The sequence below is a fragment of the Pigmentiphaga sp. NML030171 genome (assembly GCF_002188635.1).
Classification (GTDB): domain Bacteria; phylum Pseudomonadota; class Gammaproteobacteria; order Burkholderiales; family Burkholderiaceae_B; genus Pigmentiphaga; species Pigmentiphaga daeguensis.
The window spans coordinates 1-113,734 of the sequence record NZ_NINX01000039.1 but is presented as its reverse complement, the minus strand read 5'-3'; the positions used below and the strand labels follow the sequence as shown (position 1 = coordinate 113,734).

Genomic DNA, 113,734 nt, shown 5'->3' with positions numbered 1-113,734 from the left:
CCGCTGCACGCCCCCGGCGACGCCTACGAACTGCTGCTGTGGGGCATCGCAGCCAGCTTCCTGATCTCGGTCAGCGTCATCCTGATCTTCTCGACCCGGCTGGCCGCCGACCTGCGCAACCGTGAACGGGAACTGGCCGACCTGCGCGAACGCTTCGCCCGCAACGAAGGCATCGTGGCACTGGCCACCCACGCCGCCTCGATGGCGCACGAGCTGAACACGCCGCTGGCCACCATGACGCTGCTGGCCGACGAGATCGCCGCCCAGGCCGACACCGACGACCTGCGCGCCGACACCGAGATGCTGACCGAGCTGCTGGCCCTGTGCCGGGAACGCGTGCGCAATCTCGCTGTCCCAACCGAGGTGGAACTGGAACGCGTGGTGGAGCAGTGGAAACTGGTCCGCCCCACGGTCGAACTGCACCGCACCGGCGTCCTGCCGCGCGGCCTGCGCGTCGAACCCTCGGTCGCCCACCTGCTCCAGGCCCTGCTGAACAATGCCGCCGATGCCGGCGTCCAGGCCGGCGCCCCCTACGTGGACCTGCACCTGGAATGCAAGGGGGGCATGGTGCGCGGCGTGGTGCGCGACTATGGACGCGGCCTCAATCCCGACCAGCCGCTCCTGCCCGCCACGCTGTTCCGCAGCGGCAAGCCCGGCGGCCTGGGCGTGGGCCTGGCGCTGTCGCATGCCACGGTCGAACGCCTGGGCGGCGAGATGACCATGACCGCCGCCGAGGGCGGCGGCGTGCGCATCCAGTTCCAATTGCCCGTGGAAACCACTGTGACCTCATGATGACTGACCTGGATATCGGCCTGCTGGTCGACGACGACGAACTCTACCTGCGCACGCTGCAGCGCAGCCTGGCACGGCGCGGGCTCGAAACCCGCACCGCCACCACCATCGCCGAGGCCCTGCGCATCGCCGACGAGATCCGCCCCGGCTTCGCGCTGGTCGACCTCAAGCTCAGCAGCGACGACTCCGGGCTCACGCTGATCAAGCCGCTGCGCGCCCTGCGCGCTGACATGCGCATCCTGCTCGTGACCGGCTACGCCAGCGTGGCGACCGCCGTCGACGCCATCAAGCGCGGCGCCGACGACTACCTGCCCAAGCCGGCCACGGCCGACATGATCCTGCGCGCGCTGGGCCTGGAGAAGGCCGAGGCCGTCACGGTGGAATCGACCATGATCCCCCTGCACCGCCTGGAGTGGGAGCACATCCAGCAGGCGCTGCACGAAACCGGCGGCAACGTCTCGGCGGCCGCCCGCCTGCTCAACATGCACCGGCGCTCGCTGCAGCGCAAACTGGCCAAGCGGCCCGGGCCGGAGCGGGGTCCGGAACCCGAATAAGCGCCCGCCAGGCGAACACCGGTGCGACATATTGTCGCAGGGCTATTCCCTAGGCCCCACGGTCACAATTCGCCACAAATGGTGCGATGCAAGGCGCGCCCGGCCGCGCCGTTCCGGGGGACCGCTGCCAACCCCCGCCGCGCGCGACTATTTGTCGCAGGCCCCCTCTAGGCACGTTCAGTAGGATGCGGAACTGGCGGATTTCGCCAACGTTTCTACACACCAAGGCTGGACGTGAGTAAATCCTTCTTCGCGAACGCGGGACGCACATTGTGTGTCGGCGCCATGATGTTGCTGCTGGCTGGCTGCAACATGGACATCCTGAATCCCAAGGGCGACATCGGCGCCCAGGAAAAAACCCTGCTCCTGACCGCGACCGGGTTGATGCTGCTGGTGGTCGTGCCGGTCATCATCCTGACCCTGTGGTTCGCCTGGAAGTACCGCGCCTCGAACACCCAGGCCAAGTACGACCCCAAGTGGTCGCACTCCACCGCCATCGAAGTGGTGGTCTGGACCATTCCCTGCATCATCGTCGGCATCCTGGCGGTGCTGACCTGGAAGAGCTCGCACGAGCTGGATCCCTACCGTCCCCTGCAGTCCGAGGTCAAGCCGATCGAGATCGACGTCGTATCGCTGGACTGGAAGTGGCTGTTCATCTACCCCGAGTACAAGATCGCCACCGTCAACGAGATCCAGTTCCCGGTGGACACGCCGGTCAACTTCCGCATCACGTCCGCCTCGGTCATGAACTCCTTCTTCATCCCGCAGCTGGGCAGCCAGATCTATTCCATGGCGGGCATGGAAACGAAGCTTCACCTGATCGCGCGCGAAGCCGGCACCTACGCGGGCATCTCGGCCAACTACAGCGGCTCGGGCTTCTCGGGCATGCGCTTCAAGGCCATCGCCAGCAGCCAGGCGGACTTCGAGCAGTGGGTCCGCAACGCGCAGGCGTCGCCCAGCAAGATGACGCCCGAGGCCTACCAGGCGCTGGTCTCGCCCAGCGAGCACGAGCCCGTGGCCTACTACTCGGGCGCCGAGCCCAACATGTTCGACGGCATCATTTACCAGTACATGGCCTCCGCAGGCATGGATACCGGAATGTGCACGCCTGCCAACACCCCCAAGATTGCCTTGTCGGAGTAAATCGATGTTCGGGAAACTGACCCTGGATGCCATTCCGTACCATGAACCCATCGTCATGGTCACGCTGGCCGCGGTCGTCATTCTGGGCGCCGCCATGCTTGGCGCCGTCACCTATTACGGCAAGTGGACCTACCTGTGGAAGGAATGGCTGACCACGGTGGACCACAAGCGCATCGGCATCATGTACATCATCGTGGCGCTGATCATGCTGCTGCGCGGATTCGCCGATGCCATCATGATGCGCACGCAGCTGGCCATCGCCTCGAGCGACGCGGCCGGCTACCTGCCTCCCCACCACTACGACCAGATCTTCACCGCCCACGGCGTGATCATGATCTTCTTCATGGCCATGCCGTTCATCACGGGCCTGATGAACATCGTCGTGCCGCTGCAGATCGGCGCCCGCGACGTGGCCTACCCGTTCCTGAACTCGCTCAGCTTCTGGCTGTTCGGCGGCGGTGTCGTGCTGATCATGATGTCGCTGTTCGTGGGCGAGTTCGCCGCCACCGGCTGGCTGGCCTATCCGCCGCTGTCCGGCCTGGACTACAGCCCGGGCGTGGGGGTCGACTACTACATCTGGGCCTTGCAGCTGTCAGGGCTGGGGACCACGCTCAGCGGCATCAACTTCATCGTCACCATCCTGCGCATGCGCGCACCCGGCATGACGATGATGAAGATGCCGGTGTTCACCTGGACCGCGCTGGTCACCAACATCCTGATCGTCGCCGCCTTCCCGGTGCTGACGGCCACGCTGGCGTTGCTGACCGTCGACCGCTACCTGGGCATGCACTTCTTCACGAATGACCTGGGCGGCAACGTGATGATGTACGTGAACCTGATCTGGATCTGGGGCCACCCCGAGGTCTACATCCTGATCCTGCCCTGCTTCGGCGCGTTCTCGGAAATCATCGCCACCTTCTCGCGCAAGTCGCTGTTCGGCTACAAGTCCATGGTCTACGCCACGGCCGCGATCGGCGTGCTGTCGTTCCTGGTCTGGCTGCACCATTTCTTCACCATGGGCTCGGGGGCCAACGTCAATGCCTTCTTCGGCATCGCGACGATGATCATCTCGGTGCCCACGGGCGTGAAGATCTTCAACTGGCTGTTTACGATGTATCGCGGCCGGGTCGAGATCACCACGCCCGTGCTGTGGACGCTGGGCTTCATGATCACCTTCGTGATCGGCGGCATGACCGGCGTGCTGATGGCGATCCCCGCGGTGTCGTTCGTGCTGCACAACAGCCTGTTCCTGATCGCCCACTTCCACAACACCATCATCGGCGGTGTCGTGTTCGGGTGTATCGCCGCCATGGTGTACTGGTTCCCCAAGGCCTTCGGCTTCAAGCTGAACGAACGCCTGGGCAAGTACTCGTTTTGGTGCTGGTTCATCGGCTTCTTCATGGCCTTCATGCCGCTGTACATCCTCGGCTTCATGGGCATGACGCGCCGCCTGAACCACTACGACAATCCGGCCTGGCAGCCGTACCTGATCGTCGCCTGGGTGGGCGCGGTCATCATCGCGCTGGGCATCTTCTTCCTGCTGCTGCAGATCTTCGTCAGCATCCGCGACCGCAAGAAGAACGTCGACTTCGACGGCGACCCGTGGGGTGGCCGTACGTTGGAATGGTCCATTCCCTCTCCTCCGCCGTTCTACAACTTCGCAAAGGTGCCCCAAGTGTCCCACCTCGATCAGTTCTGGCATGACAAGGAAACCGGCGTCGCCTACCAGCGTCCCGCCCACTACGAAGACATCCACATGCCGCGCAACACCGGCGCCGGCGTCTACATCGGCGTGGCGGGCACCCTGCTCGGCTTCGCCCTGGTCTGGCACATCTGGTGGCTGGCGGGCCTGGGCCTGGCCGGCATGATCGGCGCCTTCATCGCCCGCGCCTACGACCGCGACGTGGACTACTACGTCAAGGCCGACGAAGTGGCGCGTATCGAGAACGCCCACTACGAGTCGCTGAAGCAGGCGGCGTAGAGCCCCCCCCTACGCGCTTACGCGCGCCCCCCAGGGGGCGATGCGGGTGGACCGGCAAAGCCGGATCCACCGCATCCTGGGTCGTGTAGCAGTGTGTCGGTGCGAAGCGCCGGTTTTATAAAGATCAATATGAGTAGCGCAGCAATTCTTCATACGCATCGCCAGGATGGTGGCGATCATCATGCCCATGGGGGGCATGAGCATCACGACGATGGGTCCAAGACCGTACTGGGGTTCTGGATCTATCTGATGAGCGACTTGCTCATCTTCTCGGTGCTGTTCGCGACGTTCGCCGTGCTGTCGGGCGCGACCGCGGGCGGGCCGCATGGCAGCGAGCTGTTCGACCTGTCGTTCGTGCTGACCGAAACCATGCTGCTGCTGGTCAGCAGCGTGACCTTCGGCATGGCGATGCTGGCCATGCATGCCGGGCAGCGCGGCAAGGTGCTGGCCTGGATGGCGGTGACCTTCCTGTTCGGCGCCGGCTTCATCGGCATGGAAATCTATGAGTTCCATCACCTGATCGCCGAGGGCGCGGGTCCGCAGCGCAGCGCCTACCTGTCGGCCTTCTTCACCCTGGTCGGCACCCACGGCCTGCACGTGACTTCGGGCCTGATCTGGATGGCCGTGATGATGCACATGATCAGCCGCCATGGCCTGGACGCCATCGTGCGCCGGCGCATGGCCTGCCTGAGCCTGTTCTGGCACTTCCTGGACCTGGTCTGGATCTGCGTGTTCACCTTCGTCTACCTGATGGGAGCCCTGTAATGGCGCAACACTCCTCCACCGCCGAAGGCCACGATTCCCACGCCAGCCACGGCTCGGTCAAGTCCTATCTGGTCGGCTTCGTCCTCTGCATCGTGCTGACCGCGCTGTCCTTCGGCGTGGTAATGACCGGCGCACTGACCGGCTTTGCCGCCGTCTCGGCCATCGTCGTGCTGTGCGTGCTGCAACTGCTGGTCCAGCTGGTGTTCTTCCTGCACATGGGCACCTCGCCCGAACAGCGCGAGAATCTGTCGTCCTTCGTCTTCACCGTGCTGATCATCGCGATCATCGTCGGCGGCTCCGCATGGGTGCTGCACAACATGAACGCGAACATGATGCCGATGTAGGTCCCCCCCTACGCGCTGACGCGCGCCCAGAATGGTGGGCCCCCAGCCGCTACGCGGCAGCCCCCCAAAACAGGCTGGCGGGGGTTACTGCCAGCCGTAGCGACGCACGTAGATGCCCTTCATGGCCTGGGTCAGTCCCATGTAGGCCAGCAAGATCGCCGGCAGGAAGGCGAAGTACAGCGGCGGCAGCGCCTGCAGCTTGAAGTAGTGCGCCAGCGGCCCCATGGGCAGGAAGATGCCGATCGCCATGATGGCGGCCGTCATCGCCATCAGCGGCACGGCGGCGCGGCTCTGGATGAAGGGGATTCTGGGCGTGCGGATCATGTGCACGATCAGGGTCTGGGTCAGCAGCCCCACCACGAACCAGCCCGACTGGAACAGCGTCTGGTGCGCGGGCGAGTTGGCGCCGAACACGAACCACATCATCGCGTAGGTCGTGATGTCGAACACCGAGCTGATCGGCCCGAAGAACACCATGAAACGACCGATATCCCCGGGCTGCCAGCGCTGCGGCTTCTGCAGCAGTTCGTCGTCCACGTTGTCGAACGGGATGGCGATCTGCGAGATGTCGTACAGCAGGTTCTGCACCAGCAGGTGCATGGGCAGCATGGGCAGGAACGGGATGAAGGCCGAGGCCACCAGCACCGAGAACACGTTGCCGAAATTCGAGCTGGCCGTCATCTTGATGTACTTCAGCATGTTGGCGAAGGTGCGGCGCCCTTCCTGCACGCCCTCCTCCAGCACCATCAGGCTCTTTTCGAGCAGAATGATGTCGGCGGCTTCCTTGGCGATGTCCACCGCCGTGTCCACCGAGATGCCAATGTCCGCGGCGCGCAGCGCCGGTGCGTCGTTGATGCCGTCGCCCAGGAATCCCACCACGTGGCCGTTGGCCTTGAGCAGACGCACGATGCGCTCCTTGTGCGCGGGGGTCAGGCGGGCGAAAACGTTGTAGCGCTCGACGGCCTGCGCCAGCTCGCGATCGCCCATGCCTTCGATGTCGCCGCCCAACAGCATGCCCTGCTGCGCCAGCCCCACCTCGCGGCAGATCTTGGCCGTGACCAGTTCGTTGTCGCCGGTCAGCACCTTGACCGCCACGCCGTGCCGCGCCAGCGCCTCCAACGCCGGCGCGGTGGACTCCTTGGGCGGATCCAGGAACGCCACGTAGCCGATCAGGGTCAGGTCCCGCTCGTCGGCTACGCCGAAGGTTTCCTGCGCCGGCGGCTGTTCCCGGGCCGCCACCGCGACCACCCGCAGCCCTTCCCCGTTGAACTCGGCCGTCACCCTGCGGATGTCCGCCAGCACGGCGGGCGTCAGAGCCTCGGTGTCCTCGCCGTGGCGCACCCGGGTGCAGACCGACAGGATTTCCTCGACCGCGCCCTTGGTGATGATCAGGTGATGGTCGTCATACTCGGCCACCACCACCGACATCCGGCGCCGCTCGAAGTCGAACGGAATCTCGTCCACCTTGCGGAAATTCGCGGCGGGTTCCAGTTCGCGCTGCATCTCGGCGTGTTCCAGCACGGCCACGTCCAGCAGGTTCTTCAGCCCCGTCTGGTAGTAGCTGTTCAAGTAGGCCAGCTCCAGTACGGCATCGGAATCCTCGCCCCAGGCATCGACGTGCCGGGCCAGGAAAATGCGGTCCTGCGTCAGCGTCCCGGTCTTGTCGGTGCACAGCACGTCCATCGCGCCGAAGTTCTGGATGGCATCGAGCCGCTTGACGATGACCTTCTTGCGCGACAGGAACACCGCGCCCTTGGCCAGCGTGGAAGTCACGATCATCGGCAGCATCTCGGGCGTCAGGCCGACCGCGATGGACAGCGCGAACAGCAGCGCCTCCATCCAGTCGCCCTTGGTGAAGCCGTTGATCAGCAGCACCAGCGGCGCCATCACGAACATGAAGCGGATCAGCAGCCAGCTCACCTTGTTGACGCCGGCCTGGAACGAAGTCTGGCCCCGGTCGACGGCGGTGACGCGGCCGGCCAGCATGCCGAAATAGGTCTGGTTGCCGGTGCCCACCACTACCGCCGTGGCCGCGCCCGAGACCACGTTGGTCCCCATGAACAGGATGTTCTCCAGCTCCAGCGGGTTCACCGTTCCGGCGTCGCGATGCAGCGCGAACTTCTCGACCGGCATGGCCTCGCCCGTCATCGCCGCCTGCGATACGAACAGGTCCTTGGCCGACAGGATGCGGCAATCGGCCGGAATCATGTCGCCCGCCGCCAACGCGATCACGTCGCCCGGCACCAGCAGCCGGATCGGCAGTTCCACCCGCCGGGCCGCGCGGGCACGCAGGTGGACGCCGTAGTACTGCTCGAAAAGCCGTGCGGCGTCCTCGGTAGCGTCGCGCCGCACCACCGTGGCGGTATTGCCGACCATGGCCTTGAGCGCATCGGCGGCGCGGTTGGACTTGCCTTCCTGCCAGAAGCGCAGCAGCGTCGACAGCACGATCATCGTGCCGATGACGAGCGCGGCCTTGGTGTCCTCGGTCAGATAGGAGATCGCCGCCAGCAGGGTCAACAGGAGGTTGAACGGATTTCTGTAGCAATGCCACAGATGCCTCCACCAGGGCAGCGGCTTCTCGTGTTCGACCTCGTTCGGGCCCACGCGCTCGCGTATGGCCGCGGCCTGGCTCTCCGACAAGCCGTCCTCGTGACTGTCCAGGTGCTTCAGCAGTTCGCCGGCGTCGGCCTTGGCCGCGGCAACCAGGATTTTCGTCAGGCCCGGCGGCAGCTCGCGGCTGACGCCGGTGCGGGCCAGCGTGTCCAGCAGCGCCAGCCGGCGGAAGTGGCGGGAAATGTGGCGGGTGCGAAGAAAACCCGCGAAAAAGGCCTTGAGCAGCATGAAGTTCATTTTTCTTCTCCGGTTCGGCCTGCCTGCTTCACGCTGCGTCGCGCGGTCAGGCAGGCGGTGGATGTTCTGGGTCGGGCATGGTTCTCGTGTGTCGATGAAAAGTCCGTCAGGGCAGGAAGGCCGGCGACAACAGGCGCAGGCCCAGGGAGATCCATCGTTCTTCCCTGCCCATGCCCATGCGGTTGCCGTATGTCACGTCGATCTGCACGCGGTCCGGCACCAGCCAGTGGCGCAGGCCGAACTGGTAGGACGGCCGGCGCCGGTCGTGCCCGAAGGTTTCGGCAATCAGCCAGGTACGTTGGGCCAGGCGGGCCTCGAACCCCAGGCCCCAGGTCGCGTGGCGGCTGCCCGTATCGGCGGCGTCCATCCATCCCAGGTTGCCGTGCACGACCAGCCGGTCGGCGGCAAAGGAAACGCTGGCCGGCACGTAGGCATACCAATCGCGCGACGTCCCCGCCGCATGGGGATGGCGGACCGTCCCGGCCGCCACGCCCAGGCCCCAGCTGTCCGTCTCCAGGGGCTTGAGCAGCGTCTTGACCTGGAACTGCACGTCCGTCGTGCGCACGTGCCCGTCCACCGGTCCGCGGGCGCCGCCCAGCGTCAGTTCCAGGTTGCCGGTAGGATTGCAGGCGGGCATCGCCCAGTATTCGTTGCCGTCGCCACCGCGACGGATCCAGCTTTCCACCTGGCACGCCTTGGCGTCGACGATGCGGGCGTCGTCGGTGATCATGGGGCGCGCCGCCTGGGCGGGGCCGCTCGCGCAGCAGGCGGCAAGAGCCAACGCCAGCCTCCAGGGGGGCGGGCCGGCGGCGCGGTGGCCATGGAATGGAAAATGGTCGATGCGCACGGTTCCTCCTCGGGAATCGAGGTGGAGACACGACACGGGCGTGACGGAGCCGCCGCGCCTGGCGGCAGACAGTATCAGGAAGGGGATGGCCGCGCGCGAACGCCGCGGCCGGAGCCGCCTCCCGCCTTGCGGCGAGACGGCGGCGAAGGAAACCCGCGCGCTATCTCGCCGAGAGTTCGCCGATCACCAGGACCGGCCGACTACTGCCACTCGAACAAGTACCCACGTCAGGGTCTCCACAGTTGATGAACGGCGCGATTCTATCCGCGGGACGGTGACACGTCCATGACCATTTGGCCATGTACGCCTGCCTGCATGCGGGCGCCGCTCCCGGGCCGCATGCTGCTTCGACCGGGAGCCGCCGTCTCCGGTTCCCGGCCGGCGTGCCGGCGTCACCGGCTGGGCATGTCCTTGTCCGTATAGACCAGCTCGCTGCGGGCATCGGCGGGAATCGCGCCGAACACGGCATCCCACTCATCGCAGCGGCCACGCATCCGCGCCAGGCGCTCGGGCTGGCGGCGCGCCAGGTTGGCCCGCTCGCGCTCGTCCACCGACAGGTCGAACAGATACTCGTTGCCCTCGATGGCCAGGTACTTCCACGGCCCATCGCGCAAGGCGCGCTGGCTGCGATAATTCATGCGCCAGAACAGCTCGCGCGGAAACTCGTGCGTCGGGTCCCGCAGCACCGGCAACATGGACACGCCGTCGAACGGATAATCGGGATGGGCGGGCACGCCGGCGATGTCCAGCATGGTCGCGGTCCAGTCCATCGTCATGCAGTGCTGCGCCGATACCGAGCCGGACGCGATCCGGTCGCCCCACTGCACGATGTAGGGAACGCGGATGCCCCCTTCGGTCAGGTCCATCTTGCCTCCCACCAGCGGCCAGGTGTCCGAGAAACGCTCGCCGCCGTTGTCGCTGGTGAAGATGACCACCGTGTCGTCGGCCAGGCCCAGGTCGTCCAGCGCCTTCAGCACGCGTCCGCAGCCCTCGTCCAGCGCCTTGATCATCTCGCCGTAGACGTGGATGGAACCGCCGTCCAGGTGGCGGATGTCCTGATCGGTCTCCGGATTGGAACGCCCCTGCTCGCGCGCCTCCCACGGCCAGTGCGGCGCGGTGTAGTGCAGGCTCAGCAGGAACGGCTGGCGATCGCCCGCGCGCGCGCGCAGATAGCTCTCGGCTTCGTCGGTCAAGAGATCCGTCAGGTAGTGGCCGTCGTAGTTGACGGGTTCGCCGTCGCGCACGAGGTCGTGCTTGCCCATGCGATCCACGTGGCTGAAATAGCTCACGCCGCCCGACAGGGGGCCGATGTGGTATTCGTATCCGCTCTTCTGCGGACCGAAATGCGGCGGATAGCCCAGGTGCCACTTGCCGATCAGGGCGGTGCGGTATCCCCGCTCGCGCAGCAGCGACGGCAGGGTGGGATGCGCCGGCGGCAGGCCGATCTCCGTGCTGCCCCGGAACCTGCCGGTCATGGGCTCCTCGGCCGCGCCGCGCAGGCGGTACTGGTAGCGGCCGGTGATCAGGCCGAAACGCGTGGGCGAGCACACGGGCGAATTGGAATAGCCCTGCGTGAAGCGGATCCCGCGCGCGGCCATGCGGTCCAGGTTGGGCGACACGGGCTTGCGTCCGCCATAGCAGCCCAGGTCGGCGTAGCCGAGATCGTCGGCCAGGATGAAGATGAAATTGGTCATGCGAACTGTACCGGTTCCGTTGTCAATCGACCTTCATACCGGCCGACTTGATGATCTTCGCATAGCGTTCCCGCACGCCCTCCAGTTCCTTGGCGGCGGCCTCGCCGTCCAGGGTCCCCAGCGTGAAGTCCATCGCGCGCAGGCGCTGCTGCACGTCGGGTTGCGCCAACACCTGCTCCATCGCCTTGCGCAGGGTCTGGACGACGGCGTCCGGCGTCTGCGCCGGCACCATCGCAAGATACAACACATCCTGGCGAACCTCGGGGTAGCCCAGATCGGCCGTGGTCGGCACCGACGGCAGGAGCGGCGAACGCTGGCTGCCGGTCACGGCCAATGCCTTCAGGGTACCGGCGTTGACGTGCTGCAAGAGGCCAGGCGTGGCCAGCGCGGCGGCCTGAACCTCGCCCGACACCAGCGCCAGCACGGCCGGCGCGTTGCCGCGATACGGGATATGGTTGATCTTCATGCCGGTGGCCTGCTGCAGCATGCTCAGGCTCAGGTGGCCGGGCGAACCGTTGCCCGCCGAGCTGAACGTGACCGGATCCTTGTGGCCGCGCTCGACCAGGCCCTTCAGCGTGTCGGCCTTGGCGGACGGGTGGGCGGCGATCAGCATCCCCGAGGATGCCAGGCGCATCACCGGCTTGAGCTGATCCAGCCTGAAGCCCAGCGAGGAATACAGGCTGGGATTGACGGTGAAGGTCGAATCCAGGCCGATCAGCACCGTGTAGCCGTCGGGCGCGGCATTGGCCACCGCGGCGGCGCCTATGTTGCCGCCGCTGCCGGTCTTGTTCTCGACCACGAAGGGCTGCTTGAAGATCGCGTTGAGCCGCTCGCCCATCATGCGCGCCATGATGTCCAGGGGCCCTCCGGCGGTGAAGTTCACGACGAACCGGACGGGCTTGTCCGGATAGCTGCCCTGCGCCGCCGCGCCCGCCGAGGCCGACAATGCAAGCGCCAGTCCCAGCGCGCGAACCATGGATTTCGACATTTCCCACTCCTCCTGATTATGCGGATGCCCCCTCCGGGGCACCGGCCTGTCGGCGCCATCATAGAAGCGCAGGAGCTAATATTGGTTGATCTTTTTGGAAATTGATTGAGCAAAAGGAAATCATGCTGCGCACCCTCGACCCACGCCTGCGCCTGCGCCACTTGCAATGCCTGGTCGCCCTGGCCAGCCACCGCAGTGTCCTGAAGGCCGCCGACGCCCTGGCCCAGACGCCCTCGGCGGTCTCCAAGAGCCTGGCCGAGCTGGAGGCGATCACCGGCGAGACGCTGGCGCTACGACATCGCAAAGGGCTGGAGCTGACGCCGGCCGGCCACATCCTGCTGCGCCATGCCGCGCAGGCCATCGGCGCGCTGCGCGATGGCTTCGAGTTGCTAGGGACGGGCGAAAAGGCGCCCGAGCACGTGCGCATAGGCATCCTGCCCACCGCCGCCGCCACCCTGGTGCCGAACGCGATCCGCCAGATGCAGGCGCGCTATTCCCATCTCGTGGTCACCGCGCACGGCGGTACCAACGCGGACCTCCTGGTGCGCCTGAAGCTGCGGGAGCTGGACCTGGTGATCGGCCGCATCAGCCATCCATCGGAGATGGTGGGCATTTCCTTCGAGCATCTGTACATGGAGCCGCTGGTCATGGCGGTGCGTCCCGGCCACCCGCTGCTGGACGCCCCCGCGCTGCAGCCGGCCGACGTCCGGGCCTATCCCATGGTGCTGCCCATGAAGGGGACCTACATCCGGCCCGCGGCCGAGACCTTCCTCCAATCGAGCGGCATAGGCATGCCTCAGCAACTGGTGGAGACATTGTCCTCGACCATGGCGCGCAGCCTGATGCGGACCGGCGATGCGATCTGGTTCGTACCCTACGGCGTGATCGAACTCGACCTGGACGACGGCCTGGCCCGCACCCTGCCCGTGGACACCAGCCCCACGTCGGCGGCGGTTGGCCTGACCACTCTCGGCACGGGCGAACTGCCCGAGGGGGCGCGGCTCTTCATCGACGTCATGCGAGAGGTGGCCAGCGAGATGCGCAATCGCAACCGGCGCTCGCTGATGCAGGAAGGGTGAAGTTCGCCGTCTCAGTCGCCCTTGAACCCCGTGGCCGCGACGATCTTCTTCCATCGTTCGGTTTCGGCCTCGATCATCCGGCGCGTCTCCTGCGCGCTCGTGCCGGAAATGCTGAAGCCGGCCTCTTCCAGCCGCTGGCGCGCCTCGGGCGATTGCACCGCGGCCACTGCCTTGGCATTGAGCGTGGCGATGACCGGCTCGGGCGTGCCCGCCGGCACGAACAGGGCGAACCAGGCCGAGAAATCGGCCTTGGGATATCCGGCCTCGATGAATGTCGGCACTTCCGGCAGCAAGGGCGAACGCCGGGGCGCGGTGGTCGCCAGGGCCCGCATCTTGCCTCCCTTGACCTGGGCCGTGGCCAGCGCCGTGGACATGAACACGCCGTTGACGTCGCCGCTCACGACCGCCGATACGGCGTCGCCCGTGGCGCGGTAGTGGATGGGTTCGATGCGGAACCGGCCCAGCTCCGCGAACATCTCGGCGCCGAAATGGCCGGGGGTTCCGGCGCCGAAAGTACCGAAGTTGACCTTGTCACGGCTCTGGCCGAGCTTGACGAAGTCTTCCACCGAACGCGCGGCGGACGTGTTGGGCACGACCAGGATGAAATCGGTCTTGACCACTTCCGACACCGGAGCCAGTTCGCGGACGGGATCGTAGCCGAGCTTGGAGAACGCCGCCGGCGCGATACTGATGGCGCTGACGTCGGCGATCAGCACGGTATAGCCGTCCGGCGGAGCCTTGGCGACGAACTGGGCCGCGATCTGCCCGCCCGCGCCGGCGCGGTTCTCGACCACCACCGGTTGCCCCATCAACTCGCCCAGCTTCTGGCCCAGCGTGCGCGCCAGGATATCGGGCCCGGTGCCCGGCGCGAATCCCACGGCCAGCCGTATCGGACGCGAAGGATAGGCATCGGTGGCGGTGGCCGGCGCGGCGGCCGCGACGCAGGCCGCCGCCCAGGCGATCGGCAACAGACGGAATGGCTTGACGGTTTTCATGATGTCTCCATGGTTGTCGTTCCTGGTCCGGCCGCCCTCAAGGAAAGGGGGGCAGCCCCACGCTTTCCAGCCGGTTTCCCAGCGTGGCCGGCCACGCCCGCGCGATCGCCTCGGCACTCCAGCCGCCGCTGCGGAAGGCGCTGTGTATTTCCTGCGGGTGGGACCACAGGCTGAGCTTGTCTCCCCCCAATCCTATGCACTGGCCGCTGATTCCAGCGGCCTGGTCCGAGGCGAGGAACACCACCAGCGGTGCCACGTCCTCGGGCATCCCCAGCCCGGCGCCCTGGCGCAGCGTGTCGGGCAACGGCTCGCCGCGCGAGATCGATTCGGCAATCGGTGCGAACGCGGGCATCGTGGCGACCATGCGGGTCAGCGCGACCGGCACGATGGCGTTGACCGTGATGTCCGACTTCGCGCACTCCATCGACCACGTCCGTGCGAACGACGCGATGCCGGCCTTGGCCGCGGCGTATGCGGTCTGGCCAGGATTGCCGCGCTGCCCCGCCGGCGAAGCCACCAGGATGAGCCGCCCCGGGCTTTCCTGCGCGCGCATGCGTCTCACGGCCGCGCGGGCACAGGTGAAGGTGCCCCGCAGATGGGTCGCGATGACGGAATCGAAATCCTCGTCGCTCAGATTCCACATCATGCGATCGCGCAGGTTGCCGGCGTTGGCGCACATCACGTCCAGGCGGCCGAAGCTTTCCACCGCCCGGGCCACGAGCCGCTCGGCCGCCTCGGCCTGGCCCACGGGCACCACCTCGGCCACGGCCTGGCCCCCCTGGCCGCGGATAGACGCGACGGCCTCGGCCGCCGCGTCGGCATCCACATCGTTGACCACGACCGCCGCGCCCGCATCCGCGAGCGCCCGCGCGAACGCCAGGCCCAGTCCGCGGCCGCTGCCGGTCACGATGGCGACCTTGCCGTCCAGCCTGATGGCTGCATCCTGATTCATTTCATCTTCCCGTATAGACCGGACTGCGTTTCTCCATGAACGCCCGCGGGCCTTCGCGCGCGTCCTCGCTGGCCAGGACCCGCTCGCGCGCGTGATCCTCCAGGCGATAGGCCAGCTCCAGCGGCACGCCGCTGGCCTCGATCACCGTCCGCTTGACGGCCTGGACCGCCAGCGGCCCGTTGCGGGCGACTCCTTCGGCCACCTCCATCGCGGCATCCGGCAAGTCGGCCAGCGGCACGATCCGGTTGATCAAACCCCATTGCAGTGCCTGCGTCGCCGTCAGCGGTTCGCCTGTCAGCAGCATATGCATCGCGACCGCCTGCGGGATCTGCCTGGGCAGTCGGGCCATGGACCCGGCAAAGGGGATGAGGCCGCGCCGCACCTCCGGCAAGCCGAAGGTCGCATGTTCGGCGGCCAGGCGTATGTCGGTCCCCAGCATCAACTCCATGCCCGCTGCCAGGCATGCGCCGTTGATGGCGGCCACCACCGGTTTGTGCAACGGAAATCCGCGCAGCGACGAGGCCGCCATCACTGTCGGATCTTCCAGCAGGCGGCGGTCGTAGGGATTCTCCGGCTGCCGCGCGCCGGTCAGCAACGGCAGGGTCGTACCCAGGTCTCCCCCCGCGCAGAACGCCGCGTCGCCGGTTGCAGCCAGTACCGCCACCCGTATCGCGTCGTCCCGCGCCACGTCGACGAACGCATCGGCCAGCTCGCACAGCATCCGTGGCGTCAACGCGTTGCGGGCGGCCGGCCGGTCCAGGCGGACCAGAGCAACGGGCCCCCGCTTCTCGTATTCGACATGCACGCTCATGCGCCCTCTTCCCCGGCCCCGGGGCCGTCGATCCGATAGGCCAGGGCGAACGGCGCCATCAGCGCACGCACGCGCGCCGCATCGTCGCCGTCCGCGCGGAAATGCGCCACGCATCCCTTGGCCTGGGCGCTGACGTCCACCGTCACGCGCGCCGCCAATCCGCCGCGCGCCAGGCGCTCCTGCAACGTCCAGCGCACGGCCCGCGCCCGCAACTCGGGCTTGTAGAGCTTGCCGATCGCGGTCATCGGCAGCGCATCCACGACGAAGATGGCCTTGGGCACCGCGGGCCGCTCGGGAATGCGGTCGCGCACGAAATCAGCGAGATCGGCGGCGGTCAGCCGGGAGCCCTGGCGCAGCGCCACGTAGGCCACGGGTATCTCTCCCGCATATTCGTCGGGCGCGCCCACGGCGGCGGCCATCTGCACCTCGGGATGCCCGAGCAGCGCATCCTCGATCACCACCGGATCGATATTGTGGCTGCTGCGGATGATCAGGTCCTTGGCCCGGCCGGTCACGAAGACCCTGCCCGCCTCGTCGATGTGTCCCACGTCGCCGGTCACCAGCCAGCCGTCCTCGCCGAAGACTCCGGCGTCGTTGCGGGCGTCGGTGTAGCCCGGCCCGACGTTGGGCCCCCTGACCCGCAGGATGCCTTCGCGTCCGTCCGGCGACGCGCCGTCGGGATCGATGCCGACCTCCGTGAAGGGCAGCGGCAGCCCCACGGCTCCGGCGGTGCGCGGCATGCCGACCGGCTCGATGGCGATGACGCCCGCGCACTCGGTCATGCCCAGGATGTTGCGGACGCCCACCCCCGTGCGCTGCTCGAAGGCATCGGCCAGCTCGGTGGGCAGCGGCGAGCCGCCCGTCAACAGGCAGCGCACGCGCGACAGGTCCGCCTCGCCAATGGGTACGTCCAGCAGGCTGGCCATGACCGTGGGCACGGCGGCCAGCAGCGTCGCCCGCTCGCGCTGGACGAACTGCCAATAGCGCCGCACGAAGGCCGTGTTGCGCATGCCCAGCAGCGTGGGCAAGACCACCTCGCCGCCCGCCAGCAAGCTCGAGAGCCCGTAGACCAGGGAACCGGCCACATGGAACAGAGGGAAACCGTTCAGCGTCACGTCGGCTTCGCTGGCGCCATACATGCAGGCCGCCCCCCACGCCGCATGAAGCTGGTTGCGGTGAGTGTGGCGCGCGAGCTTGGGCCGCCCGGTGGTCCCGCCGGTATGAAACAGCGCGGCGATGTCGTCGGGCCCGCGCCGATAGCTCTCGTCCAGCGGGCCTCCCTCTTCGCCGGCCAGCAGTTCGTCGAGGTCGGGCGCGCCTTGCGCCCTGCCCGCGGACACGACGTGCGCAAGGCCGGGACAGCGGCGCCTGACGCCCGCCACCTTGGACCAAATGTCCAGTTCAGGGTGCGGCCCGAGCGCGACCAGCACGTTCACCCGGGCATGCTGCAGCAGATCGGCGATGTGCTCTTCGCCGAGCAGGTAGTTGACCGGACAGGCAATGCCCGCGGCTTCGGCGCCCCAGAGCGTCACGTATGCGGCGGGGATGGCCGGCAGCAGGAACGCCACGCGCGGCTGGGTGTCGCCCGCCAGCCGCCGGAAGGCCCGGGCCGCCCGCCTTACCCTCGCCAGCAGCTCGGCATAGGTCCAGCTGCCGGCGGGCACCGCGGGATCGGCCGACTCGATGAAGGTCAGCGCCCGCCGTTGCGCATGCGTCGCGGCGGCGTGTTCCAGCGCCTCGTGGACGCTGTGGTGCGGCATGAATGCAGCATAGGGCTGCGACTCGATCGCCCGGATGTCCTCCAGGCACCTGATGGCAGGCGTCTTCAAGCGGTCTCCTTCCTGTCATGGGCCGCTCGCGCAGGAACGGCAGGAAGAAGCCTAAAGAGAAGACGCGGACGCGGCTGTCCCCTGCGTTGGGGACCGGGACAACCCTAGGCCTGGGACGGAGGCGCCAGGCCGTCCAGCGCGAGCGCGAACAGTTCGTTGCGATGGTGGATGCCCAGCCGCTCGAATGCCCGGTCGCGATAGGTCTTGACCGTGCCCGCCGAAATGCCCAGATCGGCGCCGATGCCTTCGTGCGTCCAGCCGCGCAGCAGCCGCTCGCATACCTCGCGCTCGCGGCGCGGCAGGGCCGCGAGCGGGGCCGGCTGGCACGCCGGCGGGCGGGCCGCGGCCCGGCGGCTGCGCAGGTGGCTTTCTATGCAGGCGATGAGCGGCGGCGCGAGGCCGCATATCAGGTCCAGCTCCGCGTCGCTGAACGCGGGCTGTTCGTCGCGGCGGTAGAGATTGATGGCGATCAGGTCGTCCTCTTCCCAGGCCGTGACCAGCGACACCCGCTCCCGCAGCGCATGGCGCGTGTAGATGCCGTCGCGATGCTCGCTCGGCAGCTCGGCCGCGTGCCAGTGCGTGACCACCGCGCCGCCGTGCAGCACCCGCTCCCTGGCCGCCTCGAACGTCTGGTCGTAACGGTACACGCCTTGCCGGTAGAACCGGAACGCGTCCCGGGTGTGGTCGGGAGCCTGGAAGCTGCCGGTGGCATGCAGCTCCGGCGGGCGGTGCTTGTGCAGGCTGTAGGTCGACCACCAGCACAGCGCGATCGCCGCATTGAGCTGCCGCAGCGCGGCGGTGTCGAAATCCTCGTGGCCCAGGCAGCCGATGACTCCCGCCATCGCGAAGGACGCGCGTTCCCGGGCATGGCGCCACGAGCCGTCTTCCGCACGGGGTTCATGGAGATGCACCAGCTGCATGATGTCCTCGTCTCGCTCCGCTCTTGTCGTTTGCCCGATAGCGTACCGTAAAACCGCGCGTTCGCCGCCCGCCCCCGCCAGGCCCCGCGCCGCATGGCACGGGGAGATAAATGGAAACAAAAACGCGCAAAATGAACACCCTCCCTGCGACACCCTTCCCTACCATTCCATCTGTGACTGTTGTCAAAACGATACGCGGATGACGCGTCAACGAACGATGACCGGATCGGAAGCAGGCAGACCTCCCCCGCTGGACCTGGCGCGATGCGCCTTGTTCCTCGACCTGGACGGCACGCTGGCCCCCATCGCCCCCAGCCCGGATGCGGCGCGGATTCCCGGCGCCACCCTGGCCCTGCTGCGGCGCCTGGCGCCGGCCACCGGCGGCGCGCTGGCCGTGGTGTCGGGCCGCTCGATAGAGGTGGTCGACCGCCTGCTGCATCCGTTGCGCCTGCCGGTCGCAGGCCTGCACGGCATCCAGTGGCGCGGCCCCGACGGCCAGGTATGGGAGCTGCCCGTGGACCGGGAGCGGGCGGCCCGCTTGCAGGCGCGCCTGCTTGACATCGCCGCCGGGCTGGCGGGCGTACACATGGAGGACAAGGGCATTTCGTTCGCCGTCCACTACCGGCATGCGCCGCACCAGGAAGCCCGGATCCGCCGGGACGTCGCGCAGGCCGCCTCGGCCTTCGCGCCGGACTACGTGCTGCAGTTCGGCAAGATGGTCGCCGAGGTCAAGCCGCGCGGCGCGGACAAGGGAAGCGCCGTCGAGCGATTCATGGCCGTCGCTCCCTTCGCGTCCCGGCTGCCCGTCATGGCGGGAGACGACCTGACCGACGAGGCGGCGTTCGCCGTCGTGGCGCGCCTGGGCGGCGTCTCGATCAAGATCGGCGATGGCGACACGTCGGCATCGTGGCGGCTGCCCGATCCCCCTTCCCTGGCCCGCTGGCTGGACGGCCTGTCCACGCGCGGGCCGGACGATGCTTCGCGCCACGAATAAAGGACCAGGACATGAGCAGACTCGTGATCGTTTCCAATCGTGTAGCGTCCGCGGCCGAAGGAAAGAGCAGCGCCGGCGGACTGGCCGTCGGCGTGCTCGATGCCCTCAAGCGGCAGGACGGGCTCTGGTTCGGATGGAACGGCAAGATCGAGGACAGCGCCGACGCGGAGGTCTCCTTCCATCGCATCGGCCGTATCGACTGCGCGACCACCGCCCTGTCGCGTAGCGAGTACGACCTCTACTATCGCGGGTTCGCCAACGGCACGCTCTGGCCGACTTTCCATTACCGCATCGACCTCAGCCGCTACGATGCCCGCGAATACGAGGGCTACCTGGCCGTCAACGAGCGGCTAGCCGGCATGCTCAGGGAACTGGTCGGCGAGGACGACCGGCTCTGGATACACGACTATCACCTGATACCCTTCGCCCGCGCATGCCGGCGCCTGGGCATGCGCAACCGTATCGGCTTCTTCCTTCATACGCCCTTTCCGTCCGAGGGCATCCTGCGCACCGTCCCGCCCCACCGCGACCTGATCGAGGCCATGTGCGAGTACGACCTGGTGGGCTTCCAGACACGCGGCGATGCGCAGGCCTTCCTGGATTACGCACACAGGCGTCTCGGGCTGCCCATGCAAGGCGACACGCTGCGCGCGCCGTCAGGACCGGTGCGCGTCGGCCACTATCCCATCGGCATCCTGCCCGACGACATCCAGAGCAAATCCAAGGCGCGCAGCCGCTCCAAGCTGGTCGCCACGCTCAAGCAGGGGCTGCAGGAGCGCAAGCTCATCATCAGCGTGGACCGGCTGGACTATAGCAAGGGCATGGTCGAACGCTTCAACGCCTTCGAAAGGCTGCTGGAGTCCCGGCCCGCCTATCGCGGCCAGGTCAGCTTCCTGCAGATCGCGCCGCCCTCGCGCTCGGACGTCGAGGGCTATCGCCACATCCGCAGGCAGCTCGAAAGCACGGCCGGCCACATCAACGGCCGCTGGACGGAACTGTCGTGGACGCCCATCCGCTACATGAACCGCGCCTACGAACGCGCCGCGCTGCTGTCCTTCTTCCGTGCCTCGCAGGTCGGCTTCGTCACGCCGCTGCGCGACGGCATGAACCTCGTGGCCAAGGAATACGTGGCGGCCCAGGAGCCCGAGGATCCCGGCGTGCTGGTCCTGTCCGAATTCGCGGGTGCCGCCGACGAACTTGCCGACGGCGCGATCATCGTCAATCCCTACGATATCGACGCCATGGCCCGCGCCCTGGACCGCGCCCTGGACATGCCGCTGGAGGAGCGGCGCGAGCGCCACGAACACATGATGCAACTGCTCAAGGACAACAGCATCAAGCAGTGGCGCGATCACTTCCTGGCGGACCTGGAGCCCCCCGCGGTCGCCGCCTGAGGCCGCCGTTCAGCGCTGGCGCGCTTCTTCCAACAGCCGCTCCGCGATCTCGATCGCGATGTCCACCATCCGGCGCATGTGCTGGCGGGCGAAATGCTCGGCCGCGACCGGGTCGCCGTGCAGCACCGCGCGGGCGATGTCGACGTGGTCCGACAGGTTCAGCAGCCAGTTCTCGCGGCTCAGGTCCCTGAAGTAGATCGTGTGCAGGATCGGGTAGTTGTACTGGTCCAGCAGTTCGCCCACGTCCGGGATACCCGACATGTTGTTGATGGCCCGATGGAAGCGGCCGTTCTCGGCGCGATGGTTGCGCGGGTCGTCGGCGCGCCTCTGGGTCTCGATGTCGTCCAGCAGCGCCAGGACGATCTCGCGATTGCCCGGTTCGTCCGCGTGCTCGGCCGCGGCACGCGCGCCCAGGCCGGAGATGACCTCGCGGATGCGGAACTGGGCGACGATGTCCTCGCGTCCGGGCGTGGCCACCGTCGCGCCCCGATTGGGCTCGATGCGCACGAAGCGATTGGTCTCCAGGCGCCGGAAGGCCTCCCTGACCGAACTGCGGCTTACGCCCAGGTCCCGGGTGACGTCGGTCTCGACGATGCGCTGTCCCGGCTTGTAGACCCCATCGACGATACGGCGGGCGATCTCGTTCAGCACGAAATCCGACACGCTGCCGGAACGGGCCGGCTCGGCCTGCGGCGGCTGGTAGAAGGGCACGAAGGAGCTCGGATCTTTCGCCATGGTCGGGGGGACGAGCCGTTGCGGACATAGGAACCGTGGCGCTCGGCCTCCAGGACCTGGACCAGGTATTGCGCGCGCTGGCGGGCTGCCGCGCCGATTTCGGCCCCATGCTGACCTCGTTCGAAGTCATGTGGCGGGATTTCGTGGACTTCGTCGCGCGGGGACTGGGCGTGGGCCGCGATCCCTTCGACGGTGCCTGCGGCTATGTCGTGCTGCTCGAACTCTCCTGCTACGACCGCCAGCCGGCGCGCGACGAGGCACGCATCATGGACGCGCTGGAAGCCTTGTCCGACAGCCTGGGCACCCCCCACGTCGTCGTCGCCAAGTCCTTGTCCGAGGCGGCCGAGCTCTGGCGCATGCGCGACGCATCCGGCGAAGCGGCACGCCACCTCGGCGCCTACCTGTCCTTCGACGTCAGCATTCCGACCGGCGAGCTCCAGGCCTGCCTGCCGCGCATCTACGCGGGCCTGGACGCCATCGATCCCGCCCTGCGGCGCCTGACCTACGGCCACCTGGGCGACGGCAACGTGCACCTGCTGGTCGGCTGCGAAGGCCCTGCCGCCGAACACGTCGAGCATCTGGTCTACCACGAGGTGATGCGCTGCGGCGGCTCGATCTCGGCCGAACACGGCATCGGGCTCGAAAAGAACCGGGTCTTCCAGTCGCTCTACCCGGCCGCGGAGCTCGACGCCATGCGCCGCATCAAACTCGCCTTCGATCCCGGCGCCATGCTCGGCCGGGACCGCGTCTTCGGCCTGTCCCGCCCACCCTCCTCCACCCGTCCTGCCCCGGAGCTGCCATGAAGCCTGTCCTGATCCTCCAAGCCGCGCGACTCGCCGCCTGCGTGTCGCTGGCCTGTGCCGCATCGATCGCCCACGCCCAGCAGACCTACAAGGTCGCCATCGCGCAGTTCGGTCCCGACCATACGCTGGACACGCTGGTGTCGAGCTTCAAGAAGGAACTGGCCAGGCAGGGACTGAAGGTGGTCTACGACGAAGGCCACGTGAACTTCGACCGCTCGCTCGCCCCCCAGTTGCTGAACCGCGAAGCCGCGGGCAAGCCCGACCTCATGCTGACCATCACCACGCCGCTCACCCAGACCGCCAAGCAGGTGCTCGTCAGCCGCAGCTTCCCCATCGTGTTCGGCGCCGTCGCCAACCCCGTCGCCGCCAAGCTGGTGCCATCCTGGGACCGGGGCGACACGCTGATGACCGGCGGTTCCAACCTGCCCAACATGGAGGCGTCGGTCGGTTTCATCAAGCAGCTCACGCCCGGGGTCAAGCGGCTGGGCTTCATCTACAACCCCGGCGACGATGCCGATCTCGGCTTCCTGAACGCGCTCGAGAAGGTCGTCGGCAAGTACGACCTCACCCTGGTGAAGGTGGGCGTGGACAACGCCAACGACATACCTACCCGCGTCTCGTCGCTGCAAGGGCGCGCCGACGCGTTGATGGTGCCGGCCTCGAGCATGCTGATTCCGGCCGCCGCCGCCATCGCCTCGGTCACCAACCGCATCAAGCTGCCCACCTACAGCCCCAATGTCGATAACGTGGCCCAGCACCATTTCCTGGCCGCGATGACGGTCGAGTACAGCAGCCTGGGAACCAGCGTGGGCCGCATCGCCGCCGACATCCTGCGCGGCAAGAAGCCTTCGGACATTCCCGTATCGGTCCCTGCCGTGGAAGACCATGCGGTCAAGATCAGCGGGCGCCGGCTCAAGGACCTCGGCATCGCGCTGCCGGAGTCGCTGAAGAACTGCAACTGCGTCGTCGACTGACGCGCCGGAGTTCCTCATGATCGAGCTTGCAGCCGTCGACGTCGTGTTCTATCCGGGCACTCCGGATGAACGCATCGCGCTCGACCGACTGGACCTGGCCCTGGAGAACGGCAGCTTCTGTGTCGTGGTGGGCACCAACGGCGCCGGCAAGAGCACCTTGCTGAACGTGCTGGCCGGCGCGGTGCGGCCGCGCGCCGGCCGTACCGTCATCGACGGTACCGATGTCTCGTCCTGGCCCGTGCATCGGCGCGCGCAATGGGTCTCGCGCGTATTCCAGGACCCCATGGTCGGCACGGCGCCCGCGCTGTCCATCGAGGAGAACCTGGCCTTCGCCGCCATGCGCGGCCGCCGGCGCGGACTGCGCATGGCGCTCAATCCGCGCAACCGGGCCCATTTCCGCGACGAACTCGCGCGCTTCGGCCTGGGCCTGGAAAACCGCATGGGCGCGCCCGCCGGGCTGCTCTCGGGCGGCCAGCGGCAGGTGCTCGCGCTGCTGATGGCGGCGCTGAACCGTCCGCGCATCCTGTTGCTGGACGAGCACACCGCCGCGCTCGATCCGCGCACGGCGCAACTCGTCATGCAGGCGACCCGCCGCATCGTGGCCGAGCAGCGGCTGACGACCCTGATGATCACGCACAACATGGCGCATGCGCTGGACTATGGCGACCGCCTGCTGATGATGGAGTGCGGACGCATCAAGCTGGACATCGGCCGCGACGAGAAGCCGCGCCTGACCATCAACGACCTGGTCCAGCGTTTCGGCCAGGCCGACGACCAGATCCTGCTGCAGGCCAGCGCATGAACGCGTCCTCCCGCATGCCCGCCGCCCTACGGAGCTGAACGTGGAAGTCCTGAACACCTTCTATCACCTCGTCCCCATCACGGCCGTCCAGGGATTGCTGTATGCCTTCGTCGCCATGGGCGTGATGATCCCCTTCCGGCTGCTGAACGTGCCCGACCTGACCGCCGAGGGCGCCTTTCCGCTGGGCGGCTGCCTGGTCGCGGCGTTGATCACGGCGGGACTGCATCCGCTCCTCGGCACCCTGGCGGCGGCCGGCGCGGGCTTCCTGGCCGGCGCCGTCACCGCGCTGATCCACCTGAAATTCCGCGTCCATTCGCTGTTGGCCGGCATCCTGACCATCACCATGCTGTGGAGCGTCGACCTGCGTGTCATGGGCAAGCCCAACACCCCCCTGTTCGGGCTGCCGAACCTGTACGACTGGATAGACCCGGCCATCATGCAAAGCCTGGCGCTGCAGGGCGGACTGCTGCTGGCGGCGCTGGTCGTGCTGGTGCTGCTGCTGTGGTGGGGCCTGCACACCGACGTCGGCCTGGCCCTGCGCGGCGTCGGCGCCAACAGCCAGCTCGCGCCGGCGCTCGCGGTCGACTCCACGCGCTACATCGTGTTCGGCCTGGGGCTGGCCAACGCCATCACCGCCGCGGCGGGCGCGCTGCTGGCCCAGAGCCAGGGCTACGGCGACGTCAACATGGGCTTCGGCATGCTGATCAACGGCCTGGCCGCGCTCATCATCGGCGAGGCCATCATCGGCCGCCGCACGCTGCTGCGCCAGCTGTGCGCGCCGGTGGTCGGCTCGCTGCTGTACTACCAGCTCAGTTCGCTGGTGCTGTCCTTCGGACTGATGCCGTCCGACCTCAAGCTGGTCACCGGCCTCTTCGTCCTCGCCACCATAGGCTGGCCCATCCTCAGGGGCCGCGCCCGCGCCGGCTCCATCGCCGGATGAGCCCTCCGTCCACCCCACACAGGAGCCACCCATGACGGAAATGCTGCAACAGCCCTATACCGGCCCCAGCGCCTGGACCCGCCCCCAGATGGAGGCCGACAAGAGCTGGATCTACACGCTGTCGCCGGCCGAGGTCGACGAGATCCGCGGCGCGGTCGCCGCCGCCCGGGCCACGGGCAAGCCGCTGGAATCCATCTCGCGCGCGGACTTCCCGCTGGCCGGCCTGTCGGACCGGCTGGCGGCGCTGGGCGAGGAACTGGAGAACGGTCGCGGCTTCGAGATGTGGCGCGGCCTGCCGGTGGAAGACTGGAGCCTGGAGGAGCGCAGCATCGCCTACTGGGGGTTGGGACAATACCTGGGCGACGCGGTGGTGCAGAACGCGCGCGGCGAGCTGTTCGGCCACGTGCGCGACACCACGGCCGGCGCCGACCCGCAGACCAATGCCAACACGCGCTTCTACCACACCAACCGCGCGGCCCCGTTCCACGTGGACGGCGCCGACATCGTCGGCCTGATGTGCGTGCGCACCGCCAAGGCCGGCGGCGCCGGCCTGGTGGTCAGTTCCACCAGCATCTACAACGCGCTGCTGCGCGACCACCCCGACATGATTCCGCTGCTGTACGAGCCACTGTGGTTCGACCACCGGGGCGAGCGCAACGCGGTCACCGGCCAGCCCTACTGGGTCACGTCCATCTGCGGCTGGACCAACGGCAAGCTGTCCATGATGTACCTGCGCAACTTCATCGAATCGGCGCAGCGCTACGAGGGCGCGCCGCCGCTGACCGAGCGCCACCGCAAGCTGCTGGAGCTGATCGATCACTACGCGGAATCACCCGAACTGTGCCTGTCCATGGAGTTCCTGCCCGGCGACATACAGTGGCTGAACAATCACATGACGCTGCACTCGCGCACCGAATTCCTGGACTGGGAAGAGGACGAACGCAAGCGCTGGCTGATGCGCCTGTGGCTGAACCGGCGCGAGCGCAACCGCTACACCGACACCTACGGCTACTACGGCATCGCGCCCGACGCGAAATGAGCGCCGGGGTGCCCGAGCCTCAGCGCTCGCGCCCCGCCGGCTCCAGCGCGGCGCCGCAGTGCTTGCAATAGTTCGCATCATGGTCGAGGCCCGGCGTCAGGCATGCCTGGCAGGTACGGGCCGCCGCCCGGCGCCGCGCGCTTTCGGCCAGCGTCATCTCCATGGTCACGATACCGGTCGGCACGGCCAGGATGCCCCAGCCCAGCAGCATCATGACCGAGGCGATGAACCGCCCCAGCGCCGTATGCGGCGTGATGTCGCCGAACCCCACCGTGGCGATGGTGGAGATCGCCCAGTAGACGCCCACGGGAATGCTGGTGAAGCCGTACCGCGGACCTTCCACCACGTACATGATCGTACCCATGACCAGCACGATCAGCAGCACCACCGACAGGAAGACCATGATCTTGCGGGACGAGGCGCGCAGCGCCCGGCCCATCATCAGGTACTCCTCGGTGAAGAGGCGCAGCTTGAACACCCGGAAGATGCGCAATAGGCGCAGCACGCGTATGCCGATCAGGAAAGCCAGGTTGGGGGCCAGCAGCGCCGCGTAGGTGGGCAGGAAGGCCAGCAGGTCCACCACGCCGTAGAAGCTGGTCGCATAGCGCAAGGGGCGCCGCACGCACAGCAGCCGCAGCACGTACTCGATCGTGAACAGGACGGTGAAGGCCCATTCGAGGGGGCCGAACAGCCCGCCCAGGCGCTGCGACAGGAAGGCCACGCTGTCGGCCATGATCACGGCCAGGCTGGCCAGGATGGCCACGAACAGCAACTGGTCGAATCGCTTGCCGGCGGCCGTGCCGGTTTCGAACATCACCGCATACAGCGACCGCCTCCATCCCTTGTCCGGCCTGCCGAAGGCTTCGGCGATGTCGTGCTCGCGCTTCGTCGATGGAGTGTCCTGGACCACGCCCGCTCCCGCGCCAGGCGCGGTCCGGCGGCCCGCACGCTCTGGCATGGGGAATCATAGGATAAGCGCCGGGCACCCGCCAAGGCGCCCGGGGCCGCCGGCTCAGGCCGCCATGCGCTCGCAGGCATCGGCGCAGCTACGGCAGTCGGCCGCGCACTGGTCCATGCCGTCCAGGCCGTCGCAGCTGTCGGCGCACTGCCGGCAGATCGAGGCGCAGTCGGCGCACACGTGGCGATGCTGCGGAACGCCGATCAACATGAAATGAGCGGCGATGCGGCATATCTCGGCGCACGCCATCATCAGGCGGAAATGGGGCGGCGCGACGTGCGCCCCGCCCCGCTCCAGGCAATGGTTCATGGCGGAACCCAGGCAGGACTGGTAGCAGCGCAGGCAGGCGTCCACGCACACCTGCATTTCCTTGGGTACGGCATTCATCGTTCACCTCCGGATAACGTCCATGGGCAGCCCCGCCCGGCAGCACGTTCCGTTCCCGGAGCCGATCTCAGCCCCTGCGCGACTCCAGCAGCTTCACCAGGCTGTGGAGCATGCGGTTGGCCGGCGTGGGCACCCGCAGCTGGCCGCCCTTGCGGACGATGTAGCCGTTCAGGTGATCGATCTCGCTCGGCTTGCCGCGCGCGAGGTCCTGCGCGGTGGACGACAGTTGCGTAGGCATCGTGCGGCTGATGCGCAGCACCGCCTCCCAGGTATCCCCCGGCACCGCCACGCCGGCGGCGGCCGCCACCGCCAGGCACTCGTCCACCACGTCGCGCATGGCGTCCAGCACCCCTTCGCCCTCCACCAGCCGGCCATAGGGCAATTGCGTCGCGGCCGACAAGGCGTTGTAGGCGCAGTTCAGGATGAGCTTGGCCCAGAGCTCGCCCATGGCATTGCCTGACACCGTGGCCGGGATGCCGGCGGCGCTCAGGACACCGGCCGCCTCGTCGCTGCGGGGCGACGGCCCCAGCACGAGCTCGCCGCGCCCGTGATGGCGCACGTGCCCCGCGCCCGCCATCTCCACCGCCACGTAGACCACGGCCGGAACCACCGGCTGCGGCAGCAGGGCCTGCAGGCGCTCGGCGTTGTCGACCCCGTTCTGCAGGCTGAGCACGACGGCGTCGGCATCCAGGTGCGGGGCGACCTGCCGGCCCGCGTCCTCGGTGTCGGTGGACTTCACGCAGAACAGCAAGAGTTTCGCGCCGGCGACGTCCGCGGGATCTTCGCTGGCCCGCGCCGGCACGTGGCCTTGAAAGGACTTCGTCTCCAGCAAGAGGCCTTGCCGCCGGACCGCCTCCACGTGCGCGGCGCGGCCCACCAGCACCACGTCGTGGCCGGCGCGGGCCAGTATCGCGCCGTAGTAGCTGCCGACCGCGCCGGCTCCCATCACTGCTATCTTCATGTCCACCTCTGCAACTGGAGTCATTCGTTCCGGCAGGCCATGCCGCAGCACAAGTGTATGCCGGCGGCCACATTCGCCCGCCTGCGCCATTGCCCCGCCCGGGCACGGGCTGCTAGACTTTATGTTCGGCTTTTTGCCATCACTTTCACAACCCATCCAGGAGACGCAAAATGATCAATACGCGCATCGTCGTCTCCGGACCGGCTCCCCGGCACCTCTAGGTTGCCCCCGCGGGCGGTTTTCCTGCCTGCAATCACTCCCGGACGGTTTCCTGCCCTGCGCACGCCACAAGCGCGCGATGGCCCGTCCGTTTCCTGTTCCGACTTTGGAGACCCCGCTCCACCGCGAGCCGGGGCTGTCGCAAATGGCATCGAAGAAACTCGACTTCCGCGGACAGTCCTACAAGGACGTCCTTGGCTTCACTTTTCGCCACTGGGCCGAACAGCCCTGGCGCATCCTGACCATCATCGTCGCGGTCCTGCTGTCCACGCTGGCCAGTGTCGTGACGCCGCTGTACGCCGGCCGCCTGGTCGATGCCGTGGCCTCCGGCGCAGCCAGCGACACGGCGGCCTGGCAGGCCGCCATCACCGCATTCTGGATACTGGCCGCGCTGGGCGTGGGCGCCACGCTGCTGCGCCAGGTGGTATTCCTGAGCCTGACCTTCCTCACGCTCAAGATGATGAGCAAGATCGCGGGCAACGCCTTCCATCGCGTGCAGCGCTTCTCGACCGACTGGCATGCCAACAGCTTCGCCGGCTCCACCGTGCGCAAGATCACGCGCGGCATGTGGGCGCTCGACCTCCTGAACGACACGCTGCTGGTCGCCCTGCTGCCGTCCCTGGTCATGCTGGCGGGAGCGACCGTCCTGCTGGGCGCCACCTGGCCGCTGATGGGCGCGGTCATCGGCCTGGGATCGCTGCTGTACGTGGCATTGACGGTCATGTTGTCGCTCGGCTTCGTCGCGCCCGCCGCGCGCCTGGCCAACGCCTGGGACACGCGCATGGGCGGCGCGCTGGCCGACTCCATCACCTGCAACGCGGTGGTCAAGGCCTTCGGCGCCGAGGACCGCGAGGAAACCCGCCTGGCGCGGGTGATCCGCAAGTGGCGCATGCGTACCCGGCGCACCTGGGTGCGCGGCACGATCAACGGCGGCGTCCAGGGCGCGATGCTCGTGCTGATGCAGGCCGCCATCCTGGGCACGGCGCTGCTGCTGTGGTCGCGCGGGCAGGCCAGCGTGGGCGACATCACCTTCGCGCTGACGACCTTCTTCATGTTGCAAGGCTACCTGCGCGACGTGGGCATGGACATCCGCAACCTCCAACGCTCCATCAACGACATGGAAGAGCTGGTCGCGCTGGAACGCCAGCCGCTGGGCATCGAGGACCGCCCGGGGGCGCCGGACATCGCCATCGGCCCCGGAGAGATCCGCTTCGAGCACGTGGACTTCCGCTACGGCACCCACGACACGCCGCTCTACCGCGACTTCTCGATACGGATCGCGCCGGGCCAGCGGGTTGGCCTGGTCGGCCACTCCGGTTCGGGCAAGACGACGTTCATCAAGCTGATCCAGCGCCTGTACGACGTCAGCGGCGGCCGCATCACCATCGACGGCCAGGATATCTCCGCCGTGCGCCAGGCCTCGCTGCGCCAGCAGATCGCCATCGTGCAGCAGGAACCCATCCTGTTCCACCGCTCGCTGGCCGAGAACATCGCCTATGCCCGGCCTGACGCCACGCGCGCTCAAATCGAGCGCGCCGCGCGACTGGCCAGCGCCCATGACTTCATCATGGCCCTGCCCCACGGCTACGAGACCCTGGTGGGCGAGCGCGGCGTCAAGCTGTCCGGCGGCGAGCGCCAGCGCGTCGCGCTGGCTCGCGCCTTCCTGGCCGATGCGCCCATCCTGATCCTGGACGAGGCCACCTCCAGCCTGGACAGCGAAAGCGAGGTGCTGATCCAGCAGGCCATGGAACGCCTGATGGAAGGCCGCACCACGCTGGTCGTGGCGCACCGGCTGTCCACCGTCCGCGCGCTCGACCGCCTGCTGGTGATGGACAAGGGCCGCGTCGTCGAGGAAGGCACGCACGAGGCGCTGATCCGCATCGAGGACGGCGTCTATCGCCGGCTGTTCGAGAAGCAGGCCCTGGAACTGACCAAGGGCCTGTTGCTGGACGGCAATGCGTTGCGCCGCGCCGACGACGAGGACTGGCTGGCCGATCCGGACTCGCTGGTCGAGGATCCGGCCGATGCGCCGATGCCTCCGGGCAGGTAGTCCTTCCGCCGGGGCTGCCCGCTAGCGGCGTGCCTCGGTGGCCATGCGCACGGCCAGCCCCGCCAGCACCGTGCCCATCAGCCACCGTTGCACCACCAGCCACAGCGGGCGGCGCGCCAGGAAGGTGGCGATCGAGCCAGCCATGATGGCCACCGTGGCGTTGATGCTGATGCTGATCGCGATCTGCGTGGCGCCGAAGGCGAAGGACTGCGCCAGCACGCTGCCCTGCTCGGGCCGGATGAACTGTGGCAGCAGCGACAGATACATCACCGCGATCTTCGGGTTCAGCAGATTGGTCAGGAAACCCATCGCGAACAGCTTGCCGGGGCCGTCGCGTGGCAGCTCGCGCACCTGGAACGGCGAACGCCCGCCCGGCCTGACCGCCTGCCATGCCAGGTAGAGCAGGTAGATCGCGCCGCCCGCGCGCAACGTATCGTAGGCATAGGGCACCGCCATGACCAGGGCGGTGATGCCCAGTGCCGCGCACAGCATGTAGAACACGAAGCCCAGGGCCACGCCGCCCAGCGAAACCAGCCCGGCGCGCGGCCCCTGCGAGAGCGAACCCCGGCGCGCCGCAAAACTCAACGCCGCCTGAAAAAATCTCGCTGGCCGGCGCCGGGCACCGCGGGCCAGAATGCGCAACGGGGATCCGTCCCGCGATCCCGGCACGAAGAAGCACGATGGAGAACAGCCTTTTGCTCGGCCTGGTCAGCTACGTCTGCGTGATGTCCATCACGCCGGGGCCCAACAACGTGATGCTGATGTCCTCGGGCCTCCTGTTCGGCTTTCGCCGCACCTGTCCGCACATGCTGGGTATCCCGCTGGGCATGATCGCGCAACTGTGGCTGGTGGCAGCCGGGCTGGGCGTGCTGTTCGCAATGGAGCCCGGGTTGCAGCTGGCGCTGAAGGCAGCAGGCAGCCTTTACCTGCTGTGGCTGGCCGCCAGATTGTGGCGCGCCGCCGAAATGGAGGAGGCCCGCGCGAGCCGGCCCATCACGCTGCTCCAGGCCGTGGTCTTCCAGTTCGTCAATCCCAAGGCCTGGCTGGCCGCGGCCACCGCCATAGCGGCATTCACGCCGCCGGGCGGCGGCTACCTGTCCCACCTGCTGGTGATCTGCCTCGTGTTCGTCGCGGTCGGCCTGCCCTGCATCGCGATCTGGGTCGGCTTCGGCGCCGCGCTCAAACCCTGGCTGCGCCGCCCCGGCGTGGCGCTGCGGATCAACCGCGCCATGGCCGCCCTGACCGGGCTCACCATCATCCTGTTCTGGATATAGCAGACATGACCACCTTGTCCCGCAGCCAATTGCAAGCCCACGCGCACGCCTGGATCTCGGCCTGGAACCGGGCCGACGTGGATGGCGTCCTGGCCACCTTCGCCGAGGACGCGGAGTTCACCAGCGCCCTCGCCCTGCCTTACGCCGGCACGAGCCGGGTGCGAGGCAAGGCCGCGCTGCGCCGCTACTGGGAAGCGGCCTTGGCCGACCGCCCCGGGTTGAGGTTCGAACTCGTGGCCGCCATCTGCGACGAGACGGCCCAGGTCCTGGTGGTGCACTACGTGGCGCTCCAGGGCGGCAGGCGGACGCGCGCCTGCGAAATCATGCAGTTCCAGGACGGCGTCCAGGTGCGCGGCGAGGCCCTGTACGGCGCTCCCGATTCCACCTGACTCATCTGCCCGCGCAGGCCAGGCTGTCGTCCGTCTCGCCTTCCCCCGACGGCTCTGCCCGCATGGCCGCCGCCTGGGCGTGCAGCCACCGACTCAGGTTCCCCAATCTGCGGTCTTCCCGCAGTGCCGGCGGATAGACCAGATGGAAGCCCATGCCCACGGGCATGCGGTGCCCGAACACCGATTCCAGCCGCCCCGCGCGCACGCCGGCATCGGCCAGTTCCGCCACCGCGATCGCCACGCCCGCGCCATCGGCCGCCGCCTGCAGGGTCAATCCGCCCGAGTCCACCAGCGTGACGCATGCGGGTTCGAAGCGGCCGGCCGGCAAGCTGTCCGTCCAGTCCCGCCAGCCAGGGCAATGCCGCGACACGAACAGATTGGATGCGCGCAGCGCCCGCAGCCTTTCGCGCGGCGTTCCCCCGACATGGCCGGGCCGGGCGTACAAATCCACCGATGCCTGGAACAACCGCTCGGCCACCAGCCCCGGCCACTGCCCCGCCCCCAGCCAGATACCGGCGTCGGCCTCCCCGGCGGCAAGGTCCACGCCTTCCTGGGTGGTCGATATCTGCAAGGAAAAGCCATGGCGCTCGAAGGGATAGCGCGCCAGGCGGGGCGACAGCCATTGCGTGGCGAACGAGGGCAGCATGTCCACTCGCAACGGTCCTTCCCGCCGCTCGCTGCGTACCGCGGCGACCGCTTGCGCGATGTGATCGAACCCCTGGCTCAGCCCTGGCCCCAGCCTGCGGCCGGCCTCGGTCGGCTCCAGCCGCGCACCGATCCGCTTCAACAGTTGCACCCCCAGCAGTTCCTCCAGCGCCCGAAGCTGGTGGCTGACGGCCGACGGCGTCACGCCCAGCTCCGCCGCGGCCTCCTTGATCGAGCGGTGGCGGACCGCGGCCTCGAAGGCTCGCAAGGCGTTGAGCGGAACGGGGATTCTCATGGGCGATGCTCCTTGGCGCGGCCGGCGCAAGCGGCCCCCATGCCGCGACGGAAGTTGTGCTAAGACAACAACCCCGCCTGATCCTCGGGCGCGAAGTCAGGTCCCGTGGCGCGGCGCGGGCGTTTCCGGCTATCTTAAACCGCGTGTCCGACCCCGACCGGCTGGCCTCCCGCACCGGCCGTCCCGCCCCGCCATGTCATCCGCTCCCCATCGCCATCCTCTCCTGCGCCACCGCGACGGGCACCATGCCCGCGTCACCTTCGAAGAATTGTTCTTCGACCTGATCTACGTCTTCGCCGTCACGCAGATCAGCCATCAACTCCTGCACCACCTGACGCTCACCGGCGTGATCGAGTCGCTGATCCTCTGGCTGGCCGTGTGGCTGGGCTGGCAGTACACCTGCTGGGTGACGAACTGGTTCGACCCGGAAACGCCGCGCATCCGCGGCCTGCTCTTCGCCACGATGCTGCTGGCGCTGTGCATGGCGGCCAGCCTGCCCGAGGCCTTCGGCGACCGGGCGCTGCTGTTCGCCGGGTCCTATGCCGCGATGCAGGTGGGCCGGACCGCGTTCATCGTCTGCCAGTTGCCCGCCGGCCATCCGCTGGCCGCCAACTACCGGCGCATGCTGGGGTGGCTGGTCATCGCCGCAGTCTTCTGGATCGCCGGGGCGATGGCCGAAGGGCATGAGCTGCGCGCGCTGCTGTGGCTGGTCGCGGTGCTGTGCGAATACGGCTCGCCCATGTTCGGCTTCGCCCTGCCGGGCATGGGCCGCTCCCATACCCGCGACTGGACCATCGAGGGCGGCCACCTGGCCGAACGCTGCCAGTTGTTCGTGATCGTGGCGCTGGGCGAGACGCTGCTCGCCACCGGCGTCATGCTGGCGAACACCGAAGCCTGGAACGCGGCCATCGTCTCCGGCGTCCTGGCCACCTTCCTCGGCACCCTGGCGATGTGGTGGCTGTATTTCGGCACCTCCAGCAAGGATGCCACCGAGGCCATCACGAGCTCGGACGACCCCGGCCGCATCGGCGCCTATTTCCACTACATCCACGCCATCCTCGTGGCCGGCATCATCGTCACCGCCGTCGGCAACGATCTCGTCATGGCCCATCCGCATGAAGCCCTCGGGACGGCACAGGTCGTCGTGCTGGTGGCCGGTCCGGCCATCTACCTGCTGGGCAGCGCCATCTACAAGAAAGTCGTCTACGGTTCCATCCCGGGGTCGCACCTGGCCGGCGCGGTGGCGCTGCTCGTGCTGGTGCCCGTGGGCTATGCCGCGACGTTGCTGGCCATGGGCTGGCTGACCACCGCGGTCCTGACGGCCGTGGGCCTGTGGGAGACGCGCAGGCTCAAGCAGAGGCGCGCCCGGCAACCCGCGCCGCAGGCCCACTGAGCAGGCCGAGCCACTCCACCCAAGGAATCACGTGTCCGAAGAGAGCTTGACCGCCAGGCTGGAGCAACCGGTGGACGACAGCCGGGACCACGTCCTCGGCCCTGCCGATGCCGCCATCACCCTGGTCGAATATGGCAGCTACGCCTGCCCGTACTGCCGGGCCGCCAACGAACGCATCGCCGAAATCCGGCACCAGTTGGGCGACCGGCTGCGCTACGTATTCCGCCACTATCCGCTGCCGGGCAGCGACATCGCGCGCCGCGCCGCGGAACTGGCCGAACACGCGCGCGACGCCCGCCAGTTCTGGGACGCCCACGTCACGCTGATGACGCATTCGCGCACGCTCTCCGAGGAAGACCTGTCCCTGGTCGCGGGCCAGCTCGGCATTCCGCCCGCCGGCGCGCGGCAAACGGCCGACGACGAGGCGGCCCGGGCCCGGGTCGATGCCGACGTCGCCGGCGCCCGGGCCAGCCGGGTCATGGTCACGCCCACCTTCTTCATCAACGGCCGCCGCTACGACGGCCCCTGGGACGAAAGCTCGTTCACCGACGCCATGCTGCGCACGCCGGGCCATCGCCTGCGCAGCGTGGCGCAGGACTTCGCCGGCTGGGCGCCCTCGGCCGGCGTGCTGCTCCTGCTGGCGGCCGCGCTGGCGGTCCTGCTGACGAATTCCGGCCTGGGCGAGTCCTTCGCCGCGCTGTGGGAAACTCCCCTGGCGATCTCGTTCGGGCAGGCCGGCTTCGGCATGTCGCTGCTGCACTGGATCAACGACGGCCTGCTGACGATCTTCTTCCTGGTCGTGGGGCTGGAGATCAAGCGCGAGTTCACCGTCGGCCACCTGGCCAACCTGCACTCGGCCGCGCTGCCGGTGGCGGCGGCCCTGGGCGGCATGCTCGTGCCGGCGCTGGTCTACAGCCTGATCGTTCCCGCCGGGCCGTGGTCGCACGGCTGGGGCGTGCCCATGGCCACCGACACGGCCTTCGCCATCGCCCTGATCGCGATGATGGGCAGCCGCGTCCCCACCGCGCTGCGGGTGTTCCTGACCGCAGCGGCCATCGTCGACGACATCGGCTCCATCGTCGTGGTCGCGCTGTTCTATTCCGGTTCGCTGAACCTGGGCTACCTGGCCGCCGCCGCGGCCCTGGTGGGCGTGCTGGCCCTGCTCAACAAGGCCCACATCTACCGCGTCGCGCCCTATGCGCTGACCGGCATCCTGCTGTGGGCCTGCGTCCATGCCAGCGGCCTGCACGCCACCATGGCCGGGGTGCTGCTGGCCATGTTCATCCCGACGCGGCCGCCTCCCAACCTGCCCACGCTGGTGGCGCAGGCCGATGCCATCCTGACGGCCGAGGCACGCCGCAGCGGAGAAGTTCTGCGGCAGGGACCGTCGCTGCCCGCGCTGGCCGCGTTCGATGCCATCCATGACCGCCTGGAATCGCCCGCCGACCGGCTGCTGCGCACGACCGGCGCGCGCTCCAGCTATGTCGTGCTGCCGCTGTTCGCCCTGGCCAATGCCGGCGTGGCGCTGGCGCCCGACGTGCTGTCCAGCCATGGCCAGCTGTCGCTGGCCATCATTGCCGGGCTGGTCCTCGGCAAGCCGCTGGGGCTGGTGTCGGCCTCGGTCATCGCCGTCCGGCTGGGCATCGCGCGCAAGCCCGCCGATTATTCCTGGCGCCAGTTGGTGGGCGCCGGGGCGCTGGCCGGCATAGGCTTCACCATGTCCCTGTTCATTTCCGGGCAGGCCTTCCCGGTGGAAACCGACTTCGCCGCGGCCAAGGTCGCGGTCTTCATCGGCTCCATCCTGTCCTCGCTGATCGGCGTGGCCGTTCTATGGGGCGCCGGCCGATCGTCGTCCGAAGGCTGACGCGCGGCTAACGCAGCGCGGGCAGGTGCCGCGGCCGCATATCGGCCGGCGGCGTGTAGGCGGCGCGCGTCGAACGCCGGGCGCCGTCCGCCGGCGCGGCCCGCAGGATGCCCTGCAGATCGTTGGCATGGTGCAGCGTCGCCGCCGCCACCGCCCGGCTGTTCAACGCCAGCGCGGCCGGGTCCAGGTTCGACAGGTCATCGCAGGCGGCGTGGTAGCAGGGATCGAACGTGATGCCGGCGGTGCCGCCCCACAGCGCCACATCCGCCTCGGTCTTGATCTCGTCCACGCCCGAGGAAACGCCGCCCGCGGGGATGCCCAGCGCGATGAACGGGCCGTAGTCCGAACGGCCGTCGAACGGCGTTCCCTTGAAGGGCGTGTTCTGCATCGCGTAGAAGCGCTCGAAGGTCCGCTCGATCACCTCGGAGCCGGCCGGTCCCGGCCCGTCGCTGCGGCCATCGGAGTTGTCGCCGTCATAGATGAAATACCCCGGGTTGGGCGATCCGATCATGTCGAAATTCAGGTACATGGCGATCTTCGCCAGCGCCTCGGGCGCCAGCTTGCCGACGTAGTCGGCCGAACCCAGCACGCCGTCCTCTTCGGCGCCCCACAGGGCGAAGCGCAACCGGTACCGGGTCGGCGTGCGCGCAGTTGTACCGCGGTCTCGAGCACGGCCGCCGATCCGCTGCCGTTGTCGTTGATGCCCGGGCCTGTCGATACCGAATCCAGGTGCGCGCCCACCATGACCACGTGGTTCTCGTCGCCGCCGCGGCCCTCGGCGATCAGGTTGAAGGTGGTCCCGGGCTCGCGCCGGGTCGAGGCCGCCACCCGCAGCACCAGGCCGGGCGTGGCGATCAGTTGCCGGCCCAGCGCCTGGGTCGTCTCAAGCACCGGGACCTCGATGCCCAGGCTCTGTCCCAACGCGCCGTGGACCATGCCTTCGGCATTGTTGTAGACCACGACGCCCGCGGCCCCCGCCGCCACGGCAAGGCCGATCTTCTGGTCGAAGCTGCAATCGCCCCGTTCGATCAGGGCGATACCGCCCGCCGGGAATCCGGCATAGTCCCGGGCGGCACAGCCACGGCTGCCCACGGCGTGCGCGCCGGCCGAGACGTCGCCCGATCCGGAATAGGTCATGACCCCGTGCTCGATATCCATCGCCGGTAGCGGCCCCACCTGGCGCAGCAGGCTCCCGCCGAGGTCCCCGTACCGGACGAAATCGAAGGGCTCGCGCGTGACCGCATAGCCGGCGCCGCGCAGCACTTGCTCGGCATAGGCCGCCGAGGCATCGTACCCGGGCGATCCCGAGGCGCGGTGTCCCGCGTTCGCCTCTGCGATGCGCGCGAACTCCCGCAGATGGGCCATGACGCCGTCGAGCGTCATGCAGGCCAGCAGCTTGTCTTCCGTGTCGTTGACCTGGCGCGCACAGGCGGTCTCGGGCGCGACGGCGCCGTCGCCGCCGCAGCTGGCAAGCGCCAGCACCGCGGTCGCCAGCGCCGCCAGCCGGGCCAGGCGCGGTTTCATGATCAGCAAAGCCAATGGAGCGTCCTTGAAGAAACGACGGCGATCGTAACAGAAGGTATCCGGACGACATAACGGCCGTGAATTACGATGTCTGCTTCCGGAAGAAGACGAGACGCCCGCTGATGGAACAAGTCGATTGCATCGTCATCGGGGCCGGCGTGGTGGGCCTTGCCATCGCCCGCGCGCTGGCCGCCCGGGGCCTGGAAACCATCGTCCTGGAGAAGGAGCTGGGGATAGGCACCGGCACCAGCTCACGCAACAGCGAGGTCATCCATGCCGGCATCTACTACCCCCCGGGCTCGCTCAAGGCCGGGTGGTGCGTGCGCGGCAAGCACCTGCTCTACGAATACTGTGCCCGGCGAAGCATCCCGCACCGGCGCTGCGGCAAGTTCATCGTGGCCACCTCGGCCGGCCAGGTCGAGGTGTTGGAGCAGTTGCGCGCGACCGGTCGCGCCAACGGCGTCGCCGAACTCGAGATGATGGCCGCCGGCGCGGCGCGCCGGGCCGAGCCCCAGCTGCACTGCGTGGCCGCGCTGGACAGCCGCAGCACGGGCATCGTCGATAGCCATGCCCTCATGCTGTCATTCCAGGCCGACTGCGAAGCGGCCGGCGGCATGCTGGCCTTCGGCTCGCCCGTGGCCGGCGGGCAGTGCGGCGCCGACGGCATCACGCTGCAGGTCGGCGGCCCGCAGCCCATGGAAGTGCGCGCTGGCATCGTGGTGAACGCCGCCGGCCTGCATGCCCAGGAAATCGCCGCGGCCCTGCATGGACCCCACGCTTCGCGCATCCCGTCCGCGCATCTGGCCAAGGGCAACTACTACAGCCTGGCCGGACGCTCCCCTTTTTCGCGCCTGATCTATCCCGTGCCCGAACCGGGCGGGCTGGGCGTGCACCTGACCCTGGACCTGGGTGGGCAGGCCCGTTTCGGCCCCGACGTCGAATGGGTGGACCGGGTGGACTACCGGGTCGATCCGCGCCGCGCCGATGCGTTCTATGCCTCGATCCGCCAATATTGGCCGGCCTTGCCCGACGGCGCGCTGCAACCAGGCTACGCCGGCATACGGCCCAAGCTGTCGGGCCCCGGCTCGCCCGCGGCGGACTTCATGGTCCAGGGACCGGCCGACCATGGCGTGCCCGGCCTGGTCAATCTGTACGGCATCGAATCGCCGGGATTGACCGCGTCGCTGGCCATCGCCGAGGCAGTCCTGGCGCGCCTCTGATCGCGGACCGCGGATTGACGCGATCGGATTTCCTGCCCATACTCCCGGCGTTTCGCAGGCCATCCGGCCTGTCCGCCCGGGCGTCGGGCACCAGCCTTCACTCAAGCATGCATCGGCCATCCCTCCGATTCTCCAGGCAGGACCGCCATCGCGGCATCGCGATGCTGGTGCTGCTCGCGCTGCTCTGGGGAATGCTGGCGCCGGCCATCGCCAAGACGCTGGCTCGTCCCGCCGATACCTGGGTCGAGCTTTGCAGCGTCTACGGCCCGAAACTGGTCAAGCTGTCGGACGACGGCTCCAGTCCGTCGCGGGACGATTCGGCCACGACGTCCGCTGACTGCCCCTATTGCCGGCTCCATGCCGCCGTCGCGCTGCCGACCCCCAGCGGGGGGCCCGTCCTGGCAGGCCTCGTCGTCGCGGCCGAGGCACCGGCGCTTCCCCCCGCTCCGCTCCTGGGCACGGCGCCGATCTCGCGCCCGCCTCCCTCTCGCGCTCCACCCTTCACGTCCGCTTCCTGAACCCGCCCGGCCTGCCCGCGTGGCAGTGCCGTTTCGTCCTGCCGCGTCCCGCGCGGCCGACCAGGAGTCGTTCGTGTTCCCTCCCGTTTCCCCGATGCGCCCGGATGCGCATCGCGCCGCCACGCGTCCATCCCTGCCCGGTTCCTTGTGCGCCGGCCTGCTCGCCACCTGGCAGACGTTTGCCGTCCCCGTCCACGCCCAGGCGGTTCCTGAACATGCCCTGCCCACGATCGAAGTCAGCGACGACGCCGACACGCCCAACGGCAAGCTCAACCTCGACACGCCGGCCGCGGCCGCCAGCAATCTCGGCCTGACCGCCCGCGAGACCCCCGCCTCGATCACCGTGGTCGATCGTGCCACGATCGAGGCGCGCGGCGCGCAGAACACCCAGGAGATCCTGCGCGCCATCCCCGGCGTGACCGCCCACGACGCCCCCGGCAACGTGGGCGTGAGCTACCGCGGCTTCGGCACCGGTTCCATCAGCCAGTTGTTCAACGGCATCAACGTCCAGTACTCGATCGCCGCCCGCCCGGTGGACAGCTGGATCTATGAACGCGTCGAAGCCATCGGCGGACCATCCAGCTTCCTGTTCGGCGCAGGCGCGGTGGGCGGATCGATCAACTATGTGACCAAGCTCGCCAGGCGCGAAGACATCACGCAAGGCCAGTTGCGGCTGGGCGGCAACGGGCTCAAGGAAGCCTCGGCCGGACTGAACCGGCGCATCGCCGGCGACGCCGACGGCCCCGGGCACTACCTGCGCCTGGACCTCAACCATCGCGGCGGCGACAGCTGGGTGGACGGCACGGGCACGCGCGCCACGCAGCTCGCGGCATCGGTGCTGTCCGACTTCGGCAACGGCTTCACCCACACCCTGGCCTACGAGTACCAGCACGAACACGTCGACCGCCCCTACTGGGGCACGCCCCTGCTGAACCCGATCGCCGGCACCGCGCGCATCGACGACGGCACCCGCTTCAAGAACTACAACAGCGCCGACGGGGTATACATCCAGCGCGTGCAGTGGCTGCGCTCCATCGCCGAGTGGCGGGCCAGCGACAAACTGCAATGGCGGAACACCTTCTACGTGTACGACGCCCTGCGCGACTATCGCAACGTCGAGAACTATCGCTTCAACGCCGACAACTCGCAGGTGATACGGTCGAGCGCGCTGCTGCAGCGCCACGACCAGCACCTGGTGGGCAACCGCGCCGACGGCATCTACCGCGGCGGGATCGCCGGCCTGAAAAGCGACTGGGCCTTCGGGATGGATGTCAGCGTGAATCGCCAGACGCGTTTCCCGAACAGCCTGTCCGGCACCATCGGCACGGTCGACCCATACGGCTTCGGCACCGAGCGTTTCTTCGACATACCCGGCATGTCGCCGGGCTTCCGGCCCGACCGCGACAACAAGGTCCGCACTCTGGCCATCTATGCCGAAAACCGAACCGCTCTGCGTCCCGGCCTGCACCTGGTCACGGCGCTGCGCCACGAACGCATCGAGCTCGACCTGACCAACCGGCGAGAGGTCAACGCCGCCAATCCGGCAGGGTTCCGCCGCAGCTATCACCCGACCACGGGTCGCGTCGGTCTGGTCTGGGACGTCACGCAGGACGCGGCGCTCTACGTCCAGTACGCCACGGCGGCGGATCCGCCCTCGGGCGTGCTGTCCACCGCATCGTTCGCGGACGTCCGCAACAACAGCGAACTGACCTCCGGCCGCCAGGCCGAGGTCGGCGGCAAGCTGGACTTCTGGGAAGGCAAGGGAACCGCCACGCTGGCCGCCTATCGCATCTCGCGCCGAAACATCGCCAGCCAGGACCCGAACGACAGCAGCCTGACCGTGCTCGTGGGCGAGCAGTCTTCCCGGGGGCTGGAACTGGCCGTGGGACTGCAGCCCGACCGGCGCTGGTCCATCCAGGGCAACGTCGCCTACGTCGACGCGCGCTACGATGACTACACCCAGGGCGGCGTGTCGCTGGCGGGCAAGCGTCCGACCAACACACCGGCCACGGTCGCCAACCTGTGGGTGTCCTACGCCGTCACGCCCGCGCTGCAGGCCACCGTCGGGCTGCGCCGTGTCGGCCGCGTGTACGCCGATGCGGCCAATACGGTGTCCTGGCCAGCCTATCTGCTGGTGGACCTTGGGATGAGCTACCGCATCGATCGCCGCACCGCGATCGTGGCGCGCATCCGCAACCTGACCGACAAGGTCTATGCCGCCAGCATGACGCCGACCATGGCCTACCTGGGCGCCCCGCGCACCGCGGACGTCAGCCTGCGGATCGCGTTCTAGGAGACGGCCATGCGTTCACGCCTCAAGCGCTGGCTCTATCTGCTGCACCGGTGGCTGGGCATCCTGGTGTGCGCGTTCTTCGTGATGTGGTTCGCCTCGGGCGTGGTCATGATGTATGTCGGCTACCCCAAGCTCACCGCGGCCGAGCGCCTGCGCCACCTACCCGCGCTGGATCCCGCGGCGCCCTTGCTCGGTCCCGCCCAGGCCCTCGCGGCGGCGGGCATCGCCTCGATGCCGAAAGACTTGCGGTTGTCGGCGGCCAGCGCCGGCCGGCCGGTCTACCTGGCCACGCTGTCGGATGGCTCCCGGGCCGGCACGCCCGTGGCCATCGACGCCGCGACCGGGACGATGCTGCGGCCAATCGATGCGGCGCATGCCGTGGCCAGCGCCGCCGCCTACGCCGGCGGTACCGTCCAGGCCCACTATGCCGGCCAGGTGGACGAGGATGCGCATACGCACTCGCGCGCCCTGGACCCGCACCGGCCGCTTCACCGTGTGCAACTGGACGACGACGCGGGCACGCTGTTGTACGTGTCCAGCCGCACCGGCGAAGTGGTGCGCGACGCGACGCGCACCGAGCGCGTCTGGAACTACGCGGGCGCGTGGATCCATTGGCTCTATCCTTTCCGCGGCAATCTTTTCGACCGCCACTGGGCCGCCATCGTCGACGGCCTGTCCATCGCGGGCATCGCCGTCGCGCTCACCGGCACCGCCGTCGGACTGCTGCGCTGGCGCTTCTCGCGCCCCTACCGCAGCGGTTCGCGTTCCCCTTACCGGGCCGGCATGATGCGCTGGCACCACCTGGCGGGACTGGCGTTCGCGCTGACCACGCTTACCTGGATCTTCAGCGGCTTGATGTCCATGAATCCATGGGGCCTGTTCAGCAGCGGCCGCGGCGGCCCCTCCGTGGCCGCGGTATACGGCGACACGGGTACGATGCCCGCCGGCACGGCCTCCGTGCAGGCGCTGCTGGCCGGCGGCGACATCCGCGAGTTGCGCTGGGTCCACCGCCTGGGGCGCGAAGTCGTCCTGGCCTATGGCCCGGCCGGCCGCCCCGCGCTGCTCGACCCCCGGACCGCGCAGGCCGTGCGCCTGGACGCCGCGGAACTGCGCCATGCGGCGGCGGGACTCATGGCAGCTCCCCTGGCCCGCATCCAGGTGCTCGACCGCTACGACCTCCACTACTACGACCGCGCCCCGCACACCATGACGGGCGGCGGTGACAAGCCGCTGCCGGTCTGGCGCATCGAGTTCGACGATCCCGAGGCGACCTGGGTGCACCTGGACCCGTACACGGGCTCCGTCCTGAACAGCACCGACCGCTCGCGCCGCGCCTCGCGCTGGCTGTTCGCCATGCTGCACAGCTGGGACTGGCTACCCCTGCTCGAGCGCCGCCCGCTATGGGACGCGATGATGATCCTGTTCAGCCTGGGCGGTCTCGCGTTGAGCGCCACGGGCCTCGTCATCGGCTGGCGCCGGCTGCGCGTGTCCTGGCATAGCTCGAAAGCTTGACAACAAGGCCCGACCGCCCGATCGTTCTTCTACAACCCGAACATCAGCGAGCGGTGGGCCGCGGCGCCCGCCATCGCGCCATCGCCCACCGCCGCCGCCACCGAGCCGGCGGGCCTGCCCGTGTCGCCGCACGCGAACACGCCGGGCACGCTGGTGGCCTTGGTGCCATCGGTCTTGATCGTGCTGCCCCACGGCCCCTCTTCCATCACGCAGCCCAGTTGCTCGGCCAGCTCCGACGACCGGACCCGGGCCGCGATGAACAGGCCGTTCAGCGCATGGACCACGCCGTCCTCCATGGCCACCGCCACGCCTTCGCCTTCCAGCCGCGCCACCCGTCCCCGCACGATGGCCACGCCGCGCCCGGCCAGCAGCGCCAGCTGCTGCGCATCGGGCTCGAAGGCCTCGTTCAGGAACAGCGTGGTCGCGCCCCAATCCGGCAGCATCATCGCCTGGTGCATCGACATCTCGGACAAGGCCAGCACGCCGACGCGGCCCTGCTGCAGTTCGTAGCCATGGCAGTACGGACAATGGAAAACATGGGTACCCCAACGCTGCGCGAGGCCCGGCAGGTCCGGCAGTTCGTCCTTCACGCCCGTCGCCAGCACGAGGCGCTGCGCCGTGCGTACCCGCTTCCCCACCGACACCTCGAACCCCGCGCCCGCCTGCGCCACCGCGTCCACGCGGGCATCCAGCCACTCCACGGTCTCGTACCTGAGCAACTGGTCCCTGGCGATGGCGGCGATGTCGGCGCCCGCCTCGCCGTCGCGCGTCAGGAAACCATGGGACAGCGGCGCATACCGGTTGCGGCGCTCGCCGGCATCGATCACGAGCACGCGGCGCCGGGCGCGGGCCAGTTGCAGGCCCGCCGAAAGCCCGGCGTAGCTTCCGCCGATGATGATCACGTCGTAATCCATACCGCTCTCCTTGCTTCGTCCAATTCATGTACCTTTAAATGATACATAACGATTCGCCGCAAGGCCCCGATACCCCTTTGGCACTCGAGGCCATTCCCTACCGCTGCATGTTCAAGGCTGGAGGTGGTCCGCCAGGCCCCACGACGCCGTGCGGCAGATCTGCTCGAACTCCCTGGCCAGGTCCGCCAGCGTCACCGCTCCCAGGCGCCGGACGAGCAAGGCTTGCGCCTCGTCCAGTGCGTCGCCCAGCGCGGCGTTGACCACGCGCTCGACCGCGCAGTCGGGATGGGCATGGTCGGCGCCGATCGCAAAAATCCTGGGCCCGCCCACCGCGCGATGGATGTCCAGCAGCGTGACCTCGGCCAGGTCGCAATCCAGCCGCCAACCGCCATGGTGGCCCTTCTCGGACTGCACATAGCCCGCCTTGCGCAGGCCCGCCATGGTCCGGCGGACCACGGCGGCATTGGTGCCCAGCATCCGGGCGATCTGGGCGGACGTCACGGGCTGGTCGTCCCTGGCCATGTGCAGCAGCACGTGCAGCATTCGGGAAAGGCGGCTATCGGTTCTCACGCGGGGGCTTGTCGGGGCATGAATGGATCCACCCCGACGATAACGCATCTTCGCCGCCGCGCCCGCGCGGCTAGGGCTTGGCCTGGCCCTCCGCGGCGATGCGGTCCAGCTCGGCGATCGCGTCGGCGGGCAGCGCCAGCGCGGCCGCCGCCAGGTTCTCGCGCAGATGCGCCAGCGACGACGTTCCCGGAATCAGCAACAGGTTGGGTGCGCGTGCCAGCAGCCAGGCCAGCGCCACCTGCATGGGGGTCGCCGCCAGCCGCGTCGCCACGCGGGTCAGGATCTCCGACTGCAGCGGCGAGAAGCCGCCCAGCGGAAAGAACGGCACGTAGGCGATGCCCTGGGCGCCCAGTTGCTCGATCAGCGCGTCATCGGCACGGTGCGCCAGGTTGTAGTGGTTCTGCACGCACACGATGGGGGCGATGCGCTGGGCCTGGACCACCTGCGCGGGCGTGGCGTTGCTCAGGCCGAGATGGCGGATGAGCCCCTGCCGCTGCAATTGCGCCAGCGCGGTGAACGGCGCCTCGATCGATCCCTCGGACGGCGCATGCACGTCACCCATGATGCGCAGGTTCACCACGTCCAGCACGTCCAGCCCCAGATTGCGCAGATTGTCGTGCACGGCCTGCGTCAGTTGTCCGGGACTCTGCGCCGGATTCCATGAGGCGTCCGGCCCGCGCACGGCTCCGACCTTGGTCACGATGGTCAGGCCCCGATAGGGATGCAGGGCCTCGCGGATCAACTGGTTGGTGACGTGGGGCCCGTAGAAATCGCTGGTATCGAGATGGTCGACGCCCGCCTCGACCGCGGCGCGCAGCACGGCAATCGCCGCGGCGCGATCCTTGGGCGGCCCGAACACGCCCGGCCCCGCCAGTTGCATCGCGCCGTAGCCCATGCGGCGCACGGTACGGTCTCCCAGGGCGAAAGTGCCCGCTGGCTGTAGATCGATCACGGTATTTCTCCGGAAAAACATGGATGGATCACACTATAGACATGGCCACTTCGATCGATAATCTGGTGTAATCGGCACAGGCTGTACGAAATTCTGCACAATGCAAGCACCGCTCCAAGACCTGTTCGCCTTTCTGGCCGTGGTTCGCGCCGGCGGTTTTCGCGAAGGCGCGCGCGCCAGCGGCACGTCGGCTTCCAGCCTGAGCGAGGCGGTACGCAGACTGGAGGGCCGGCTGGGCGTCCGGCTGCTCCATCGCACCACTCGCAGCGTGACACCGACCGAGGCCGGCGCGCGCCTGGTCGAACGGCTGGTGCCCGCGCTGGGCGAAGTGGAAACCGCACTCGACGTCGTCAACGGATTCCGCGATCGGCCCGCCGGCACCCTGCGGCTGAACGTTCCGCTCAGCGCCGCCCGGCTGGTGCTCGCGCCCCTGGTCACGCCCTTCCTGCAAGCCTATCCCGACATCAAGCTCGAAATCGTGGTCGAGGACGGCTTCGTCGATCTCCTGGCCGCCGGCTGCGACGCCGGCATCCGCTACGACGAACGGCTCGAACAGGACATGATCGCGATTCCCATCGGCCCGCGCTGGCAGCGCTTCGCCACCGCCGCCTCGCCTGCCTATCTTGCCGCGCACGGCCGCCCCGCGCATCCGCGTGACCTGCTCGGCCACGTCTGCCTGCGTGGCCAGTTCGCCAGCGGCGCCATGCCCGCCTGGGAATACGAGCGCAAGGGGGAAGTCCTGCGCGTGGACCCCGCCGGGCCGCTGCTGGTCAGCCTGGGCAGCGGCATCGAACTCGCGGTCCAGGCCGCCCGTGACGGACTGGGCATCATCCACCTGTTCGAGGACTGGCTGCAGCCCGACCTGGACAGCGGCGCGCTGGAACCCGTGCTCAAGTCCTGGTGGCGCCCATTCTCCGGCCCGTTCCTTTATTATTCCGGCCGCCGGCACCTGCCCTCGCCCCTGCGGGCCTTCATCGACTTCGTTCGCGCGCACGAAGGCGCCGCCAAGCCCTCCCGGAAACCCTTCTCACGTTGACCACCATGCCCACCGACGCGCCTCCGGCAGGACACGACGATACGCGCGAGGGCGCATGGCGGGTATTCCTGGTCTTCCTGCGGCTGGGACTGACGTCCTTCGGCGGGCCGATCGCGCACCTGGGCTACTTCCGTGCCGAGTTCGTGGAGCGCCGCCGCTGGCTGGACGATCGCAGCTACTCGGACCTCGTGGCCCTGTGCCAATTCCTGCCCGGGCCCGCCAGCAGCCAGGTCGGCATGGCGGTGGGATTGCGGCGCGCCGGCTGGCCCGGCCTGCTGGCCGCGTGGCTGGGCTTCACGTTGCCGTCGGCCCTGGTCCTGATCCTATTCGCCTATGGCATGGCCGGATACCGCGACATGGCCGCCTCCGGCTGGGTACACGGCCTGAAGGTCGTGGCCGTGGCGGTGGTCGCGCAGGCGGTCTGGGGCATGGCCAGGTCGCTGTGTCCCGACCGGACACGCGCGGGACTGGCCATGCTGGCCGCGCTGGCGACACTGGCCGTCCCCTCGGCCTCGGGACAGGTCGCCGCGATCGTGGCCTGCGGACTGCTTGGCCGATGGCTGTTGGACCTGCCCGCCCCCGCTCCGGCACGCCCCCATCCCTACCCCATCTCCCGCCGGGCCGGCATCACGGCCCTGGCGCTGTTCGCCCTGCCGCTGGCGGCGCTGCCGGCCTGGGCCGCGGCCAGCGGCTCCTCGCTCGTTGCGTTCTTCGAGGGTATCTATCGCGCCGGCGCGCTGGTCTTCGGCGGCGGACACGTGGTGCTGCCACTCCTGCAGGCCACGGTCGTGCCCACGGGCCTCGTCGACAACGCGGACTTCCTGGCTGGCTACGGCGCGGCGCAGGCCGTGCCCGGGCCGCTGTTCACTTTCGCCGCCTACCTGGGCGCGGTGGCCCGCGGTCCGCTGCACGGCTGGGCCGGCGGCCTGGCCGCGCTGGCCATGATCTTCCTGCCCGCGCTGCTGGTATTGGCGGGCGCCTTGCCCTTCTGGGAACAATTGCGCCAGCGTCGCGGCATCCAGACCGCGCTGGCCGGCGTCAACGCCGGCGTGGTCGGCATCCTGCTGGCGGCGCTGTACGACCCGGTATGGACCAGCGCCATCCACGGCCGCGCCGACTTCGCGCTGGCGCTGGCCGCCTTCGGGTTGCTGGTCCTGGGCCGCGTGCCGCCCGTCATGGTCGTGGCGCTGGCGGCGCTGGGGGGCTGGCTGCTGGCGGGTTGAAGGCCGGGATCAGCCGGCCACGGCCCGCCCCTCTTCCATGGCCACTCGCACCGGCGGCGCCTCGCCCTGCTTGTCCTGCCCGAAATAGACCACCATGTGCGGGTAAGGCAACTCGATGCCGGCGGCGTTGAAGTGCTGCTTCACCAAGCGGTTGTAGGCGCGCTGCACCGCCCACTGCATGCCCGGCCGGGTCTTGATCAGCACGCGTATGGTCACGCCCTTCTCGTTGACGGCGGTGACGCCCGGGATGCTGATGTCCTCCAGGATCTCCGGCGCCAGCGCCTCGTCGGTCATCAGTTCCGCAAAGGCATTGCGCAGGTGTTGCATGGCATCGTCGACGCTTTCCCGGTGGGCGACCGTGTACTCGCCCAGATGGTAGGAAAAGTCCCGCATGTGGTTGGACACCACGTCCACCGACGAGAACGGCACCAGGTGGTAGCCGCCGTCCAGGGTCCGTATGCCCACCGAGCGGATGGTCATCTTCTCGACCGTGCCGAAAACGCCGGCCACCTGCACGACGTCGTTCTCGTTCATGCCGTTCTCGAGCTGGATAAAGACGCCGGTGATGATGTCCTGCACCAGCTTCTGCGCGCCGAAGCCCACGGCCAGGCCGACCACGCCCGCACCCGCGATCAGGGGCGCCACGTCTATGCCTATCTGCGACAGCACCACCATGACCGTCATGGTCACGATCACGATCAGCGCCGCATTGCGGAACAGCGACAACAGGGTCTTCTCGCGCGCGGTGGGCATGCGTCCGCCCTCGCGCAGGTTCAGCCGGTGTTCGATGACGCTGGCCACCACCGTCCACGCCAACGCCGCCGCCAGCAGTACGATGGCCACGTTCACCGCCACGCCTATGGCCGCCGCGCCGGCGTCCGAGGCGATCCAGCGCGACAGGTTGAAAGCGCGCCACGCATCCAGCACCAGCAGCACCACGACGATGCGGACCGCCCATCCCACGAAACGGATGGTCGCGGGCACATAGGAGTTCAGTCGGCTCTCCAGCATGGGCAGGCGCGCGCGCAATTCGTCGGAGACGCGTATGGGCTTGGCCAGCAACGCGTTCAGCAACACGACGGCCAGGCTGCCCACGCCGGTCGCCAGCAGGGTCTGGAGCGTGGCGCCCACCATGAAAGGCAGCGCATTGGCCGGATCGATCTGGCTGACCACCAGCAGCACGGTGAAGTACCCGATGCCCAGCCAGTGCCAGACGCGCGCCAGCAGACGCGGCGAGGTGCCCAGGAAAGTCGTCCGGCGCGAACCGCTGTGCTCCAGCCGTTCGCGCACACGCAGGCGGTTGCGCCAGATCACGCCCACCGCGTACACGTAGACACCCAGCATGATCACCAGGGTGGCCAGCCGGCCCAGCGCGGGCGACAGCGCGGCCGCCAGAACCGGATCGACCAGCATCGTGCCGTAGCCCGCCGCCATGACCAGCACGATCAGCCACCGGTTCCAGTAGCGGGCCATCTCATTCGACATCGGCAGCAGGCGCAGGTGCGGATAGCGCGTCGAGAACACGGTGCGAACGAGCACCTTGGTGATCTCGACCGCCAGGAAGGCCTTCAGGAACACCGCCACCAGCGGGTCGACCGCCACACCGTCCGGTCCGCCGCGGACCCCGGCCGCGTATGCCGCGGCGGCGGCCAGCACCACCACCAGCGCATCGATGATGACCGCGCCGACGATCGCGCCCGCGCGCCGGTACAGGACCGGCATGCCGATGGGCGCATCGGCCGGCCACGACGCCGTGGCGTCCCAACCCAGCCCCGCCACCCAATCATCGATCCGCCGGTAGATCCACAGCGCCACCAGCCGCAACAGCACGAAGGCGACGATGGCCGTCGCGACCGAGATGGCCAGCGGTTGCAATGCCCGCGCCTCGTCGCTGTCCATGGAAGGACCGTCGCCTTCGGCCATCGCCCGCAGGTCCGCGGCGCCCTGCCCCAGGTCGGCCACCAGGCCGGACAGGAAACGCTGCGTGCCGTCTGCCAGCCGCTCACGCAGCGTGGGGGACGCCTGGTCGGGCGCAGCAGCCGAGGCAGCCGCCCCGGCTTGCTTCGCGCCGGTCCCGGGTTCATGCGCCCGCAACTGGTCGATCAGCGCCTGGCGGCTGTCGGGGTTCTCGAGCAGGTCCGCCAGCGCGGCTGGCGTGGGCGCCACGGCGGCTTGCGCAGCCATCGCGATACGGGCGGACCCCAGTGTCGCCAACAGCAGCAGGATCAGGAACGCGAAGTGGGCCAACCAGGGCTTGGACAGCCTGCGGCGACTCAACGAGACGTCGCGGAGGGATTGCAGGGGAAGTGTGCATGCTGTCGTCGCGAGTCGAACCACTAGGGGGTCTCCTGGAGGAAAAGGAAGGTGAAAGGCGGGGCCTGCGCCCGCTCATGACGCCACAGGGTAAAACACACGCGTGCCGCAGACAAATCGTGGCGTACGGTGCCGGCGACTACAATTGCCTGCACCAGGATCTCTACGGCGAACGGGGTGACGCGGTGGTGTTCGCCGTCAACCAGCGCCCCGCACCGGGCCGGCGCGGCGGCGTGCGCAAGGTGGCGATGCGCCACGGCGTCAGCCGCGTCCACAGCGGCAGGCGGTACACCGTGGGCCTGATCTTCCACGACGCGCGCTAGCGCAGGACCATGCAGACATTCGATCTTTTCTCCGACGCCACCTCGGGCCAGCCCGAACCCATGGGACCGCGCGCCTTCCTGCTGCGCGGCTTCGCGCTGCCCCGCGTGGACGAGCTGCTGCCCGCCATTGCCCGCGTCACGGACGCCGCGCCGTTTCGCCACATGGTGACGCCCGGCGGCTTCACCATGTCGGTCGCGCTGACCAACTGCGGCACGCTGGGCTGGACGACCGACCGCCACGGCTACCGGTACTCGCGCACCGACCCCGCCACCGGCCTGCCCTGGCCCGCCATGCCGGAGGCCTTCGCCGCGCTGGCGCGGGAGGCGGCCGAGGCGGCCGGCTTTCCCCGCTTCGAACCCGATGCCTGCCTGATCAACCGTTACCTGCCCGGCGCGCGGATGTCGCTGCACCAGGACAAGAACGAACGCGACCTCGACGCCCCCATCGTGTCGGTATCCCTGGGCATGCCGGCGATCTTCCTGTTCGGCGGCCACCGTCGTTCGGACAAGCCGGCGCGGATCGGACTCCACCACGGCGACATCGCCGTCTGGGGCGGCCCGGATCGCCTGCGCTACCACGGCGTGATGCCGCTGTCCGACGTCCCGCATCCGGTCCTGGGCAGCCAGCGCATCAACTTCACGTTCAGGAAGGCGGGATGATCCTGGCCTGGCTTCGCAAGAGAAGGATGCGTCCTGGTGGCGGGTTCCACGGCCAAGGGGCGGCGCGCGGCACGGATTCGAGCGCAAGAAACGGAGCGCTTGCGGCCGGACCATTCGCTATCCTGATGCCATGACCACGAACTCCCGGACATCCGCCATGGGTACCCGCCCACCGTCCGACTACGCCACCGATGACGCCCGCTGGCGGGCGGTGCAGGCGCGCGACGCCGATGCCGATGGCCATTTCGTCTACGCCGTGCGCACCACCGGCGTGTATTGCCGCCCCAGTTCGCCGACACGGCTGCCCCGGCGCGCCAACGTCGAATTCTTCGACTCGCCGCGCGAGGCCGAGGCGGCTGGCTATCGCGCCAGCCGGCGGCAGCAGGACGGGCCCGATGCCGCCCGGGAACGCACCGCGCTGATCGCCCGCGCCTGCCGCTTGATCGAAAGCGCCGAGACACCGCCCAGTCTTGCGGACCTGGCCATGCAGGCAGGCATGAGCCCCTTCCACTTCCATAGGGTATTCAAGGCCGAGACCGGCCTGACGCCCAAGGCCTATGCCTCGGCCCGGCGCGCCCGCCGGCTGCGCGAGGAATTGGGAACACCCGACGCCTCGGTCACCGATGCCATCTACGAGGCCGGATTCAACTCCAACAGCCGGTTCTACGAAGCCTCCGACCAGTTGCTGGGCATGCGTGCGCGCGACTACCGCGCGGGGGGCGCCGGCGCGGTCATCCGCTTCGCCGTGGGCCAGTGCTCGCTGGGCGCCATCCTGGTCGCGCAAAGCCAGCGCGGCATCTGCGCCATCCTGCTGGGCGACGATCCGGACGCGCTGGTGCGCGACCTGCAGGACCAGTTTCCCAGGGCCAGGCTGATCGGCGGCGACACCGGCTTCGAACGGCTGGTGGCCCAGGTGGTGGGCTTCGTCGAGGCCCCCTCGGTCGGGCTGAACCTGCCGCTGGACGTGCGCGGCACGGCCTTCCAGGAGCGCGTCTGGCAGGCCCTGCGCGAGATCCCGCCCGGCCGGACCGCCAGCTACGCCGAAATCGCGCAGCGCATAGGCGCGCCCCGGGCCGTGCGCGCCGTGGCCCAGGCCTGCGGCGCCAATCACATCGCCGTGGCCATCCCCTGCCATCGGGTCATCCGGCGCGACGGCGATCTGTCGGGCTATCGCTGGGGCGTCGAGCGCAAGCGCGCGCTGCTCGGGCGCGAGGCAGGCGGCTCTCGCGACCGCAAATGACGGCTCTAGCGCACCGGGAGGAAGGAAAACAGCATCAGGTTCTGCGCGTAGTTGATCCCCAGCCGGCGGGAGTTCTCGCCCAGCAGATTGGCGATCAGGTCCAGGCGCCCGATGATGGCGCCGAACTCGCGCTCGAAACTCAGGTTCACCTGCTTGTCCGTCCATTCGTTGGCCAGCAGCAGCGGCTCGCCGCGGGCATCGCGCCGGCTGCCCAGCAGCCAGGCGGCGGCCTCGACGTTGCGGGCCGCGTTGTAGACCCGGTCGCCGTCCAGCAGATCGAAGGCATAGAAACGCGTCTTGCCGTCGTGCGCCGCGACGATGGTATCGGCCATGCCGTAGATGAAGGCTGCGACGCGGTCGCCCTGGTAGGCGGGATCGAGCGACACGGCCAGGATCTCGACGTCGTGCAGGCCCTGGAGCCCGGCGGGCGGCGTACGGGCGTCGATGGACAGCCTGACCGTCTCGGCGGCGGCCTCCATGGAGGGCTTGCCGGACTTGCGCCACTCGCGCGGATTGCGCTTGTAGAGCTTGGTCATCAGCGACATCAGGCTCGACAGGTTGTCGCGCATGGCGATGGTCAGGGTCCGATTGAAATCGGTCTGCATCATCTGGTCCGAGGACATGTCCTCGGTCCCCCGCGACTCGTAGCCTGGGCGCGGCAGCGCGGTGTACTGGGCGCAGCCGGCCAGGATGGAGCAAACCAGGGCCGCCGCGCCCGCCGTCCTCAACCTGATCATGCGGGATCCGTTCTTCGCGTTGCCGCGAGGATAACCCAATGCACGGCGATTTCCGCGCCGCCGTGAAACAGGTTTTCACAACAATGGTGAACGGATCTTGCAAGGCGGCCGGCTAGCGGGAACAGGCCCTAGGTAGCCGCCACCAGCAGTTCCTCCGCATTGGCCGGCGGCCGCAGGCCGTCCGCGCGGTCCGCGAAATACCGCCGCGCGAGCTCGTCGGCCGAGACATGCCGCGCTTGCTTGAATCCCTGCTCGCGCGCCAGCTGAAGGATCTGCGATGGCAGGAAGAAGCTCACGAACGGCGTCCCGCTGGCGCGGGCGCCCTTCTCGGCCATCTCCATGCCGGGACGCACCTCGGGATCCGCCATCTCCAGCGGCAGCAGGAACGACATCGCGAACGTGGATCCTGGCGCCAGCGTCGCCATCTGGCGCAGCGTGGCGGCGTTCGCCTCCTTGGTCAGGTACATGCTGACGCCGGTGGACACCACGACCGCCGGCTTGCGGCCATCGAACCCCGCTGCCAGCAGGCGGTCCCACCAGGACTCCCCGGCCTCGAAGTCGACCGGCACGAAACGCAGCCAATCGGGCATCCCCAAGCCCAGTTCGAGCAGCCGCCGCCGCTTCCACTCCTGCGGCCCCGGCCGATCGATTTCGAACACCCTCAGCCGCGACGCCACATCGGGCCGACGCTGCGCGAAGCTGTCCAGCCCGGCGCCCAGGATGACGTACTGCTCCAGGCCACGGCCGGCCTGCTCCACGACCAGGTCCTCGATGAAACGGGCCCGGCCCACGATGGACGCGCGAAACGGCCGGGTGAACCCCTGGTCCATGTCCCCGCGGCGCTGCCAGCCCGGCTCCGGCGCCAGCAGGCGCAGGCCGATCTCGTCCTCCAGCACGTGCGGCGGCGCATCGACCTCGACATGCAAGGCGCGCCACAAGGCCACCCGCGCCGCCGTGCTGTCGGGTGCCACATCCTGTTCATCAACCATGACCGTCGCTCACTTTCCAGCCTGGGCCGGCGCCTGCAACCGCCAGATGCGGCCATCGGGATCGCGGACCGTCATGTCCCGCGTGCCCCAGTGCGTGTCCTCGAACGGCGTGACCACCTCGACGATGGGCTCGGGCTGGAACGCGTCCGCATCGGGCAGCTTCAGCACGATCTGCGACTCGGGTTTCTCGCTTTCAGGGACCTCGGCGATGAACAGGTAAGGACCGTCGCCATTGCGCAACTGGCCAGAGTTGTGGTCGGTCTCGAACTCCAGCGTGAAACCCAGTGCCTGGAAGAACCTGGCCGCCTTGCCCCAGTTGTGGGTAGTCAGGAACACGGCTTCGATCCGCTCGGACTTCATGTCACTTCTCCTTCTTGGTAGATCGGCGCCCGGGCCGCTGTGCGTCGAGATAGGCGCGCAGCGCCTCGGCCACCAGGGCCGAGAGCGAGGACTCCGATTCGATGGCGTGATGCTTGACCTGCCGGATCAGGCCGACCGGCAGATAGACGTTGAACTGCTTGACCTCTTCCTCGGCCATGGCGACCCTGATTGCTAGATTGCTAGCATTCTAGGAAAGCCGCCCGGGTGCGTCAACCCCGGCAATGGCTGGCAGACGATCCGGCATCGCGCAGCCTGGCGGTGATCGCCGCCCCCAGGGCCGCCGCCAAGCCGCCGACCAGGAAGACCTGGGCATGGCCGAAATGGTCGGCGATCCAACCAGCCAACGGGCCGGTCACGCCATAGGCAAGATCCTGGAAGGCGGCGAAACCGCCTATCGCGGTCCCGCGCAGGTGCGCCGGCACGCGCCGGACCGCCTCGAGCCCCATCGCCGGGAACACCATCGAGCATCCCATGCCCGTCAGCAGCGCGCCTGCCATGGCCACCTCCGGTCCGGGGGCCAGCCACAGCAGCGCCTGCCCCACGGCCTCCACCAGCAGCGACACCAGCGCCACCGGCACGCCGCCGACGCGATCGGGCAAGGAGCCGAACAGCACCCGCACCGCGACGAAACCCAGGCCGAAGCACGTCAGCCCATAACCTGCGCCGTCCCAGCCCCTGGCCAGGAAATACAGCGGGAAGAACGCGCCCAGCGCGGCGAAGCCTATGCCTTGCAGGCCGACCACGACCCCGGGCCCCCAGATGCGCCCCAGCACCTGCGCGAACGGTGGACGCCGGCCCGCCTGCGCCGGCACGGCGGGCGCGAGCGGCCACAGCATCAGCGCGCCCAGCAGCGGCAGCGCGACGCAGATCGCCATCAGGCCGGCGAACCCCAGGTCCTGCAACAGCCACAGGCCAGTGGACCGCCCGCCGCGAACGCGCCGTACATGCCCATGCCGAACACGGCCATGACCAGGCCGGAGCGCGCCGGACCCATCATTGCCATGCTCCACGCCAGCATGCCGACCAGGGCCAGGCTCTCGCCCAGCCCCAGCATCAGCCGGCCCGCCAGCAGGACCGCATAGGACACGATGCCATGTCCCAGCACCGGCAGCGACGAGGCCAGGCACAGCAGCGAGGCCAGCCCGTACAGGGCCAGGCCACGGAACATGCCGGACTTGCCGCCTCGTTCGTCGGCCAGCCGGCCGGCCCAGCCGCGGCTCAGGATGGTGGAAAGAAACGCGATGCCCACGGCCAGGCCGGAGGCGACATTGCCCATGCCCAGCGTGCGCGAGACATGCACGGCCACGGCCGGCATCGCCATGGCCACCGCGAGATAGCTCAGGAACAGCGCCACGGTCATCCAGACCAGGCGGCGCAAGGGGGAATACTGCAGGACGTTCGACATCGACCGCCGCTCCTTGGGAGTCAGGGCGGCACGGTGCGGAGGGATGGAGGAGAACGATGGACCACGCGGCGCCAACGCACACCGCCAGCCGGCCACGGGTGCCGCTGGTGATGCGTTGGTTGACGTAAACGCTTACGGCCGCGTCCGGGAGAACACTGCGGGGAGAATTCTAGCACCCGAGGAAACGCGCGCTCATTATTGACTTTAATTCAAATGTATTTGGCTTATACCGCGCTTCATCCGCAAAGGTAAAGCCGGCAGAATGCCAGCCATACCCTCGCTATCCAGGAGACCTTCCATGAGCATTCCTTCTTTCGGCGCCGGCACCTTCCGCCTGACCGGCCAGACCGTCATCGACTCGGTCCGCAACGCCCTGGACGTGGGTTACCGCGCCATCGACACCGCGCAGATCTACGGCAACGAAGCCGAGGTCGGCCAGGCCGTGGCCCAGAGCGGCATCCAGCGCGGCGATCTCTTCCTGACCACCAAGATCTGGACGGACAACTACGCCAAGGACAAGCTGGTGCCCAGCCTGCGCGCCAGCCTGGACAAGCTGCGCACGGACTACGTCGACCTGACCCTGATCCACTGGCCGGCGCCGGGCAACGGCATCGCGTTGAGCGAGACGCTGGCGGCGCTGGCCGAGGCCAAGGCACTGGGCCTGACCCGCCAGATCGGCATCTCCAACTTCAACATCGCGCTGACCAGGCAAGCCATCGAGCTGCTCGGCAAGGGCGAGATCGCCACCAACCAGATCGAGCTCAGCCCCTACCTGCAGAACCGCAAGCTGGCCGCGTTCCTGAAGGAGCAAGGCATCACCGTGACCTCGTACATGACGCTGGCCTACGGCAAGGTGCTGAAGGATCCGGTGCTGGCCGCGATCGCCGCCAGGCACCAGGCCACCGTGGCGCAGGTCGCGCTGGCCTGGGCGCTGCAGCTCGGCTATGCGGTGATCCCCTCTTCCACCAAGCGCGAGAACCTGGCCAGCAATCTGCTTGCCCGCGACCTGAAGCTCGATGCCGGCGACATGGCGCAGATCGCCGCGTTGGAGCGCAATGGCCGCGAGGTCGATCCGCAGGGCCTCGCGCCCGAGTGGGACTGACCGCAAGGCCCGCATGCGGGGGGCTTGCCGGCGCGATTGCGCGAACGTTCACATATACAATTGAGGCCATTTTCTTTCCCAGCCTCATGCAGAACGTCGCCACCCCGTCATCTCGACAACCGGGCACCCGGGACGTCCGCGTCCTGGCCCGCGGACTCACGATACTCTCCGCCTTCGAGCCGGAGAACGGCTGGTTGACCAATTCCGAACTGGCCGCGCTTACCGGCCTGCCCAAGCCCACCGTCTCGCGGCTGACCTCCAACCTGCTGGACGCAGGCTACCTGGAGTATTCGGCGCAGCGGGCCGCCTACCGCCTGGGAATGCCGGTGCTCGCGCTGGGCTTCGCCGCGGCCACTCACAGCGATTTCGTCGTGCTGGCAAGGCCGCTGATGCAGCAGTTCGCCGACGAGCACCGCGTCTCGGTGGTCCTGGCCTCGGCCAATGCCAGCAGCATGGTGTGCAACGAGGTCACCCATGGCCGGGAAATGCTGTTCACCTTGAGAGTGCGCGCGGGCTCGCGCCTGCGCATCGACCGTTCGGCGCTGGGCAGGGCGCTGGTAGGCGCCATGGGCGACGCCGAGCGTCTGGCCTTTCTCGAGAAGTTGAGGCTTGCCGATCCCCCGGCCTGGGAATCCCTGAGCCGGGAAGTGCCTCATGCCGTCGCCCAGATGGCCAGCCAGGGATATTGCGTGGCGGCGGGGACGCTGGAGGCGGGAACCAACGGCGTGGCGCTGGTGATCGACACCCCCGAGGGACCGCACACCTATGCGCTGGGCTGCGCCGCGCCCTCGAACGCGCTGGCCCTGCCGCGGCTGAAGCAGGAAGTCGCCCCAGGACTGCTGGCGCTCAAGGCCAGGCTCGAGGCCGAGCTCAGCGCCGGCCAGTCGGAGTAGGCATGGTCAGGACCCGCCAGCCGGCCCTCGAATCGCCGCAGACCGCCGACACCCAGGTCGATTCGCTCCGTCGGGGGCTGGAGATCCTCCGGCTGTTCGACGTCCGCCACCGCCGGCTGTCGCTGGACGATATCTCGAGCAGGCTCGGGCTGACGCGAACGACCACGGACAAGCTCGTCCAGACCCTGCTGAACCATCATTTCCTGCAATCGCTGGGCAACGACGTCTACCAGCCGCATATCGCCTGCCTGTCGCTGGGACGCGCGGTCAAGCGCCGCCTGCCCACCGCCCAGGCGGCGCGACCGCTCATGCTCGAGTTGTCCCAGCGGTACGGGGTCCACGTGACCCTGACCACGCGCGACCGGCTGCACATGCTGGTGGTCGAGCACTGCGTCCCCTCGGGCAAGGTCCGCCTGGGGCTGACGACCGGATCCCGTTTCTCCATGATCTCGTCCGCGTCCGGACGCGCCTACCTCTGGGGCCAGCCCGAGGAGCAACGCCGCATGCTGCTGGCCCAGATCGAGGACGAGGCCGGCCCGGCCGCGCAGCGGCAGATCGCCGACACTCGCACGGCCTTCCAGGAATTGGACAGGAACGGCTGGTGCTACCTGGCCTCGCCGGTCGCCAACCAGACCGCTTCCATCGCCACGCCGGTACACGCCGGTACCGCCGTGGAGTTCGCCCTGGCGGCCATGGCGGTGGGCGCCAGCCTGACGGAAAAAGACCTGCGCCAGCAGGTGGCGCCCGAACTCTTCGCCGTCGCCCAGCGCATCGCGCTCACCAAGGACGCTGGCCGCTAGGGCCCCGTCCGGCGCCCCTCGTCCAGCGAACCCAGCGCGTCGCGTACCGCCTGGAGGTGTTCCTCCGAGACGTGGGCAATGGCCTGGAACGCGGCCACGACGTCCAGGTGGGTCGCCAGCGTATGCCGCTCCGCGTCGCGCAGCAGGCGCTTGTTCATGCGCATGGCCTGCGGCGGATGCCGGGCGATGCGGCGAGCCAGGCCGTCGGCCCGCGCGCGCAATTCGTCGTCGGGCACGACGTCGGACACCAGGCCGATGCGCAAGGCTTCATCGGCATCGATGGGATCGGCCGTGAATGCCAGCTCCATGGCCTTGGACCGGCCGACCAGGCGTGGCAGCATCCACGCCCCGCCATCCCCCGCGACGATGCCCAGCCGCGCGAAGCTGACCGAGAAGCGCGCGCTTCGCGCCGCGATGCGCACGTCGCAGAAGCAGGCCAGATCGCAGCCCGCGCCATAGGCCGGCCCGTTGACCGCGGCGATGACCGGGATCTCGGTCTCGCTCAGGGCCAGCGGCACCTGATGCACCGTGTCCCGGTAGCGCGCCTGTATCTGGGCCACGGAGCCGGCCGAGAACATTTCGCGCCGCGCCATCTGCCTGAGGTCCCCGCCCGCGCAGAATGCCCTGCCCTGCCCCGTGATGACGAGCACGCGCGCGGCCGGATCGGCCTGGGCACGACGAATCTGTCCGGCCAGCTCCAGGAACTGGTCCGTGCTGGAAAAACGGTTCAGCGTCTCGGGATGATTGAGCGTCAGCGTGACGATACCGTCCCGTTCCTCGCGCTGGACGAAGCTCTCGCCCGCGGCCATGGCTAGGCTCCGATCCAGCGCGGCGGGCGTTTCTCGGCGAAGGCGCGCGGGCCTTCGATGGCATCCGCGCTGGCATAGACCCGTTCGTGGAATTTGCAGGCCGCCTCGAAGCCCCGGTCGCACCCCAGGTCCATCGCCGCTCCCACGCTTTTCTTGGCGGCCCAGACGGTCAGCGGCGCGTTGTCGGCGATGGTGCGGGCCACCGCCTGTGCCCGCTCGCGCACCGCGGCGGGCGTCGCCTCTACATAGTTGACGAACCCCAATTGGTGGAAACGTTCGATGGGATGCATGTCGCCCGTCATCATCATCTCCAGCAGGAAGGGCTGAGGCAGCATCCACAGCATGGGCACGCCCCACGGCGAACCCCGCCCCACCTTGGCCTCGGAGATGCCTCCCCGCGTTCCCTGCAAGCCGACCCGGATGTCGCTGTTGGCCGCCAGCACCATGCCGCCCGCGGTGAAGTGGCCGGTCATGGCGGCGATGATGGGCTTGGTCACCCGCCGCATGCGCTGGTGGAAGGGATCGCGCAGCAGCTCCAGCATGTCCTTGCCCGATTCCGCGCGCACCCTCGCCGCTTCTTTCAGGTCCATGCCGGCCGAGAACGTCCCGCAGTCGGCCGAGGTCAGCACGACCGCGCGGACGGACTCGTCGCGGTCGACCTCGTCCCAGAGATCCAGCAGCCGCTCGCACACCTCGATCGACAGCGCATTGCGCTGGTCGGGCCGATTGATGCGGATCGTGGCGATGCCTGAGGCCAGCGTGTACTGCACGGGGGCTTCGGTGGATGTCGTCATGTCAGGCCTCCTGGACACGAAAAGACGGCTCGAAAGAGTGCTGCCATACCCGCCGCTCACTCGGGCTGGATGTCGGCGGCCTTGGTTAGCCTGGCGTAGTGCCGGCTTTCCTCGGCGATGTACTTGCCGAACTCGGCCGGCGCCATCGGCGGCAGCAGTTCATAGCCCACGCCGTCCACCTGCTTGCGCAGTTCGGGTTGTTCGAGCACGGCGCGGATCTCGCGATTGAGCCGGTCGATGACCTCGGGCGAAGTCCCCGTGGGCGCGAACAGGCCGTTCCAGTTCCCGATCTCGAAACCCGGCAGCACCTCCTTCATGGCAGGCACGCCCGGCAGCTTGGCCGAGCGGTCCGGCGTGATGGCCAGCGCCTTGAGCTTGCCCGAGGTCATGTAGGAAAGACCGGTCGAGAAATCGATGAACATCATCTGCGTCTGCCCGCCCAGCAGTTCGGCGATGGCCTGGCCGTAGGCCTTGTACGGGATGGCCTCGATCTGCGTCTTCGTCATCACGCGGAAGGTGCTGCCGGTGATGCGCGTGGTGCTGTTGGCGTAGGGGAAGGACAGCTTGCCGGGATGCGCCTTGGCATATTCGATCAACTCGGCGACCGAGTTGACCGGTACCGACGGATTGACCACCAGCGCATGCGGCACGCCGCCCACGATGGCCACCGGCGCGAAATCCTTCAGGCCGTCATAGGACACCTTCTTGAAGAAATACTGGTTCGCCACCTGGGTCGTGTTGGTGCCGAACAGCAAGGTATAGCCGTCCGGTTGCGCGCGCGCGACGTACTCGCTGCCTATCATGCCCGTGGCGCCCGGCCGGTTCTGGACCACCATGGACTGCCCCAGGCGCTTGCCCAGGGCCTCGGCCACGACACGCGCCACGGCGTCGGTCGGGCTGCCCGCGGCGAACGGCACCACGATGGTGACCGGCTTGTCGGGATAGGCGGCGCGGGCCGCCGGCAGCCCCTGCGCGGCAAGGACCAGGACGCACAGGCCGATCGAAGGCAAGGTTTTCATCATTTGTCTCCCGCAAGGGTGGAATCGTTGGGCCGGGTCTTGACCATGCGCAGCGGCGAGTAGGTCAGCACGGTCTCGCCCCGTTGGTTGACCACGCGGTTGGCGGTGCGCACCAGGCCGCGGTCGGCCTTGCTGGTCGCCCTGGCCTCGATCACTTCGCATTCGACATGGATGGTGTCGCCGGCATTGGTGGGCTTGTGCACCTTGATGTCCGCCTCCATGAAGGCCATGCCCGTGCGCTGCATCGTGCTCTGCATCAGCAGGCCTTCGGCCATGCAGAAGACCAGCGAACCGGGCGCCGGGCGCGACCCGATGATGGACTGCGAGGCGATGTAGTCCAGATTGGTGAACATTTCCTCCACCATGCCCACGGTTCCGATGAACAGGGTGATGTCCGCCTCGGTGATGGTCCTTCCCAGGGTCCGGAAGCGATAACCGACCTCGACGTCGTCCCAATAGAACCCCATGCCCAGGACCTCCAGCCCGTTGGCGTCGGTCGTGATGGCTTTGCGCATGTCCTTCTCCTCCTCGTTCCCTGAATGTTTTCCTGGTCAAAGCACGCCGGCCTGCCGCAATGCCGCTAGCTGCTCGGGCGTCACGCCCACCGACCGCAGTACCTCGTCGGTATGCTGGCCCAGCATGGGCGGCGCGCTTCCCGGCTCCAGCGGCGTGGCCGAGAAGCGCATGGGATTGCGCACCGTCGGCACCCTGCCATAGCGCGGATGCCGCACCTCGGCGCGCATGCCGCGCGCGACGACGTGCTCGTCGGCGAACACCTGGTCCATGCCGTTGATGGGCCCGCCCGGGACCTGCGCGCGTTCGAGCAGCGACGTCCAGTCGGACAGGGTGCGCGAACGCGTGAGCGGCACCAGCCACGCATCCAGCTCCGCACGATTGCGCACCCGGTCCGCGATGGTCGCGAAGCGGGAATCGGTCCCGACCTCGGCCTGCCCCACCGCCTCGCACAGGCGGCGGAACTGCGTGTCGTTGCCGACGGCGAGCACCAGATGGCCGTCCGCCGCCGGATAGACCGCATACGGCGCGATGTTGGGATGGCCGCTGCCCATGCGCTGCGGCACGCGGCCGCTGACCAGGTAGTTCATCGACTGGTTCACCAGCGAGCCGACCATGCAGTCCAGCAGGCTGATGTCGATGTGCTGGCCGCCGTGGCCCCGGTCCCTGTGCTGCACCGCGGCCAGGATGGCGGTGGTGGCGTACATGCCGGCCAGCAGGTCGGCCACCGCCACGCCTGCCCGCTGCGGCCCGCCGCCGGGCAGGTCATCGCGCTCACCCGTCACGCTCATGAGGCCGCCCATGCCCTGGATCAGGTAGTCGTAGCCCGCGCGGTCCTTGTATGGCCCGGTTTGGCCGAATCCGGTCACCGAGCAATAGACCAGCCCCGGATTGATCTCGCGCAGCGAGTCGTAGTCCAGCCCGTATTTCTTCAGCGCGCCGACCTTGTAGTTCTCCACGAACACGTCGGCGCCTCGCGCCAGCTCCCGGACGATCCGCTGGCCGCGCGGGTCGGAGAAATCGATGGCGACGGACTTCTTGCCGCGGTTGCAACTCATGAAATAAGCGGCATCGCCCTCTTCCCCCGTATGCTCGTCGGTCAGGAACGGCGGCCCCATCTGCCGCGTATCGTCGCCGGCGCCGGGTTTTTCTATCTTGATGACTTCCGCCCCCAGGTCCGCCAGGTTCTGCGTGGCCCAGGGGCCTGCCAGGATGCGGGAAAGGTCCACGACTCGAAGATGGCTCAACGGCTTGTTCATGGTGGTCTCGATGCTGCCGGCGCCCGCCGGCTCGGAATGGAAGGTCATGGCGCGGCGTCGTAATCGACCTCGACGATGAGATCGCCCTCGCGGACGCTCTCTCCCGGCGCATGGCGCAGGGCCCGAACGGTGCCGGCCCCGTGGGCGGCGATGGCGTGTTCCATCTTCATCGCCTCGATGATGGCCAGCGTGTCGCCCGGCAAGACCCGATCGCCCGGCCGCAGCGGCAGGGCCGCGATGACGCCGGACATCGGCGCGATGGCCAGGCGGTCCGGCCTGGCGCCGTCCTGTTCGCGGGTACTGCGGGGGCGCACGGTGTAGTGGTCGCCGTCCACCAGCACATGCCAGCCGGATTCGGCCGGGCAGGCCTCCCAGCCGTGCGGGCCTACCCGCCCCCCCAACCCCGACGCGTCGCGCAAGACGCGCGACGCCTTGCCGGCCGCCTCCACGTCCACGCCCGGGCCGTCGGCCGCCACGAAGCCGGCCGCGACCGGCTCCTGGTCCAGCTCGAAATGCATCCTCCCCAGCGGCGTCCCGGCATCCAGGCAATGCCGGTCCATCGTTCCCTGTCCGGCGCCTGGGAGCCAGGGCGAGCCTGGCCTGGCCGCCGCGGGAAAGTGCAGCGCGGCGCCCACCGCCACCGCGGCCTCGCGGCTGCGCGGCGACTGCAGGTCCTTGCGCTCGTCCAGGTAGCGCGTGTGAACGTGTCCGGACCTGACCGCCGGATCGTCCAGGACCCGCGCCAGGTAACCCACGTTGGTGGTGATGCCCAGCAGCACGGTGTCGCCCAGCCCCGCCCTGAGCGCATGCAGCGCGGCCTGGCGGTCGCCGGCGTGGGCGATGATCTTGGCCACCATGGGGTCGTAGAAAGGCGGCACTTCTCCCGAGCCATCCAGTGCCGTGTCCACCCGCAGGCCCGCGGGCCATCGCGCGCGCGCCACCGTGCCCGGCGACGGGCGGAAGTCGTGCGCGGGATCCTCGGCGTAGACACGCGCCTCGATGGCATGGCCCCGGCATGCGATGGCGGATTGCGCCAGCGGCAAGGGCTCGCCCGCCGCCACCCGCAGTTGCCACTCCACCAGGTCCAGGCCGGTGACGGCCTCCGTGACGGGATGCTCGACCTGCAGGCGCGTGTTCACCTCCAGGAAGTAGCACTGGAGATCGCGGCCGACGATGAACTCGAAGGTCCCGGCATTGCGATAGTTCAAGCTGCGCGCGCCCTGCAGCGCCGCCTCCAGCAGGCGCAGGCGCGCCTCGGCGGGCAGGCCCGGCGCGGGCGCCTCTTCCACGACTTTCTGGTGGCGGCGCTGGAGCGAACACTCGCGCTCGAAAAGATGCACCACGTCGCCCCGGCCGTCGCCGAATATCTGCACCTCGATGTGGCGCGGCTCGTCGATGTAGCGCTCGACGATCATGCGGCCATCGCCGAAGCTGCTGCGCGCCACCCGGATCGCGGACTCGATCGCCTGCGCCAAGCCTTCATGGCGCGCGATGACCCGCATGCCCTTGCCGCCGCCCCCCGCCGACGGCTTGAGCAATACCGGCAGGTCGATGGCGCGCACCAGCGCCTCGATCTGCCCGGGGTCGTCGCTGGCCTCGTCGGTCCCCGGCACCACGGGAACGCCGGCCGCGCGCATCAGCGCCTTGGCCCGCGCCTTGTCTCCCAGCATGGCAATGGTCTCGGGCGCGGGGCCGATGAACACCAGTCCCGCGCGCTCGACGGCGGCCGCGAACTCGCTGTTCTCGGACAGGAAACCGTAGCCGGGATGCACGGCCTGGCATTGCGTGCGCACGGCCGCCTCGACCAGCCTGGCGCCGTGCAGATAGCTGTCGCCGGCCGGACCCGGCCCCAGGCAGACCGTTTCCACCGCGCCGTCCAGGTGGGCCGCGGCGGCATCGGCTTCGGAATGGACGGCCACGTACTCGATGCCCAGGCGCCGGCACGTGCGCGCGATGCGCCGGGCGATCTCGCCCCGGTTCGCGATCAGGATTCTTTTCCACATGGCCTACATCCTGAACACGCCGAAGCGTGTCGATTCCCGGGGACTGCCCGCCGCCAGCGCGAGGCCCAGCGTCAACCACGCGCGGGTGTCGGCCGGTTCGATCACGCTGTCCACCCACAGACGGGAAGCCGCGTACAGGGCCGTGCTCTCGGCGTCGTAGGCGGCCCGTACCGGCGCCTTGAACGCCTCGGCCTCCTCGGCGGAAAACGCCTTGCCCTGGCGCGCCAGTTGCTCGGCCCGCACCAGGGCCAGCACGGTGGCGGCCTGCTCGCCCCCCATCACCGACGTCCTCGCGTTCGGCCACATCGCCATCAGGCGCGGGCCGAAGGCACGCCCGCACATCGCATAGGCGCCGGCGCCGTAGCTTCCGCCTATGACCACGCTGAACTTGGGCACGCGGGCGGTCGCGACGGCGTTGACCATCTTGGCGCCGTCCTTGGCGATGCCTCCCTGCTCATACTGCACGCCAACCATGAAGCCGCTGATGTTGTGCAGGAACACCAGCGGGATGTTGTCCTGGCAGCACAGTTCGATGAAGTTGGCGGCCTTCTGCGCGCTCTGGCCGAACAGCACGCCGTCATTGGCCAGGACGCCGACCGGATACCCGCCTATCGCGCCCGTGCCGCACACCAGGCTGGCGCCGTAGCGTTCCCGGTAGGCGACGAATTCGCTGCCGTCCAGCAGCCGCGCCAGCACGTCGCGGACAGGGATGGCCTGCTTGGGGTTGGCGGGAATCAGCCCGGGCAGCTCGGCCGGATCATGGCGCGGTGGGACCGGGACACGCGGCGGCGCCGGCAAGGAGGCGGCCTGGCCGCGCGCCATGATGTCCCGTACCAGCGTCAGCGCGTGCAGTTCGTCATGGGCGAAATGATCGGCGACGCCGGACAGGCGCGTATGGATGTCGGCACCACCCAGCGCCTGCGCATCGACCAGTTCGCCGGTGGCCGCCTGCACCAGTTGCGGCCCGCCCAGGTAGATGGTGCCGGCCTGATCGACGATGACGGTCTCGTCGCACATCGCCGGTATGTAGGCGCCCCCCGCCGTGCACGCGCCCAGCACGGCCGCGACCTGCTTCAGGCCCAGGGCGGACATCTCGGCGATGTTGCGGAAGATCTTTCCGAAGTGGTGCTCGTCGGGAAAGATGTCCCCCTGCAGCGGCAGGTAGGCGCCGCCGGAATCGACCAGATAGACGCACGGCAGGCCGTTCTCGCGGGCGATGGCCTGCGCCCGCAACTGCTTCTTGATGGTGAGCGGATAGTAGGTGCCGCCCTTGACCGTGGCATCGTTGGCCATGATCACGCAGGCGCGGCCGGCCACCATCCCGACCCCGGTGATCATGCCCGCGCCCGGCGACTGACCGTCGTACAGGCCCTCGGCCGCCAGTTGCCCGATTTCCAGGAACGGCGTCCCGGGATCCAGCAGGGTATTGATCCGTTCGCGCGGCAGCAACTTGCCGCGCGCAAGATGCGTCTGGCGCGCGCGTTCGCCGCCGCCCTCGATCGCGCGCCGGCGCGCGGCATCCAGCGGCGCGCGAAGTTCGGCGTAGGCCGCGGCGTTGGCGGCGAACTCCTTGCCGTCTGTGCGTGTACGGGAAGACAGGATGGCCATGGCGAACGATCGTCAGGAAAGGTTCTCGGCGCCGCGCACCGGCAGGCGCATCAAGGCATAGCCCAGCGACTTGCCGGTCTGGTCCAGCCGCAGGGTGCGCGTGGCGCCACCCCCGAGCGCATGGCGCATGACCACCACCACCGCGCCGATGTTGTCCATGGGATGGCACTCCACCTCGCCCTGCACCCAGTCGCCATAGAGCCGCTTCACATCGGCCGGCGTCACGCTGGCGCGCAGCCACGCATATTCCCTCGGGCCGCGCGCGACCAGGCCCACGGAGCAGACATCTCCCTTGTCCCCGGAGCGCACGTAGGCGATATCTTTCACTTGCAGCGTCATCGGCATGCTCCTCAAGCCACCAGGATCTCGGTCTTCTGTTCGACGGCGTCGCGCGGGATGAGCGTCGGCCACAGCGCGATGACGGGACGCGGCTTCATCGGCGTGCCGAACGAAGTGCCCCCCGGCCCCATGATCCACAGATTCGTCCCGGCGCGCCGCACCTTGTCGGCTTCCTCCTGGGTCTGCGTGCGCACCGCGCAGCGCAGGCCCACCTCGGGCAGTTCGTTGGCCCATTCCCGGCCGGGAAACGCCGCCGCGGGCCCGTGCAGGGTGTTCAGGCCGACGAGATCGAAATGCACCTGGTCGGCCGCCAGGCCCATCCGCTCGAAACGCTCGAGCAGGGTCTCGCGGGCCTTCATCGCGCGGTCGTAGGCGTTGGGCCACGGGAAAAAGGCCATCGTCTCTCCTATCCAGCCGTCCTGGTAGCCCACCACCATCTTCCACAACTCGGGCGCGGGCTCTCCCCGCATGCCGCTGACGCGCACGCGGTCCTGGCCTTGGTCATCCAGCCTGAGGGATGTGAAGTCGGCCACCGCGTCGGGCATCAGATAGCGCCGCGGATCGCCAATTTCGTAGACCAGGTGTTCCTTGACCGTCCACTGATCGACCCGGCCCCCGCTGCCCGCCAGCTTGGTCACGGTGGCATCCCCGGTTTCGTCCACTTCCAGTATGGGGAATCCGACCCGCCCCATGTGCGGCATTTCCAGGAACCGGGACGACATGCCGCCCGAGCAGCCCGCCGCGCACTCGACGATGTGCCCCAGCGTCACCGCCGCGGCATACCGATGCACGTGCGCCGCGTCGCGACGCCAGCCGAATTCGTGCGCCAACGGGCCGACATACAGCGCGTTGTCCGACACCCGTCCGGCGATGACGACGTCGGCCTCGCCGGCCAGTCCCTCGCTTATCCCCGAACTGTCGGTATAGACGTTGGCGCAGACCACGCGATCGCGTATGGCCGCGAAATCCTCATCGCCGGTATCCAGATTGCGCAGCGGCACGCCTTGCGCGATCAATGCATCGAGCTTGCCCAGCATGTCGTCGCCCTCGACCAGTGCGACGCGGGCGCCGGCCATGCCCGCCTGGCGCGCGCCCTCGGCAATCCTGCCGGCCGCGGCACGCGGATTGACGCCGCCGCCGTTGGAGACCAGGCGCGTGCCGGCCGCCCGGGCCTTGGGCAACAACGCGATCATGGCCTGCACCGCATCCGGCACGTAGCCGGCGTCGGGCCGCTTCAGCTTCTGACGCTGCAACAGCGCCATGGTCAGTTCGGCCAGATAGTCGAAGCACAGATAGTCCAGGTTCGCCCGTTCCAGCAATTCTTCGGCGGGATCCAGGGCATCGCCCCAGAAACCCGACCCGGCACCCATCCGCACGATGCGGCCCATATCTGCCTCCGCCTTCTAATTTCATTTTGTTTTCTCTAATTTCATTATATTTTTTATCCGGCGAAGGCGTCAAGCACGAGCTGCGGAGCTTTCGGGATCGCATCGCCTGGAGAACGCGCGGCCGATGCCGCCCGATGTCCTACCGCCCGGCCCTGCCCCGGCCGTGGAACGCCCGGACCATTTCCAGGAACACCGTGGACGCGCTGGAGACGTAGCCGTCCCGGCGCCGGATGTACAAGGTCTCCACCCGCGCGAGTTCGCGTGGAATGCGGTGCAGGGAGACGCGCCCGGCCTTCGCCGCCGGCGCGGCCACTCCGCGCGGCAGCAAGGTCACGCCCACCCCGGCCGCAACGCAGCTCACGATGGCGTCGAGCGAACCGAACTCCAGCGGACGGGCGACGACGATGCCCATTGCGGCCAGCAGCGACTCGAGTCGCTGCCGATAGGAACACCCCAGCTGGAAAACGATGGTCTTCAGGTCGGGCACGCTTGCCAAGGACTTGATCGTGCGCAGGGCCGGACCGCCGACCAGCGCCAGTTCCTCGGTGAAGACGGCTTCCTGGTACAGGTCGGGATGCGTGACCGGACCGGCAACGAACGCGCCCTCCAGCCGGTATTCGACGACGTCCTGCACCAGCCGCGCGGTCGTGCCAGTGCGAAGCGACAGCCGGACCGCGGGATGGGCCTGCGCATAGGAACTGAGCACCGGCGCCAGGCGCAGCGCCGTGGTCGTCTCCAGTCCGCCCAGCGACAGGTTGCCGGCGGGCGTGCCGTCGTCCCCGGCGGCCGCCCGTATCTCGGCCGTCAACCGCGACATCCTGCCGACCAGGGGCAGGATGCGGTCTCCGGCGGGCGTGATCACCACGCCGCGGGCATGGCGTTCGAACAAGGGTACGCCCAGTTCTTCCTCCAGCGCCCGGATCCTGGCCGTGACGTTGGACTGGACGGTATGCAGCTCGGCTGCGGCCTTGTTCATGCTGCCATGCCGAGCCACGGCCTCGAAGGTTTTCAGATCAGCCAGGTCCATGCTTGCTTCCATTCCGAAGGGCGGCATGCAGCGTCATGCCAGCGCGCCGGGGCCGTCGAGACATATCTTTATTCCAGATAGCCACGATCTTATAAATTCGCTTCTTCAGATAAATGATAGCGCGTAGCCTTTTCCGGTCTGCATTACGGGAAAGGACATGGACGAGGAAGCCACCACCCTGACGATGAAGGTCGCTGGCGGCAATCGCGCGGCATGGGGCGTGCTTGCCGGCTTCTGCGCCAGCCTGGTCGGCATCGGCCTGGCCCGCTTCGCCTACACCCCTCTCCTGCCTGCCATCATCGGCGCCCGTTGGTTCGCGCCGTCCCTGGCCGCCTACCTGGGCGCGGCCAACCTGGCCGGCTATCTGGCGGGCGCGCTGGCTGGCCGGCCGCTGGCCGCCAAATGGTCGCCCGCCCCGGTCCTGCGCGGCATGATGTTGCTCGCGACGATCGTCTGCCTGGCCTGCGCGGTGCCGGTCTCTTTCGTCTGGTTCTTCGCCTGGCGCTTTCTGTCCGGACTTGCCGGCGGCGCGCTCATGGTGCTTGCCGCGCCCGCGGTGCTGCCCCTGGTGCCGCCTTCGCGCCGGGGACTCGCCGGCGGCGTCATCTTCATGGGGGTCGGCGTCGGCATCGTGCTGTCCGGAACACTGGTCCCCCTCTGGCTGCGACAAGGCATACGCGAGACCTGGCTGGGCCTGGCCGCCCTGTCCCTGTTGCTGTCCGCCCTGGCGTGGAAAGGCTGGCCCGCGCAGACGAGACCGGCCGCGGCCGAGCCCTCGCATCGCCGCCCCGCCGCACCGTCCCGCCCGCTACGTGCGTTGTACGTCGAGTATGCGCTCAACGCCGCGGGATGGGTGCCGCACATGATCTTCCTGGTCGATTTCGTGGCGCGAGGTCTCGGTCTCGGCCTGCAGGCGGGAGCGCACTACTGGGTGCTGTTCGGCATCGGCGCGAGTGCGGGCCCGGTCCTGGCCGGCATGCTGGCCGACCGGATCGGCTTCGGCCCGGCGCTGCGGGCCTCGTTTGCGCTGGAAGCAGTGGCCGTGCTCATCCCGGCACTGGGCCTGGGGGCAGCCTGGCTGGCGGCTTCCAGCGTGATCGTGGGCGCCTTCGTGACCGGCACCGTGCCGCTGGTGCTGGGTCGCGTGCACGAGTTGCTGGCCCACCACCCTACTCTGCAGGGCCCGGCCTGGCAGACCGCCACGGTGGGCTTCGCCCTGTTCCAGGCACTGGCCGCCTACGGGCTGTCCTTCCTGTTCGCCCACGACGGCGGCGACTATGCCCGGCTTTTCGTCATCGGGGCCTGCGCGATGGGGTTGGCATTGATCATCGACTTGTTCGTCATCCGCTCGCCCGCAGGCCCCTGATCGAATGCCAGTACGGCTTCCGACACCCGCCGGCGCAGCCGCTCGACCGCGGCGTCGACCTTGCGAACCGACAGCAGATACTTCCACGAATGTTCCCGCAGCCATCGGCCGGGCATCAGCGGCGGCGCGGTGACAGCCAGGCTCAGCGCCCAGCCGGGCGCCCAGCGCACCGCGATGCGCGGCCGCATCGCGAGCGACACGGCGGGCACGCCCACGTTGGAGGCCAGGTGCGCCAGGCCCGAGTCATTCCCGACGAAAATGCGTGCCGTTGCAAGCCAGCGAGCCAGATCGTCCAGGGATTCGTGCGAGACCAGGCGAAAGCCCTGCGCCTCGACCCATTCCCATTGCGCGTGCTCGCGGGGAGCCACCACGAAACTCGGATCGTAGCCCCGGGCCCGCAGCCGGCGGGCCAGTTTCAGGAAACGTCCGGGCAGCCATTGCTTCTGGATGTCGCTGGCCGTGGGATGGATGATCACTCGATTGCCGACGGCGGTCACGCCCACGTCGACCGGCACGACCAGGCCGTTGTCGCGCGTCAGGCCATCGAGCCCGAAGCAATGGCGGCACAGGTCCAGCTGTATGTCCACCATGGGCTTGACCTGTCGATACGTGGCCCACCTGTCCATGACCCACACTCGCGGATGCCAATCGCGCGCATCGTCCAGCACGTCGGATTCGTAGGCGTGCAGCATGACGTCGAAATGCTCGAGCCGGTTCCGCGCCTGCGCCGCATGCAGCTCGGGCTCGATGCGAAAACCGGGAAACCACTTGCGCATGGCGTGCAGGTGGCGGCTGAAGACCGTGACATCGATCCCATGGCGGACGAGATTGTTGGCGACCACCATCGAGATGAGCGTGTCGCCGATGCGCGGCGACATCACGAAGGCGACAGACCAGCCTTGCTGAATGGGATGACGGGGATGGTTGATGGCAGCCCCCTTGTGCAGTGGTACGGGTCGATGCAATCGACTCTACTCTGCCGCCCCGTACGACTTGTTTTTTATCGTAACCAAATCGTCACGGGATATTCGCAAGAGAGCGATCAATCCGCCATGCCGCCCAGTCCCAGGCGCGACCAGAGCGAGCGTTTGCGGGTGCGGTGGTTGCCGGCATAGTCGCGTTGGGTGGCTTTCATCATGTCGCCGAATGGCGACGGCGACCGATAGTCGTCGAGCGCGTAGCCCGCGGACAGCGCTTCGCGATAGCAGGCATCGAAAAGCTCGGCCAGGTCGGCCCTGGGGTGCGGCAGCACCCGGCCGTCGAACCAGTGCCGGCGGCCTTCCCGCTCCAGCCTGGGGAATGCGTATTTGTGGCTGAACTGCGTCCCCATGTCCGAATAGTGCAGGATGCGAATCGCATGAAGCGGCTTTCCCTCGCCATCGATATTGTTGTAGTCCGAGTGCATCGACTCGATCAACTCGGGATGTCCGGAGAAATAGCGCATCATGCGCTGGTGCGAATCGGGCTCGGCGCGCAGGCGCTCGATGGATGGCAGGTGGGGCCGCGCGGCGGCGCAATCCCACACCGTCACGCAAAAACGCCACGATGTCTTGCGCCCCTTGCCGGTAAGCACCTTGCCGGCGTCCAGCGGCATCCGCCAGAGTTCGGCCAGGTCGCACAGCACCACCATGTCGGTGTCCAGGTAGATGGCCCGGCCCTCGTAGCCGCAGAACGCCGGCACGCCCCAGCGGAAACCCGAGAACGGCGTGGCCCACGCCTGCGTGCGCCAGCCCCGCCCCTGCCCGGGATCGGCATGCCAGAAACTGGCCGGATCCCTCGACAGCCGCATCCACTCGATGTCGATGGGCAGCGAGCAGTGCTTGCGCGCGCTGTATTCCAGCACCATCATCTGCTCGAGATCGCAGTCGTTCGGATCGCATCCGACGAAAAGCCTGATCCTGTCTTCCATATGGTCCTCGGCATCAACTCCCGGCCAGCGCGCGCCAGTCCCGTTGCTGGAACGGGTCACCCGACAGCGCGCCATCCGGAGACAGGTTGACGATACGCACGCCCGATTCGCGCAGCAGCGACGCCGCCCTGTTGAACGACGGCAGGATGTGGCCGGACAGGTACTGGTCGAGCGTGGTGGGAAGGCGGTCGGCGAGCGATTCGTAGAAGCGGCCCGCGGCGGCCGCGTTGCGCAGGTCCACGCCATGCAGCACGATTTCGGCGTACCCCAGCCAGGCCATGATCTGGAGAGCGGTGTAGGCCACGGTGCCGACGTCGAACACGCCCTTGCGGATGTCGCGGCTGAATCCCAGCGCGCGGTCGAGATCGAAAATAGCCAGTTCGTGCTCCGGATGTTCGCGCCGTACCTGCGCCATGGTCCGCGCCGGCAACAGCGCGCGCCGCTGGGGATTCTCGACCAGGAACAGCCGGCAGCGCAACGCCTCGGGAGGCATCCGTTGCAGGACATGCCACAGGCACAAAGGCGTGGTGAACAGCAGCAGCTCCTGCTCCACGACCCGGCGGACCAGTTCGGGACGGGCCCGCACGAAGCCCGTGTCGTTGAAGCAGTAGTAATCGAAGCGTACGGCATGACGGTCGAGCAGCGCGATGGCGCCGTTCACCCCCATCACGCCGGACAAGGACAGGCGGCCGTAGTCGATGTCATTGATCGACGGGCCGCTGGCGATGATGTGCCCCGTTCCGGACGCGCTTGCCCGGGCCACGCTCGCATTGGCCAATGGCAGTGGCCGGCGCCGGTACGAATAGCCGACCACATGGCCGTCGGCGTCGCGTTCCACCGCCACGTGCGGCCACAGGCGCTCGTTGTGGCGCTGGCCGGGACCGTGGGTGTAGCGGTACAGCAGCTTCAGCGCGGTATTGGCGAATCGGCGGGCGACGGGCATGCGGCCAATTGTTTGCCCATCGCGCACGAATGTCGAGCCGGCGTCTGTTTCTTATGAAACGTTGTGATACGCCCGGCCGAGCCGCGGCCCGGTACAACATGGGTTCCGCAGAACTCGACCCGGCCGGCCATGATAGAAACTGCCCGCATCTACATAGGTTTCGACAGCAAGGAAGTCGCCGCCTATCACGTGCTGTGTCAGAGCATCCTGGAAAAGAGCTCCATCCCCGTTTCCGTCACCCCGGTCGCCCTGGATCACCTGGAAGGCGTCTTCGCCCGGGAACGCAATCCGCTCCAGTCGACCGAGTTCTCGTTCTCTCGCTTCCTGGTGCCTTACCTGAGCGGTTTCCAGGGCTGGTCCCTGTTCATCGATTGCGACACGCTGGTGCGCACGGACATCGCGGAACTCTGGGCCTTGCGGGACGAGCGCTTTGCCGCGATGTGCGTCAAGCACGACTACCGTCCCAGAAGCGAAACCAAGTTCCTGGGACAGGTCCAGTCCAGGTACGAGAAGAAGAACTGGTCCAGCGTCCTGCTCTTCAACAATGCGAAATGCCGCAGGCTCGATCCCTACTATGTGAACACGGCGACCGGGCTGGACCTGCACCAGTTCAAGTGGCTCGAATCGGAAGACCTCATCGGCGACCTCCCCGCCGCATGGAACTGGCTGGTCGCCGAATACGACTACCGTTCCGACGCCAAACTGGTGCATTTCACCACCGGCGGCCCTTACTTCGACGAACACAGGAACGACGACTACGCGGACGAGTGGTTCTCCACCCGCGAGCGTCTCCTGCACGTCAGGCAGCGCGGCCGGTGACGCACGCCGCGCGCTCCGCGTTCCACAAGGGAATTCCCGTGGCGCGCGACACCTGCGGATCGGCGGTGAATACCGGCCGCCCCGCATCGAGCAGGCGTTGCAGGATGATCCGGTCCATGCGCACGTGCAGCCGCGCCAGGCCCGCATCGTTGTAGGCGTGTCCGGCCGAACCCGGATCGATGCCGGCGATGATGACGGCAGGAGCGCCGTGATGCAGCGCATACAGCACGGCGTTGATGCCGTTCGAGCACTTCGACTCGGCGTCGATCTCCAGGGAATGCAGGCCCGCGACCCTGTCGAGCAGCGCCATGCGCTCATAGCGGTCGACGATGTAGAGGTGGTCGTAGCGGTAATCGAACGACGCCAGCCCGCGCTCCAGCCGCTCGCGTTCGTTCTTGCGCCATAGCAGCACGTAGAGCGCGCGCGTCCGCCGCCCGCTCAGGACCCGCCGGACCTCCCGCGCATTGTGCGTCGTGCCCTCGATCTGGTTGAACATCATCATCGTGATGTCGGGCACCTCGATGCCCCAGCGCGCGGCCACGGACTGGGATCCGTTCACGGTGATGACGGTATAGCGCCCATCCAGGCCCTCCGGCCGGTTGGCCTGCGGCGCGGAGCCGACCACGACCACCGGACCCGTGATGTCGAAAGGCAAAGGCGGCGGCGCGGGCCGGGTCAGGCGGTACTTCATCCATCGATACAGGCGCTTCTTCGCATCGATCAATTGTTGCCGCATCGTGCTTTCCGCCATCGTCAGGCCTCGGGCAGCGCGATGCCCGTCGCCCGTTCCAGCTCGCGCAGCAATTCGTCCTGGAAAGCCGCGTCGAGCGCGGCGGGATGCGGATCGAGTCGCTGCTGGTGGTGCCAGTATCCGCCGCTCGCGCCGGCGCGCGGGTCCGTGCCGGCAGCCAGCCACTCCTGGGTCAGGTGGCCCAGGCGCAGGTCGCCGGGCGCGTTGGGGCCTCCCATCTTGGTCGGCACCCACCCCGGATCGACCGCGCTGCTGACGATGCCCGGCCACAGCCGGGCCACCGCCATCGCCAGCGCCGTCACGAACAGCTTGCTGTCCGAGTAGGACGCCGACTCGCCATGCCCGCGCCAATCCAGGCCGTCCAGTTGGGGACGGCCGTCGAAATGCATGCCGCTGCTCAGGTACACCAGGCGATCCGGCCGGGCAATGAGCGCCGTCAACACATAGGGCGCGACCACATTGACCGGCAGTATGTGCCGCCCGGTATAGACCCCGGCGTTGTGGATGACCGCATCCATCCGCCCCAGGCGGTTGACCTGGCCGGCGACGTCCTCGGCCTGCCCCGGGTCCGACAGATCGCCGGCCACCACCCGGGCGCCCCGGCTCACCAGGTCCTGCACCGCATCGAGCCGCTGCCGGCCGCGCACGTGAAGCACGACCTCGTGGCCGTCCGCGAGCAGCGTGCCGGCCGCGGCCTTGCCCAGCCCGTCGGCCGAGCCCGTGATGAAGATTCGAGACATTGCCAGCTCCTATGGGAATCAAGACACCATTGCCGCCAGCGCATCGGCGGCCCGTTGCAGCCCGCCCAGGATGGTGTCCGCGACACGCGGCGAAAAATCCCGGGGTAGCGCCGCGTGGGCCTCGGCGATGGCCGCGGGGGTACGCGACAGGATTTCTTCGATGATCGGCCCGGCCGTCGGCGCATAGCCAACCTTCCGTGCCGTACTGTCGAAATGCCGGCGCTGGATGCCGTGCATCTCATAGTGCCGGTTCTTGCCCAGCAACGCCATCGCCAGCTTGATTTCGCGGCTGGACCATTGATTGGCCCCCTCGCCCAGCACCGGGTAGGCCGACATCACGTCGTACAGCCTGGTCAGCCGGAAGCGACCGCGCGGCAGGAGATGAATGCTGAAATTCTTGGCGTGGCCGTCGGGCGCGCGCAACAGCCAGAACAGCACTTGCGCGGCCATCAATGTCTTCATGTCGGCATCGGGGCTCACCGACTGCCGCAGCGTGGCGAACAGGGTCTTGAGCCCCGGCCCGCCCTCGTTTTCGTACTTGCGCAGCGGCGGGCATCCGGCCACCTGGCAGAAATCCTCCTGCGGCAGCCGCATGATCCACCGGCCGTCCGGCGCGACGCGCCGGTCGAAACGCTCGACGACGAGCACGCGCTGCCTGCCGAAGGTCGCGATGTCGGCATGGGCGGCATCCAGCCCATAGGCCTTGAGCAGCCGCAGGCACAGCCATTCGTTGTCGACCGAGGTGGTGAAATCCGCCCGCCGGCCGCCCATCAGTCCCAGCGGCAGCTTGAAGATGTGGGTGGTGGGAGTGGCGCCGCGCGGCGCGTGCCATCGGCCGTCCCACCACAGGAAAGCGGTCTTCTCCTGCGCGCCCGCCAGTGAAATGCGGAAGTCGGCATCCGGATCCCCCTGGGCGCCGAAGGCGCGCGGCGACACCGTCTCGATCAGATGCCGCTCGATGTCCTCGTCGGACAAGGGCACGCCTTCAATGCGGCCGTGGCCGTCCGGCGTCTCGTGCTCGTCCAGTATCTGCACCGCTCCCACGCAGTCGCTGCCGACTGCCTTCAGGAGATCGAAGGGATCCGTCGAACCGGTCCGGAAGCGCTCGGCCACGCGCCTGCGGATCACGTCGCTGTCGGGCAGGAGGTTGTCGAAATAGTTGGCGACCCTCTCGCCCTTCAGAGGCAGGCCGTGCAGGTTGAACGGCAGCGACAGCGAAAGCGGCCGGCCGATGTCGGCCCCCGTCCAATCCGGGTCGTAATGCAGTTCCATTTCTCCCCTCGCGGGGATCGTCCAGCGGCCGACGCGGATGCCGTTGGCCCAGATGAACAGGCTGCGGCCATGCGATCGACGACCCATGTCACCAGTCCGCGTGTACAGTGGACGGTGGCGCCTGGCCGCCGCGCGGCCCCAGGGTCAATTCCAGCCCGAGCGCGGCACACCAGGCCAACAGCTGCTCCAGGCTCAGCTCATGGGCGTGCAGTTCCAGGTGGGACACCCGCGACTGGCTCAGGCCGATGCGGCCGGCCAGGGCAGACTGGGTCATCCCCTGGGATTTGCGCGCGGCCTGCAGCACCGTGCCCAGTTGCGTGGCGGTCGCTAGGACTTGAGATGACATGGACATGGCAAATACCTGAAATCCGAATAAATTCATAATATTTGCGGCACAGGTATATGTCAATTATCCGGATTTCAAATATTTCCCGATTGTTCTTCCCATGACCGAGCACGCCGCCATCATCGCCACGCCCCAGCCACGCACCCGGGAAACCCTGGCCGCCGACCTGTCACGGCTGGGTGTCGCCCCCGGCATGACCCTGCTCGTACATTGCGCCATGAGCCGGCTCGGCTGGGTCTCGGGGGGAGCCGAGACCGTCGTGCGTGCCCTGCTCGATGCCGTGGGCCCCGCCGGCACGCTGGTGATGCCCGCGCAGTCATCGCAGTTGAGCGATCCCGCCAACTGGCGGGCGCCCGCCGTCCCGCCCGCCTGGATAGCCACGATCCGGGCCACGCTGCCGCCGTTCGACCCGCGCACCACCCCGACGCGCGGCATGGGCGCGGTGGCGGAACTGTTCCGGACCTGGCCCGGAGCCCGCCGCAGCCCCCACCCCCTGTGCTCCTTCGCCGCGCTGGGCCCGCTGGCCGGATCGATCACCGCCACCCACGCCCTGGAAGATCCTTTCGGCCACGGCGGGCCGCTGGGGCGCCTGTACCGGGAACGCGCCGGCATCCTGCTGCTGGGCGCCGGCTTCGGCGCATGCACGGCCTTCCACATGGCCGAGACCCTGGCCTCGCCCCCGCCGCCCAGGATCGCCGAAGGCGCCCCGCTATGGGTGGACGGCCAGCGGCGCTGGGTGGCCTTCGACCTGCCCGCCGGCGATGCGGACCGTTTCCCGGCCCTGGGCGAGACGCTCGTCCGGCTGGGCGTGGCCAGGACTGGGCAGGTCGGCTCCGCGTCCTGTCACCTGCTGGACCTGCGGGCGGCGGTAGATGCGGCGGCCAGGCTCATGACGGAAACACCCCGCTGAACCCGGGCCGGGATTTTTTTCCGCCACCGATCCGTTTCCCCTGTCCGATTCGTCTTGGGAGTACCGGACACAGCCATGCCGGTTCCAACCCGAAGGAATCTCCGCCATGACCACCGCCCCGCAGCAGCCCGTCACCCTTCGGGCCTAGTCGAACTGGCCCTGGGTCTCGGGCGAGACCTTGGCGCCCACCAGGTAGACCACCGCCAGCAAGGCCGAGGTGATGGCCAGGACGTGGGGAATGTCCTGCGGCGAGCCGCTCAGCAGCGAGACCACCGTGGGCATCATGCCGCCGACGGCGAAGCCGATGTTCCAGGACAACCCCGTGCCGCTGGCGCGCATCTTGGCCGGGAAGCGTTCGTTCAGGAAGATCATGACCGGCGCGATGATGGCCCCGCCAAGCAGGGCGATGGCCGAGGCGATCATCGTGATCTGTAGCAGGGACGCGGGCTTGGCGATGAGCAGGAACAGGTACGGCAGCAGTACCAGGCAGAAGACGCCCAGCGCATAGAACGTCTTCTTGCGGCCGATGACGTCGCTCAGGGCGCCGAAAGCCAGCGCGCCGACGATCGTTCCCACCGAGCTGATCATCAGGATCAGCGCCGAGCTCTCGTGCGGCACGTTCGCCACCAGCTTCAGCAGCGTCGGCAGATAGCCCGCGGTGATGTAGTAGGTCGCGCCGCCGCCGAAGGTGATCAGCAGGTTGACCAGCAGCACGTTGCGATACTCGCCCGCGAACAGCGTCTTGAGCGGCGAAGCCTGCCTGGCCGCCCCGTCCTTCTGCCTGGCCCGCTCGGCCTGGATCTTCTTGAAGGAAGGCGTCTCGTCCAGCAGCCTGTACATCACCAGGCCGAAGACGGTGCTGATCAGGCCCGAGAAGAACATGACGCGCCAGCCGATCTGGTCGAAACGGTCGCCGGGGAAGACGTAGGACAGCGCGAAGTACACGATGGAGGCCATCAGGGCGCCCATGCCTGCGCCGCCGCTGCCGACCAGTCCCGACATCAGGCCACGGTGGCGCGGCGCGATCGACTCCGTGCCTATCGTATGCGTCGAGGCCACGATACCGCCCACGAACAAACCCTGCACGATGCGCAATACCAGGAAGACGATGGGAGCGATCACCCCGGCCTGGTGGATGGTCGGCAGCAGGCCGAATGCCGCCGTGCTCAGCCCCACGCCCACCATCGAGATCATCAGCGCACGCTTGCGGCCGTGCTTGTCGGCATAGGCGCCGAACACGGCCGACCCCAGGGGCCGCACCAGCAGCGCCACCGCGAACGAGGCATAGACCGCGGCCAGCGACAGGGTGGGCTTGTCCGAAGGAAAGAACAGCCGCCCGATGATGGGCGCCACATACAGCAGGATGAACAGGTCGAACAGGTCCAGCGCCCATCCGAAGGTGGACGCCAGGCCCGCCATGAAGGCCTTGCGCGACTGCGCGGGGTCGGCGGCCGAGTCGCGCGGTCCCGCGCCCGGAACGGTATCCGTGGTCGTATTCATGATGTCTCCGTTATTGGAATCGTGCAGCGTTCCGGCTTAGCGGCCCGTCCACTGCGGTTTACGCTTGGCGTGGAATGCCTCGACGCCTTCGCGGAAATCCTCGGATGTGCGCAGGCGGCTGTAGCAGTGCCCCTCGAGCTCGATGGCGATGGACACCGGCGAGTCCTCCGAATCGTTCAGCAGCTTCTTGACCGTGCGCTGGGCCAGCGGCGAGAAACCACGCAGTTCGTCCACCAGTCTGTCGGTGGCGGCCTCGAGCTGGTCATCGGCCACGCACTCGACCACGAAGCCCCAGTCGTAGGCCTGCTGGCCCGGAATGCGGCGCGAGCGCATCACGACGTCCTTGGTGCGGGCGATGCCGATCATGCTTTGCAGGCGCGCCGATCCCCCCGATCCGGGAATCTGCCCCAGCTTCTGCTCGGGCAGCGCGTATTGCGCCGTGACGCTGGCGATACGGAAATCGCAGGCAAGCGAGATCTCGAATCCCACGCCGAAGCAGTAGCCCCGGTTGGCGGCGATCACCGGCTTGGAGCAGCGGGCCGGCGCGGCGATGTTCCAGGCCAGCTTGGAAACGTGTTCGGGGCTGGCCTCCAGGAAGCCGCGGATGTCGCCGCCGCTGGAGAAGTGCTCGCCTTCGGCGCGCAGCACGATCACGCGCACGCGCGGGTCCTCGTCCAGCGCCTCGAACACCAGGCGCAGTTGTTCGCGCTCGTGCATGGTGATGATGTTGAACGGAGGACGCTTCAGGACAATGTCGGCGCGCTCGCGCTCCGCGTCGACGATGACGTCGAAGCCATCGAGTTGTTCGAGCAGGCCGTGGGCCGGATGATTGAGCTTGGGCATGGAGATATCCTTCATTGGGTCATGCACGGGATTTCGGAATCAGGAACGGTCCGGCTCGAATTCGCCGGCCGTCAGCTTGCGGCGCAGGATCTTCCCCACGGGGGACTTGGGAATCTCGCTGACGAAGACGTATTCCCGCGGACGCTTGAAATTGGCGAGATCGGTGCCGCGGCAATAGGCATCCAGCGTCTCGCCGTCGACGGCCTCCTTGCGCTTGACGAAGGCGACGACGCGTTGGCCCCAGCGCTCGTCGCGCAGACCCGCGACGGCGACCTCGTCCACGCCGGGATGCAGGGACAACACCGACTCGATGTCGACCGGCGAGATGTTCTCGCCGCCGCTGATGATCATGTCGTCCACCCGCCCGGTCACGTGCAGTTCGCCGTCCTCGTCCAGATAGCCCGTGTCGCCGGTGAAATACCAGCCGCCGTGCAGCGACTTGGCGTTGGCGTCGGGCCGGTTCCAATAGCCTTCGAACGCCTCGTCCCCGGCCAGGTCGGCGATGATCTGCCCCTCCGTTCCACGCGGCGCGAGATCGTCGGGATCGGTCGTCTCCAGCCGCACCAGGCGCAGGCGCGTGTTGATGCCCGCGCGTCCGGCGCTGCCGGGCTTGCTGCGCGCATCGGGGTTGACCGCCATGGTGTAGACCTCGGAGCTGCCGTAGTGATTGACGAACAGCTCGGGCCGGAACGCCTCGTCCAGGCGCAGCAGCAGCGCGTCGTGCATGGGCGCGCCGGCGAAGCCGAGCTTGCGGACGCTGGAGATGTCGGTGCTTGCGAAATCGGCGTGCGCCAGCAGGTCGTGGTAGAGCGTCGGCACCAGGTACAGGTTGCTGACCCGCTCACGCTGGATCAGCGCCAGCGCGGTTGCCGGCGAGAAGCGCGGCAGGCACACGAAACACCCGTCCACCAGCGCCATGGCCAGCAACGACCGCACTCCCATGGTGTGATAGAGCGGCATCACGCCCAGCGTGCGCTCGCCTATCCCGTACTGGTTCTGCGCCACGTGGCCCAGCGCGGCCGCGCGCTCCTGGCGATGCCGGCGCGGCACGCCCTTGGGCTTGCCGGTCGTCCCCGACGTGTAGAGCATCAGCGAGATGTCGTCCGCCGTGGCGCGCGGGCCAGCCGTCCAGGGCCGGGCGGCAAGCAGGCCGTCGTATACATGGGTCGCGTGGGCGTCCGCGCCGACCACGATGCGCGGCACGCCGGCGGCCTCGGCGGCCTGCGCCACGGCTTGCGCGCTGGCCTCTTCGTAGACGATGGCCCTGGCCGAGGCGTCGACCAGGCAGTAGTCGATTTCCTCGGGCTTGGCGCGCCAGTTCAGGGGCGTGACGATCACCCCGAGGAACTGGCAGGCCCAGTGCAGCGTCGCCATTTCCAGGCGGTTCTGCAGGACCACGAGCAGATGGTCGCCATGCCCGAGCCCCAGGTCATCCAGCCCTTGCGCCACGCGCAGGATCTGCCCCAGCCACTCGGCGTAGGTCAGGCGGATCTCGCCTTCCACGGCCGCGATCGCCTCCGGGTTGCGCTCCACGCTCTGCAAGAATGTACGTCCCAAATCCAGCATCAGATGCCTCCTTCTATGTGTTCTTGTTGCGCGAGGCGGCCACGTCCAGGACGGCCTGCACGATGGGGGTGTAGCCCGTGCACCGGCACAGGTGCCCCGAAAGCATGTCCCGCACCTGCTGCTCGGTCGGATCGGGCACGCGCTCCAGGAAATCGGCGCACGACATCAGGATTCCCGCCGTACAGAAACCGCATTGCAGCGCGTGGTGCCGCCGGAAGGCCTGTTGCAGATCGCCCAGTTCGCCGTCCCGCGCCAGGCCTTCGACCGTATCCACTCCGCGGCCGTCCACCTGGACCGCCAGCGTCAGGCAGGAGCGGCTGGCCACCCCGTCGATGCGCACGGTGCAGGCGCCGCACACCCCGTGCTCGCATCCCACGTGGGTGCCGGTGGCGCCCAGCTCGTGCCGCAGGAAGTCCGACAGCAGCATGCGGCTCTCGGCCGTGCCCTCGCGCCGCCGGCCGTTCAAGGTGCAGCGGATGCGCTGGGTCTTTTCCGTGCTCATGCGGTGTCTCCTTGCGCCCGGGCAGCGGCCGTGGCGATGGCCCGGGCCGCCAGTTGCCGCACCAGCCGCCGGCGGTACGCGGCACTGGCGTGCGCGTCGTCCTGCGCGCCCAGCGTCCAGGCAAAGTCATTGATGGCGGTTTCCAGTTCCCGCTGCGGCAGGCGCGGCCATTGCACGACGGTCGGCCGGTCCGCCACGCCGCCCACGCCCAGCCGTATCGCATCCTTGCCGACGGCGGCCGCGCAGGCGGCGATGGCGAAATCCCCATGGCGCAGCGAAAACTCCTCGAACGCGTAGCCCGTGCCCGCCGCACGCAGCGGATAGCGCACGCAGGCGATCAATTCGTCGCTGGCGCGGGCCGTCGTCAACATGCCCTGGAAGAAATCCCGCGCCGGCAAGGTGCGGCGGCCGCGCCTGGATGACAGCACCACTTCGCCACCCAGCAGCGCCAGGCACAGCGGCAGCTCCGCACTGGGGTCGGCGTGCGCCACCGAGCCGCACACGGTGCCCCGGTTGCGCACCTGGAAATGCGAGATATAGGGAAACGCACAGGTCAGCAGAGGCACTTCGCCGGCCAGGCCCGGCCGCCACTCCACGCTGGCCTGGGTGGCCGCGGCCCCCACTTCCAGCATTCCGCCCGCCACCTTCACGTAGTCCAGCGCCTCGCAGCGCGAGACATCCAATAGCACCGACGGCTGCGCCAGGCGCATGTTCAGCACCGTGATCAGCGACTGCCCTCCCGCCAGGATGCGGGCCTCCTCGCCATGGCGAGCGAGCAGCTCGCAGGCCTGCGCCTCGTCCTCCAGGCGCACGTAATCGAAAGCCGCGGGCTTCATGCCGCCCCCTTCCATCCAAACAGCGCCAGCAGCTTGCGCCACCAGCGGCGCGGCGCGGCGGGCGTAGGCTGCCCGCTGGCCTGCCGGCCGAGTTGTTCAAACAATTGCGCCAGGACGATCTTGGCCGCCCCTTCCAGCATGCGGCTGCCGACCGCGGCCACCTTGCCGCTGACCTCGGCGCTGTAGTCGTAGACCAGGCGCGTGCCGCCTTCGCTGGGCTCGAGCCGAACCTTGCCGCTGCCACGCGCGGCGCCCAGCGACGAACTGCCCGAACCGGCCAGGCGCAGGGAATGCGGCGGATCCAGCTCCGACAGCTCGATGTGTGCCGCGTAGCGGGCCTTGATCATGCCCACGCCCACCGTCACGTCGGCGCGATAGCGGTTCTCGCCCACCGCTTCCAGCGAATGGCAGCCGGGTACCACCTTGGCCAATGCCTGCGGATCAAGCAGCACGTTGAAGACGACCTCGGGCGCCGCGGCGATCTGCACGCTGCCCGTGGCGGACAAGGCCTTGCCCGATCCGCCGCCCGGCGCCGCGGCGCTCGCGGGCGGCGCCGAAGCCGCTTGCGCGCCGGCGCTGGGCGGCGGATCGTCGAACCCGATCAGTTCCATGATCTTGAGCGGTGTCAGCGGCAGCCTGACGTCGCAGGCGCCCCGGATGGGCGCCAGGGCATCGGCGACGGCATTGGCCACGCATACCGGCGTACTCATGTTGTTGCCCTCGCCCAGGCCCTTGGCCCCCAGCGGCGTGAACGGCGACGGCGTCTCCAGGTGGACGATGACCGGGTCGGGCACCTCGCAGGTCGTCGGCACCAGATAGTCGGCGAAGGTGCCGGACTGGAAGCTGCCGTCGCCCGCATAGCGGAACTCCTCCATCAGCGCAGCGCCCAGCCCCTGGGCGAAGGCTCCGCGGATCTGGCCGTCCGCCAGCGCCGGGTTGAGCAGCTTGCCCGCATCGTGCGTGGTGACGTAGCGGTCGATGCGTACGCGTCCGGTATCGCGGTCGATCTCGACCGCGCAGATGTCGAAGGCGAACCCGTAGGCCGCCGACGTATTGACGCGGTCCTGCTCGTCCGGGGCGGTCAACTCGGGCGGGGTCCAGAATTCGGTCACCCGCAGGCTGGGCGACTCCCCTTCCGGCAACTGTCCCGGCGCCCAATGCGCGGTGCTGGCCGCGCGTGCGAATGGCAGCATCTTGCCCGGCGCGTCCGGCAGCCCCACCTTGCCTCCCGCGAACACCACGTCGGCCGGATCGCATCGGAGCTGATGCGCCACGATGCGCGCCACCTTGTCGCGCAGCCGGCTGGCCGCCAGGTGCACGGTGCCCGCCACCGCGCCGGCAAAGCGGCTGGAGTAATTGCCCGCGGCGACCGACCAGGCATCCTTCTGCGTATCGACATCCACATTCACGGCCACCTGCTGCGGCAAGAGGCCGAACACGTCCGCGACGACCTGGGCGCATACGGTCATGTGCCCTTGCCCGGCAGGCGACGAAGCCACGACTACCGTCACCCCGCCCAGCGGATCGATGCCGACGGTGGCGCTGGCGATGGCGCCGTTCTTGGGTCCGGCCTTGGCGCGCTGCTCCGCCGTCATGACCGTGCTGATGTAGCCCATGTTGGAAATGGACGGCTCCACGATCGCGGCATAGCCGATGCCATACAGCCGCCCCTCGGCCCTGGCCACGTCGCGCCGCCGCAGGAGTTCCTCCAGCCCGCCTTGCCGTTCGGCCATCTCCAGGGCCAGCGGATAGTTGCCGGAATCCAGCAAGGCGCCGGCCGCGGCGCGGTACGGAAACGCCTCGGGCGGCACGAAGTTGCGCCGGTACACCGTCAGCGGATCGATTCCCAGTTGCTGCGCGATGCGCTGCACCAGCCGCTCCAGCGCGAAATACACCTGGGGGCCGCCGAAGCCGCGCACCAGCCCGGCGGGCGTGCGGTTGGTCAGCACCACGCGGTTGCGCACCTTCAGGTTGGGGATGGCATAGGCACCCGTCAGGCAACCGTGCATGCGATAGAACGTGGCTGGCTCGGGGGCGCGCAGATAACCGCCCACGTCGTCGAACTGGTCGTAGGACAGCGCGCTGATCCGCCCCTCGCCATCCACGGCGGCCTCGATCGTGCACAGGCGGGAGGTCGCGGACGTCGCGGCCACCAGGTGCTCCAGGCGGTCCTCCACCCACTTCACCGGCGCGCCCGCCTTGCGCGACGCCAGGCACATCAGCACCACGTAGGGAAACACGCTTTGCTTGACGCCGAAGCTGCCGCCCGAATCACGAGGCAGCTTGTGGCGCAGGCGCGTGCCCGGGATCTTCAGCGCCAGCGCCATGACCGAATGCAGCGAATACGGCCCCATGAAGTTGGAGCTGACCTCGTAGCCATCGTCGCCCGCCAGGTGCTCGGCGATCACCACCGCCCCTTCGATGGGCGTACACGAATTGCGAGGGTAGTGGACGGTCAGCTGGACGCGGTGCTCGGCCGAGGCGAAGGCGGCGTCCGGCTCGCCATAGCTGAAACTGCGGTCGCTGACGATGTTGCTGCCCACCGCCGGATGCAGCACCGGCGCATCCCCGGCGATGGCCGCCTCGATCTCCACGGCCACCGGCAGCACCTCGTAGTCGACGCGGATCAGTTCCAGCGCATCCTCGGCGACATAGCGGTCCTCGGCCACCACGACGGCGACCGGCTCGCCAACATAGCGCACGCGGTCCTGGGCCAGCGACCAATGCTCCATGGGCGATTTCACGCCCACGACGAAGGGCTGCGACCAGCGCTTCACGTCGGCGCCCGTCAGTACCGCCCTGACGCCCGGATGGGCTTCGGCGGCCCCCGTGTCCATGCCAAGCACCCGGGCATGGGCGTGGGGGGATCTCAGAATGGCCGCGTGCAGCGTGCCCGGCTTGACCGGGAGATCGTCGCCATAGGCGCCGCGCCCCGACAGCAGCGCCGCGTCCTCGACCCGTTCCTGCCGGCGCCCGACGAACGGCGCATCGGCCGTGGCCAGAACGCTCGCGTCACTCATGCAAGCACCCCATGTCTCTTCCTCCTGTTCCCTGCATGCCGCCTTCAGGCGGTCTGCGCGAGGAGAAAGATAAGCGGCGCCCTGCCCGCGGCCGTTACCGCCGCATCGGCTCACTTACCATAGAGTCTGATTTTTCTGTTTTCCGGCGGGAAATCGGTCCACGGGCCGGAGGTCAGCGCCCGCCGTGGCCGGCGTCGAACACGTCCACCACGCGGCGGTACTCGGTGGGCGTGGTGCCCAGGTGCTCGCGGAAGAAACGGGTGAAATGGCCCGGGGCGGAAAAACCCATGTCGTAGGCCAGGTCGGCGACCGGCGTCTGGCCCGCGGTCAACGCGGTGATGGCCGCTTCCATGCGCAGCACGTTGGCGTACACGCGCGGCGTCAGCTTGGTGGTCTTGCGGAAAAGCTCGAAGAAATGCGCGCGCGACAGCCCGCATTCGGCCGCCAGCGCATCCATGTCCAGCGACTGCCCGATGTTCTCGCGCATGCGGCCGATGGCCCTGCGGATGCGCACGTCGCCATGGTGCTGCCGCAGACTGCCCAGCAGCGACTGGTAGCTGCGCCACTCGGAATGGTGCTCGATCGTGGCGATCATCAGCTGGAAAAGACGCTCTTCCAATTGGCCGGCGGGCAGTTCCGCCGTCAGCAGCATGTCCCGCGCCAGCGCATCGGCCAGCTTGCGCGCCGCCGGCGACAACGCGACGCAGGGCTGCTGGAAGAAATGGGGGTGCGCGCTGACCGTCAGGGCCTGCTGGATGCCGGCCAGCCAGCCGGGCTCGATGTACAGGGCCAGGATCACCGTGCGCTGCACTTCCGCGCCGTTATGGCTGTAGGAATGGGGCTCCCAGGCATTGACCAGGACCGCGCTGTCGTCCGTCAGCGGCTGCGGCTGGCCGCGCACCGAAAAATACGTATCGGCGCCGAAGGCCTTGATCAGCACGTGGCAATGGTGATGCGCATGCGACACCAGGAGCATGTTCATGTCGAGCAGCGCGACACGCCCGAACTTGCCTTGCAGGATCCTGATTGCAGCTGACATGGTGGGAATGCTCCACGTACCCGTATACGACAAGAGCCCCGGGGCGCTCCTTGTGTTGCCCGGAAGGTGCCGCGCAATGGAATATTCACGGCGCGAAGACGTGCGGCGAGTCTTGGGATTTTAATATATCCCGTTGAAATCCCTGCCCGCGCCGCCGGTCGCCCGGAACGCACATCCATGCCTCACCTGAACTTGCGCCCGCCACGCCGGACGACGCCCCTATCGTCGTCCTGGCCTTGCTGCCCGGCTACGAGGGCCGGGGCATCGGCAAGAAGCTGCTCGGAATCGTGACCTAGGCATGGCGCACCGCGACGCCTGCCACCGGAGCGAACATTTTGTAATGAATTCGTCCGCGTTGTGCAATCGACATCCCGTCCAGGCACCGCGTCCATTCCGGCCAATTGCTTATCATAGAGGCCGTTCCCGGCATCACAACGACAACAACTCATGGGCCAAGCATTCCAGGAGCTTTCGGCATCGCAGGTCACGCTGGCAGGCCTGCTGTTTTTCGGTGGTATCTACCTGCTGTTCGGCGCCGCGACCTAGCTGCTTACCCGCCACGTCCTGCCCGCACTGGGCGTGGGGCGCCCGCTGGACCCCCGTCCGCTCGCGCCGGGCCAGTTGCGCCGCGAACTCCTCCAGTCGGGCATGTCCATCCTGCTGTTCGGCACCGGCATGATCTTTCCGTGGGGCCTGCTGCAGCTCGGATGGGCCAGGCTGGATCCGGCCGCAGGCGGCTGGAAGATCGCGCTGGAAATCCTGGCCCTGGTGGCCTGGAACGACGTGCACTTCTGGATCAATCACCGCCTGCTGCACACGAAGCCGCTGCGCCGCTTCCACCTGCCCCACCACCGCTCCATCGTCACCACGCCGTTCTCGACCTACAGCTTCCACCCGGTCGAGGCCCTGATGCTGGGCAACGTGATCCTGCTGCCCATGGTGGTGCACGACTTCAGCTTCTGGTCGCTGGCCTCGGTGCCGCTGTTCAGCCTGTTCTTCAACTGCATCGGCCACGCCAACTACGACTTCTTTCCGCGCGTGTCCTACGCCCACTGGTTCGCCGCCAGCCGCCGGCATCACCTGCACCATGCCTGTTTCAACGGAAACTACGGGTTCCAGTTCACCTTCATGGACCGGCTGTTCCGCACGCGCCTGCAGGCGGACGCTGCGGCGCTCCTGTTGCAGGCCCACGACCGCAGGACCGCGGCGGGCCATGAATAGCGGGCGCGCTTTCCTGCCCACGCTGCGCAACCGCCGCGACTGACAGAGCCTGCTGTATCTGGCCGCCTTGCCGGCACTTGCCGCGTGGCAGTGGCACCACGGCTTTTCGCTGCCCCTCTACGCGCTGATGCTGTTCCTGACCCTGGGCATAGGCGTCATCCACCACAACCACACCCACGTGCGGATGTGGCGCGACCGCTGGGCCAACCGCGCCACCGATTTCTGGATCACCCTGCTGCAGGGGCACCCCACGTTCGTGTTCTATCCCGCGCACGTCGCCAACCATCATCGCCACCGGCACGGTCTGCGGGACATCGCTCGCACCTACCGCTTCGGGGGCGATACCAACCACCTGTGGGGCTACCTGATCCATCCGGTGCAGGCGGCATGGGTCCTCTACCCCGCCTTCGTCCGCTGGCTGCGCCGCCTGTACCGGCACTGGCCCGGCGCCTGGCGCTACTGCATGGCCCAGTACGCCGCGTGGCTGGGCTTGTGGGCCGGGCTGCTGGCGCTGAACCCGGCCAAGGCATTGTTGTTCGTGATCGTGCCGCAGTTGCACGGCCTGCACTGGCTGCTGGCCACCAACTACCTGCAACATGCCCACGCCGACGGCGGCCCCACGCGCAGCCATACATTGGGCTATGCCCGCAATTTCGAAGGGCTGGTCAACCCGCTGCTGTTCAACATCGGCCTGCACACCGCCCACCACGAGCACTCGCGCGCCCACTGGTCCGAACTGACCCGCCTGCACTACCGGCGCTACCGGCATCGCGTGCCGGCCGCGCTGAACGAACCCGGCCTCGTGTCCTACATGTTCCGCGTCTTCGTCCTGGGAAGCTTCAGCGCGCGCTTTCGCACGCGTTCCCTGACGACCCGGACCACCCCACGCTAGGCCGCCGCGCTCCCTCGAGAGAACCCCATGCCCATCGCCTTCGACCGCGTCTACCTGCAAAGCGCCGGCTACTTCATGCCTGGCCAGCCGGTGTCCAACGACGAACTGGACCGCTACATCGCGCCCTTGAACCGCATCTCCGGACGCATCAAGCAGCGCATCCTGGCCGAGAACGGCATCAAGCAGCGCTACTACGCCATCGACGCCGAAGGCGGCACCGTGTACAGCAATGCCAGGATGGCCGCCCATGCCATCCGGGACTGCCTGCGGCGTGCCGCCGCCCGGCTGGACGATGTATCGCTGCTGGCCAGCGGCAGTTCGGGCGGCGACGCCCTGATGCCCGGCTTCGCCAACATGATCCAGGGCGAACTGGCCGCCCACCCCATGGAGACCCTGTCGGTGCACGGCATCTGCGCCGCCGGCGTCTCGGCCATCCAGGCCGCGGCCCAGGCCGTGGAAATGGGCGGCCACGACCGCGCCCTGGCCGTGGCCAGCGAACTGCCCTCGCGGCTGTTCAAGCGGTCGCGCTTCACCGCGCGCGGCTACGATGCCGACTTCGATTCCCACTTCCTGCGGTGGATGCTGTCCGACGGCGCCGGCGCGTTGCTGCTGGGCAATGCGGGAACGGCGCTGCCCGGCGCCTCGCAAGGCGTGCGCCTGAAACTGAAATGGGTGCACCAGCGCTCGTTCTCGGGCGACTATCCGGTGTGCATGCAACTGGGCCTGTCCGCGGACCGCGAGCGCGTGCACCTGGACTATCCTTCCTGGACCGACGCGGAAGCCGACGGCGCGCTGGCGCTGCGCCAGGACATCCGCCTGCTGCCCCACCTGTTCGACATCGGCATCCACGAATACGCCGGGCTCGCGCGGGACGGCTGGGTCCGGTCCGACCGGATCGACCATTTCCTGTGCCACTACTCGTCCGAGAAATTCATCCCCGTCGTCAAGGACCTGCTGGAGAAGGCCGGCCTGGAGATCCCGCAGGAACGCTGGTACAGCAACCTGGCCTGGCGCGGCAATACCGGCGCCGCGTCCATCCTGATCATGCTGGCCGAATTCCTGGAGACGCGCGCCGTCAAGCCCGGCCAGCAGATCCTTTGCTACATCCCCGAGTCCGGGCGCTTCACCACCGCCTACATGCTGTGGGAAGTCGAAAGCCTGGATGCCGCGCCCGCCGCGGCCGCCGCCCCGCCCGCGGCGCGCGTGGCCGACACGGCCGGCAACGATCTCATCGCCCCGCCCCATGACCCGGCCACCGCGTCGCCCGAACTGGGGCCGCTGCTGACCGAACTGGCCTCCATCTGGCACGACTACCGCTCGCGCGTCTGGCGCACTCCCCTCGTGCACAAGCTGCGCACCCGCCGCTTCCAGACAGGCGACTACCTGAACTGGATGGAAAACTGGATCCCCCAGGTCCGCGAAGGCAGCAAATGGATGCGCGAGGGCGTGGCCTCGCTGGGCCCCGACTACCAGCCCCTGGCAGCCTTGATCGAGACCCATGCGGGCGAAGAGCAGAATGACTTCAGGATCCTGTTCCAGGACTACCGGAACGCCGGCGGGCCCATCGCCGATCTCGATGCCCTGCGCCGCAACCCTGGTGGCGAGGCCCTGAACGCCTACCTGCATGGCCTGGCCGCCACCCGCGACCCGATCGGCCTGCTGGGCGCCATCTACATCATCGAAGGTACCGGCCAGCGCATCATTCCCGCCCTGCTGCCCCTGCTGAAGGCCAGCCTGTCGCTGCCGCCGGACACCTACCGCTTCCTGGAATACCACGGCCACAACGACGAGAACCACCTGGCCCGCTGGCTGGCCGCCGTCGAACTGGCCCTGGACTGCGACCCGACGGGCCGCGCCGCCCGACGCATCATCGACACCGCCCGCCACACCGCGGCCCTGTACCTGATGCAATTCCACCACGTCATGGAGAACGAGGCCCCATGAAAAAATCCCCGCCCGACTTCCTGGCCCAGGAGCACGACCCCGCCGACCCCAACCCCTGGCTGGCCCTGTACCTGGACCGCAGCACGCCCCTGCCCGACGCGGTCAAGAAAAGCTGGCTGACCGACTCCAGCAGCAACTCGCGCCAGTACCTGCTGCCCCTGCTGCGCCCCATCGCGCGCGGCTTCATCATCCTGATCCAGCTGCTGAAGATCTTCCTGCCGCGCAACTGGTCGCACTCCCGGCTGCTGCACCGCGTGCTGGCGTGGGGACTGACGCGCTTCGTCTCGCCCGAGGCCAATTGGCTGATCCTGCGGCACTTCCATCTGGGGGCGCAGATCCTGGCCTTCATCGCGGCCAACTCGCCGGTGCCGATCACGACCACGCCGCTGGAGCCGCGCAACATCGACGACCTGAAGGACGATCTGTTCGTCAAGCACGACCTGAATCTCTTCAACTTCGTCATCCGCCTGAACCAGGCCTTGCGCGACGCGGGCATCGAGATGCACCCGCCGGCCCGCGTGGATTTCTCCATGATCCGCGATCCCGGCCTGCGCCTGGAGGACATGCCCCGCACGCGGCTGAACTTCCTGGACCTGCAAAGCGCCATCGAGCTGTTCACACCGCTGTACCAGCTCATGCTGACCGACAACGACTTCTGGCGCGCCGCCAACTCGCTGCAGCTGGACGAGACCATAGGCATCTACGCGGCCAAGCTGATGGGCGCGCCGGAGCACCTCATCCTGGTCAACAACAAGCATCCGCTGGTGCCGATGTCCACCCTGCGGGCGGGGTACCGGCTGGTGCTGCACGGGTTGTCGACGGAGATGCTGCATAGTCTGCTGATGGACCGGAAGGCGGCGCGGGAAAAAGAAGAGGAAGCTGTGGCGGCGTGAACGTTCGTTTATTGCCGTGAACCCGAACCTGCTCAAGGAGGCCTCGGAACTGGATCGGCTGCGGCGGGACGGCACCGTGCTCCTCCTGCATTGCATCCCGCTTGCCGTGAAGGTGTGATCGACGAGCAACCGGCGATCGATCCGATGTGCGGAGCGGCTTGACTTCGCCAGGCGTCTGAGCCAAGGTAAGGCCGTGACTTCCACGCATGAACGACAGCCATGCCGACAATGACGCCAGCCTGGCGCCACGACCGGATCAAGGTCGGATGCGCCGGCTGGTCCATTCCCAGCCGCCATGCCCATTTGTTCGGCCCGGGCGATAGCGCCCTGGCACGCTATGCGACGCGCTTCCCCGTGGTCGAGATCAACTCTTCGTTCTATCGGCCGCACCAGCCCGAGACCTACGCGCGCTGGGCCGCAACCGTTCCCGAAGGCTTCCGGTTCTGCGTCAAGCTGCCGCGCAACGTGTCGCATGAACGCCGGCTGCAGGACACCGGCGCCGCGCTCGACGCCTTTTTCAGCCAAGTCCGCGAGCTGGGCGAAAAACTGGGAAGACTCCTGCTGCAACTGCCGCCCTCCCTGGCCTACGATGCGCGCACGGCCTCCACCTTCCTGCGCATGCTCCGCCGCCGGACCGACGTCGCCATCGTATGCGAGCCACGGCACGCCAGCTGGTTCACCGACGACGCCACCGGCATGCTCGAGCGCCACGGCATCGGCCGCGCCGCGGTGGATCCCGCCCCCGTTCCCGACGCGGCCCATCCCGGCGCGGACCGCTCGCACAGCTACTGGCGCTGGCATGGTGCGCCCCGGATCTACTACAGCGAGTACGATCGCGACGCGCTGCGGGCCCTGGCCGAGCGCGTCGTCCGGGAACGCGGCCAGGGCGACGCCCCCTGGGTGATATTCGACAACACGGCACAGGGCTTCGCCATCCAGAATGCGGCGCAGATGCAGGATATGGTTGCGGCATAATTCCCTGGCACTGCGCTCCCGCCCTTGCCGAGGAAGGTCCGATATGAAAACGCGTCGCCTTGTTTCCCTCCTGCTGGCCATGTCCGCCGCCGGCCTGTCCGGCCCCGCCCCGGCACAATGCGTGGAATGCGCGCAGCAGATGTTCCAGGCCACCCTGACGACCAACATCTGGTACAACATCAACCAGGATCAGATCGACCAGATCCGCAGCCGCGACGCCAGGAACGGCACCTGCTACGACGCCAACCGCAGCTTTGAAGGATGCCGCGGCAAGGCGACGACGGCCAGGCCGACGGGCATCGCCCCCAACGCCGCCAGCCAGGCGGAAAATGCCGTGCTGGCCGTGCTCAAGACCGAGCACAGGCGCCGGGCGCAGGCTCAGGGAGCCGCGCACGCCAATCAATGGCTGAACAAGGCCGCGGGCGACACCGGCCGCCAGGTCGCCGCGCTGAACGCCGAGTATCGGCGCCGCGTGGACACGGACGGCAGCACCAGCGCCGACAAGTGGTATGTCGACAGCGCAACCCGGATCGCCACGCAATATGTCCACGGCGGCAACGCCCAAGACGCCCTGGTGGGCGGGATTCCGGCCGCGACGCGCCAGCGCGCGGAAGACGCGACCTTTGCCGTATTCGAGCCGGAGCTCGACCGCCGCAGCAAGCGCGACGGTCAAGCGGCAACCATCGCATGGATGCGCGCCATGGGGCAGGCGGTGGGCGCCGGGGTCAGGAATCTCGCGCCCGAGTACCTGCAGCGCGCAAAAGCGGACGGCCAGGCCAGCGCGGACGCATGGTATGTCGAGCAGGCAAGGAATCTGGCCATGCTGCAGATACGCGGCGGACCTTGACGCGCAAGGCCTGTAGCATCGGACTGAACCGGGGTTGATGTCCCGGGCGGCGCACGTATATTTTTGACATTTCCGCCAGACCATCGAGCAGCTAAGCTAAGACCAACGGCCGATGCCTTCGCTTGGAGAATGCCGATCATGCTCAACCGCCATATCGTCCGGGGTGGACTGGCGCTCGTTCTGCTGGGCCTGGCGGGCTTCGGCGCGTGGCTGTCCAGCCTCCCGCCGGCGTCCGCGCCCGCCCAAGCCCAGCCGGTCGCGGCAGGCGACGTGGACGCCATGCTGGCCTCCCTGCAGCCGCCCGGGCATAAACGCCCGCTGGTCGCCGTGGTCGGCCTGAACGATGCCACCGAAACCACCGACTACCTGATGCCCACCGGCATCCTGCGGCGCGCCGACGTGGCCGAAGTCGTGACGCTGGCGGCCGGGCAAGGCCCGGTCAAGCTTTTTCCGGCGCTGACCGTCCAGGCCGATGCCACCATCGCGCAATTCGACGCCCGGCATCCGGCGGGAGCCGACTACGTCATCGTGCCCGCCATGAGCCGCGACGACGATCCGGCGGTGCTGGCGTGGCTGCGGGAGCAGTCCGGCAAGGGCGCGATCGTCCTGGGCGTGTGCGCCGGCGCCAAGGTCGTGGCCGCGGCCGGCCTGCTGGACGGCAAGCGCGCGACCACGCATTGGTACTATCTGCAGGACATGCTGGACAAGCATCCTTCCATCACCTATGTCGCCAACCGGCGCGTGGTGGCGGACCGGGGTGTCGCGACCAGCACGGGCATTTCCGCATCCATGCCGATGATGCTGACCCTGATCGAGGCCATGGCCGGACGGCAGAAAGCCGAAGCCGTGGCCCGCGACCTGGGCCTGCCCTCGTGGGACCTGCGCCATGCCAGCCAGGCCTTCGTGCTGAGCCGGCCCTTCGCGACGACGGTGCTCGGCAACGTGCTCGCGTTCTGGAACCGGGAGCGGATAGGCGTGGAACTCCAGCCGGGCATGGACGAGGTGTCGCTGGCCCTGGTCGCCGACGCGTGGTCCCGGACCTACCGCTCGCGGGCGTTATCGTTCGCCAGGACACCGCAGGCCGTCGAAACCCGCAACAAGGTTCGCGTCATTCCTGACGCATCGCCGGCCGACCGCCCCTCGGCAGCGCCCATGGCCGCCTTCACCGACCGGCGGCCGGCGCAAGCGCTGGACCAGACGCTGCACGCCATAGCCGGACGCTACGGCGCGCCTACCGCGAGCGCCGTCGCCCTGCAGCTCGAGTATCCCTGGAGAACCTCGCCATGATCCCCACCCTTACCGCCGTTGAACGCTCGCCCGATGGCGGCGGGGCCGGCGACGGGAATGCAGGCCGCAACGGCAGCCGCGCGGCATACACTGTCGGTCGACCAAGCTACCAGCGCTTTCCGCGCCCGCCCTACCGTGACCGACACGTCCTTTACCTCCCTGCCTCTTTTGCCCGCCTTGCTGGACAACCTGCAAGGCCTGGGCTTCCAACAGATGACGCCCATCCAGGCGCAGGGCCTGCCGCTCATCCTGGAAGGCCGCGACCTGATCGCGCAGGCCAAGACCGGTAGCGGCAAGACCGCGGCCTTCGGCCTGGGCGTACTGCAGAAGCTGGACGTCGACCGCCTGGTTCCACAAGCGCTGGTCGTCTGCCCCACCCGCGAACTGGCCGACCAGGTCGCCCAGGAACTGCGCCGGCTGGCCCGCCTGATTCCCAACGTCAAGGTCCTGACCCTGTGCGGCGGCGCAGCCGCCCGCCCCCAGGCCGAATCGCTGGCCCGCGGCGCCCACCTGGTCGTGGGCACGCCCGGCCGCATCCAGGACCACCTGGAGCGCGGCAGCCTGGACCTGTCCGCCCTGAACACCCTGGTGCTGGACGAGGCCGACCGCATGGTCGACATGGGCTTCTACGACGACATCGTCGCCATCGCCTCGCACTGCCCGGCCAAGCGCCAGACCCTGCTGTTCTCGGCCACCTACCCCGACAACATCCGCAAGCTCAGCGCCCGCTTCCTGCGCAACCCGGCCGAAGTCAAGGTCGAGGCCCAGCACGACGCCAGCCGCATCGAGCAGGTCTTCTACGAAATCGACGAAGGCGAACGGCTGGACGCCGTCGTCACCCTGCTGGCGCACTTTCGCCCCGTCTCCACCCTGGCCTTCTGCAATACCAAGATCCGCAGCCACGAACTGGTCGAACGCCTGCGGTCCGAGGGCATCAGCGCCCAGGCGCTGAACGGCGACCTGGAACAGCGCGATCGCGATGAAATCCTGATCCAGTTCGCCAACCAGAGCTGCGCCGTGCTGGTCGCCACCGACGTCGCCGCCCGCGGCCTGGACATCCAGAACCTGGGCGCCGTGATCAACGTGGACGTGACCAAGGACACCGAGGTCCACATCCACCGCATCGGCCGCAGCGGCCGCGGCGACCAGAAGGGGCTGGCGCTGAGCCTGTGCTCGCCCGAGGAAATGCGCTGGGCCAATCTGATCGAGCAATACCAGGGCTCGCCGTTGAAATGGGGCGATCTCAAATCGCTGCGCGCCAAGGCCGATCGCCCGCTGCGGGCGCGCATGATCACCTTGTGCATCCAGGGGGGAAAAAAGGACAAACTGCGGCCCGGGGACCTGCTGGGCGCACTGACCGGCGATGGCGGCCTGGCTTTCGAGCAGGTCGGGAAAATCAATATCACCGAATTCAGTTCTTATGTGGCGCTGGACCGGCAAATTGCCAAACAGGCATTTGCGCGGATTTCCAATGGCAATATCAAGGGGCGGCGGTTCCGGATGCGGTTTCTGGAGGAGTTCTGAACTCCCCCAGACCGCGTGGCCGGAAAGCGCAAGATCCAGCTGAACCGGACGAAAGGCCTATGCCCGTCCGGTTTGCCGTCCCCCGAAAGTTTTTTTCCCGCCGACGCCCAAACCAGGGATTTCTTTCTGGCCCATGGGTAAACAAAGGAAAAAGCCGGCTTCGGGCCGTCATTTACCCCCCTTTTTCGTGATTGCTTGAAACCTCAACTCTTCTAGAATCGATACCTTGATGAAATCGGATTGACACGTCGCCCACCCCTTGCCGCGCGAGAAGATCACGAATGCAGAATGAAGCTGTTTTGGATCATCGTCTTTTGGGCGGCCATGGCGCAGGTGGCGCGTTGCCGCAGCAAGGCCGTCGCGGCCCCAGGATGCCCCCCATCGTGCTGCGGGTCACCCTGGGCCTGGCCCTGGCCTGGATGGCGCTGGTGGCCGCCCTGGGCTGGTGGACCTCGCAGCGGATCGTGGCCGCGCGGCTGGACAACATAGCCGCCAGCGCCGAATACGAAGCCAGGACCACCGCGCGCGTCGTCGACCGCCTGTTCACCGAAATGGTCAGCGTGGCCAACATGGTGGCGCGCCAGGGCCAGGTCATCCAGCTCGCCGCCCGCTACCGCACCGACCCGCCCGGCGCCGCCGAACTGACGCGCCAGCAGCGCGCCGCGCAATTCACACAAGACCCGCTGGTGCGCCGGGTCGGCGACTACATGAACGCGCTGGCCAGCGACCTGCGCTATGCCCGCATCTACATGAACAACATGTCGGACGATACCGTCACGGCCAGCAACTGGGCCGAGTCCGACAGCATCGTGGGCATGATCTACTCCGGCCGCACCTACCTGATCGACGCCCTGCGCCACGGCACGGGCCAGCAGTTCGGCATCGCGCGTCTCAACAACAGCCCCTCCTATTTCGTCAGCAGCCGCATCGAAGACGCCAACGACGTGCCGCAAGGTTCGGTCACCGTGAAATTCGACGCGCCCGAGATGGCGGCCTACCTGACCGGACGACACATCGCCCTGATCGTGAACCGCCAGGGCCGCGTGATCACCGCCTCGTCCGAGCCCTTCATGCTACGCAACCTGGCGGCGCTCCTGCCGCCTGGCACCGTACTGCCGCCGGACGGCGGCGAAGCGCCCGGCGACCCCATGGACGCGCGCCCGATCGCGAACGCCGGCCCCGATGCGGGCCAGTGGCTGATCGACGGCAAGCCCTACCTGATGCGGCGCCAACCGCTGACCAATCCGCAATACCAGCTGATCACCCTGGCCACGCTGGACTACGTGGCTCCCATGCGCAAGCGCCACCTTTACACGGCCGGACTCGTGGCGGCATTCGGCCTGGTCCTGATCCTGCTGTCCGGCCAGGCCGCCGGACAAATGGTGATGCGCCGCCAGGAAGAACAATACGCGGCCAACTACGATGCCCTGACCGGCCTGCCCAACCGCCGCTCCGTCCTGGCCGAGCTGGACCGCCTGTTCACCCTGGCGAAGGAAACCCGGATGTGGGTGATGGTCGCCTTCATCGACCTGGATGGCTTCAAGACCATCAACGACACCTACGGCCACGTCGTCGGCGACAAATTCCTGATCGAGGTCGGCCAACGCATGTCCGCCGGCCTGCGCAAAAGCGACATGCTGGGTCGCCTGGGCGGCGACGAATTCGTCGTGATCGGCCTGGTCGACCCGCCCCCGCCCGACGATCCGAACGGCCCGGCCGAGGCCATGCGCGGCCGGCTCGCGCCACTGCTGATCGGCACCTACAGCTTTACCGAGTGCAGCTTCGACTACCCCGGCGCCAGCTTCGGCATCGCCAGCGTCGACCCCTCGGTCAGCTCGCTGCAAGCCGTGCTCAAGGTGGCCGACCAGCTCATGTACGCCGACAAACAGGCACGGCGGACCCAGCGGACGACATGATCCTGCCGACCGTGCTCGCCCTCCTCGCGGCGTTTACCTTCGCCGCGAACAACGCCACGCTGCGCCGCGGCGTGGTCGGCGGAACGCTGTCCCAGGCCATGGTCGTCACGCTGCTGCTTGGTACGGCAATGGTCTGGATCGCCGTGCTGGCCGTCGGCGGGACCGGCCATCTGCAAGCGTTTCCGCTGCGCTCCACACTGCTCTTCTCCGCTGCCGGCCTGCTGCACTTCGGCTTCGGCCGCTATTGCAACTACCGCGCGACGCGCGCCATGGGCACCGTGCTGGTCGGGCCCGTGCAGCAGACCAGCGTGCTGATCACGCTGGTGCTGGCCATAGTCCTGCTGGGCGAGCGCCTGACCACGCTGCATATCGTCGGCATTGCGCTCATCATTGCGGCGCCGATGCTGGCTGCGCGAGCCCATGCGCCGGCATCCTTCCGTCCGTTCAGGCGCGCGTCCGAAGCAGAATCGATCCAGGTGGAGGCCAGATCCGCCGCGGGTTTCCAACCCAAGCTGGGCGAAGGCTATCTGTTCGCCACCTTCTCGGCGCTGGCGTATGGCTCCAGTCCCATCCTGGTCCGGCACGCCATGGTGGAGGGGAACGGGATGGCTGGCGGGCTGGCCGGCGCCGCCGTGGCCTATACCGCCGCGACCGTGGGCGTGGTGGCCATCGTCATCTGCCAGGGCGGCCTGGGCCGGTCGCTGACCATGTCGCGCCCTACGCTCGGTTGGTATTCGGTCGCGGGCGTGACCGCCGCGGCCTCGCAGATCTTTGTCTACATGGCGCTTGCCATCGCGCCCGCGTCGGTCGTCATACCGATACAGCGGACGTCGCTCGTCATGCGAGTGTGGCTTGCGCGAGTGCTCAATCCGGAGCTGGAATCTTTTGACGGGCCGGTGCTGCTGGCCACGGTTGTGTCGTTGATCGGGGCGGTGGCCTTGGCGGCGGATCCCGCCTGGTTCGGGATGAAATAGCGGAACCCCTGCTCATGCCCACACCAGCTTGAGCAAGACCGCCGACACGTAAAGACCGCAGCCGAATACCGCATGCGTTGCCAGGTTGCGCATGCGGTTCTTCATCGGCGTGGGCGTGTGGGATGAAGCAACGCCCGCGCCCATGGCCGGCTGCATGACGAACCAGGGAACCATGACCGTTGCTACCCCCACAGCCAGGGCGGGCAGCCATGCGGGATCGTGCAGCCACGCCGTACCGCAAATGCCCACCAGCAATGCCGCGAACACGATGCCCACGGCGTAATGAATCGCCCATCCCAGCGGCGATTCGCCGGGTATGGACTCGGTCTTGGCTATGCTGGCATGTGCGAACCTGCCCCGGCACAGATGTCCCGCCCACCTGCCAACCAACGCGTAGTCCAGCGTGGGAATACCCAAGCCCTTCAGGATCATGGACCAGACATCCAGCACGACTGTCGCGCCGATCCCGACCAGAACCACCCTTGCTGCTTCGCCCGTCGATACCATGGCCATCCTTTTCGATTGATGAAACCGTCGTTCCAAGGCATGATAGAAGTTGAAGTCAACTTCAAGTCAAGGGGTGCAGCGTGGACATTTCAGAAGTCGCCCGGCGCACCGGCGTACCTTCCTCGACATTGCGGTTCTACGAGAAAAAAGGATTGATCACCGCGACCAGCCCCGCCGGCGAACGCCGGCGCTTCGCGCCCGACGTGCTGGATCAGTTGGCGCTGATCGCGCTGGGGCAGGCCGGCGGCCTGTCGTTGGACGAAATCGGCGCCATGCTCTCCCCCGCCGGGGCGCCAAAGGTCGATAGGAAAGTCTTGTCGGCCAAAGCCGACGAAATCAATGCGACCATCAAACGCCTACGCGCCATGAGCGAAGGCTTGCGCCATGCTGCGGAATGTCCTGCGGCCAACCATGCGCAATGTCCGACCTTCCAGCGCCTGCTCAAGGTTGCGGCGGCGGGAAGATTGAGACAGCGCAAAGCGGCAGGCAATCTTACGGGCTGGGGTGGCTAGGGACCTGTTGCACTGGGGATAGAGCAAGTCTTTCGATGGAAAAGAGCAAGGCTATTCGGACTTCGAGAAGCTGATCCGAGACATTCTCAGAAGACGCTGGCCCAACTAACCGATCAGCCCGCAGGTCGGATCAGGACGCCCCCACGCCAGCGTTCGGCCAACCAAGGTACGGCGATAAGAAGTCCGGCGTTGACCACCTGCATGACAATCGCGGGAGTAGACGTGCTTATCCAGCCTTTCATGAGCGGGACAAGCGAGCCCGCCAAGATGAGGTGCAGAGCGATCCCCCACCCTGTCAGGAACGCCCATGCGCCATAGCGAAAACCGCCCCTTCCGAAGAGGGTTCGAACCACCCATGCCGTCAGCGGCAGGAACAGCAAAATCGCTGTCAACCAGCCAGGGTTGTAGATCGACCCGGCGACGACGCCGCCGATGACATGCGCGACAACGTTCACCGACATCACGCCGTAGAGTGCGAGACCGACCAAGGGATGACGCCGGCTCAGCAAGGCGGCGACCGGCGCGGCAAACCAGAACATCGGCACATTGACCGCGGTGAAGAATGCCGGAGGTACGGGACAATGCGCGGCGTCCTGGAAGCCAAACAGCTGGCACATCGACGTTGGAAACGCGTACGTCCGGCCGAACACGTCGATCCCGTATTCCTCGACGTTATGGATAAGGTAGGCCGTCACTCCTGCCCATGACAGCCAAGTCAGGTCCCGCCATCGCGAGACAGCTTTATCACTGCGAAGAAGGTTGGATCCGAATAGGAGCAGGAGCAGCGAGATTGCGCCTACCAGCCCTAACCAGGGAAAAGACATGTTCAAGGCTGATTTCTCCGTAAAACCGGCGCCGAGAATAAAAAACCCGCAGTTACGCGGGCTTAGGGATGGTTTCGTGCTATCTGGTATCGGTTTTATGCCGGACCCGATCTCACTCCCACTCGATCATCTATAATCATAGAAACATGTTAAACATCAATAACTTACAATCAAAACTTCAACTAATGCCATGAACAATGCCATGCTCAGATCAAGAGGATGAACACTGCCTTCGCTGGTGACGGGCAATGGCCTCCTCCAGGGTCTCCCCGGGCTGCCATCCGTACAGGTCGCGGACGCTCTTCGTTCTGGCATGGCCGGGAGGCTCGAACTCGTAGCCGGCAGCAGCCATCTCGGCTGCCATGTCCTCCGTGATGAAGAAGGGTTCGTTCTCGTCGTGCTGTTTCATACTGACACCATAGTGACTTTCCAAAAAGCCAGAAGCCGCCCGCCTACTACCCAACCGATCAATCAAGATCCTCCGGCCGCCTCCAGCGCACTGGGACGCGCCACGATGGCCTTGAACAGGTTGCCGGCCCGATCATCGATAAGTTCGATCTGCGGCCATGCCCTTAGTGAGCGCAGCAGCCCGCTACCCAATCCGCGATAAGGCAGGAGCTTGGCGGCAAAGGACGCCAGGATGGGGTTGCGCATATTGGAGTTGCCGGCCTTGATGTTCTCGATAGTCAGGTTGTTGGGCAGGTGGCCAGGGCTGATGATCTCGACACGATCAGCGAAGACCAGTACGCGAATCGGCGCGCTGACGAAGTAGTCGCGGTGAATGAGGGCGTTGGCGACCAGTTCTTCCCAGACGATGCGGGGAATCTCAGGCTGCCCCTGGGAGTTGAAGCCCTGCTCGCCCTGCGCGGCGCGGGTGTTAGCGATGATAAAGCCCAGCGTCTGCTGGAACACGTCGGCCAGCTTGCCGGCGATGTCGCGGCTGTCGATGTAGCGTTCGTCCTCAATCTGGGTGCCAACAAAGGCGACGGCCTTGACGATGAAGGCGGGTAGCGCGTAGTGCGGTGATTTGGCAAACAGCAGACCGCCCGCCACGTTGAGCTGTCCCTGATTCATCAGGTTCATGTTGGTCAGCAACTGCGGCAGCGGCTGGTTATGCTGGGCGAGCGGCTCACCGAATTGCTGCTCGAAGAAGGTTTCAAAATAGGGCAGGTCCACATCGCCCGCGCTCAAGCCCGCTACGGGCGTTTCGTCGGCGTGCACCAAGCCCGCCTGCTGGAACAGGCGCTGCAATTCCTCGCGCGAGGTAGCACGGCGCTTGTCCGAGCCGTTCTTCACCCAAATCGCGCCGTTCTTGTCCATGTAGGGCTTGTTGACGCCTTCAGCGATGGAGAGCACCAGCACCGTGCCTGCCGGGTGGGGCACGTTTTCCGTGAGCGGGTTCACGGCGGGACGCACGACCTGTGAGGCCACGTTGGCGATGAGCATATTGAGACGAGCAACGTCGGCGCCGGATAGGCCGCGCACCGAACCGTCGTCGTTCACCCCAATGAAGATGCGACCACCAACGGTGTTGCTGAAGGCAACGATCTCTGCTGCCAAGGCGTCGGCATTGTTCATGTCCGTCTTGAACTGCTGCCGACTGTCCTCGCCCCGGCTGAGCAGGTCGATCAGCTCTGTGGTTTCCATAGGTTGTAGACCTCTTTGCGACGGTTGAAGGCTTCCTGGCCTCCTTCCATGATGTTGATGATGGCGTCCTGCACCGGGCGGGCGTCGATGCTGCCGCTTCGCGTGGCGACCTTCTCGTCCTGGTATTGGCAGGCGTGCACCTGTTCCGCGTCACCCAGCACCGGGAAGTTGGCGTTGTGGGTGGCGAAGATGAATTGGGCGTGAGGCTTCATTTCCCGTAGCAGCTTGATCACATCGTCGTAGATGGTCTGGTTGTCCAGATCGTCTTCCGGTTGGTCGATGATGATCACGTCGTTCTGGCGTTGGCTGAGCACGTACAGCAACAGCGCCGAAGCGCGCTGCCCGAGAGAGTGGTGCTTCAACTCTTTGCCGCGATAGCGGATGACGAAGCGGTTGGGCACCTGCCAAGTGACGAACTCGGTCAGGTTCTGCATGAAGGTCTTTTCGAAGACCTCGGGGGTGCTGCCGGCCTTCGCCAAGGCTGCCGGCAGGGCACGCAGGAGGCCGCCGAAATCGGCATAGTCCTCCATCACTGCGCGCAGCGTGGTTTCGCGGATGTTGCTGCCCTTGAAGAGCTGTTGCATGAAGCTGATGGCGGCTTCCTTGTCGCCCTTGTAGTCCGCTTCGATCTGCAGGGCGGTGTGGCCAGCGTTCACGCGGTCCAGCTCTACCTTGATGGTGTTGAACTCGCTCAGCCATAGTTCATTGAGTTTGTCGATCTCGGCAAACAGCGCGTCGCGGATGCTGGTCTGCTGTGATTCCTGCTTGGCCAGCGCCTGAAGCATTTGCTCCGCCTTGGTTTTGCGCTGCTGCTGGGCCAGGAAGTCGTCCGGCTGGATGGCAGTCATGCCGGTTTGCTTGAGCTCCTGAGCCAGTTGGCGCTCGACTTGTGCGAACTCCTCCTGAAGGCTCCTGCTTGCGCCTTCAAATTCGCCCTGTTTGGTCTTGAGGCGAGCTGCAATGACGTTCGCTTCTCGCTCGATCTGCTTGAGCTGATCGACCTTGGCAACGAGGTTGGAGAACTCGGCGTAGTAGGCCGTGAAGAAATCCGGGTTCTGCTTGGAAACGTAGCTCGTTGCGTTCCGCAGCTCGTCCTCATGCTCGGCAATCAGACTTCCTAGAGCGAGGATGAAGCTGTCTGCCCGCTCCATCATGCGCGCGAGCGCTGTGGCGTCCTGCTGGAAGCCAAGTCGCTTTTGGAGCTTATCGGCGACACCGTGCTCCGCGAACTTGGTCAGACGGAAGTTGGCATCATTTAGTTGGGTCTCGAAGTCGCGCTTGAGTTCGGCCGTGTTGTTGAGCTTGAGCCAGCGCTGAGCAGCGTCACGCACGCGCTGGCGTTGAACCTCTATTTCGTCACGCAGCACACGCAGCTTCTCGCCAACCAGCTTTTCCACCAGATCGGTCTCGAAGCCTTCGCCGGTGCTAGAAAGGTCCTTCTGGCCGAAGTAGATCGGACGGCGCAGTACGGTCTCCCGAATCGACACGCCGGGTTGCAACTTGCCGCCCAAATAGACATTCGGGGCTTCGCGGAAGATGCGGGAGATGGTGAATTCCTGTCCGTACACGTCACATGCTGTCAGCGTCACCTTGCCGCCGCTGCCAAGGGTATGGCGGATCAACTCATCCTTGTACTTGGTGTCCTGCGCCTTCTCGCCGCGTGGAATGTCGAGGGCGTAGCGTACTGCCTCCAGGATGGATGATTTGCCGCTGCCCCGGATGCCGATCAACGTGTTGAGTTCGGAAGAGAAATGCAGCACTTGCCCGTCGAGGATGCCGCCGTCGAAGCGGATGCTGCGGATGTGCGACGCTTGATGTTTGGGCGGCTCCATGGCTACCCGCCCAGCGGGATCGCTCAAGGCAAACTTGACCGCCTCGAAGGACAGTTCGCCCAGCTTCAGGTAGCTCGATTTGCCTCGACCGATTTCATCGACACTCTTGGGGTCGCTGCCTTCCAGTTCGGCGGGGTACCAGCTCTGTAGCCAGCTTTGAATCTTGGTGCGGCAGGGTTTGTCTTTGCCTGCGCCGTCGTGCGTGCGTACCTTCTGAAAAGCCAGCGTTCTGCGTCGGAAGAACTCGTTTTGCCCCAACTCAGTAAGCCGGCCGCCATCCAGCTCCGCCCACAGGCCACTCGGGGCTTCGACATGGGCGAAGACAAGGAAGAAGTCCCGGTGATAGCCTTCCAGCTTCTTGATGGTCTCCAGAAGCGACCATGAAGTGCGCCCGTTCTCCTGCTCGTACTGCGCGGGCGTTTTACCTTCGAATGCGCTGGTCAGAAAGGGGTTGATGTAATTGTGTTCATCGATCCATTCGTCGGAGAACACAACAAGCGTGTGGATGCCATTAGCCCCGTCATTGACCGACAACTCAACGCCTGGCAGCAGCGCAATACCCTTCTTCTGGGCCATCTTGCGCAGTGCTTTGAATTCTTCGAAGTCGAACTTGTTGTGGTTGGTGATGACGCCCAATCGGATGTCCGCTTTCTCCAACGCATCCACATAGTTGCTGTTGTAGAAGTTGTCATCGCCCGTGAACTTGAATTCTCGGTCCGCTCGGGTATGCAGATGAAAGTCAGCACGGACCCACTGCGCCCCTTCTGCAAAGACCATGGATCGAGCCTCTGACTGCTTCGGTCGCAGACTTTCCATCATGGCTCATCCTTATAGTGAATCCGCGCGTAGCCCACCAGTCGAGCGGTCTGCGGGTCATAGATAAACTCGGTGATCGATCCATCTCGAATGCGCTGAACCGCCTCGTCGATCACATGAAGTGGCACTAGGAACCATTCCTCAGGCTGCACAGGATGACCGAAGCGGTCATTGATGGTGATGTTCAACCGCGCGGGGGCGAACAGCCTGTGGAACAGGTTCTCCATCCGGGTGCGGTTGATGCCCGCGAGCTTGTAGGTCGCCACCACTTCGACCTTCGCCAGCAGGTAGGTGGAGTCGTGCTCGGCATTGGCGATGCGCGTCTCCACCCTGCCCCCGGTCACGCCGACCTTGTGGATGATCTCGCGGTGCTGCGCGACATAGGGATGATCGGAGAGGGAGCGCAGGACGTAGATCGTGCCGCTTTCGACATCATCGGCTTCAAGCTCCCCGCCGAAGGAGAGTTGCCCGCTCTCGGGCGAGGCCAGCCGCCGCGCGGCGGGGTCGTTGTAGAACGCACGTTGGAGCGAGCGCAGCAGCAGATTGCTTTCGGTGCCGTTGGAAAAGATGAGGCGTAGGCGGCGATCTACTTCCCCTGCGGTCGTCTTCAGCGGCTCGCCGACCTCAGCGACGTAGAGAGTAAGGCCATCGAGTACGAAAAAGTCCCCGGCTTCAATCGCACGGCGGCCCGCTTCGATGGGCTGGGACTGGCGCATACCGGTTTTGACTTCCGCTTGCACGCGCTCGAACAAGGGCCGGAAAGTCTCGAAGTCCTCGCAGGGCTTGCGATCCGCGACCTCCTCGGCGGCGCGCTTTTCGGCGCTGGTACGGACATGGCGTAGGACCGTGATGTCGTCCGCCTCGGCTACGCCCGCCAGCTCGGCGGCCAGGTCGTCGATGTCGATGGCTTCATCTGCCGAAGCGGCAACGGTAGGCGCCCCGGCAAGCAAGCCCTGATGGTCCAGCGGCTCCAGCAGGGCGCGGCAGTCCGGGAGCGCACGCAAGCGGTCCAGGCGCACGGCGTAGAGGCGCTCGAATATGTCGCGATCCTCACCATGCTGCGGCGCACGCCCGTGCTTCTCGGTGAAGCGTTGGATTTCCTCGAAGCCCGCGATGACGCGCTCCTCACTGGCCGGCCGTCCGGCCTTCGCCTCGGGCGGTGCGAACTCGGCAAGCTCCGCAGCGAGTTCGTCAAGATCGGAGTTACTCATAGCGCCCCTCCGCCTTGAATCGCATAAAGGCGGCCGCGCCTTCGGCCATGCGTCGCTCCCAGGCATCCTGGGAATCAAGTGCAGGAATGCGTCCGCGCTCCTTCTTGAACTGGACGGCGCGCACGGCCATCTCCTTCGCCTCGTCCGGCGTCAGGCTCGTGCGCTTGGCCGAGATGGCCGCCGCGACCTGCTTCAAGCTGTCATCGCTCATGGTCTTGGCAAGGATGGCGTAGGCTTCCCCGAAGGGGTTGATGCGGTCGATCAGGTCGATGTCCAACTCGCGCACGTCCATCGCGAAGCGGCGCACGCCGTCGATCAGGGCGGTGTTCGGCAACCCATCGCTCTCGCCTTCGGTGACAAGCCGCTTGGCCTGCTGCGTGAGGTTGAGGGCGGCGATGGCGTGCTGGCGCACGGCCTCCTGATCTTCGGCGTCAAGCTCGGGATACTTGTCCTTGATGATCTTGCCCATGCGAACCTGCGTCAGCTCCTCGGGCACCAGCTCCTCATCGAACAGGCCGCGCTCGATGGTGGGCTTGTCCTGCACGAAGGCCGCGATAACTTCGTTCAAGTCTTCCTGACAGATTCGCGCCGCCTCCTTGCTCTTCGGCTCGGCGAGGCCCTTGATCTCGATTTGGTACGCCCCTGTCTGCTCATTGACACCGACATTGCAGCGGTCCGGGTCATAGCCACCCTCGCCGTAGTTAAAGCCCGGCGCCGGGCCACTGTCGGGGTTCTTGGGCTTGAACTCGAAGCGCGGAGCAAGAACCTGCTCCATCAGCAGGCTTGCCGCGATGGCCTTCAACGTATCGTTGACGGCCTCGGTGACAGCTTCCTCGGCTGCATCCGGCTCGGCGATCAGGTTGGTGAATCTCGCGCGGGTCTTGCCGGGCGCGTCGCGGGTAGCTCGGCCGATGATCTGCACAATCTCGGTCAGGCTGGCGCGGTAACCCACGGTCAGGGCGTGTTCGCACCAAATCCAGTCGAAGCCTTCCTTCGCCATGCCCAGCGCGATGATGATGTCCACATGGTCCCGGTTGTTCTTCTGCGCCGGGTCTTTGAGTGCGGCGGACACGCGGTCACGCTTGGCAGGATCGTCATCGACGAGATCAGCGATCCGCAGCACGCGGCCATCGGGGCGCTTGACACGCTGGAAGCCGGTCGCAGGGTCGATGCCTTGCCATTCGCCCAGCGCCTCGATGATGTGCTCCACCTCACGCATCTTGTCCTTCGTGCTTTCACGCGAATTGACGTTGGGGATGTGGATGATGGTCTTCTCGGCGGGATCGAGGACATTAAGGATGTCATCAACGTAAGGCCCGCTGTAGAAGAAATAGCCGATATCGAGTTGCTTGAGGTACTCGTAGCCGTTGAGCTGCTCGTAGTAGGTGTAGGTGACGGTATCGAACTTCGACTCATCCTGCGGCGCGAGCACGGCCTCGGCGTCGCCACGGAAGTAGGAGCCGGTCATGGCGACAATGTGCGTCTTGCCCCGCGCGAAGAACTGCCCCAGGTGCAAGCCGAGCTTGTTGTCCGGGTTGGCCGAAACGTGGTGGAACTCATCGACCGCGATCAATCGGTCGTCGAACGCCTCCACGCCGTAGGCATCGACCGCGAAGCGGAAGGTCGCATGGGTGCAGACCAGCACCTTGTCCTCGCCTTCGAGGAATGCGCCCAGCGACTTGACCTTGCCGCCGTTGTCGTTGCCTGGCGCATTGCACAGGTTCCACTTGGGTTCGACCTGCCAGTCCGCCCAGAAGCCGTACTTCGACAGCGGTTCGTCGTTGAAGCTGGCACCGATGGACCTCTCCGGCACAACGATGATGGCCTGCTTCAAGCCTTGGTTCGTGAGCTTGTCGAGTGCCACGAACATCAGCGCACGGCTCTTGCCCGATGCGGGCGGCGACTTGATGAGCAGGTATTGCTCGCCCCGCTTCTCGTAGGCCCGCTCCTGCATGGGTCGCATCCCAAGCGCATTGGCTTTGGTCGACGCACCGTTGCGGGCGTAGGTGACGGAAACGGACGGTACGGACTTGATCTTGTCGCTCATGCGTTGGCTCCCGCTTTGCGCTTCTTGCCCTTGGCCGGTGCAGCCGAAGCGGTCATCTTGGTATAGAGGTCAAACAGCTTTTCCAGCCGCTCAGTGTCGTTCTTGAAGCGCCGACCGATGTAGATGCGCTCCAGCACTTCGTCGTTGCGCTCATGGGCGGCACGCAGGTCAGCGGGCATGTTCTCGGGGTCGTACAGGTCCGCGATGGTCGCGGGGAAGTGATGCTCCCGCGCCAGCAGGATGTCCTCCGCGCAGCGCGTGAGATCGGCCTTGTTTTTCTCGGTCAGTGTCGGCACTGGGAATGTGTGCCAGCCGAGAGTGTTTGAATAAGAAAAGTCCATTCTCATGCGGACGCATACAGTAGCAATCCAGACCAAATGCATACGGCTAGCCACGATACCGAGCAACCACGTTTCAGGCCTGTAGATCACCGCAGCCCGATCAGAAATTACTGTCGCATCATCGACAATCCCTACAGGCAGGTACGGGCGGCGTTCGGAAGAAACGCGAGGAACAATCAGCGCGCTCCCAGATCGATGAGGCGCGAAGACAAACCGATGGGGCGTGTCTGCATTCGCGTTCGCCTGCTGCCCCTTACTTTCGGCTCTGAGCTTTCGTACGTTCTCAAACCGCTCACAAATTTCGGGCACTAAGCGTGCGTCATTAACTTCCTCATCTTCAACCCACAGGCAGAAGCGTGGCACGCCATTGATGAACTCAGTGGAGCCGACATACGCTCTTATAAACCGAGCAGCTTCGGGGCGTGCCGCAACAAGGCCCTCCTTCGTGGCCCTGTCCAATATCAGGTTACCGCCATCTGTAGGCTTGTTTCCGTAGTCCATCCGAGGCAAGCCATTTAAGGGTCTAGGAGCCTTTTCAACGATGATGTTTCCGACTGGAATCAGGTAAGGTCCGATGCTGTCTACGACGCGCTTTTCATCACCCTCAAAAAGAGTTTTCTTGCTCGAACGCGCGGATGCGATGCCAACAATAACTACAGTCACGCCCGCGTTTGCGGCCGCCAGATTGCTCCAGTGAAAGGGTCGGTAAGCGAAGGATATTTCCAGGCCTTGACCAAAGATCAGAGGCCATAGCATGGCGACTTGCTCGCCTTGACAAATCGACTTAGTGGCGACAAACGCACAGCAACAATCGGGTACGGCGTGAAGATAATCTGCAGCCTTCAAGTACCAAGCGGCGACATAGTCCAAGTCCTTGAAACTAGGCGCGCGACCAGAGAATAAGGCCGCCAAGTCGTCTTGCTGCTCCTTGTCTCTCCATCGACTGCCGAGATAGGGGGGATTGCCACAGATATACGTCTCGCCCCCCTCGTTCTCGAAGTCGATCTCGGCTTGATCTAGCGGCGTGCGAAAAAGATCATCGGCCTGCACCTTCACTCCGGTACCAGCTGGCGGGCAAATGCTCAGCCAGTCCAGCCGCAGCGCGTTGCCGCAGGTGATCCAGTTCTCATTGCGCAGTGGCAGAAACTCGGCCAGGGCCAGCTTCTGGCCCCGATACAGCACATCGCACTGATACTCAGCAATGACCAGCGCAAGGCGGGCGATTTCCGCCGGGAAATCGCGTAGCTCGATCCCACGAAAGTTGGTGACCGGGATTTCTGATGCACGATCCGGCTCGCCGCGCCGCCGGTTGATCTCGGCCTCGATGGCGCGCATTTCCTTGTAAGCGATGACCAGGAAGTTGCCCGAACCGCAGGCCGGGTCGAAGACCCTGATCTTGGCAATGCGTTTGCGCAGGTTGAGCAACATGCGGGCGTTATCATCCGCTTCCTCCAGCTTCTCCCGCAGGTCGTCGAGGAACAGCGGATTGAGGACCTTGAGGATGTTGGGGACACTGGTGTAGTGCATCCCCAGCTCGCCGCGCTCCTCGTCTTCGGCGACGGCCTGGATCATCGAACCGAAGATGTCGGGGTTGATCTTGGTCCAGTCCAATCCGCCGACATGCAGCAGATAGGACCGGGCAATCTTGCTGAATCGCGGCACCTCGTCGCCACCAGAGAACAACTGCCCGTTGACGTATGGGAAGTCTTCGGCCCATCGGGGAACCTTGGCTGCGGCCCGGTCCTCGCGCTTGGTGTTCATCGTGCGGAACAGCGTGGCGATGACGTCGTGCGTGTTGGACGAGTCTTTGGCGCTCATCTGAGCGATGGTTTCGGTGAAACGGCCCCTGCCGACGAAGATGTCGGTGTCCTCGGCGAAGAAGCAGAAGATCAGCCGCGCCATGAGCTTGTTCATGTCGTGCCGACGCTCCGCCGAGCCCCATTCTGGGTTGTCCTTCAGCAGTTCGACATACAGACGGTTTAGGCGGCTGGTGGCCCGGATGTCGAAGGCGTTCTCACTGATCTGTCGGACAGTGCTGATGCCCGCCAGCGGCAGGAAGAAGCCGAAATGATCCGGGAAGTCTTTGAAGGCGCAGGCGACGGTCTCGCCGCTGGTCAGGTCTTCGGCCTCGAAGTCCGTGCCGTCCGTGGCGAGGATGAACTTCGCCTTGGCCTTGGCCGTCGCCGGGCTGGCCTTGAGGGCGGCCAGCGTCTGTGTAACCCGTCCTGCGTCGCAGGTCAGAATGTGGATGTTGCTGGTCTGGAGAACACCACCGAGGTCGGACTTGTTCGACGCCCCCGCGCGCAGGCGCTTGATGGTCGTCGCCTTGTTGCCGAACGCCTCAAGGAAGGCATAGGGGAACTCTGCGCTGTCGAACGGCTGCTCCGCCAGGTCTGTGATGGCTTGTTCGATTTCTACGGCGTTCATGGGCGTGTAGCCCTCCCTCTGAGCGAGGCCGCTTGGCTGTTGCTGTTCTGCGGGGTGCTCATGTCTTGTCCTGCGTTTTCTCGGCTATCTGTGCGGCAATCCAGCGATCCAACTCGCTGCGACGAAACCGCCAGGTGCCGCCCAGCTTGAACCCCGGTATCTCCCCCTGCTGGGCCAACCGGTACACGGTCTTCTTCCCTGCCTTGAGATAGACCGCCACTTCGTCCAGCGTGAGAATTTCGCTATCGGGTTGGTTCATGTCAGGTGGCTCGCTTGGTGTCGCACGGCGAAGTTTTCCAAAGTCTGGCCAAGTTTACCATCCAAGCCACCCAAATGAACCTCGAATCTCATGTGCGCAAAGCCATAGATTCGGCAGGCGCCATGCGTTGCGGCAGGCTCGTGGCACCAGCTCGATGGCAAGGTCATGTGCTTTAAGCCAGCAGGTCGTAGATGGTTTACGCGAAGAAGGTGTCGGCGTGTCTTTTCCCGGAGAAAACACGCAACGTAGTACCCTTGGCTCTTCACAGCCGTGCTCTCTGCGGCCTCATCTGGATGAGACGGGCTAGGCAAATCAGCGTGAGGTGTGGGCTTGCCCCGTTACTCCGGACAGATCAGATGGCATGATCATGCCTGGAGAGCGAAGCGATGGCACGAAACAGAAGACATTTCACGGACGAGTTCAAGCGCGAGGCGGTGAGGCTGGCGGAACAG

The 113,734-nt window shown here is 67.4% G+C and carries 103 protein-coding genes and 2 pseudogenes (1 of these 105 cut by a window edge); 46 read left to right on the top strand and 59 right to left on the bottom strand.

The window, feature by feature from the left end; genetic code table 11:
* From CDO46_RS19220 to cyoD, 6 genes are all read left to right on the top strand, one after another.
* Positions 1–792, top strand: partial view of an ATP-binding protein gene (locus CDO46_RS19220; RefSeq protein ID WP_087840086.1) — the 3' portion only. The gene continues 408 nt to the left of window position 1, outside the view; the window shows 792 of its 1,200 coding nt (coding positions 409–1,200); its start codon lies off the left edge, out of view; its stop codon occupies positions 790–792.
* Complete coding sequence (locus tag CDO46_RS19215) at positions 792–1,346, top strand: response regulator transcription factor (RefSeq protein WP_087840272.1); 555 nt, start codon at positions 792–794, stop codon at positions 1,344–1,346. The genes CDO46_RS19220 and CDO46_RS19215 overlap by 1 nt, the downstream gene beginning before the upstream one ends.
* Positions 1,347–1,631: 285 nt before the next feature.
* A complete protein-coding gene (cyoA, locus tag CDO46_RS19210) occupies positions 1,632–2,489 on the top strand; it encodes a ubiquinol oxidase subunit II (RefSeq protein ID WP_087840085.1) in 858 nt (285 codons plus the stop codon).
* Between the two features lie 4 nt (positions 2,490–2,493).
* The gene (gene cyoB / locus CDO46_RS19205) at positions 2,494–4,470 is read left to right on the top strand and encodes a cytochrome o ubiquinol oxidase subunit I (protein ID WP_087840084.1); all 1,977 of its coding nucleotides are present in this window, start codon (positions 2,494–2,496) and stop codon (positions 4,468–4,470) included.
* Between the two features lie 129 nt (positions 4,471–4,599).
* A complete protein-coding gene (gene cyoC, locus CDO46_RS19200; RefSeq protein WP_087840083.1) occupies positions 4,600–5,235 on the top strand; it encodes a cytochrome o ubiquinol oxidase subunit III in 636 nt (211 codons plus the stop codon).
* Entirely contained in the window at positions 5,235–5,579 is a 345-nt protein-coding gene (gene cyoD, locus CDO46_RS19195; protein WP_087840082.1) for a cytochrome o ubiquinol oxidase subunit IV, read from the top strand. The genes cyoC and cyoD overlap by 1 nt, the downstream gene beginning before the upstream one ends.
* Before the next feature lie 84 nt (positions 5,580–5,663).
* Here cyoD and mgtA read toward each other — a convergent pair whose 3' ends face one another.
* From mgtA to CDO46_RS19175, 4 genes are all read right to left on the bottom strand, one after another.
* A complete protein-coding gene (mgtA, locus tag CDO46_RS19190) occupies positions 5,664–8,429 on the bottom strand; it encodes a magnesium-translocating P-type ATPase (protein ID WP_087840081.1) in 2,766 nt (921 codons plus the stop codon).
* A 106-nt stretch (positions 8,430–8,535) separates the two neighbouring features.
* Positions 8,536–9,276, bottom strand: a complete 741-nt coding sequence (locus CDO46_RS19185; RefSeq protein ID WP_243724340.1) for a hypothetical protein — start codon at positions 9,274–9,276, stop codon at positions 8,536–8,538.
* Between the two features lie 392 nt (positions 9,277–9,668).
* Positions 9,669–10,970 (bottom strand): sulfatase, encoded by a 1,302-nt coding sequence (locus CDO46_RS19180; protein WP_087840080.1) that lies wholly within the window; start codon positions 10,968–10,970, stop codon positions 9,669–9,671.
* Positions 10,971–10,992: 22 nt separating this feature from the next.
* Positions 10,993–11,958, bottom strand: coding sequence for a tripartite tricarboxylate transporter substrate binding protein (locus CDO46_RS19175; protein ID WP_087840079.1), 966 nt, complete (start codon positions 11,956–11,958; stop codon positions 10,993–10,995).
* A gap of 122 nt (positions 11,959–12,080) precedes the next feature.
* On the opposite strand from CDO46_RS19175, the gene CDO46_RS19170 reads away from it, so the two are divergent.
* Complete coding sequence (locus CDO46_RS19170; RefSeq protein WP_087840078.1) at positions 12,081–13,037, top strand: LysR substrate-binding domain-containing protein; 957 nt, start codon at positions 12,081–12,083, stop codon at positions 13,035–13,037.
* A gap of 11 nt (positions 13,038–13,048) precedes the next feature.
* Here CDO46_RS19170 and CDO46_RS19165 read toward each other — a convergent pair whose 3' ends face one another.
* The 5 genes from CDO46_RS19165 to CDO46_RS19145 all read right to left on the bottom strand — a co-directional run bounded on the left by CDO46_RS19165 (position 13,049) and on the right by CDO46_RS19145 (position 18,544).
* Positions 13,049–14,032 (bottom strand): tripartite tricarboxylate transporter substrate binding protein, encoded by a 984-nt coding sequence (locus CDO46_RS19165; protein ID WP_087840077.1) that lies wholly within the window; start codon positions 14,030–14,032, stop codon positions 13,049–13,051.
* 37 nt (positions 14,033–14,069) lie between these two features.
* Complete coding sequence (locus tag CDO46_RS19160; protein ID WP_087840076.1) at positions 14,070–14,984, bottom strand: SDR family NAD(P)-dependent oxidoreductase; 915 nt, start codon at positions 14,982–14,984, stop codon at positions 14,070–14,072.
* A 1-nt stretch (position 14,985) separates the two neighbouring features.
* The gene (locus CDO46_RS19155) at positions 14,986–15,795 is read right to left on the bottom strand and encodes an enoyl-CoA hydratase-related protein (RefSeq protein WP_087840075.1); all 810 of its coding nucleotides are present in this window, start codon (positions 15,793–15,795) and stop codon (positions 14,986–14,988) included.
* Positions 15,792–17,624, bottom strand: coding sequence for an AMP-binding protein (locus tag CDO46_RS19150; RefSeq protein ID WP_087840074.1), 1,833 nt, complete (start codon positions 17,622–17,624; stop codon positions 15,792–15,794). Before CDO46_RS19150 ends, CDO46_RS19155 begins: the two co-directional genes overlap by 4 nt.
* A 104-nt stretch (positions 17,625–17,728) precedes the next feature.
* Positions 17,729–18,544 (bottom strand): LuxR C-terminal-related transcriptional regulator, encoded by an 816-nt coding sequence (locus CDO46_RS19145; RefSeq protein WP_140416883.1) that lies wholly within the window; start codon positions 18,542–18,544, stop codon positions 17,729–17,731.
* A gap of 199 nt (positions 18,545–18,743) precedes the next feature.
* On the opposite strand from CDO46_RS19145, the gene otsB reads away from it, so the two are divergent.
* A complete protein-coding gene (gene otsB / locus CDO46_RS19140; RefSeq protein WP_176400791.1) occupies positions 18,744–19,538 on the top strand; it encodes a trehalose-phosphatase in 795 nt (264 codons plus the stop codon).
* Between the two features lie 11 nt (positions 19,539–19,549).
* On the top strand, positions 19,550–20,932 hold the full coding sequence (gene otsA, locus CDO46_RS19135; protein WP_087840071.1) for an alpha,alpha-trehalose-phosphate synthase (UDP-forming): 1,383 nt from the start codon (positions 19,550–19,552) through the stop codon (positions 20,930–20,932).
* 9 nt (positions 20,933–20,941) lie between these two features.
* On the opposite strand, the gene CDO46_RS19130 is transcribed toward otsA, so the two are convergent.
* A complete protein-coding gene (locus CDO46_RS19130; RefSeq protein ID WP_087840070.1) occupies positions 20,942–21,667 on the bottom strand; it encodes a GntR family transcriptional regulator in 726 nt (241 codons plus the stop codon).
* 35 nt (positions 21,668–21,702) lie between these two features.
* On the opposite strand from CDO46_RS19130, the gene CDO46_RS19125 reads away from it, so the two are divergent.
* From CDO46_RS19125 to CDO46_RS19105, 5 genes are read left to right on the top strand one after another with little or no spacing between them, the layout of a single operon-like run.
* The gene (locus CDO46_RS19125; protein ID WP_176400790.1) at positions 21,703–22,470 is read left to right on the top strand and encodes an FAD-linked oxidase C-terminal domain-containing protein; all 768 of its coding nucleotides are present in this window, start codon (positions 21,703–21,705) and stop codon (positions 22,468–22,470) included.
* Complete coding sequence (locus CDO46_RS19120; protein ID WP_087840068.1) at positions 22,467–23,444, top strand: ABC transporter substrate-binding protein; 978 nt, start codon at positions 22,467–22,469, stop codon at positions 23,442–23,444. The genes CDO46_RS19125 and CDO46_RS19120 overlap by 4 nt, the downstream gene beginning before the upstream one ends.
* 16 nt (positions 23,445–23,460) lie before the next feature.
* Positions 23,461–24,246 carry an ABC transporter ATP-binding protein gene (locus CDO46_RS19115; RefSeq protein WP_087840067.1) on the top strand — a complete coding sequence of 262 codons (786 nt, stop codon included), beginning with the start codon at positions 23,461–23,463 and terminating at the stop codon, positions 24,244–24,246.
* A gap of 40 nt (positions 24,247–24,286) precedes the next feature.
* Positions 24,287–25,186: an ABC transporter permease gene (locus tag CDO46_RS19110; RefSeq protein WP_087840066.1), complete on the top strand. Its 900-nt coding sequence runs from the start codon at positions 24,287–24,289 to the stop codon at positions 25,184–25,186.
* Between the two features lie 31 nt (positions 25,187–25,217).
* A complete protein-coding gene (locus CDO46_RS19105; protein ID WP_087840065.1) occupies positions 25,218–26,225 on the top strand; it encodes a TauD/TfdA family dioxygenase in 1,008 nt (335 codons plus the stop codon).
* A gap of 19 nt (positions 26,226–26,244) precedes the next feature.
* Here CDO46_RS19105 and CDO46_RS19100 read toward each other — a convergent pair whose 3' ends face one another.
* The 3 genes from CDO46_RS19100 to CDO46_RS19090 form a co-directional block, all read right to left on the bottom strand.
* Positions 26,245–27,183, bottom strand: coding sequence for an ion transporter (locus CDO46_RS19100; RefSeq protein ID WP_087840064.1), 939 nt, complete (start codon positions 27,181–27,183; stop codon positions 26,245–26,247).
* Positions 27,184–27,237: 54 nt separating this feature from the next.
* Positions 27,238–27,570: a four-helix bundle copper-binding protein gene (locus CDO46_RS19095; protein WP_087840063.1), complete on the bottom strand. Its 333-nt coding sequence runs from the start codon at positions 27,568–27,570 to the stop codon at positions 27,238–27,240.
* A 67-nt stretch (positions 27,571–27,637) separates the two neighbouring features.
* A complete protein-coding gene (locus CDO46_RS19090; protein WP_087840062.1) occupies positions 27,638–28,531 on the bottom strand; it encodes a ketopantoate reductase family protein in 894 nt (297 codons plus the stop codon).
* Positions 28,532–28,895: 364 nt separating this feature from the next.
* Here CDO46_RS19090 and CDO46_RS19085 point away from each other — a divergent pair, with 364 nt between their 5' ends.
* Positions 28,896–30,800, top strand: coding sequence for an ABC transporter ATP-binding protein (locus CDO46_RS19085; RefSeq protein WP_087840061.1), 1,905 nt, complete (start codon positions 28,896–28,898; stop codon positions 30,798–30,800).
* A 21-nt stretch (positions 30,801–30,821) separates the two neighbouring features.
* Here CDO46_RS19085 and CDO46_RS19080 read toward each other — a convergent pair whose 3' ends face one another.
* Positions 30,822–31,385 carry a LysE family translocator gene (locus CDO46_RS19080; protein WP_243724339.1) on the bottom strand — a complete coding sequence of 188 codons (564 nt, stop codon included), beginning with the start codon at positions 31,383–31,385 and terminating at the stop codon, positions 30,822–30,824.
* A gap of 95 nt (positions 31,386–31,480) precedes the next feature.
* On the opposite strand from CDO46_RS19080, the gene CDO46_RS19075 reads away from it, so the two are divergent.
* Both CDO46_RS19075 and CDO46_RS19070 read left to right on the top strand, forming a co-directional pair.
* Positions 31,481–32,074 (top strand): LysE family translocator, encoded by a 594-nt coding sequence (locus CDO46_RS19075; RefSeq protein WP_087840059.1) that lies wholly within the window; start codon positions 31,481–31,483, stop codon positions 32,072–32,074.
* Positions 32,075–32,079: 5 nt separating this feature from the next.
* On the top strand, positions 32,080–32,463 hold the full coding sequence (locus CDO46_RS19070; protein WP_087840058.1) for a nuclear transport factor 2 family protein: 384 nt from the start codon (positions 32,080–32,082) through the stop codon (positions 32,461–32,463).
* Between the two features lies 1 nt (position 32,464).
* Here the strand turns inward: CDO46_RS19070 and CDO46_RS19065 are convergent, their stop codons facing one another.
* On the bottom strand, positions 32,465–33,403 hold the full coding sequence (locus tag CDO46_RS19065; protein ID WP_087840057.1) for a LysR substrate-binding domain-containing protein: 939 nt from the start codon (positions 33,401–33,403) through the stop codon (positions 32,465–32,467).
* A 193-nt stretch (positions 33,404–33,596) separates the two neighbouring features.
* Between CDO46_RS19065 and CDO46_RS19060 the strand changes: the two genes are divergently transcribed.
* Together CDO46_RS19060 and nhaA are read left to right on the top strand one after the other, a co-directional pair.
* Entirely contained in the window at positions 33,597–34,796 is a 1,200-nt protein-coding gene (locus CDO46_RS19060) for a low temperature requirement protein A (RefSeq protein WP_087840056.1), read from the top strand.
* Positions 34,797–34,827: 31 nt separating this feature from the next.
* Positions 34,828–36,660: a Na+/H+ antiporter NhaA gene (gene nhaA, locus CDO46_RS19055; protein WP_176400789.1), complete on the top strand. Its 1,833-nt coding sequence runs from the start codon at positions 34,828–34,830 to the stop codon at positions 36,658–36,660.
* 7 nt (positions 36,661–36,667) lie between these two features.
* Here the strand turns inward: nhaA and CDO46_RS28715 are convergent.
* Positions 36,668–37,797 (bottom strand): annotated as a pseudogene (locus CDO46_RS28715) (M28 family peptidase).
* Between the two features lie 509 nt (positions 37,798–38,306).
* Between CDO46_RS28715 and CDO46_RS19040 the strand changes: the two are divergent.
* The 4 genes from CDO46_RS19040 (at position 38,307) to CDO46_RS19025 (ending at position 43,727) form a co-directional block, all read left to right on the top strand.
* Positions 38,307–39,404, top strand: a complete 1,098-nt coding sequence (locus CDO46_RS19040) for an NAD(P)/FAD-dependent oxidoreductase (RefSeq protein ID WP_087840053.1) — start codon at positions 38,307–38,309, stop codon at positions 39,402–39,404.
* Positions 39,405–39,511: 107 nt separating this feature from the next.
* Entirely contained in the window at positions 39,512–39,922 is a 411-nt protein-coding gene (locus CDO46_RS19035) for a DUF2946 family protein (protein WP_087840052.1), read from the top strand.
* A gap of 94 nt (positions 39,923–40,016) precedes the next feature.
* Complete coding sequence (locus CDO46_RS19030) at positions 40,017–42,215, top strand: TonB-dependent siderophore receptor (RefSeq protein WP_087840051.1); 2,199 nt, start codon at positions 40,017–40,019, stop codon at positions 42,213–42,215.
* A 9-nt stretch (positions 42,216–42,224) separates the two neighbouring features.
* Positions 42,225–43,727 (top strand): PepSY domain-containing protein, encoded by a 1,503-nt coding sequence (locus CDO46_RS19025; RefSeq protein ID WP_087840050.1) that lies wholly within the window; start codon positions 42,225–42,227, stop codon positions 43,725–43,727.
* A gap of 29 nt (positions 43,728–43,756) precedes the next feature.
* Here CDO46_RS19025 and CDO46_RS19020 read toward each other — a convergent pair whose 3' ends face one another.
* The 3 genes from CDO46_RS19020 to CDO46_RS19010 form a co-directional block, all read right to left on the bottom strand.
* Positions 43,757–44,641 (bottom strand): NAD(P)/FAD-dependent oxidoreductase, encoded by an 885-nt coding sequence (locus CDO46_RS19020; RefSeq protein WP_087840049.1) that lies wholly within the window; start codon positions 44,639–44,641, stop codon positions 43,757–43,759.
* 111 nt (positions 44,642–44,752) lie between these two features.
* Positions 44,753–45,211 (bottom strand): Rrf2 family transcriptional regulator, encoded by a 459-nt coding sequence (locus CDO46_RS19015; protein WP_087840048.1) that lies wholly within the window; start codon positions 45,209–45,211, stop codon positions 44,753–44,755.
* A gap of 70 nt (positions 45,212–45,281) precedes the next feature.
* Positions 45,282–46,163: an aldo/keto reductase family oxidoreductase gene (locus CDO46_RS19010; protein WP_087840047.1), complete on the bottom strand. Its 882-nt coding sequence runs from the start codon at positions 46,161–46,163 to the stop codon at positions 45,282–45,284.
* A 100-nt stretch (positions 46,164–46,263) separates the two neighbouring features.
* On the opposite strand from CDO46_RS19010, the gene CDO46_RS19005 reads away from it, so the two are divergent.
* Positions 46,264–47,199 carry a LysR family transcriptional regulator gene (locus CDO46_RS19005; protein ID WP_087840046.1) on the top strand — a complete coding sequence of 312 codons (936 nt, stop codon included), beginning with the start codon at positions 46,264–46,266 and terminating at the stop codon, positions 47,197–47,199.
* A 5-nt stretch (positions 47,200–47,204) separates the two neighbouring features.
* Entirely contained in the window at positions 47,205–48,422 is a 1,218-nt protein-coding gene (gene chrA / locus CDO46_RS19000) for a chromate efflux transporter (protein WP_087840269.1), read from the top strand.
* Between the two features lie 9 nt (positions 48,423–48,431).
* Here the strand turns inward: chrA and CDO46_RS18995 are convergent, their stop codons facing one another.
* Positions 48,432–50,699 carry a mechanosensitive ion channel domain-containing protein gene (locus CDO46_RS18995; RefSeq protein ID WP_369597224.1) on the bottom strand — a complete coding sequence of 756 codons (2,268 nt, stop codon included), beginning with the start codon at positions 50,697–50,699 and terminating at the stop codon, positions 48,432–48,434.
* Between the two features lie 152 nt (positions 50,700–50,851).
* Between CDO46_RS18995 and CDO46_RS18990 the strand changes: the two are divergent.
* From CDO46_RS18990 to ada, 3 genes and pseudogenes are all read left to right on the top strand, one after another.
* Positions 50,852–51,058: pseudogene (locus tag CDO46_RS18990) on the top strand (2OG-Fe(II) oxygenase); the annotation flags it as partial.
* 9 nt (positions 51,059–51,067) lie between these two features.
* Positions 51,068–51,718 (top strand): DNA oxidative demethylase AlkB, encoded by a 651-nt coding sequence (gene alkB, locus CDO46_RS18985; protein ID WP_087840045.1) that lies wholly within the window; start codon positions 51,068–51,070, stop codon positions 51,716–51,718.
* A 157-nt stretch (positions 51,719–51,875) separates the two neighbouring features.
* Complete coding sequence (gene ada / locus CDO46_RS18980) at positions 51,876–52,958, top strand: bifunctional DNA-binding transcriptional regulator/O6-methylguanine-DNA methyltransferase Ada (RefSeq protein WP_087840044.1); 1,083 nt, start codon at positions 51,876–51,878, stop codon at positions 52,956–52,958.
* A gap of 5 nt (positions 52,959–52,963) precedes the next feature.
* Here ada and CDO46_RS18975 read toward each other — a convergent pair whose 3' ends face one another.
* The 6 genes from CDO46_RS18975 to CDO46_RS28705 all read right to left on the bottom strand — a co-directional run bounded on the left by CDO46_RS18975 (position 52,964) and on the right by CDO46_RS28705 (position 56,470).
* Complete coding sequence (locus CDO46_RS18975; protein ID WP_087840267.1) at positions 52,964–53,695, bottom strand: hypothetical protein; 732 nt, start codon at positions 53,693–53,695, stop codon at positions 52,964–52,966.
* A 128-nt stretch (positions 53,696–53,823) separates the two neighbouring features.
* Complete coding sequence (locus CDO46_RS18970) at positions 53,824–54,684, bottom strand: class I SAM-dependent methyltransferase (protein ID WP_087840043.1); 861 nt, start codon at positions 54,682–54,684, stop codon at positions 53,824–53,826.
* A 9-nt stretch (positions 54,685–54,693) separates the two neighbouring features.
* Positions 54,694–55,044 (bottom strand): glyoxalase/bleomycin resistance/extradiol dioxygenase family protein, encoded by a 351-nt coding sequence (locus CDO46_RS18965; RefSeq protein ID WP_087840042.1) that lies wholly within the window; start codon positions 55,042–55,044, stop codon positions 54,694–54,696.
* 1 nt (position 55,045) lies between these two features.
* On the bottom strand, positions 55,046–55,222 hold the full coding sequence (locus CDO46_RS18960; RefSeq protein WP_087840041.1) for a ribbon-helix-helix protein, CopG family: 177 nt from the start codon (positions 55,220–55,222) through the stop codon (positions 55,046–55,048).
* Positions 55,223–55,274: 52 nt separating this feature from the next.
* Positions 55,275–55,967, bottom strand: a complete 693-nt coding sequence (locus CDO46_RS28710) for an MFS transporter (RefSeq protein WP_254914637.1) — start codon at positions 55,965–55,967, stop codon at positions 55,275–55,277.
* Positions 55,940–56,470 carry an MFS transporter gene (locus CDO46_RS28705; RefSeq protein WP_254914636.1) on the bottom strand — a complete coding sequence of 177 codons (531 nt, stop codon included), beginning with the start codon at positions 56,468–56,470 and terminating at the stop codon, positions 55,940–55,942. The genes CDO46_RS28710 and CDO46_RS28705 overlap by 28 nt, the downstream gene beginning before the upstream one ends.
* Before the next feature lie 298 nt (positions 56,471–56,768).
* Here CDO46_RS28705 and dkgB point away from each other — a divergent pair, with 298 nt between their 5' ends.
* From dkgB to CDO46_RS18940, 3 genes are all read left to right on the top strand, one after another.
* On the top strand, positions 56,769–57,572 hold the full coding sequence (dkgB, locus tag CDO46_RS18950; RefSeq protein WP_087840040.1) for a 2,5-didehydrogluconate reductase DkgB: 804 nt from the start codon (positions 56,769–56,771) through the stop codon (positions 57,570–57,572).
* An 86-nt stretch (positions 57,573–57,658) separates the two neighbouring features.
* Positions 57,659–58,465 (top strand): IclR family transcriptional regulator, encoded by an 807-nt coding sequence (locus CDO46_RS18945; protein WP_087840039.1) that lies wholly within the window; start codon positions 57,659–57,661, stop codon positions 58,463–58,465.
* Between the two features lie 2 nt (positions 58,466–58,467).
* A complete protein-coding gene (locus CDO46_RS18940) occupies positions 58,468–59,265 on the top strand; it encodes an IclR family transcriptional regulator (RefSeq protein WP_087840038.1) in 798 nt (265 codons plus the stop codon).
* Here the strand turns inward: CDO46_RS18940 and CDO46_RS18935 are convergent.
* The 10 genes from CDO46_RS18935 to CDO46_RS18890 all read right to left on the bottom strand — a co-directional run bounded on the left by CDO46_RS18935 (position 59,262) and on the right by CDO46_RS18890 (position 70,024).
* On the bottom strand, positions 59,262–60,074 hold the full coding sequence (locus tag CDO46_RS18935) for an enoyl-CoA hydratase-related protein (RefSeq protein ID WP_087840037.1): 813 nt from the start codon (positions 60,072–60,074) through the stop codon (positions 59,262–59,264). The genes CDO46_RS18940 and CDO46_RS18935 overlap by 4 nt on opposite strands.
* Before the next feature lie 2 nt (positions 60,075–60,076).
* Entirely contained in the window at positions 60,077–60,868 is a 792-nt protein-coding gene (locus CDO46_RS18930; RefSeq protein ID WP_087840036.1) for an enoyl-CoA hydratase/isomerase family protein, read from the bottom strand.
* Positions 60,869–60,924: 56 nt separating this feature from the next.
* The gene (locus CDO46_RS18925; protein ID WP_254914635.1) at positions 60,925–61,890 is read right to left on the bottom strand and encodes a tripartite tricarboxylate transporter substrate binding protein; all 966 of its coding nucleotides are present in this window, start codon (positions 61,888–61,890) and stop codon (positions 60,925–60,927) included.
* Positions 61,887–62,402 (bottom strand): MaoC family dehydratase N-terminal domain-containing protein, encoded by a 516-nt coding sequence (locus CDO46_RS18920; protein WP_087840034.1) that lies wholly within the window; start codon positions 62,400–62,402, stop codon positions 61,887–61,889. Before CDO46_RS18920 ends, CDO46_RS18925 begins: the two co-directional genes overlap by 4 nt.
* Positions 62,403–62,438: 36 nt before the next feature.
* Positions 62,439–63,707 (bottom strand): CaiB/BaiF CoA-transferase family protein, encoded by a 1,269-nt coding sequence (locus CDO46_RS18915; RefSeq protein WP_243724338.1) that lies wholly within the window; start codon positions 63,705–63,707, stop codon positions 62,439–62,441.
* The gene (locus CDO46_RS18910) at positions 63,704–65,662 is read right to left on the bottom strand and encodes a biotin carboxylase N-terminal domain-containing protein (RefSeq protein ID WP_087840033.1); all 1,959 of its coding nucleotides are present in this window, start codon (positions 65,660–65,662) and stop codon (positions 63,704–63,706) included. The genes CDO46_RS18915 and CDO46_RS18910 overlap by 4 nt, the downstream gene beginning before the upstream one ends.
* A 3-nt stretch (positions 65,663–65,665) precedes the next feature.
* Positions 65,666–67,270, bottom strand: coding sequence for a carboxyl transferase domain-containing protein (locus CDO46_RS18905; RefSeq protein ID WP_087840032.1), 1,605 nt, complete (start codon positions 67,268–67,270; stop codon positions 65,666–65,668).
* Positions 67,271–67,282: 12 nt separating this feature from the next.
* On the bottom strand, positions 67,283–67,609 hold the full coding sequence (locus CDO46_RS18900) for a hypothetical protein (RefSeq protein ID WP_087840031.1): 327 nt from the start codon (positions 67,607–67,609) through the stop codon (positions 67,283–67,285).
* Between the two features lie 11 nt (positions 67,610–67,620).
* Positions 67,621–68,997, bottom strand: coding sequence for an acyclic terpene utilization AtuA family protein (locus CDO46_RS18895; RefSeq protein WP_087840030.1), 1,377 nt, complete (start codon positions 68,995–68,997; stop codon positions 67,621–67,623).
* Positions 68,998–69,136: 139 nt separating this feature from the next.
* Entirely contained in the window at positions 69,137–70,024 is an 888-nt protein-coding gene (locus tag CDO46_RS18890) for a LysR family transcriptional regulator (RefSeq protein WP_087840029.1), read from the bottom strand.
* 157 nt (positions 70,025–70,181) lie between these two features.
* Between CDO46_RS18890 and CDO46_RS18885 the strand changes: the two genes are divergently transcribed.
* Positions 70,182–71,390: a YbfB/YjiJ family MFS transporter gene (locus tag CDO46_RS18885; RefSeq protein WP_254914634.1), complete on the top strand. Its 1,209-nt coding sequence runs from the start codon at positions 70,182–70,184 to the stop codon at positions 71,388–71,390.
* Here the strand turns inward: CDO46_RS18885 and CDO46_RS18880 are convergent.
* From CDO46_RS18880 to CDO46_RS18870, 3 genes are all read right to left on the bottom strand, one after another.
* A complete protein-coding gene (locus CDO46_RS18880; protein ID WP_140416880.1) occupies positions 71,300–72,355 on the bottom strand; it encodes a glycosyltransferase family 9 protein in 1,056 nt (351 codons plus the stop codon). The two genes, CDO46_RS18885 and CDO46_RS18880, sit on opposite strands and share 91 nt — an antisense overlap.
* Before the next feature lie 77 nt (positions 72,356–72,432).
* Positions 72,433–73,299, bottom strand: coding sequence for a glycosyl transferase (locus CDO46_RS18875; RefSeq protein ID WP_087840027.1), 867 nt, complete (start codon positions 73,297–73,299; stop codon positions 72,433–72,435).
* Positions 73,300–73,312: 13 nt separating this feature from the next.
* The gene (locus CDO46_RS18870) at positions 73,313–74,242 is read right to left on the bottom strand and encodes a hypothetical protein (protein ID WP_087840026.1); all 930 of its coding nucleotides are present in this window, start codon (positions 74,240–74,242) and stop codon (positions 73,313–73,315) included.
* 129 nt (positions 74,243–74,371) lie between these two features.
* Here CDO46_RS18870 and CDO46_RS18865 point away from each other — a divergent pair, with 129 nt between their 5' ends.
* Positions 74,372–75,061, top strand: coding sequence for a glycosyltransferase (locus tag CDO46_RS18865; RefSeq protein WP_087840025.1), 690 nt, complete (start codon positions 74,372–74,374; stop codon positions 75,059–75,061).
* On the opposite strand, the gene CDO46_RS18860 is transcribed toward CDO46_RS18865, so the two are convergent.
* Genes CDO46_RS18860 through CDO46_RS18845 form a run of 4 tightly spaced genes read right to left on the bottom strand, consistent with a single transcriptional unit; the run spans position 75,042 to position 78,176 of the window.
* Positions 75,042–75,797, bottom strand: coding sequence for a membrane-anchored protein (locus CDO46_RS18860; RefSeq protein ID WP_087840264.1), 756 nt, complete (start codon positions 75,795–75,797; stop codon positions 75,042–75,044). The two genes, CDO46_RS18865 and CDO46_RS18860, sit on opposite strands and share 20 nt — an antisense overlap.
* 17 nt (positions 75,798–75,814) lie before the next feature.
* Positions 75,815–76,552 (bottom strand): SDR family NAD(P)-dependent oxidoreductase, encoded by a 738-nt coding sequence (locus CDO46_RS18855; protein ID WP_087840024.1) that lies wholly within the window; start codon positions 76,550–76,552, stop codon positions 75,815–75,817.
* 18 nt (positions 76,553–76,570) lie between these two features.
* On the bottom strand, positions 76,571–77,911 hold the full coding sequence (locus CDO46_RS18850) for a type II toxin-antitoxin system HipA family toxin (protein WP_087840023.1): 1,341 nt from the start codon (positions 77,909–77,911) through the stop codon (positions 76,571–76,573).
* A gap of 1 nt (position 77,912) precedes the next feature.
* On the bottom strand, positions 77,913–78,176 hold the full coding sequence (locus CDO46_RS18845) for a helix-turn-helix domain-containing protein (RefSeq protein WP_243724337.1): 264 nt from the start codon (positions 78,174–78,176) through the stop codon (positions 77,913–77,915).
* A gap of 94 nt (positions 78,177–78,270) precedes the next feature.
* Here CDO46_RS18845 and CDO46_RS18840 point away from each other — a divergent pair, with 94 nt between their 5' ends.
* Complete coding sequence (locus tag CDO46_RS18840) at positions 78,271–79,080, top strand: aminoglycoside N(3)-acetyltransferase (protein WP_087840021.1); 810 nt, start codon at positions 78,271–78,273, stop codon at positions 79,078–79,080.
* A gap of 144 nt (positions 79,081–79,224) precedes the next feature.
* On the opposite strand, the gene CDO46_RS18835 is transcribed toward CDO46_RS18840, so the two are convergent.
* From CDO46_RS18835 to CDO46_RS18805, 7 genes are all read right to left on the bottom strand, one after another.
* Positions 79,225–80,580: an MFS transporter gene (locus tag CDO46_RS18835; RefSeq protein WP_087840020.1), complete on the bottom strand. Its 1,356-nt coding sequence runs from the start codon at positions 80,578–80,580 to the stop codon at positions 79,225–79,227.
* Positions 80,581–80,616: 36 nt separating this feature from the next.
* Positions 80,617–81,423: an enoyl-CoA hydratase/isomerase family protein gene (locus CDO46_RS18830; RefSeq protein WP_087840019.1), complete on the bottom strand. Its 807-nt coding sequence runs from the start codon at positions 81,421–81,423 to the stop codon at positions 80,617–80,619.
* A 39-nt stretch (positions 81,424–81,462) separates the two neighbouring features.
* Positions 81,463–82,989 carry an AMP-binding protein gene (locus CDO46_RS18825; protein WP_087840018.1) on the bottom strand — a complete coding sequence of 509 codons (1,527 nt, stop codon included), beginning with the start codon at positions 82,987–82,989 and terminating at the stop codon, positions 81,463–81,465.
* Positions 82,990–83,002: 13 nt separating this feature from the next.
* Positions 83,003–83,491, bottom strand: a complete 489-nt coding sequence (locus CDO46_RS18820; RefSeq protein ID WP_087840017.1) for a (2Fe-2S)-binding protein — start codon at positions 83,489–83,491, stop codon at positions 83,003–83,005.
* Positions 83,488–84,327, bottom strand: a complete 840-nt coding sequence (locus CDO46_RS18815) for a xanthine dehydrogenase family protein subunit M (protein WP_087840263.1) — start codon at positions 84,325–84,327, stop codon at positions 83,488–83,490. The genes CDO46_RS18820 and CDO46_RS18815 overlap by 4 nt, the downstream gene beginning before the upstream one ends.
* Positions 84,324–87,347 (bottom strand): molybdopterin cofactor-binding domain-containing protein, encoded by a 3,024-nt coding sequence (locus tag CDO46_RS18810; RefSeq protein ID WP_087840016.1) that lies wholly within the window; start codon positions 87,345–87,347, stop codon positions 84,324–84,326. Before CDO46_RS18810 ends, CDO46_RS18815 begins: the two co-directional genes overlap by 4 nt.
* A gap of 172 nt (positions 87,348–87,519) precedes the next feature.
* Positions 87,520–88,386 carry an AraC family transcriptional regulator gene (locus tag CDO46_RS18805; RefSeq protein ID WP_087840015.1) on the bottom strand — a complete coding sequence of 289 codons (867 nt, stop codon included), beginning with the start codon at positions 88,384–88,386 and terminating at the stop codon, positions 87,520–87,522.
* Positions 88,387–88,932: 546 nt separating this feature from the next.
* Here CDO46_RS18805 and CDO46_RS18800 point away from each other — a divergent pair.
* The 11 genes from CDO46_RS18800 (at position 88,933) to CDO46_RS18755 (ending at position 100,859) form a co-directional block, all read left to right on the top strand.
* Positions 88,933–89,607 carry a sterol desaturase family protein gene (locus CDO46_RS18800; protein WP_254914644.1) on the top strand — a complete coding sequence of 225 codons (675 nt, stop codon included), beginning with the start codon at positions 88,933–88,935 and terminating at the stop codon, positions 89,605–89,607.
* Positions 89,608–89,656: 49 nt separating this feature from the next.
* Positions 89,657–90,499, top strand: a complete 843-nt coding sequence (locus CDO46_RS18795; RefSeq protein WP_254914643.1) for a fatty acid desaturase — start codon at positions 89,657–89,659, stop codon at positions 90,497–90,499.
* A gap of 27 nt (positions 90,500–90,526) precedes the next feature.
* Positions 90,527–92,443 (top strand): StlD/DarB family beta-ketosynthase, encoded by a 1,917-nt coding sequence (locus tag CDO46_RS18790; protein ID WP_087840014.1) that lies wholly within the window; start codon positions 90,527–90,529, stop codon positions 92,441–92,443.
* On the top strand, positions 92,440–93,336 hold the full coding sequence (locus CDO46_RS18785; protein ID WP_087840013.1) for a hypothetical protein: 897 nt from the start codon (positions 92,440–92,442) through the stop codon (positions 93,334–93,336). Before CDO46_RS18790 ends, CDO46_RS18785 begins: the two co-directional genes overlap by 4 nt.
* 16 nt (positions 93,337–93,352) lie before the next feature.
* The gene (locus CDO46_RS28520; protein ID WP_217896323.1) at positions 93,353–93,454 is read left to right on the top strand and encodes an amidase; all 102 of its coding nucleotides are present in this window, start codon (positions 93,353–93,355) and stop codon (positions 93,452–93,454) included.
* 101 nt (positions 93,455–93,555) lie between these two features.
* A complete protein-coding gene (locus CDO46_RS18780; RefSeq protein WP_087840012.1) occupies positions 93,556–94,311 on the top strand; it encodes a DUF72 domain-containing protein in 756 nt (251 codons plus the stop codon).
* Positions 94,312–94,354: 43 nt separating this feature from the next.
* Positions 94,355–95,158 carry a hypothetical protein gene (locus tag CDO46_RS18775; RefSeq protein WP_140416879.1) on the top strand — a complete coding sequence of 268 codons (804 nt, stop codon included), beginning with the start codon at positions 94,355–94,357 and terminating at the stop codon, positions 95,156–95,158.
* A 138-nt stretch (positions 95,159–95,296) separates the two neighbouring features.
* Positions 95,297–96,445, top strand: coding sequence for a DJ-1/PfpI family protein (locus CDO46_RS18770; RefSeq protein ID WP_087840262.1), 1,149 nt, complete (start codon positions 95,297–95,299; stop codon positions 96,443–96,445).
* A 135-nt stretch (positions 96,446–96,580) separates the two neighbouring features.
* Positions 96,581–97,969: an ATP-dependent RNA helicase DbpA gene (dbpA, locus tag CDO46_RS18765; protein WP_087840261.1), complete on the top strand. Its 1,389-nt coding sequence runs from the start codon at positions 96,581–96,583 to the stop codon at positions 97,967–97,969.
* 371 nt (positions 97,970–98,340) lie between these two features.
* Positions 98,341–99,885 (top strand): sensor domain-containing diguanylate cyclase, encoded by a 1,545-nt coding sequence (locus CDO46_RS18760; RefSeq protein WP_176400787.1) that lies wholly within the window; start codon positions 98,341–98,343, stop codon positions 99,883–99,885.
* Complete coding sequence (locus tag CDO46_RS18755) at positions 99,882–100,859, top strand: EamA family transporter (protein WP_087840009.1); 978 nt, start codon at positions 99,882–99,884, stop codon at positions 100,857–100,859. Before CDO46_RS18760 ends, CDO46_RS18755 begins: the two co-directional genes overlap by 4 nt.
* Before the next feature lie 12 nt (positions 100,860–100,871).
* Here CDO46_RS18755 and CDO46_RS18750 read toward each other — a convergent pair whose 3' ends face one another.
* Positions 100,872–101,366, bottom strand: coding sequence for a DUF2938 domain-containing protein (locus CDO46_RS18750; protein WP_087840260.1), 495 nt, complete (start codon positions 101,364–101,366; stop codon positions 100,872–100,874).
* 80 nt (positions 101,367–101,446) lie between these two features.
* On the opposite strand from CDO46_RS18750, the gene CDO46_RS18745 reads away from it, so the two are divergent.
* Complete coding sequence (locus tag CDO46_RS18745) at positions 101,447–101,878, top strand: helix-turn-helix domain-containing protein (protein WP_087840008.1); 432 nt, start codon at positions 101,447–101,449, stop codon at positions 101,876–101,878.
* 113 nt (positions 101,879–101,991) lie between these two features.
* Here the strand turns inward: CDO46_RS18745 and CDO46_RS18740 are convergent, their stop codons facing one another.
* From CDO46_RS18740 to CDO46_RS18705, 8 genes are all read right to left on the bottom strand, one after another.
* On the bottom strand, positions 101,992–102,702 hold the full coding sequence (locus CDO46_RS18740) for an HXXEE domain-containing protein (protein WP_140416878.1): 711 nt from the start codon (positions 102,700–102,702) through the stop codon (positions 101,992–101,994).
* Positions 102,703–102,913: 211 nt separating this feature from the next.
* Complete coding sequence (locus tag CDO46_RS18735; RefSeq protein ID WP_015039749.1) at positions 102,914–103,111, bottom strand: transcriptional regulator; 198 nt, start codon at positions 103,109–103,111, stop codon at positions 102,914–102,916.
* A 62-nt stretch (positions 103,112–103,173) separates the two neighbouring features.
* Complete coding sequence (locus CDO46_RS18730) at positions 103,174–104,349, bottom strand: RNA-binding domain-containing protein (protein WP_087840006.1); 1,176 nt, start codon at positions 104,347–104,349, stop codon at positions 103,174–103,176.
* Positions 104,331–107,000 (bottom strand): TrlF family AAA-like ATPase, encoded by a 2,670-nt coding sequence (locus CDO46_RS18725; protein WP_087840005.1) that lies wholly within the window; start codon positions 106,998–107,000, stop codon positions 104,331–104,333. Before CDO46_RS18725 ends, CDO46_RS18730 begins: the two co-directional genes overlap by 19 nt.
* Positions 106,997–108,208 carry a GIY-YIG nuclease family protein gene (locus CDO46_RS18720; RefSeq protein ID WP_087840004.1) on the bottom strand — a complete coding sequence of 404 codons (1,212 nt, stop codon included), beginning with the start codon at positions 108,206–108,208 and terminating at the stop codon, positions 106,997–106,999. Before CDO46_RS18720 ends, CDO46_RS18725 begins: the two co-directional genes overlap by 4 nt.
* Entirely contained in the window at positions 108,201–110,255 is a 2,055-nt protein-coding gene (locus CDO46_RS18715; RefSeq protein ID WP_087840003.1) for a DEAD/DEAH box helicase, read from the bottom strand. Before CDO46_RS18715 ends, CDO46_RS18720 begins: the two co-directional genes overlap by 8 nt.
* Positions 110,252–113,023 carry a DNA methyltransferase gene (locus CDO46_RS18710; protein WP_087840002.1) on the bottom strand — a complete coding sequence of 924 codons (2,772 nt, stop codon included), beginning with the start codon at positions 113,021–113,023 and terminating at the stop codon, positions 110,252–110,254. The genes CDO46_RS18715 and CDO46_RS18710 overlap by 4 nt, the downstream gene beginning before the upstream one ends.
* Positions 113,024–113,081: 58 nt before the next feature.
* A complete protein-coding gene (locus CDO46_RS18705; RefSeq protein ID WP_010378957.1) occupies positions 113,082–113,282 on the bottom strand; it encodes an AlpA family transcriptional regulator in 201 nt (66 codons plus the stop codon).
* Positions 113,283–113,734 lie beyond the last annotated feature (452 nt).

Excerpts from the sequence above, each read along its gene's own strand:
- CDO46_RS18915 (WP_243724338.1), bottom strand. The coding sequence starts at position 63,707 with ATGACCTTCCATTCCGAGCCGGCGGGCGCCGGCAGCATCGAGACCACC.
- CDO46_RS19215 (WP_087840272.1), top strand. The coding sequence starts at position 792 with ATGACTGACCTGGATATCGGCCTGCTGGTCGACGACGACGAACTCTAC.
- CDO46_RS18885 (WP_254914634.1), top strand. The coding sequence starts at position 70,182 with ATGGACGAGGAAGCCACCACCCTGACGATGAAGGTCGCTGGCGGCAAT.
- CDO46_RS18740 (WP_140416878.1), bottom strand. The coding sequence starts at position 102,702 with ATGTCTTTTCCCTGGTTAGGGCTGGTAGGCGCAATCTCGCTGCTCCTG.
- CDO46_RS18940 (WP_087840038.1), top strand. The coding sequence starts at position 58,468 with ATGGTCAGGACCCGCCAGCCGGCCCTCGAATCGCCGCAGACCGCCGAC.
- CDO46_RS19035 (WP_087840052.1), top strand. The coding sequence starts at position 39,512 with ATGCATCGGCCATCCCTCCGATTCTCCAGGCAGGACCGCCATCGCGGC.
- CDO46_RS18865 (WP_087840025.1), top strand. The coding sequence starts at position 74,372 with ATGATAGAAACTGCCCGCATCTACATAGGTTTCGACAGCAAGGAAGTC.
- CDO46_RS19180 (WP_087840080.1), bottom strand. The coding sequence starts at position 10,970 with ATGACCAATTTCATCTTCATCCTGGCCGACGATCTCGGCTACGCCGAC.
- CDO46_RS18775 (WP_140416879.1), top strand. The coding sequence starts at position 94,355 with ATGAAAACGCGTCGCCTTGTTTCCCTCCTGCTGGCCATGTCCGCCGCC.
- otsA (WP_087840071.1), top strand. The coding sequence starts at position 19,550 with ATGAGCAGACTCGTGATCGTTTCCAATCGTGTAGCGTCCGCGGCCGAA.
- CDO46_RS18715 (WP_087840003.1), bottom strand. The coding sequence starts at position 110,255 with ATGAGCGACAAGATCAAGTCCGTACCGTCCGTTTCCGTCACCTACGCC.
- CDO46_RS18855 (WP_087840024.1), bottom strand. The coding sequence starts at position 76,552 with ATGTCTCGAATCTTCATCACGGGCTCGGCCGACGGGCTGGGCAAGGCC.
- CDO46_RS19085 (WP_087840061.1), top strand. The coding sequence starts at position 28,896 with ATGGCATCGAAGAAACTCGACTTCCGCGGACAGTCCTACAAGGACGTC.
- cyoB (WP_087840084.1), top strand. The coding sequence starts at position 2,494 with ATGTTCGGGAAACTGACCCTGGATGCCATTCCGTACCATGAACCCATC.
- ada (WP_087840044.1), top strand. The coding sequence starts at position 51,876 with ATGGGTACCCGCCCACCGTCCGACTACGCCACCGATGACGCCCGCTGG.
- CDO46_RS18900 (WP_087840031.1), bottom strand. The coding sequence starts at position 67,609 with ATGACGCTGCAAGTGAAAGATATCGCCTACGTGCGCTCCGGGGACAAG.
- CDO46_RS18960 (WP_087840041.1), bottom strand. The coding sequence starts at position 55,222 with ATGGCCGAGGAAGAGGTCAAGCAGTTCAACGTCTATCTGCCGGTCGGC.
- CDO46_RS18815 (WP_087840263.1), bottom strand. The coding sequence starts at position 84,327 with ATGAAGCCCGCGGCTTTCGATTACGTGCGCCTGGAGGACGAGGCGCAG.
- CDO46_RS18830 (WP_087840019.1), bottom strand. The coding sequence starts at position 81,423 with ATGCCCAAGCTCAATCATCCGGCCCACGGCCTGCTCGAACAACTCGAT.
- CDO46_RS18850 (WP_087840023.1), bottom strand. The coding sequence starts at position 77,911 with ATGGGTCGTCGATCGCATGGCCGCAGCCTGTTCATCTGGGCCAACGGC.
- CDO46_RS19075 (WP_087840059.1), top strand. The coding sequence starts at position 31,481 with ATGGAGAACAGCCTTTTGCTCGGCCTGGTCAGCTACGTCTGCGTGATG.
- CDO46_RS18725 (WP_087840005.1), bottom strand. The coding sequence starts at position 107,000 with ATGATGGAAAGTCTGCGACCGAAGCAGTCAGAGGCTCGATCCATGGTC.
- cyoA (WP_087840085.1), top strand. The coding sequence starts at position 1,632 with ATGATGTTGCTGCTGGCTGGCTGCAACATGGACATCCTGAATCCCAAG.
- CDO46_RS18760 (WP_176400787.1), top strand. The coding sequence starts at position 98,341 with ATGCCCCCCATCGTGCTGCGGGTCACCCTGGGCCTGGCCCTGGCCTGG.
- CDO46_RS18755 (WP_087840009.1), top strand. The coding sequence starts at position 99,882 with ATGATCCTGCCGACCGTGCTCGCCCTCCTCGCGGCGTTTACCTTCGCC.
- CDO46_RS18835 (WP_087840020.1), bottom strand. The coding sequence starts at position 80,580 with ATGAATACGACCACGGATACCGTTCCGGGCGCGGGACCGCGCGACTCG.
- CDO46_RS19160 (WP_087840076.1), bottom strand. The coding sequence starts at position 14,984 with ATGAATCAGGATGCAGCCATCAGGCTGGACGGCAAGGTCGCCATCGTG.
- mgtA (WP_087840081.1), bottom strand. The coding sequence starts at position 8,429 with ATGAACTTCATGCTGCTCAAGGCCTTTTTCGCGGGTTTTCTTCGCACC.
- CDO46_RS18930 (WP_087840036.1), bottom strand. The coding sequence starts at position 60,868 with ATGACGACATCCACCGAAGCCCCCGTGCAGTACACGCTGGCCTCAGGC.
- CDO46_RS19030 (WP_087840051.1), top strand. The coding sequence starts at position 40,017 with ATGCGCCCGGATGCGCATCGCGCCGCCACGCGTCCATCCCTGCCCGGT.
- CDO46_RS18875 (WP_087840027.1), bottom strand. The coding sequence starts at position 73,299 with ATGGAAGACAGGATCAGGCTTTTCGTCGGATGCGATCCGAACGACTGC.
- dkgB (WP_087840040.1), top strand. The coding sequence starts at position 56,769 with ATGAGCATTCCTTCTTTCGGCGCCGGCACCTTCCGCCTGACCGGCCAG.
- chrA (WP_087840269.1), top strand. The coding sequence starts at position 47,205 with ATGCCCACCGACGCGCCTCCGGCAGGACACGACGATACGCGCGAGGGC.
- CDO46_RS19060 (WP_087840056.1), top strand. The coding sequence starts at position 33,597 with ATGTCATCCGCTCCCCATCGCCATCCTCTCCTGCGCCACCGCGACGGG.
- CDO46_RS19020 (WP_087840049.1), bottom strand. The coding sequence starts at position 44,641 with ATGGATTACGACGTGATCATCATCGGCGGAAGCTACGCCGGGCTTTCG.
- CDO46_RS19145 (WP_140416883.1), bottom strand. The coding sequence starts at position 18,544 with ATGCAGCTGGTGCATCTCCATGAACCCCGTGCGGAAGACGGCTCGTGG.
- CDO46_RS18790 (WP_087840014.1), top strand. The coding sequence starts at position 90,527 with ATGCCCATCGCCTTCGACCGCGTCTACCTGCAAAGCGCCGGCTACTTC.
- alkB (WP_087840045.1), top strand. The coding sequence starts at position 51,068 with ATGCAGACATTCGATCTTTTCTCCGACGCCACCTCGGGCCAGCCCGAA.
- CDO46_RS18920 (WP_087840034.1), bottom strand. The coding sequence starts at position 62,402 with ATGCGCAAAGCCATCACGACCGACGCCAACGGGCTGGAGGTCCTGGGC.
- CDO46_RS18965 (WP_087840042.1), bottom strand. The coding sequence starts at position 55,044 with ATGAAGTCCGAGCGGATCGAAGCCGTGTTCCTGACTACCCACAACTGG.
- CDO46_RS19115 (WP_087840067.1), top strand. The coding sequence starts at position 23,461 with ATGATCGAGCTTGCAGCCGTCGACGTCGTGTTCTATCCGGGCACTCCG.
- CDO46_RS18720 (WP_087840004.1), bottom strand. The coding sequence starts at position 108,208 with ATGAGTAACTCCGATCTTGACGAACTCGCTGCGGAGCTTGCCGAGTTC.
- CDO46_RS19120 (WP_087840068.1), top strand. The coding sequence starts at position 22,467 with ATGAAGCCTGTCCTGATCCTCCAAGCCGCGCGACTCGCCGCCTGCGTG.
- CDO46_RS18895 (WP_087840030.1), bottom strand. The coding sequence starts at position 68,997 with ATGGGCCGCATCGTGCGGATGGGTGCCGGGTCGGGTTTCTGGGGCGAT.
- CDO46_RS19175 (WP_087840079.1), bottom strand. The coding sequence starts at position 11,958 with ATGTCGAAATCCATGGTTCGCGCGCTGGGACTGGCGCTTGCATTGTCG.
- CDO46_RS18910 (WP_087840033.1), bottom strand. The coding sequence starts at position 65,662 with ATGTGGAAAAGAATCCTGATCGCGAACCGGGGCGAGATCGCCCGGCGC.
- CDO46_RS19130 (WP_087840070.1), bottom strand. The coding sequence starts at position 21,667 with ATGGCGAAAGATCCGAGCTCCTTCGTGCCCTTCTACCAGCCGCCGCAG.
- cyoC (WP_087840083.1), top strand. The coding sequence starts at position 4,600 with ATGAGTAGCGCAGCAATTCTTCATACGCATCGCCAGGATGGTGGCGAT.
- CDO46_RS19040 (WP_087840053.1), top strand. The coding sequence starts at position 38,307 with ATGGAACAAGTCGATTGCATCGTCATCGGGGCCGGCGTGGTGGGCCTT.
- CDO46_RS18975 (WP_087840267.1), bottom strand. The coding sequence starts at position 53,695 with ATGATCAGGTTGAGGACGGCGGGCGCGGCGGCCCTGGTTTGCTCCATC.
- CDO46_RS18925 (WP_254914635.1), bottom strand. The coding sequence starts at position 61,890 with ATGATGAAAACCTTGCCTTCGATCGGCCTGTGCGTCCTGGTCCTTGCC.
- cyoD (WP_087840082.1), top strand. The coding sequence starts at position 5,235 with ATGGCGCAACACTCCTCCACCGCCGAAGGCCACGATTCCCACGCCAGC.
- CDO46_RS18785 (WP_087840013.1), top strand. The coding sequence starts at position 92,440 with ATGAAAAAATCCCCGCCCGACTTCCTGGCCCAGGAGCACGACCCCGCC.
- CDO46_RS18970 (WP_087840043.1), bottom strand. The coding sequence starts at position 54,684 with ATGGTTGATGAACAGGATGTGGCACCCGACAGCACGGCGGCGCGGGTG.
- CDO46_RS19065 (WP_087840057.1), bottom strand. The coding sequence starts at position 33,403 with ATGAGAATCCCCGTTCCGCTCAACGCCTTGCGAGCCTTCGAGGCCGCG.
- CDO46_RS18935 (WP_087840037.1), bottom strand. The coding sequence starts at position 60,074 with ATGGCCGCGGGCGAGAGCTTCGTCCAGCGCGAGGAACGGGACGGTATC.
- CDO46_RS18840 (WP_087840021.1), top strand. The coding sequence starts at position 78,271 with ATGACCGAGCACGCCGCCATCATCGCCACGCCCCAGCCACGCACCCGG.
- CDO46_RS18890 (WP_087840029.1), bottom strand. The coding sequence starts at position 70,024 with ATGGACCTGGCTGATCTGAAAACCTTCGAGGCCGTGGCTCGGCATGGC.
- CDO46_RS18820 (WP_087840017.1), bottom strand. The coding sequence starts at position 83,491 with ATGAGCACGGAAAAGACCCAGCGCATCCGCTGCACCTTGAACGGCCGG.
- CDO46_RS18945 (WP_087840039.1), top strand. The coding sequence starts at position 57,659 with ATGCAGAACGTCGCCACCCCGTCATCTCGACAACCGGGCACCCGGGAC.
- CDO46_RS19165 (WP_087840077.1), bottom strand. The coding sequence starts at position 14,032 with ATGAAAACCGTCAAGCCATTCCGTCTGTTGCCGATCGCCTGGGCGGCG.
- CDO46_RS19095 (WP_087840063.1), bottom strand. The coding sequence starts at position 27,570 with ATGAATGCCGTACCCAAGGAAATGCAGGTGTGCGTGGACGCCTGCCTG.
- otsB (WP_176400791.1), top strand. The coding sequence starts at position 18,744 with ATGACGCGTCAACGAACGATGACCGGATCGGAAGCAGGCAGACCTCCC.
- CDO46_RS18705 (WP_010378957.1), bottom strand. The coding sequence starts at position 113,282 with ATGAACCAACCCGATAGCGAAATTCTCACGCTGGACGAAGTGGCGGTC.
- CDO46_RS18710 (WP_087840002.1), bottom strand. The coding sequence starts at position 113,023 with ATGAACGCCGTAGAAATCGAACAAGCCATCACAGACCTGGCGGAGCAG.
- CDO46_RS19025 (WP_087840050.1), top strand. The coding sequence starts at position 42,225 with ATGCGTTCACGCCTCAAGCGCTGGCTCTATCTGCTGCACCGGTGGCTG.
- CDO46_RS19155 (WP_087840075.1), bottom strand. The coding sequence starts at position 15,795 with ATGAGCGTGCATGTCGAATACGAGAAGCGGGGGCCCGTTGCTCTGGTC.
- CDO46_RS19105 (WP_087840065.1), top strand. The coding sequence starts at position 25,218 with ATGACGGAAATGCTGCAACAGCCCTATACCGGCCCCAGCGCCTGGACC.
- CDO46_RS18805 (WP_087840015.1), bottom strand. The coding sequence starts at position 88,386 with ATGTCAGCTGCAATCAGGATCCTGCAAGGCAAGTTCGGGCGTGTCGCG.
- CDO46_RS18860 (WP_087840264.1), bottom strand. The coding sequence starts at position 75,797 with ATGCGGCAACAATTGATCGATGCGAAGAAGCGCCTGTATCGATGGATG.
- CDO46_RS19100 (WP_087840064.1), bottom strand. The coding sequence starts at position 27,183 with ATGCCAGAGCGTGCGGGCCGCCGGACCGCGCCTGGCGCGGGAGCGGGC.
- CDO46_RS18810 (WP_087840016.1), bottom strand. The coding sequence starts at position 87,347 with ATGAGTGACGCGAGCGTTCTGGCCACGGCCGATGCGCCGTTCGTCGGG.
- CDO46_RS18780 (WP_087840012.1), top strand. The coding sequence starts at position 93,556 with ATGCCGACAATGACGCCAGCCTGGCGCCACGACCGGATCAAGGTCGGA.
- CDO46_RS18735 (WP_015039749.1), bottom strand. The coding sequence starts at position 103,111 with ATGAAACAGCACGACGAGAACGAACCCTTCTTCATCACGGAGGACATG.
- CDO46_RS19005 (WP_087840046.1), top strand. The coding sequence starts at position 46,264 with ATGCAAGCACCGCTCCAAGACCTGTTCGCCTTTCTGGCCGTGGTTCGC.
- CDO46_RS18770 (WP_087840262.1), top strand. The coding sequence starts at position 95,297 with ATGCTCAACCGCCATATCGTCCGGGGTGGACTGGCGCTCGTTCTGCTG.
- CDO46_RS18845 (WP_243724337.1), bottom strand. The coding sequence starts at position 78,176 with ATGTCCATGTCATCTCAAGTCCTAGCGACCGCCACGCAACTGGGCACG.
- CDO46_RS28705 (WP_254914636.1), bottom strand. The coding sequence starts at position 56,470 with ATGTCGAACGTCCTGCAGTATTCCCCCTTGCGCCGCCTGGTCTGGATG.
- CDO46_RS18730 (WP_087840006.1), bottom strand. The coding sequence starts at position 104,349 with ATGGAAACCACAGAGCTGATCGACCTGCTCAGCCGGGGCGAGGACAGT.
- CDO46_RS18825 (WP_087840018.1), bottom strand. The coding sequence starts at position 82,989 with ATGCTGGATTTGGGACGTACATTCTTGCAGAGCGTGGAGCGCAACCCG.
- CDO46_RS18905 (WP_087840032.1), bottom strand. The coding sequence starts at position 67,270 with ATGGCCATCCTGTCTTCCCGTACACGCACAGACGGCAAGGAGTTCGCC.
- CDO46_RS18750 (WP_087840260.1), bottom strand. The coding sequence starts at position 101,366 with ATGGTATCGACGGGCGAAGCAGCAAGGGTGGTTCTGGTCGGGATCGGC.
- CDO46_RS19070 (WP_087840058.1), top strand. The coding sequence starts at position 32,080 with ATGACCACCTTGTCCCGCAGCCAATTGCAAGCCCACGCGCACGCCTGG.
- CDO46_RS19170 (WP_087840078.1), top strand. The coding sequence starts at position 12,081 with ATGCTGCGCACCCTCGACCCACGCCTGCGCCTGCGCCACTTGCAATGC.
- CDO46_RS19090 (WP_087840062.1), bottom strand. The coding sequence starts at position 28,531 with ATGAAGATAGCAGTGATGGGAGCCGGCGCGGTCGGCAGCTACTACGGC.
- CDO46_RS18870 (WP_087840026.1), bottom strand. The coding sequence starts at position 74,242 with ATGCCCGTCGCCCGCCGATTCGCCAATACCGCGCTGAAGCTGCTGTAC.